The sequence below is a fragment of the Stenotrophomonas sp. ISL-67 genome (assembly GCF_018612915.1).
Taxonomy (GTDB): domain Bacteria; phylum Pseudomonadota; class Gammaproteobacteria; order Xanthomonadales; family Xanthomonadaceae; genus Stenotrophomonas.
The window spans coordinates 1-101,614 of the sequence record NZ_JAGGRL010000003.1 but is presented as its reverse complement, the minus strand read 5'-3'; the positions used below and the strand labels follow the sequence as shown (position 1 = coordinate 101,614).

The window sequence follows — 101,614 nt, the reverse complement described above, 5'->3', positions numbered from 1 at the left end:
CAAAAGCCTGGGCGATTCAGACCTAGACCCTACGATTGCCAACGTCATTGACATCTTCGTCGCTTGGGCGGAGGACGTTCGGAACAGCAAGAAGCCAATCTCTCACTACTCAAGTGCCACTCGCCTTGTGAGAATGCTGTCCGAGTCTACCGACATTAGCGGAGATCGTTTCAGAATTCCGGCACGCCTGGTAAAACCGCCTCGACGGAACAATGGAAGTCGGCACGAAAAGCAGGACCTGGAAAAGACCTTTGCGTTTGGCAAGCTGATGCGAGTGATTGCCGACCTACTCACGACGGAGACAATCACAGGTCCATTGCCGCTCACGTTCGACTTCGGAGAGAAATCGCTGGAGCTCTGGTCGGGCATACCCTCCGACGACACCCTGAGCGCCGCGCACGCCGCGAAGAGCCGAACTGATCAGAAATGGAAGCCTGATAAAGGCCGAGTACATAAGCTTACCGCAGGAACGCTGGCTGCACGGCGGGCCCTAGTCAATCTCAGGATCGAAGCAGAGCTTGCGATCTTCATTGCACAAACCGGAATGAACTTAGCGCAGGCATTCAATCTAGGCGTTTCTCGATTCCGATATCGGACACGTGAGGGCGGCTTCCTCGTGAAGGGCGTCTACAAAGCAAGAAGAGGCGGTGAAGTTGCCTTTGAAATATTCAATGGATACAGACAGCATTTCGACCGATACCTCAACTGGCGTAACTCAATTGCTGACCCGAACGACGATCGCCTCTTCCCGTTTGCTGTCCGGCCGTGTGACCCTCATCGCCAAGAGTACCACTGCAATGGTCTGCGACGCCTTTGCCGTCGGGCCGAGACGGCCTACATCGGCGCCCGCGAGTTGCGCTGCACACGCGTCAATTACTTCTTGAGGCGTAGCGACGATCTCCTGCTTACCGCGGCCGTGGCGCAGCACTCGGTGGGTGTGCTGATGGGCTACCAACGCCCCCATCACCAGCGAGCGGCCACCGAGATTACAGGGTTCTGGAATGAACTGGGTTCGTCATTGCTGTCGGCAGGCCCGGGCACCTGCAGCGGGTCACCGCGGTCCATGCCGGTACGTGCAGGCCAGCCAGTCCCCGATTGCCGATCGGCGGCCGGCTGCCTGTTCTGTTTGGATCATCGCGACGAGCTGTCGCTCGACTACGCTTGGTCATTGGTTACCTATCGCTATCTCAAATCAATCGAACTCGCTGCCTATCCTCCTGTTAGGCAGAATTCGCCCGAGCCGCCGACCCCAAGGATCGTGATCACCGCCCTTTCGGAGAAACTCAACCAAATGCGCCTTCAGGGAGGGCATGGACCAAAGCTCGTGCAGGAGGCGGAGGATAGAGTCATGGAAGGGGATTTTCATCCTCGCTGGTCCGACATCATCAATGCAGCGGAACGTTCCCATGACGCGACTGACTTATAAGCTGTTACTTCCTCAGCCAAGCGACAGATGTCCATCGGTCGCGCTTCCCGCATGGCCCCCTACGCCAGATGCACCCATGTCATTCGACGGCTTGGGGAAAGTGATAAGTCGTTTCGAAGACGACGTTTGGGACTTCTCCGCGGCGGCCGGCAAGAGCTGTCGACTACACTTTGCGCAGCTGGCCTCAGACCATAGCAGGGTCTCCCAAAGTAACAGGCAGACATTTAAGGAGATCGCCGCCTGGTGGCTGTTCGGCGAGCGACGCCCGACCAAACCGACGTCGCTACATACGTACCACGCCCGCTTCAGCGTGCTGGTCCGATTCGCTACGCGCAAGGGAATAGATCTGAAGAAATTCAGTGAGCTTCCGTGCGAAGTAAGGGAGTTCGCGGTGCAGCTGAAACGCTCGTTCGCCGATACGCTCCTCCTGGAACTGCAGTCGCTTCTCACGTTCTCAAACCAAATCGGCTTCATCGTCTTCGACAAGAAGGCAATGAGCATCTTTTCCAGGAGCCTTCCCGATCCTGTAAGGCGGCAGACCGCATATGTGCCGCCGCGTATTTGGGCCTACCAACTCGGCCGGCTCAACCGATACCTGACGGAGTTTCTGCAGCACAGGGTGGAGCTGACTGCAGCCTACCAACAAGCATGCGAGGTCTACACGGCCAACCGGGCCTGCGCGCTGGCGAGCTGTAATCTCGATAAGACTTCCTTCTCTCCATTTCTACGCGCCTGTACGAGATATCCGGGCGCAAAGTACCTAGGATCCATCGCCGACTTCCTAGCCAAGCACGGACTTACAGAGTTCATGACGACGTGGCGCGGCCCAAAAGAGGGCCTACGACTCTCGTCTTTCGGTTCCGTTTTTTCCTTGGCCAGTTTCGCCGCAAGCGCCCTCATTGCGAACTTGACCGGGATGCGAATCGGGGAGGTCCTCTCCCTCCGGCGTGGCTGCTTCGTAGCAGAATCGGACGAAGTTCTGGGCATGATCTACTTCATACGAGGCAAGACGACCAAAACCCTCACCGAAGACGAAGCACTTTGGGTCACCTGCCGAGACGTACAGAAGGCGTTGGAAGCACTTGAACTCGTCCGCTCAGCCCGAGACGGACCGTCACCGCGCTCCCCCTCCTCGGACGCGCGCGAGCAACTGCTGTTTACTTGGTGCAGCGAACCTTGGGCAGCCGTCAATGGCAAGCGGCCTGAGAACGAAGACATCCGTCCTCCAACCCACGCCTACGCAAACTGGGAAAGACAATTTCCGCTGCTTTTTGACGCTAATGAGCTGAAGATCAGACCAGGCGACCTAGATGAAGCGAGGCGCGTCACGCCCACACTGAACGCCGAGCGATACACCGTGGGCGCGCTCTGGCCGCTAGCCTGGCATCAGCTACGCCGCACCACCGCTGTAAACATGTCCGCCTCGGGTATCGTCAGCGATGCCAGCCTTCAGTACCAACTAAAGCATCTTAGTCGCTCTATGTCGATCTATTACGGGCGTGGCTATTCGTCTAAGGCAATCAGCCGTGACATGCAGGCGGAGTACCTCAAAGAGGCACTTGAGTCGATGGCGCGGGCCTCCGAGCAACTATTTGAAGATCGGTTCGTCTCTCCTTACGGTCCGGAGCACAAGTTTCGAACCCTCGCCGGCGCTCCGAAGCAGCGCGGCGGGAGCGGCACTTTTACGCCCGTTTTCCGCCGCACACTGCTTGGCGTGTGCGTTAAGGCCACCTCTTGCACCTCAGGCGGCTACGACGATATTGGACCCTGCATGGGAATGGACAGCTCGAAGGGGTGTACAGATGCGATGGTGGACCGCGAGCGACGCCAGGTCCTTATGCAGCTACTTAACCAGAAGCGCGCCGAGCTGTCGCGCTGCGGAGAAAGTGAGGCGCGCAGAAATCAGGTTGCCTCGCAAATCCGAAGTCTTGAAAAATCACTGGAGCTGATCGATGGCGCTTGAGCAATCATCGGGCATACCGACCACAGCCGAAGAGCGTTTTCGGGATGCGTTTCACCGTCTGCGCGATGGGCGCCCCCGGGTGCTCGAGCCGGGCACCAGGGTCACGCAGAACAATGTGGCTCGCGAGGCGGGATGCGATCCCAGCGCCCTGAAGAAGAGCCGATTTCCTACTCTAGTGGCAGAAATCCAAGCAATCGCGTCAAGGCACCAGGACGCCGGAAGCAGTTTGGGTGCACGACGCCGCCCAGGTGCGGATGCCTGTCCACGCTGTACCAGCCTCAAAACTCAAATTAACGAGACGGCTCTGCAGCGGGACGCCGCAATGTCTGCTCTGGTCCTATCGGATGCCCGGGTGCTTGAACTCGCACAACGCGTCCTTGAGCTGGAAAGGGCAGCCGCAGGCGAACCGCACAGACGGCTGCCCCGCTGACGGAAGGCGCGGCTGTCCGATGCCATTCAAGGGGTCGAAACGCGTATGTAACTTCTGCAACGTAGCTCGCTCCGAGGTGATGCCGCCCCCGCTCCGCTTATGACGCACTTTGGAAGGAAGGATGCGCTGCTCAACCACCGAAATGCTTGGGGAGAAAACAGGCAGGAGACGCCATTGATATGCAGTCAGTAGCGTCAACTGAGTGGGGGGCTACTGGACGCTCTGTTTCCGCCAATTCTCAACGGCGATCGTTGTACGATCGGCAGCAACATCCTGTTGCCACTCATCCCAAAAGTTGACAGTCCCGCTATCAGGCTTGTTCTTTGGCTCGTCTATTCGGATGCGACTTGGCAGCAGACTGGCATCTCCAACGTCCAACGCTTCTCCGGTATCAAGCGTCGGCAAAATATCGCTAAATCCGCCAAGGCTATCAGGTAGAAGACGCTTGATAACACCTTGATCCTCAGCATTTGTCAGCCTCATCGAGACGAAATTGCTGCACTGACTGAGAAGGGTCTTCTTTACCTCGGACGGTGGTTGGCTGATGACAGTCAGGCTACTCCTAGACGGTGCTTGCGACGGCTGCGGACGTGATTTCCTTGGTCAGCACCCCTGTTGCAAGAATGTACCGCAAGTTGCTGGGAGTGGGGCGGCAGCGCATCCGCAGCTCCCGTCAGCCGGCCCTTTCCGTTGCTGATGGCGATTCGCAAGGAGTTAACGCCCCCGCTGAGGCCGTCTAGTGATCTTCGCGCGTCGGGAAGGGAGGCAGAACGATCCGGGCCTTCGCAGGGGCGGAGCGGCCTCGTGCTGGATGTCGCCAGGTAAGACTTTTCGTCCCGAAGCGATGACGCACGCTGGTAGGTCCGCGGGCACTTGCCCGCCCGTCCATTGGGAATTCGCGACGTTTTCCCCACGCCTTGGAAGAGCGCTGCCGAGGGCTAGAGCTTAAACTTACTGCCTCACGCCGGCCGGCGAAGCTCAGTGATCTTGGGGAGCTTGGCGAAGCATTTTCGCCGGGGCTGGCCGGGCGCCAGCCTAGAAAACCTCTAATATCAATGCCTTATAAGATTCGCTAGCACCCAGAGATCATTGCTTACCACTCAGTTCGGGTGTGGCTGGAAGGATCGTCTGGACCCGTGATTGCGCCGGTCATTGTCGTTTTTCGAAGGCAAGCAGCCGAGCTTCATTTGGCGCCGATTCTGCCACATCAGGCACCCTCGCCTACTCATGCACGCTACTCTATACGCGAGTGCGTCGGTGCGTCGTACCGCTGACCCTGCCGCCTCTTGCTTTGGACGCTCGAGACATTTCCCCCACACCCTACTACCCGACGGCCGTGGCATTCTTGGGGGCCCGTAGCTCATGCGGAAGCCAGATGATGCGCAGTAGAGTGCCTCCGGAAACCCCAGCATCCGCCGAGGCAAGGGCACAAACCGTGGCTAATTGGCACGATGTGACGACGTTCGAGATGCTGCTTCACCCGGATGCTCGAGAGAGCGGTACGCTGAATCAACAGCTACAATCCGGCAACGTTTTTGCCGTGTGGTCTCCAGAAAGGAATCTGTATCTCTTTCCTCCATGGCAGCTCGATCCTGCTGGGCGCCCTTTGCGCGCCCTCCCGGAGGTGCTGGCACTTCTGCGCGGTCGACACGGCTTGTCCGACGGCGATCGGACATCAGGCTGGGAGGAGCTCGAGTGGCTGATCGCTCCCCATGCTCGGCTGCATGGGAGTACCCCATCAGACATGCTGGCCCTTGAGCCCGCGCTAGTGATTGAAGCCGCCCGGGAAGACTTTTCGCCCTGGAGTTCAGACGCGAGGTGGTGACGGAGCTATGGCGCTTGTACAGCGCCTAAGCTGCTCAAGCGGCAGCAGTCCGCGGAGCTGCGGTAGGTCAATGCAACTGCCCGAGCAGATCCTTAGACTAGGCAGAGCTCAAGCAGAGGCGATCAGGGAATGGAAATCGCATTGGTTCAGGGAGCACGAACGCTCCCGAGCGCCGGACTCAAGGGAATCTGCCCGAGATGTGGCGCCGCAATGGTTGCCAAATGTGGCGAAAAGGTCATTCATCACTGGGCCCATGCAGGGCGGCGGAACTGTGATCCATGGTGGGAGAATGAGACCGAGTGGCATCGAGCGTGGAAGGCACATTGGCCTGTCGAATGCCATGAGATCAATCACGTTGCGCCAGATGGCGAGATTCATCGCGCAGACGTCAAGACGCCCAGCGGCATATACGTGGAGGTGCAGCATTCGGCGATGACGGACGCGGAACGCCAATCGCGCGAGGATTTTTATCAGAACCTTGTGTGGATCATTGACGGCAGGCGTTTCCAGAAGAACTTCACCATCCACCACCTGCTCCCCGATCCCTCTCTTCCCTGGGCGCAGGATTACCGATGGTTCCCCATCGAACACCGGACGCATCGAGGGACCACACAAGGGATGTATCACAAGCTTTCTGAAATTGTGGAAGACCGAAAGCGATCACCCAATAGCAACATGCACCGCGTGTACTTTTTTGCGGATGAGCGCGCGAAGTTCGAAACCGCCGACGTCGGCTACCGCAACTTTTGTTGGATGCGGCCGCACACTACTTGGTTGAATGCAACCAAGCCGGTGTACATCGATTTTGGCACTGACGTGTTGGTTAGGCTCGATGTGTATCCGGTCGAAACGCTGCGATGTGTTCGTTTGATCAGCAAATCAAAGCTTATTCATGATCTTGGCACCTTACCCCATGCATTGGGGGTCTGCGCATAGACACGGCTGGATACGGACGATGCGACGCTTGGCTTGGTCTCTTGAAATATTCCCGCGAATGACTATGGGACATCAGGATACGACGTCGCCTTGTTCTCGCCGTCTATTCTGTAGCAGATCCAACCTGTACGAGCCTGGAGCTTGGCAGACGATCCGCGGCGGCGGCTGCTCAGTCGTCGCCCCCCTTGACTGGACCTAATGGAAGCGAATAGACATGGCCAAGTCACCGAAGTACTCGCGCATTCCCACCCCTGAGGAAATCGCGGCATTCACCGGGATGCACTGTGCGCGCAAATACCGCGACGCCGTTGAAAGTGGCTGGCGCTGCCCTAGTTGTGGTCGGTCGGCGCAGCAGCTGATTCGTTGGACGGAGATCCGAGGCTTGGCTTGGCGCGCCAAGTTCGGTGACGAGTATGGTATGGGATTCACCATCACCCTGGCGGAGCATCATTGTCATGGCGGCGGGCGGTTCCGGCCCACTGTGATTTGCGGCGACTGCAACAGTGCTGACGGGGCCGTAAAGCGGAAGTGGCATCTTCCCGAGAGCTGGTCATTCTCCCCGCAAGAGTTAGCCTTGTTCGTCAGCGTCGCACCACACAGCGGCCAGACGCGTATCGATCATGCGCTAGCTATGGAAATCTTTAAGCGACAATCTTCGGGACTATTCTTCTAGCCCAGCGTCGAGGCAAACTGTCCGCCCTCAGTTCGGGTGATCCTCCGTTGCCTCGGAAGGCTCGCTACTCGCGGGCTCAATGGAGTCAGCAGGATCGGCGAATGACCTGAGCACGATTCTCATCACGAGCCACCATACAGCCAAGGTCGCAGGGCTGGCCAGCTCCCTATCCGACATCAATCCGTGGGCATAGCGGTTACGGAGGTTGGCTCCCGCTGGATGTGTCATCAGTGCCTTCAGCTCGAAGTTCATTCCCAGTGGAAGTATGTCGAGTTCAGCATCCAACTCAAGCAATAGCGTCAGTGATCGCTCGTTCTCCCCTTCGATGTCGTTTTCGCCCGAGTGTCGATGCCGTGACGCTTGAGATCTTCGCGGACGATGGCTTCTACTATCGGAATGAGATTAATCGCCGCATCGTTCCAGCGGAACTGCAGCCCGGCGTACAGTCCGCGGGCAATTTGCCAAGCGTGACCGGGGGGAGTAGCCGGACTGTAACGGACTATGGAAAGGACATCATTGAATGAGCTACTGAAACGCTCAGACAGCTTTCGCAGGGCAGCGCTGATCCGAGGTGTCAGCACGTATGGCCCCCCCATTCAGAACGGGAGTAGCATGCTTGTTATGCCCTACTGTCCGATGCCATTAGCCAGTCGCTCGGTAATCATGAACTCAGCCTTGCGGCGACAGCCCTGCACGCATTCACACGCGTTGCCAGCGCTTGGTTTCTGACCACCCAAGAGCGGTCGGCCATCCTGGGAAGGCCCGTGGACGTGGCTTGCTCCCGACTGGACGCAGGGACGATGGACAGCGACTGGCTTGAGACACTCCAGAGAATCAGCTTCGTTCTCGGCATCTATGCTTCACTACACACACCCTTTCCCGACCAGCAAAAAGCAGACGGCTGGATACGCCGCCCAAATGCAGGGGCACCCTTCAATGGTGCGCCAGCGTTGGCGCTAATGTGCACCGGCCAGCTTGGCAACCTGGAGATCGTTCGTGCGTATCTGGAAGGCCAAGGGACGTCTCAGCCTTAATAGAACGAGCCTGATGCCGCGTTCCTACACCGTTCGGCACTCAGCCACCGCACGAAACGGCTGCCGCATAAGTCAGACAGGTAGGATGGAGAAGATCTGTCGAGTCATCAGGAAACCTTCCTCCCTAGTTCGATGAAGGCTGCCGTCTCGCTCTATCCGGTCTTGCGAAACGCTTGGATGCTTGAACACATCGGCTGGCAACGGATGCTTAGCAAAGGGATTGTGCAACACGTGCAATCCATCTAACAGATGCTCGCTGTAGTTCCGCTTTCGCGCGCGTCGTACTTCGGGCATCGACGAGCGTGTCGATGCATGGAGCGTTGTGTAGAGAGAGAGCTGGCCCGGGGAGTCGGCCAGAGCCCGCACTTTTCCCCAGCCAGCGACAGCACTATAGACAACTGCCGAGATTTCCTTGCAGACATCCGAGCAGAAGAGCCCAACGGGAACATCGACGCCAGGTCGCTTCGATACAGCGGCAATCTCCCGCTCGAGCACGGTTGACATGCCCTCGGCCATAGTCCGCTCTTCATCAATGTGACGTCCATAAAGTGCAGCCTGGATAGGCCGGTCATACTCCAAATAGGCAAGAGGGCGATCAAACGGAGTGAGCGCCAGAACAAACGGGCGATCCTTCACGTGGTCCAGCGTTGAGTAATGCTCACGGTAGCGCTTTAGCTTGGAGCTGATGGCATTGCATGCTCGCAGCGTTGCTTGCCGATTGAACTCGTTCAAATCGGCTGGAATCTCTGGGACACCGGTGCCGATGGCTGGCGCACCACCCAATGGAGGCGCTGCAATCGTGGCCTCCATGGTGAAGGAGCTAGGGTTTGTAACGAGGAAGTCCGGTGCGTGGTGAGCAAAGTCCATCACCTGCCCGAGGTCCCTCAAGACAGCGTGTAGGTACAGCTCCCACAAGCTGGACTCATAGGTGGTCTGAAATTCCTTTACGAACTTCCTATCGCGATCGTGAAACCCCCTGGCCCAGGCCGAAAGTACTGCCCGCTCAGCGGCCAAGTTGGGATCAAGCAAGCGCTTGAAGCCTGGATGAAGATTAGATGGCTCAACCTTCAAGTCGAAGAGTTCCATGCCGTCGCCGCCCACCCATTCCTCCTGCTCAGTAAAAGAACGAATGCCTGATGCCCGCGAAATGGGAGCATTAGGCTTCCGCAATTGATCGAATGCCTTGCAGAACGCCCCCGACGATCTTACTGGAGCTTACAACCGCTGCAATCGCCTAACAAGTGAGCTGATACGGCGCCGACACACGCTGGTTGGCGAGACGACCAGTGATTTCCTCAAAGCATGTCTGGAGGCCGCTCTCGGCCAGAAGCGGACATACCAGCCGCGTCATTGGCGCGGGCTGTCAGGCCATCTGCCCCAAGGGGTTCCCTCTGAGTAAGCTATACCATTGATTAAAAACGATCTGCCGCTAGCTCACGAACGCCGCATCTGCGTTGGTGAGCAATACGTTATTCGACGGTTGAATCAGGATCCCTTGCATTCGACCTGATCGACAGCCACCCTCATCTGTAGATTTGAGACGGCATTGCGGGCATCCGCCGCCACCTTTCTCACTGACTCGACGTCGCCGGCTTCTCCACTCGATATCTCTCTACGAATCGAAAGGTCGGCAAAATCCTCCAACTCTTTCATCAGCCTCCCGATCAGAATTAGATCCGTTTGCAGGTCAACAGACACGAATCGACCAGGCAGAACTTCATCTATGGCTTCCCTGATGTACTGACGATTTATTTCCCTCGGATCCATTCCCGTAGTCCTGAAGGCGACCGCAACTGTCATTACATATGCCGCGCAGGCGACACTCGCACAGTAAGCCTTGTAGAGCTCGCCGGGTACAAAAGGTCGATATCTCTCACCGATAAAAAGGTCATACTTCGACTGATTATCCGGTGGAAACATCAGCTCCATGAATCGCCTGCGACTTTTGACGTCCGTTGCGCCCAGAGCTGACAAGTCCAACGCACCCAAATTGTTTGCAAGGGAAGATAGGTCTCGGAATCCAACCATCAGATTCCATATCCCAGTAAGACACTCAAGCTGGTAAGCCATAGCTCCCTTTCTACGCTCAAGCGTGAGCTTCGCGGCGGAGGATCTGACAAACTCCTCTCCCGAATCAAGCCGACGCTCGATTGATGCGGATATATTCTCCTGCTCTTTCAAGCCGCTTTTTAGCAACTCAAGCTTTCTATCATAGGTGTGCTTAATATCATGAAGAATACGCTGACCCACCCACGACTTAATGAGCCATCCCAAAGCACTCCCGAAACCTAAAGAAACAGCAAGGGCCAGAGCCACATCGCGAAATACATCCATAGTGCACACCGCATTGATCAGTGTCTGTAGCCTACCGGTACAGTGACAAGCTGGCTATTGCGATGCGTCCCCAGTCCGCCAGGTGGATTACCCAGGCGCCGGTAGACATCCTCGGGTCGAGATCTTTGTCTGCTTCCGGCCAAAAGCGGGCGTCAGGCATCCAGTGCCCCTGAATGTTGGCCAGTGCCTCACGCAAGCGGATTGGATGGGGTTGGCCGGCGAGCCTGGACTCGGCATGAGCGATTGCGGCCGTGGCCTGGTTGCAGGCCGCGTTGATGACGTCGGGCGCGCGTCGGTGGGCATCAGTTGGGCGTCCGTGTAGACGAGTATGAGCAGGACCTTGGGCGCGGCGAGGGTGGCACTGGCGGTGCCAGCGGTCGGGGCGGGCAATCGGCGATCTTGGTCGAGTAGCTTCAATTCGCGCCCTGGCGCGCAGCTGGCAAAGTTAGCTAGCAGCCACGCGCAGGCAGTTGGAACAGGCGCCCTCGTTGATGTTCACCGGCACCACGCGGTCGTCGACCACTTCCACCACGAGCTCTGCGTCGTTGTCTTCCCCGTCCTGAAAGGTCGCGAAGAAGCGACCAGGTTGGCCCGGTACGGGGCGGAAGTCCTTACCGAACACGCAGACGCCGCGTTCGCACGTGTCCATGTACTCCCGCTCGCCGTCTTCGCCGTGAGCGTACACGGGCACGGACACGTCAAATTCGATGTAGCCTTCTAGCTGCCGGGGCGTGAACTGCAGAGATCCGGCACGGCCCTGCCCGCGACGCCAGGCGGAGATTAGCAGGACGGTCGCGACGGCGAGCACGAGCAGCGGAACGATCAAGGACACCGACATCGGCACAGCTCCATTGCGAGAGGGAATGCCGAAAGCATAGAGCCTGGGAGCCATCTGGCAAAGTTGCACGCCTGACACTTGCCAGAAAGGGAACTGTCCCGGTTGACCCGACTGGGAGCTACCGCGGACGCCTCCCGTTTTAGGTTGAGGCCCGCTCAACCTCAAGGTCCGCTCCGCCAAATTGGGTGTGCCTGAGGCGGACCCGGCGTACCGATAAGTTGCAGTCCCAGTCGCAACGGTTAGTCCTCGGTTCGGCCTGCGAAATACCTCCACTTGGATTGCGGGTGGCGGCTAGTAAGCCAACGCATAGCTAACCCCCAACTTCTAGGATTGAAGGCCGGACGGAGAGCATCAACTACGTGAAGGATGTCAGCTTAGGGCCGGAAGCAGTCCCTCTCTACCCCCGACAACCAACCCTAATCACCAAACACCCTTTGCATTTCTGCTATCGGCCAGAAGCGGTCATGCTTGCGTGACTTCACTGGGGCATCCCAACCGCGCGCCGGGATGCCCCCCAAAAATATCCAAGACCCCTACGCGATCTCAACCGAGCTGCGGTACCTGAGGCGGGGAAAGCATCAGCTCAATGTCCGACAACCATCCGCGCATCTCCCCGGCAGGATCAACCTCGCCAAGCATGTGAGCATCCATTGTCGGCACTACAACTTCGGCCAGCCACGCCTTCACCCTGTTGGATCCCCACTTAGCCCCAGCAGGGGCGTGGAGATTCAGCTCTACTTTCAGCAACTCTGGAACATCATCGTCAGCTCCAAACGGACCGGCGAGATTGCAAGCAAGTTGCAGCGCCTGTGCGCATGCGTTGATCGCCGCATGATGCACGAAGTTCTCCATCTCATTCCTTGATGTGGAAACGCCTTTACACCCAGCGCGCTGATTCACCGCATTCACCTTCTCCTGATGCTTGGCAGGCGCGTTGACGGGGGCATCTCGGTCGTAGAGATGGAACTCTGGACGATTGAGTGCATGCAGACGTGAGGCCCACAACGCTAGATTGTTGGCGCCGCCAGAGGGCACAAAAACCACGTCACCTGCCAGCTCCAGTGCTTCGAGATCAGGGACTGCTGTGCCATGAGAGCGGAACATCTTGGAGAGGCTCTTCATGAAGGAAATGTCATGGATACCCTCCACCACGATAAAAACCTTCACCGAATGATCAGGCAGGACACCCAGGCTGTCGGCTATCTCCTTATTGACTGCGTCCTCGCCGCCGATAGAGATGATCCTAGTGCCATCTTTGCTTCTGCTTAGGAATCTCAAACAGCTACTCGGGAGTGATCGCGCAAGGGTAGGCGTATGAGTTGTGACGATTACCTGATCGTCGCCCACAGCAAGCTGCTGCAGTGCCCGCATTAACAGACGCTGATTGTTCGGATGCTGACTGGTCTCTGGCTCCTCGACAGCGTAGATGGTCGACTGCGCACCTTTCTCCCGCATAACCCGCTCGGCTTTCGCCCGAAAGAAGTTCAGAAGGATAAGGCGGCGCACGCCACTTCCCCGCTTGTTCAACGGGATCTCGTCGTCGCCCGTAATGGAGGCTTTTATGAGCGCCGCCCAGTTGGGCCTCTCGAACTTCGGGGTAAGTGTGTCTGCGACAGCTGGATCCATCTCCTTAAGCTTCTGAAGAGTGAGATCGGCAACCTTCTTGACCTCCCCTTCTACGAACGTCATAACCGCCTGCAGTTCCATCGCCTTTTCTGCGATCGCCTCCTTGATGGCAACCTTAAGCGGGTCTTGTGCTTCCGAGTCTTGGTCGGAACTCTGGCGGTCGCTCTTGAACAATGCATACAGGGGCAGCGTCGCCTTCAACCCATCCCACAGCTTTATCGCGTTGCTCTTGTCGTCAACGCCTTCGCCGCCGATAAGGACAGCCCTGACAGCCGTGTCCAGCTGCCCAACTTTGGTGCGAATAGCTGATCGCAGATCGCGCTTCACAGTCCTGTTGACCAGTGCCATGTCAACGTCAACTTCTTCGGCCCGGGCCTTCAGTTCGTCGATCTTCAGGGCCAACAGATCCTTGACCTTCTCAGCGCCAGGATGGACGGCCTTCAGACGTAGGGCGGTAAGCTTCGGCCTCTCGATTGAGCAGTTGTAGACCTTCGTGATCTCCAGTTCGCCATCCGCATTGAGTAGATACTCGCCACTCAGGCTGGTCGAAGCAGCTTCATCAAGAATCAGTTCACTGGGCAAGTCCCAGAACACGCATGTAACGGTGACTGCCTTGGCGTCTCCTCCCTTCGAGGCATCGTTCTTATCGAGAGCCTTGTCATTGAAGAAGACGTCCAGCGCGTCCAACAGTGTTGATTTACCGGCATCGTTACGTCCAACAAGAGCAGTGAGATCGTCGAACGTCACGGTGAATGGGCTTTTGTAGCAACGAAAGTTCGCTACTGTCATCGACTTTAACTTCATGAAACCTCCTTGGCTGATGCAGATTTCCATTTGATTTCGCCGGAACGCCAGAATCGTCAAGAGCGTTGCCGGGAGGTTGACCCGTATGACAAGGCACACCTTCAAAAAGGTCCACTGCGCCAGACGGCTGAGACCAGCACCAGTATTACAGCGAGATCCGCTGCCGATAGTCGGCCATCAATGGAGCCAGACTGCGAAGCACGGCCTTCATGTGCGCTGCTGCCAGCGTGCTGTCCCCAATCAGCTGACGCATTAGCAAGGTGACCTCCAGAGCCGCGTCACCCACAACCTCCGGCTCTTCCGCACTCAAAAGCGCATAACGGCATAGCTTTTCCATGTCCGGCGTAAGGCGCTTTCGTGCGCCCTGCAGTGCGCGACTGATCTGCGGCTGCGGGACACCAGTAAGGGCTGAAACCTGCATTTGACTGTGTCCAAGCGCAATCATGCGAGCCTCCAGGGCCGCTGGAAGAGAGCGCATTAATGGATGAAAGCTCTGGGGTATTTTTGGCATATACGCATACTTTATGGTATAAGATGTATAAAAAGAAAGCGGACTCCCACTACGCGGGGACGCGCCCTACACGCCCTGCCAGTCCGATCAGGTGTAACCCCAGCTTGTCCGAAGTTGCAGATGCAACGCTCGGCGACCAAAGAGGCTCCCCATGCAGCGCGCCTGCGTAATGCTCGAATCCATGACGGTGAACGTTGAACTGCCCTCCGCAGAGTCGGAAGTAGTTGCCGGGGTGCCGTGGGGCGCCGTCGAAGCGTTCCCCACGCCGGCGTACTGGGCATACCAGGTCATGGCCAGGCGCATCGAGGCGCGCTCGATCAAGTACAAGCTGGGCAAGACGCTTCGCGAGGAAGTGGGCGCATGCCTTCTGGGCGGCCACGGGATCCCTGCGAGCATTGGATTGCTGGCTTACAACCACCTCAAGTCGAAGGGCGCCTTTGAGGCTGATGCGCCGGACGAGCAGGATCTGCTTCAGTGGCTCTCCGAGCCGATGGAGCACGAAGGCCGCTCGGTGCGGTATCGCTTTGCCAGCCAGAAGGCACGCTATCTGGCCGCGGCAATGCGCAAGCTCTCCCTGGAGCCCTCTCCGGATCAGTCAGGTCGCGCCCTACGCGACTGGCTTACCTCTGTTCCAGGGATCGGATACAAGACCGCCTCTTGGATTGCGCGCAACTGGCTGGATGCAGACGATGTCGCGATCTTGGATATCCATATCCTGCGCGCCGGCGTTCTTGCCGGCTTCTTGGATCCAGAGCTGACCGTGGAGCGGAACTACCTCCAGCTCGAGGACCAGTTCCTGAAGTTCAGCGGTGGGCTCGGCGTAAGGGCATCTGAACTCGATGCCGTCATCTGGCTGGATATGATGGCCTCCCCCCTGACCGTCGGCGCCACGCTCAGCACGCTGCCGGAAAGCAAGTTCAAGGCCAAGCACGCGCCCTCACGGCCGCGCTCCCAGCGCCGCCAGCCCCACTCCAACCAGATGGCACTGCTCGGATAACCGCCCCGCCCATGGGTCACCAGTGATCCCAAGAAGGCAGCAGTTCAACGCCAAGGCCTCCGCGGTAATGGCCAGCGCCCCCTGCATGACCCCTGCATCGCGCCATATCAGACTGCAGGGATTCTCATACTTGGCGGCGGTCATTGCCGGCTCTGCCACGAACAAGAGCAGCGAGCCCGGATCGATCCGAAGCACCTGACCAGCCTCTTCGCACAGCCCCTGCAAGACGGTGGACGCATGGTCCAGGACATCCAGGGCATGGGTCAGAGCGTTGTAGCGTGCCCATTGCCCACCCTCCAGCGGAAGCTGCACCAGCAGGTGCACCGGATGGATAGCGCCTGCAGAGGGGACTGGCCGCTGCTGCAGGGAGAACCCCATTGGCGACTCAGCGGTGCGCTGGCAATGCACGGTGTGCCATAGCAGCGTGCTCAGCGCCTGCATATCGATGGGCGCAAAGTCCCTGCGGCTTCGGCGCTGCAGGAGCACCTCAGGCCATTGACTCACTGTGCCCGAAGCGGCCGGCAGTGCGATCGAGCGCACTACCGGCCACCGCCAAGGCGTATAGGGCCTGGGGTCCTGACGAGGGACCGGATTACCCAGCGTCGCCCACATAGCCTTCGAGCTCGTGCCATACCTGGAAGTACTTGTTGCAGCCCCGGCAGTTGCCGCAGGCGACCGACGCTTTGTGGCAGCTGTGAGCCCAAGACAGCAGATCACGAGGTATCCCCGAGGTGCGCACCAGATCGCTGGTTTGCAGTTGGATCGCCGGGGCCTCAACCACCATGCCGCCTTCCTGGCTTTGCATAAGCTTGCTGACCAGATCGACGAAGCCCGACGTGCCATCTTGATGGCTACCATCTGAAGCAACTGTACCGACCCAGAGCCTCTGCGCGCCCAGAGGGATCGCCTTCATACCAACCAGGGTAAGCAGCAGCTGGTTTCGGTAGGGCCACCAGTCACTGGCAGGCGCGTGAGCGTCCGGGGTGGACCCTGCCATGTCCCCAGAACCCAGCTCACGACCGTCAAACCGAATCACGTAATGCGGGATCTGCAGTCGCGCGCTCACGGCGCTGGCCGCGACCACTTCCGCAGCCGCGGCGAGTTGGCCATAGTCCACGGTGAACGCCATATCCGGGCGCTTCCACCAGGCCAAGGCGATCGAATCCATCCCGCCAGACAGTAGGAGGGCGGTCTTCATACGCAGACACCATTCCAAGCGGTCTGATAGATGGCACTGACGAAGTCATCGCGCAGGAAGCAGTCGGTACCCTCCATCATCTTCAGGTCCTCAGGCGATACGTTCTCGGCATACACCACCACCGGGATCCCCTGAGATCGCGCGTACCCCACCTCGAAGATCGTGCCTGAGTCCAGTCCATCAGCGATGGCGAGCATGACCTGGCTCTGGTTGATGCCGTCAATGTCCTTCCCCACCACCATCTCGGCCGGGCCAGGGCCCACGTCGTGGTAGGGGGAGAACACGTCCAAGCCCATGTCGAGGAGGCAGTTGCGTGCCTGCTCGACAACCCATAGCTGTCCCAGGGTGAAGAAGGGTCCGGCCAAGTAAACGGTAGGCACCTGCCCCTGCATATAGGTGGCCGATAGCCGCAGCGGCACCGGAGCGAATGCATCAAGCTCCTCGATATCGGGATACCTGCGATGCTGAGCGTAGAAGGCAGCCGAGCGCGATGCTCGATCCGCAGCCTCCAAGGGCGAGCGGCGCTCCTCCATCCAGGCGTACGCAAAGTTGGCCGCAAACTGATCCCCGCTGCCGATCTTCCATACCCGAGAGGTGGCATAGGCCGGAACACACTCAGTGCCGCCCTCGTGGTGCACCAAGGCTCCCTTCGGCCCCATCTTCAACACCACCACTTCTGCGCCGTGCTGCGAAGCCAGATCGGCCGCCATCTGCTCGGGTGTCACATCAAACCTTTTGAGAAGGCTCCTTGCCTCCGTCAGATTCAGTACAAGCGCCAGGTGCCGGGCCTTCGAGCCGTTAGCACCAAAAGCTTCAGTCCCGGTCACGTTCTGTGGATCGAATACGGCGTACTCGGCGTCGACTACGACTGTGCTCTCCAGCATGCCAAAGCGAAGCACGTGATCGGCAGTCACGCTTAGCGGCGACTGCCGCTCTGGCTGCTGGATCCACGGTACCGACAATCCGTGGCTGTAGTGAAAAGCGGCAGACCGCGGCAACTGGGTAATTGACAGGCCGAAGCCCTCGTCTGCTGCACGACATTCCAAGATCGGCTGCAGGTCGGCATCGAGATATCCATGCAACGTAACCTGTCCACCCAAACGCGCCACCGCTGACGCTGCACGTCCGGCCGATCCGTACACTTCGTCCCACTGCGGGCGCAAGCACACCTCGCGGTAGATACCACCGACGATGGTCAACATCCATTTATTCCCCAGTCGTTGCCTAGCGTCTCAAGGCGAGATGCGTATGGTTACCTGGCCGCCGGCCTTGCTAAGTACCGTGGCCTGGTACTGGGTTCCCTGCCGGATGCACTCGAGCAGACGGGACATCTTGGGAGAGGTAATACCTCCGGCCACTTGATTGCCGTGCTTGATCACCACTACCTGAGCAGCCACTTGCTGCTCGATGGCAACCGACAAAACGTCGCCCACGTTGATTCCAGCCACGACTGCAGGCTTGGGAGAACTCAGCTGGGTCTCAAAAGAGAGACGACCACAGGAAATCTCCTGAGCCCCGCCACCCGCAAAACTACCACCACCAGATCCAGACATTTCCGTCTCCTATCCCTAGTAAACGATGTTGAAACTGCCACGCTTCGGTGAGCCCTAGGCGCCACGTACGAATTTTGAAACAACACCCGATCACAGGCAGCCGCGTAGGTGCCATACAGCCTCCATGGCAAACGAGGCAGGGTTAGCGGCGCCTTCGAAAATCCCCCTTAGCATTCACCGGTGAAGCTGCTATCCATCCGCAAGGCAGACAACCCACAGCGCTGCCAACTCGGGGCCAAATATGTGACCCACGTCCCAGAAGATCGCACAGCACGCCGCCGCGGTCCAGTGGCCACCGGTCACCCCCGTCCGACAAAGCAAAGCCTGCACGGCAATAGCCCCTCTACGAACTGAAGCCGCTGCGGGACAACGCATCGGCTGCAACACCTAAGGCCTAAAGCCCACCGCCCGGCGAGGGCTGCTCCCGAGTGGTTGCACCGTTCAATCGCCCGCGGCTGCACGATAGGTCGAGAAACATACTACGTAGAATCTCAAGCTCCGGTCCGTCGGATGACGCCGGCGCTTTCGATGTCCATGACACCTGCCGCTACCATGGACACTCTTATTGACGCGTCGCTCCCTTATCTACAGACTCTAGCCGAGTGTCCTCACTGATGTTGTTGCAGGTAGACGGGCGTTTTGATCTCGCCATTGCCCTGGGAATCCTGGCCGCCAGCGACCAGATCGACCGGCAGCTGCTGGCCGGCTATGAATTCCTCGGCGAACTGGCGCTCACCGGTGAGCTGCGCGGCGTCGACGGCGCCCTGCCTGCCGCTATCGCCGCCGCCGAACAAGGCCGCACGCTGGTGGTGGCGGCCAGCAACGGCGCCGAAGCTGCGCTGGCCCGGCACGCGGACGTGCGCGTGGCGCGAACCCTGCTGGACGTGTGCAGCGCGCTGCAAGGGCGAACGCTGCCGCGCGCCATGCCTGCGCCGGCCACCCCATTGGCGGTGCCGGACCTGCGCGATGTGCGCGGTCAGCAGCAGGCGCGCCGCGCGCTCGAAGTGGCTGCCGCTGGCGGGCACCACCTGCTGCTTCTGGGAACGCCCGGCTGCGACAAGACCCTGCTGGCGTCTCGCCTGCCCGGCGTCCTGCCCGACGCCACCGAGGCCGAGGCCCTGGAAACCGCCACCATCGCCTCCTGCAGCGGCGCGGGCATCGACACCGCGCGCTGGCGCCATCGCCCCTACCGCGCGCCCCACCACACGGCCAGCGCGGTCGCACTGGTCGGTGGCGGGACGCATCCACGTCCGGGTGAGATATCGCTCGCCCACAACGGCGTGCTGTTCCTCGACGAACTGCCCGAATGGAGTCGACACACGCTGGAGGTCCTGCGTGAGCCGCTGGAATCCGGCACGGTGATGGTGGCCCGCGCCGCACGCACCCACGCGTTCCCCTCACGCTTCCAGCTGGTGGCGGCCATGAATCCCTGCCCCTGCGGTTGGGCCGGCGACCGAAGCGGTCGCTGCCGCTGCAGCAGCGAATCCATCCAGCGCTATCGCGGTCGCATTTCCGGGCCCCTGCTGGACCGCATCGACCTGCACGTGCAGGTGCCGCGGCTGGAGCCGCGCGAATTGCGCAGCGATGCCCCTTGTGGCGAAGACAGCGCCAGCGTGCGAAGCCGAGTGGTCGCTGCGCGCACCATCCAGCTGCAGCGCAGCGGCAAGCCTAACGCGCAACTCCTGCCCTCCGAGCTGGACGCGCACTGCCAGCTTGAATCCAAAGACCAGCAGCTGCTGGAAGCAGCCGTGGAACAACTACAGCTCTCAGCTCGCTCGATGCACCGCATCCTGCGTATGGCACGCACGGTGGCGGATCTGGCCAGTTGCGACCAGATCACTACCGCGCATCTGGCTGAGGCCATCGGCTACCGGCAGGTCGACCGTGGTGGGGCGGGCTGATTCGCCGTCAGCGGCATGACGGGCCTGAGCTGGACCATCGCCCGGCTGTCCCGGCATCAATCCTTGATGACAAACCCCTCGTTGAGACCCGGCATTTTCCTGAACCGGCTGTGGACCGTCCGGCACAGTCCTGCCAAGGACCACCTTGGCGACCACCGCGGCCTTCTGGCCTTCGCCGCGCTTGCCTCGCTCATGGGGCATTTGTCCGGTTCCATTCCCGATCCCACGCCTGGAACATCAATACCGGCCAGAGGTGGGTGTGGTACTTCCTGTTGCCGTTGAGGAACGATGTCCAGAGGGTAGAAACAACCTGTTCGTCGAGAATGCCGCGGTTCCGCATGGCAATCGGGTCAAGCAGGTCCTCGGCCCAGTCGCGCAGTGGCCCATTGAGCCAACGCGCAACGGGTGCGCCGAAACCCTTCTTTGGACGCCGGGCATGGTGCTCCGGCAGGAAGCGTTCCAGGGCCCGCTTGAGCACGACCTTGGTCTCGCCTTCCCGGAGCTTGTTCTCGAACGGGGTACCCCACGCCAGCGAGACCACCCCGGGGTCGAGGAAGGGACTTCTGGCCTGCACGCCGAACGCGCCAAACGCCCGGTCGGACTTGGTCATCAGCCCTTCGCTGAGCTCGTTTGTCTGATCAAGGTAGAGCAGCAGCTCACCCTGGTGTCCACCGGCGGGGTGCCGGGCAGCATCCAGGAACGGGGGTACGGGTTCGTTCGCGGACTTCAGTGCACGCGACGGATCACGCCATCGCGAAACGCGTGCCAGGTAGGTTTCGGCGAGTGATCTGGACTTCGCTTCCGACATCAGCGCCGGAATGCCGCCCAACCGCGCCCGTTCCGGCGAACGGAAGGCGTAGGCTCCGCACGCCCGGCGCAGCCCGAGCGGTACATGCCGGACCAGACCAAAGTTGCGCAGCGACTTCACATACGACGCGTGGCCAAAGAAGAGCTCATCGCCGCCGTCGCCAGTGAGGATCGTGCTGCACCTCGCGCCTGCCGCCTCTGCCGCGAGCAGCGTTGGAATCGCGGACGAGTCGGCATAGGGTTCGCAGAACACGCGCGGCATCCTTTCAACCAGCCGGATGGCATTTGCGTCTTCCATGACCAGGCGCGTGTTGCGGGCGCCGAGCAGATGGGCAACAGCCGCGGCCCATTCGGATTCGTCATGGCCAGGATCGTCAAAGCCGACGGAGATCGTCTCCACGGGGCCTTCGCTGTGTCGCTGCAGCAACGCGGTGACCAGACTGGAATCAACACCACCGGACAGCAAGGTGGCCGTGCTGCCCGTGCGTGCCGTGCAGATCGCGCGTTCCAGGCTGGCGACCACCCTTTCCACGGAACGATCAATGCCGCATGGCTCGCGCGACGCCATCTGTGCTTCCGCTTCTTCCTTGAGGCTCCAATGCGGGGTGAGCCGCCCAGCCGCTTCCCCGCCGTGGTACCCGCCATGCACATCCGGAAGGTGGAACACCCGCATGGTACCGGCGGGTAATTTGTAGATTCCACGGTAGGACGTCAGCGGTGCCGGTATGTACCCGTAGCGAAACAACTGGGATATCGCCTGCGGATCAACATCCGGTGGCCCACCGGCTTCCTGCCTGAGCGTCTTCAGCTCCGATGAGAAGACCAGGCCGAAGGGGCCGCACATGAAGTAGATGTCGGCCTGCCCCATGCGATCCCGGGCGAGGGTCAGTGTCCGCTCATGTTCATCCCAGATGACCACGCTCACCGGATCCACCATCCGGCAAAGCACCCCGTCGACGCCCACCACCGGAAGCAGGTTGGCGATGACCTGCGAGACGGACGTTGGACCCCCTGCGCCACTTGAGCCGCTGGTGGCCACGATGTATCGGCCATCCGCACTGAAGGCCAGGCTGTTTCGTTCATCAAGCGCCGAGACGGCGGCCAGCACCAGGCCCGTGCCTGGTCGTTCCGACACGGCCACATGCCGACCACGGTGGCCAAGGGAGTGGGCCAGGCGCCTTGCCGTGGTACTCAATTCGTTGCTGCATACATCCCTGTGGACGATCCAACTTCCTGCAATTGCTGACACCTGCTGGTCCACCCGATCAAAGCTGCTACAGCCGCATCAGGCGACACCTGGCGGCACTATCGGGAACACCGCACCCTGCAGCATTCCAACAGCTGCAGGGTGCGGCGCAGCCTGACGCTTCGCCATGCAAGTAGTTTCAAAGCAGCCTTTGCAATGGTGCGGACATTCAGCTGGGGGGGACCCTCCTGCGTTACCGGTCATGCGTTACCGGGTGTTGGACTACTGTCGGCGGTCGTTTGGGAATCGACCTACCAGTCCAACGACAACTCGACAAACATCGAACGGCCGAAGGCGTTGTACACACCCTGGTCGTAGTACGGCCAGTTGCCGTTGGTGCTGTCTACCGGCGGACGTTCGTTGGTCAGGTTGTTGGCGGTCAACAGTACGCTCGCGAGCTTGTTGATGCGGTAGTTGACCGTCGCATTCCAGGTCGTCCAGGGCCCGATGTTTCGTTCCTCGCCGGTGGCATTCCAGGTCTGGGCGTTGCGGACGCCGAATACGTTGGTACTGAAGGCACCGATGTTCCAGTTCACGCCCAGCGTGGCGCGGTAGTGCAGCTCGTTGGAATTGGCACAGCACAGCATGTCGTACACCGGGTCACCTTCCTGCTGCTGAAGCTCGTGCTTCAGCGGCCGGTAGTAGCCGGCGTTCACCGCGAAATCGCCCGCACGCCCGGCGTTCCAGCGGTAGTCGCCCGACGCCTGGATGCCGGTCTGGCGCTGCTTGGCCAGGTTGATCGGATAGGAGAAGACCTTGGATACGCCGTTGGGATTGAGCGGATCGGTGCCAGGCAGGCGCTGCACCTGGGCGAGGATCTGCTGGCAGGTAGGCGAGTTGATATCGAACGCCACGTCGCCATTCTCCGACCGCCCCAGGCGGCAGTTCGCCTCGGTGGTGAGGATGCTGTCAGTGCCCAGGATGGAGACTTCGTTTTCGATCTTCACCGAGTTGTAGTCGACCGAGAGATTCAGGGCGTTGTCCAGCGCCGACCAGACGAAGCCATAGGTGAAGGTTTCGGCCGTGATGTCCTTCAGGTCGCGGTTTCCGGTACTGGAGGACAGCACCTGCAGCGACGACTGCGGGCACGCATCGAAGTTCTCCGAGGTGTATCCGGCCTGCCGGCACAGGAAGGTGTCCACGTTGGTGGTATACCCGCTGCTCTCGCGCGAATACAGATAGAACATGTCGGGCGATCGGAACGCGGTTGCATAGCTGCCACGCAACAGCAACGACTCCACCGGGCGGTATTCCAGGCCAAGCTTCCAGGTGGCTTTTCCGTTTCCGCCGCCGCCCTGGAGCGAGTACTTGTCATAGCGCCCGGACAGGTTGGCACTGAAAGTGTCGAAGATCGGCACCTGCAGTTCCGCGCCTACCGCATACAGGTCACGCTGGCCTTCTGCCGAGGTGCCTGCGGTCTGGCCGCGGAACAGCTCGGCGGCATTGGGATCGGCCGACTGGTTGAAGAACTTCTCGCGGGTGCCCTGCACGATCATCGCAAAACCGACGTCACCGGCGGGCAGGCCGAACAACGACGTGTTGGTTACCAGCGCGGTCACGCCTGTTCGGGACGCGGAGGATTCCGCGCGATTGGTACCGCTGAACTGGTCGTATTGCTGCCGGGTCAGGGGCTGGTACAGCATGTCCAGGTTCGGCGCATACGCTTCGTAGCCGTTGTACATGCCCTGCTGCGCACCAAGATAGTAGTCATCGATACCGCCGCGCGCGAGGAAATCGGTGGATTTCCGGGTGACGTCGGTGCTGGAGCGGTTCACGTACACGTCGTAGTCGAAGCCGGTGTCACCCAGCCCGCCGCGCGCGCCGGCGGTGATGTTGAGCGAGCGGGTATAGACCCGTTGGTCCTTTGCGTCCATGCCCACTTCTTCGGGCGCGTAGATGCGCTGCCACTGCTCGTAGTTGCCGGTGGTCTGGTTGTAGAAGGTCTTGTTCCAGAACGGGCTGCCACCGGAATAGGTGGGCCGGCCGAAGCTGAAAAGGATGTCCGAGTACAGTTCGGTGGTTTCGCTGAGGTGGTAGCGCAGGAACGTAGTGGCGTTGACGTCCTCGCTCCTGTTGTAGAGCGTGGCGGTGCCGACATTGTCAGGGCTGCCGCAGTAGTAGCCGGTGCCCGCCGCGTCGCGATGCGCGTAGGAGGTGCTTCCACCAAACAGGTAGGAAAGCGGCGCGCAGGTGGCCTGGCCGGGGTCGATGTAGCCGCTGGGGGACATCTGCATGCGCAGGAAGGTGCGCGAGGGATCCTGCGGTCCGGTCGGGCTGTCGTTGACGCTGTCGATGTAGCTGCGGTCGGAAGCGAAGATCGGCTTCTGCCGGGTGTACTCCAGCCCGTAGCTGAGGTCGAGGTTGCCGAAGGAGTGGCCGTTGCTGAAGATGAAACGCTGGCTGGAACCGCCGCCATCACTGTAGCTGCCGGCGCGGTAGCGGAAGTGCGCGCCTTCCACCTTGTCCTTCAGCACGATGTTGATCACGCCCGCCACGGCCGAGGACCCGTACACCGATGACTGCCCGCCGGTGAGCACGTCGATGCGTTCGACCATGCCCAGCGGAATGTTGGCGATATCCACGATGCTGGTATTGCCGTTATAGGCAAGCGGATAGCTGTTGAGCGGTCGCCCGTTGAGCAGGGTCAGCGTGTAGCTCGGGTCCAGCCCGAACAGGCTGACTGTCTTGGCGCCCGGGGTGTAGAAACCGGTGCCCTGGGAGTCCTGCACGGAGCCGTTGGCCATGGGCAACGAGCGCAGCGCATCGAAGACCGTGGTGAAACCCTGCGCTTCGATCTGCTCGGCGGTGATGGTGGTCACCGGCGAAGGCCCTTCGATCTGTGCGCGGGGGATCAGCGAGCCGGTGACATTCACGGTATCGAGCTGACGTGTGGTCGGCGCGTCGCCGTCCTTGTCGGGCGGGGACGTCTGTGCCTGTGCGGCCAGGGGATGTAGCAGTACGGATGACACCAGCAACGACAGCAACGTGCGCTTCATCTTGCAGATCTCCAGTACGAGGTCTCCCGGCGCCGGATCGGCACAGGAGGGTTTTGGTATGCGGGGGGTTCCGTGAGGCGTGGGGGTGCAGCTTTTCTAGATCGATCTAAATGGATTGTCAATAATTTGAAATGAAACCATTTCCAAGCGCTTAGATCGAACGAAATGGCACTTGCGGCCGGCCGCGGCGCTGTTGCAGGATCAGCGCGGTCGCCGGACCCGACCACCGCCGTCTTGCGCGTTGCCCCAACACGTCCTGGAGTGCCACACATGCGTCTACGCCGTTGCCTGCTTGCCCCTGTTGTCGCTGCGACCCTCGCGTTCCCCGCCGCCCACGCTGCGGAGATCCAACAGACCCGCGATGGGGTGACCCTGACCTACCAGGACGCGAGCGGTTCAACGGCGGCAGGCGTGCGGGACCGCATCATTGCCACGTTCTTCGCCACGTATCCGCGCGAACGAAAGGACTTCCATCCCTCGGCACCGTCCAGCGTGCGCATCGTCATGGACCCGTCCTACGACGGCGTTGCCTACGTCGGTGAGAAGGAGAAGTCGGCCACCATCACCATCAATCCGGGCTGGCTGGAAAAACACCCCAACGACACCGACCTGGTGACCCACGAGGCCATGCATATCGTGCAGGGCTACCCGGGCTACGCCAGCGAACAGGCGCCTTCGTGGCTGGTGGAGGGCATCGCCGACTATGCCCGCGACCAGTACGGTGTCGACAATGCTGCCGGCGGCTGGGCGCTGCCCACGCAGGTCAAGCCCGAGCACAAGGTAGACACCGGCTACCGGGTCACCGGTGCGTTCCTGAAGTGGAGCGAGGCCGGGCATCCGGGCCTGGTGAAGGCCTTGGATGCGGCGTTGCGCAAGGGCAGCTATACGCCTGCGTTGTGGAAGCAGCATACTGGCGACGGCCTGCCCACGCTGTGGGATGCCTACGTCTCCGACCAGGCCCGGGCCGAGACGGATGCGTAGGGGACCACACCGTCCGGTGAAGCGCCGGGCCTTTCATGCGGGAGGAACACGCGATGCCGGCCAGGTTTCCGAATGCAAGCACAATTGCGATGTCTGCGCTGCAGGCCGTGGTGCTTTTCGTAGTGGGCGCCACTGGAATCGACACTGCCACCGCGCAGCCACAGGTGCTCACTGAGGACACCACCCGCTTCTTCCGGGTTCTCGACGCGGCCGATGGTACGCCTACAGCCGGCCGCCTGCAGGCCGACTATCTGGATCCGGGTAGCCCGGCACTGCATGATTTCCTGGAAAGCCGCATTGGCTCGGCCGAAAAACTGGCCAGGAAAATTGCCGACGACCCCGGGCTGTACGAACGCGCCCGCCAATGTGCCCACGCATTACCTGAGATCGAGCACCGCGTGGCAACATCGCTACAGAAACTGGGCGAACTATACGATCAGGCGAACTTCCCCCCGGTGACCATCGTCGTTGGGCGCGGGAACAGCGGTGGCACCACATCGCCAGCCGGCGTCATCGTCGGCCTGGAGGCTTTGTGCCGCGCCGACTGGCTGCAGGCGGACATTGGCGACCGCTTCCTTCACCTGATTGCGCACGAATACGCACATGTGCAACAGCCGGGAGCGGCGGTGCAGCCGCCGGCGGACGCCACGCTGCTGTACCAGACGTTGATCGAAGGCGGTGCCGAGTTCCTTGGCGAGCTGATCTCCGGACAGGTCACCAACGTGCACCTGCACGATTGGGCGCGCGGAAAGGAGTGCCTGATCGAGCGTGCGTTTGCCGCGGATGCGCAGGGGCAGGACACCTCGCGCTGGCTCTACAACGGCCTGGGCAACGATGCCTGGCGTGGCGACCTGGGCTATTGGGTCGGCTACCGCATTGTCAGTAGTTACTACGCCGGCGCGGACGACAAGCGCCGGGCGTTGGCCGAGATCCTCCAGGTCACGCCGGAGAATGCCACTACGCTGCTGCAGCACAGTGGTTGGCAACCGCAGGCCGACTGCGGCAGTGAAACACTGTTACCTTGAGGGCGAGTCATTCAGTCGCCCAGCACGAAACGTTCGATGGCCAGCGCCACGCCATCTGCCGCGTTGGTCGCCGTTTCGTGCAATGCCGTCGCCTTGACCACATCAATGGCGTTGCCCATCGCCACGCTGGTGCCGGCGAACTGCAGCATGGTCAGATCGTTTTCCTGATCCCCGATTGCCATCACGCAGGTGCGGTCGATCCCCAGATGCTCGGCCAGCTTCTGCAGGCTGGGTCCTTTGCCCGCCCGGTGGTCGAAGACCTCCAGAAAGAAGGCCGCGCTCTTGAGGACAGCGAAGCGCTCGGTCAGCACGCGTGGCAGGCGCGGAATGACCGCATCCAGGATTGCCGGCTCGTCGACCATCATCAGCTTGAGGAAAGACATCGACGCATCCATCTCCTCCACGCTGCGGTATGACAGCGGCACGCGCGACAGGTGCGAGTCCGCCACGGTATAGGGGCTGATATCGCGATTGGGTGTGTAGAGGCGCTCACCATCCAATGCCTGGAAGTGCACGCCCAACCCGCGGGCAACCTGCTCGCAGAACAGAAAGTCATCGAAGCTGAGCGGGTACTCGACCACCACCTCGCCGGTGGCGACACGCGTGACGAGACCGCCATTGCAGGCAATGCAGTAGTCCTCGGCACCATCGATGCCCAGTTCATCGAGAAACGGCTGCAACCCCGACACCGGGCGGCCACTGGTCAGCACGATCCGCACGCCGCTCTCGCGCGCACGGGTGATGGCCCGCTTCACCCGGCCGGTAAGCCGATGCGCAGGATCCAGCAGGGTTCCATCCATGTCGATGGCGATGAGTTCGATTCCCGACTTGACGCGACCACTATCCATTACCTTCAGCCTCGTTCACTGCCAAGGCCGCTGCTGCGACCACAGGCATATTCTAGTGCGCATGCCATCGCGGGGACTCAAATGAAAAAAGCCAGCCAGGTTGCCCCGGCTGGCTTCATCACTTCAACTGCAATGCATCAGGCAGCAACGGAACTCAGCGCCCCATTGCCACCTTCTGCTGCTCTTCCTGCACCTGGCTCTGCTGCTGGCTGTTGTTGCCCAGCAGCTGCGCGCTGGTCTGCTCCAGCGGCGGTGCCTGGCTCAGGTCCACGGCGGCGCGATAGCCCGGCGTAGTGCCCATCACGAACGCCTTGCCATCCTGCACGGTCACACTCTGCAGCTTCTCCGGCGAATCAATGCCGGCCTGCCTGGCCTGCAGCGTGACGTTGGCCGCCGCTTCGTTGGAGATGGCGGCGGGCAGCTGGGCACGGATCGCATTGTGCAGCGGCGTGTCCGGGTGGCCCTTGTCACCCAGCTGTGGTCCGGTGGCGGTGCGGGCTTCACTGCCCTGCACCTGCGTGGCAGCGAGCTTGCCAAGGGTTTCGCGACCCACCACGCCGTCCTCCTTCAGGCCCTGCTGCTTCTGGTAGGCCAGCACCGCTTCGCGGGTATTGTCGCCGAACTTGCCATCCTCGGAGAGGCGGTTGCCGTTGGCATCGCGCACGCCCAGGCGGTTCAGTTCTTCCTGCAGCCTGGTCACTTCATCGCTGCGGTCGCCCTTGCGCAGGGTACCGGCCGGCGCGTGGTCATGGTCGTGCGCATGCCCGTGCTTGCCCGCTTCCTGCTGGATGCCCTTGTTCCAGTAGGCCTCCGGGTTGATCAGCTTCCCGGACGGATCCTTCATCTGGTAGTGCACGTGCTGCGCGTACTGGTTGGCACCCTGCGGGCCGCGGCCGCCCATGGTGCCGATAGCATCGCCCGGCTCCACGTGCTGGCCGACCTTCACCCTGGTGTCCTGCATGTGCAGGATCTGGTGCGAATTGCCCTGGGTATCCTGGATCATCACCGTGCCGTACCTGCCGCCCACCGAAGTCACGGTGCCGGCGATCGGCGCGTGGATGGTGGGATGCTGCAGGTTGCGGCCAGCCTGGCCACCGACATAGTTGAAGTCGCTGCCGCCATGGCTCTTCTCGCCCCGGTGCTCACCAAAGTGGCCGGTGACGTGCGGCTTGACGCCGTTCTGCGGCGGCAGCATCACCTGCATGGTGTGCTCGTAGGAGCGCGCCTGGGTAGCGGCGCCAGCGGCGGCGACGGCAGCCGGGGCGGCATGCTGCTGGGCCGGTGCCTGCGTCTGGCTCAGGCGCTGGTTGACGAACTGTTCGTACTCATCCAGGTGCGGCGCGACCTTGCGCTGTGCCAGGCCGAGGCCGCCGTAGTCCTTGGTCGGGCCATCGTGGTGGTACTTGTAGATGTAGTCTTCGCCCTGGCCACGGTCGCGCGCCAGGTTGCGGTTGTCGACGAAGTGCGCCACCAGCGCGTCGGACTGTGCGTCGACGTCGAAGCGGTTGGTGTTGTTCAGACCGTAGTGCTTGCCGGTGCGGTCAATGAACTGGCCAAGGCCGGAGGCCGAGGTGGTGCCGGCGGCAGCATCCGGGTTGAAGCCGGATTCGACGCGGGCGATGGCCAGCACGTACGCGGTTTCGCGCGGGGTGAGGCCGGCATCGCGCGAGGACGCGATCAACGAGTCGATCACGCGCGACTGTACTTCGGGGGAGGCATCGCCCCAGCGGCGCGATTGGCCATGCAGGGGGCGGCTTTCGTCGATCGGCTCGCGGTAGTGGCTCCACGATTCGATCTGGTTGCTGCGATACGCAGCACCGGCCGGCTGCACCATGTTGGTGTAGATGTCATTGGGCATGTCTGTGCTATCCATTCTATGAGAAAGAGGCTTTCCTTAAGGTGTGTATCGACCAACGGTCGATACCTACCGGACGTCATGTTCCGGTCAACGCGCATCGACGTCATGTCGATGTACAGCTCAGTCTTCGATGTAGTCCACCTCCGGATGGGTGATGCCGAGCTTGGCGATCAGCTGCGAATACTCGTCATTGTTGGGCGACTGCGCATCGGCTTCGCCGCGCAGTGGCGGGGTGTTGTGGGTCAGCTGCCTGCCGTCGGCGTCGTACAGGGTGAACCATTCGCAGAACGCGCAGCCGAACGGCAGTTCGCCGTACTGCACCACGAAATACGAAGCGCCCTGCTTGTCTTCCGCGCAGGCCAGGCCAACAGCGGTGTAGTCACTCAACTCCGCCGGGGTTTCGATGGCACGGCGCTGGCCGTCCTTCTCGATCTCCAGGCGGGTGCGGGTGGTCTCGCCGTCCTTGGCCGGCAACGCGGTCAGGTGCAACGTGGCACCTGGGCATTCCTTGTGCATGCCTTTCTCTTCTTGCGGTGTGGGTGAAGGGGTGGGTGCATTGCACGCAGCCAGCAACAGGGCCAGCGCGAGCGTGGGAACCAAACGCAGTGTGGACATCACCAGCTCCCTGGATCAGATCGACTCATCGGTCATGCGTACCAGCTGCCAGCAGGGCCGCTGGGCGAAGTAGTACGACTGCTGGTTGCTGGTGTCGGGGGTGCGGATGAGCACCTTCATGGTGCCGTCGTCCTGCCGGGCCACCTGCATCTCGCGACCCACGTCCTTCAGGCCCGAGGGATTGGGCATGACCGGCCAGGTCACCTCGCTGAGCGGCACCTTCCCGCTCACCAGGGTCGGCTCGTCCTGCGATTCGGTGTCGTAGCGCTCGCTCAGCAGCGGGTCGGCCACCGACGTTTCCTGCAAGGCGATTTCCCGGCCGAAGTGCGGCAGGAAGGTATCGAAGTCGGCGTAGGTGCAGGCAGCGCCTGCGTCGGCGGTGGTGACCGCTGCGGTGGGCTCGGCGGCAGCAGGCACTGCAGCAACCGGAGCAGCAGCATCTGCCGGGGCGGCCGGGGCGGCGTCAGGCTTGCACGCGGCCAGCAGGATGCTCAGCGACAGGGCGAGCAGCGTCATGGGACGATGATGGGACAACGGATCCTCCTGATTCGTGTCGTGGCGCGCATCACGCTACGCCGGGAGGCGTAGCATAGCGGCGCGCCAATGCCATGGCGTTCACAGACCGCCCACAAACCGGGGTGGTGACGACATGCGTGATGATACGCACATGGTTAACGTGAATCTCATCACATTGTGAGGGCGATGGGTGCATTCTCCCAAGCGGCGATGTCAGCCTTTTGACATCTCCTCCTGCCTTACGGTGCCTTGTTCCATGCAGATCCAAACGCTCCAGCTTCCCGTTTCCGACGTTGCACAGGTGGGCCGTTACTTCGCAGAGGTACTACAGCTGCCGGTGCAGAAGGACGTGGTGCGGATCGGCTGGACGGACGTGCAACTGCGCCCGGCAGGCAACAATCCGATCGGCGGGGTGCACCTGGCCTTCAACGTGCCGGCCGACCGCTTCCAGGCGGCCACCGACTGGTTGCTGGCGCGCACACCGCTGCAGCGCAGTGCGGCCGGCGAGGCGCACTTCACCTTTGGCGGGCGCTGGGATTCGGAATCCATCTATTTCGACGGCCCCGATGGGCTGATCCTGGAACTGATCGGGCGGCGCAGGCTGCCCGCGTCCGGGCGTGTGGGCGGGTTCCATGGCAGCGAGATGACCTGCGTGAGCGAAGTGGGGCTGCCCACGGCCGACGTGGCCGCGCTGGGTGCGCGCGCCGAGGCGGCGTTCGGGCTGGGCTACCTCAGCCCGCCCGTTCCGCACTTCGCCGCGCTGGGCGATGACGAGGGATTGCTGATCGTGGTGGACGCCACGCGCCGCTGGTTCCCGGAGCAGAAGGTGCTGCCCAATGCCCGGGGCATCGTGGTGACGCTGGACGATGTGGGCGCCGGGGAGCTGGATGACGCCGAGCAGGGCTGGCGTGTGGGCGCCCGTATTCACGCAACCCCAGTACATTTGCTGCCTGCCGGCACGTAGAAGCGCGGTTGCCGGGGAAGCCCGCTGGCAACACAGTGGAACGGTGCTCAAGCCAGGGTACCGTCGTGGAAAAGGTCACGTCCCCCTCCAGCCCTGACCCGATCCAGGCGGACCCTGCGCTTGCGCCGTTGCTGGAAGTGGATACGCGGCTGGCCAGGCTGGGCAACAGAATCCGCGTGCTCTCCGGGCTGGCGTGGCCGATAGAGATGGAAACCCGTTTCCTGGCGTCCTGGCGCACCGGCAAGCCGGAGATGCCGGCGCCGCCGACGCAGCCGGTCGACCACGCAGACACCATCGCCGCGCTGGGCGACATCCTGCAGCAGCTGGATCGCGGCCATCCGGTGGGCGACTGGCTGTACCGCACCGCCTGGAGCTACCGCGTGGCGGCCCGCATGCTGGCCAACACCGGCACCCCCCGTTTCACCGAGTGCTCCACGCTGCTCTACGGGCAGCCCAGCACCCAGTACCGTTCGCAGACCACCACCACCGCGCAGTCGGCTGCGCAGATGCTGGCCATCACCGACCAGCTGATCGGCTCGCAGTATGTGCCGCGCATCCAGTACGACATCCCTGCCCCGGACTTCTCCGTGCTGCTGCGCCAGCGCATCGAGCCGTTCTTCACCAACGACGCGGTGAAGGTGGTGCTGGATGCCGGGCTGGCCTCCAAGGCCGCCGCCGGCAGCAAGGTAATCCGCCTGCGCGCCGATGCACTGTTCTCGCAGCTGGACCTGGACCAGCTGGTCGAGCATGAGGCCTTCATCCACTCGGCCACCCTGCTCAACGGCAAGCACCAGCCGTGGCTGCGCTGCCTTGGCGCCGGTGCACCGCGCACCACACGCACGCAGGAAGGGCTGGCGACGTTCTCGGAGATCATCACCGGGGCGATGGATATCAACCGCCTGCGTCGGCTGGCGCTGCGGGTAGTCCGACTGCAGGAGGCCCTGGACGGTGCGGACTTCATCGATGTGTTCCGCGCATTCCTCGCTGCCGGCCAGTCGGAGGTGGATGGCTACCGCAGTGCGGCGCGCATCTTCCGGGGTGGCGACGTGCGGGGCCGGGTCTGCTTCACCAAGGATGGGGCGTACCTGGAGGGGCTGCTGCTGGTGACCGCCTTCATCAAGCGCGCCCTGCACGAGAACCGCAGCGATACGCTGCGGCTGCTGTTCTGCGGGCGGGTAGACCTGGGTGACCTGGTGACGCTGGCGCCCTACCGGAAGAACGGGCTGATTGCCCCACCACGGTACGTGCCGCCGTGGGCGCAGCATCCCGAACGGGTGCTGGCAACGCTGGCGTTCTCCACCGCAGCGCAGGCGATGCGGCTGGATACGTTCGATCTGCAGCGGTTCTCGGCGGTCGAAGATGAGCTCATGGCCGGTGCCGCAGGGTAAGACCGGAACAGGAAGGCCCCGCCGAAGCGGGGCCTTCATCGTTCGGCAGTACCGCCAGCCGTCACTCTTCTTCGTCCTTCCAGCCCTGCTGCTGATTCTGGTTGCGCTGCTGCTGTTCCTGCTGCTGTTGCTGCTGCTGGTCGCGTCCGCGCTCCTGCTGCTCACCACGCTGGTGCTGCGAACTCTGATTGCGCTGCTGGGCCATGTCGGGTCTCCGGGTGCCGCAAGCGGTATGCCGCGGTCGAGGCAATCGTGTGCAGGGGCTCGTTAAAACCACGTGGCAATTTGCATACAAATTCGTCAATCCCTCTTCTCGCCACACGCCTTCGCTTATGCGGAAATGGAACCCGCATATACCGGCCTTGGATGGGCGCGTAGTCAGCAGGCTGAATGTGGGGCTGCGACGACCGTGGAAGCGAACGTTTGCGCAACCTCTTTTTCCCGATTGATCCCGCCTACTCATAGACGGTGAATGAAACACCATGCCTGTCGAGGATCGCGGTCCACGTTCCAGTTTTCGGGGGTCACTCCGCACCATTCCGAATGGTGCAAAACGCTCATTTGACGCCCCAGCGCGTGCCGCGCATGGTTCGCCACATGAACATTTTTCGTCGAAGTGCGAAGCTTTCCGACATCGCCAGAATCCGCCAGGGACACCCCTTCCGGGGCGCAATCGCTGCCGTCACGGATGGGCCGATTCGGGTGATCCAGTTGAAGAACCTCAGCGCATCGGGCGTGCACGACCCGAACGACCTGCTGCGTACACGGCTGCACCCGCGAAAGACGCCGGATTGGGTGCAGGACGGTGACGTTCTGCTCGCCGCACGCGGCGCTCACCCACTCGCAGTACTGCTATGCAATCCGCCGGTCGACACTGTCTGCAGCCCTCACCTGTATGTCATCCGGGTGACCGACCAGGAGCGGGTGATGCCTGCCTTCCTGGCGTGGCAGCTCAACCAGCAGGGAGCGCAGGAGCACCTGCGTCGGCAAGCTGCGGGCTCGCGCCAACAGAGTCTTCGCAAGATGGCGATTGAGGCGCTGGCTGTGCACTTGCCGCCCCTGCTTCACCAGCAACGCATTGTTGCCATCGCGAGGGCGGCGCAGCTTGAGAAGTTTCAGTGCGAGCAGATGATTGCCGCCCGACATGCAGAGGTTGCCCGCTATGCGGCGCGCATCCTGGGTGAAACGCCAGGATGACGCTCGCCGCCCTCGTCCACGCCCGCGACGCACTGGAAGGCGGCAGCCGGCCCGATGCCGATACCTACCTGATCCTGTCGTTGCTGCTGTTGAAGATAGCCAGTGACGCCACGTACTACGGCAACCCGGCCATTCCGTACACGCCCGGCGAACCGCTGCGCTGCGTGCCCTACTGCGTTCCGCCGCAAGCCCGCTTCGATACGCTGTTCCGGCAACGCCATGCGGAAGGCAATGGGCTGAGGGTCATGAATGCACTGCGGGTGTTTACCCTGGGCAATCCACGCAAGCTGGGCGGGCTGTTCCCGACGCTGAAGCTGGAGGATGCACTGCCCGCCGACCCAAGTGTGCGCAATGCCGCGCTGCTGCAGGTGTTGGAGCGCCTTTCACTGCCGGCGCTGGACTTCCGCCAGCAGCGTGGGATCACCCGCCCCGATGTCGGCGACGCAGTGGACGTCCTGCTGGACAGGCAGGTGCCGCCTGCCTTGACCTGGCTGATGGCCGCGCTGACCCACCCCTACGCCGACGAGGCCGTCTACGACCCCAGCTGCCGGCAAGGTGCCGTGCTGCGGGCAGCCGCCAACTGGATGCGGGACGAGGAAAGTGCGAAGGCGCCGGCAGGGCCGGCCCGCTACCCGCTGTACGGTCAGGAGCCTGACCCGATGCAGTGTGCTGTTGCCCGGCTGCGTCTGTTGCTGCAGGGCGCCGACACTCCGCGGCTTTACAACCGGGATCCGCTGGAAGAACCGCTGCTGCAGGATGGCGCCCTGCAGCGCTTCCATGTGGCGCTGGCCTGTCCGCCACTTTCGCTGAAGTGGGCGCCGTCGCACGCAGCCCAGGACCCGCACTTCCGGTTCCTGCAGGGCATCCCGTCCCGACAGTGGGCACATACCGCACTGATCCAGCACATGCTGGCCACGTTGGACCCGGGCTGCGGCCGCATGGCCATCGTGGTACCGCATGGCGTGCTGTTCCGCGATGGCGAGGAGTCGCGCATCCGGCAGGCGTGGCTGGACGAGAACCTGGTGGATACGGTGATCGGCCTGCCTGACCGGCTGTTTGCCGGAGCCTCTGTGGCTACCGCGTTGCTGGTGTTGCGCAGGGTACGCCGGAATGACGCAGTCCTGTTCATCGATGCGCGTGGCTTGGCCAGCCGTGGCAAACGCGGCCCCCGTCTCGGGATGGATGCCGCGCGTTCGCTTCGCCGGCTGTGCGTCGAGCGCAGGAGCGTGCCCGGCGTGGCGCACCTGGCGGGTTCTGAAGAACTCGCCGTCAACGGCGGCAACCTGAGCGTTGCGCGTTACGTGCAGCCGGCCTCCCAGCGCCCTCCCGCGGATATTGCAACGCTGCGCGCGCAGCGTGCCGAGCTTTCCGCGCGTTTTGTCGCCCTCCAGGCGGCGTTGAACGCGGAGCTCGATGCGTTGGAGGGAGAGCTCTCGGATCTGGTCTGAAGCGACAGCTTCAATCTCTCAGCAATTGACTGAACCTATCTCGATCCGCGAATGCATCGAGAATGCGTTGTGCATTGCGCTTATCGAACGCATGAAACGGAATGATGCACACAACGTGGCCGGGAACGGATCGACCACACTGGTGCCATGAACATCCTTCACCCGAAATTCGACGCCACGTGCGTGCCGCCCCTCCCTTTTCCGCACGGGCAGCACACATGAACAAGACGCACAGCAGGTTTGGCGTGCGCGATTCCGCGCTTGGCTGGCTGCGCCGGCTGGGCTGGAACCCGCTCGATGAGCGCACCCTGGCAACGCTGCGCGGCGAACATCACAGCGCATTGCTGGAGAAGCGGTTGCTACCGTGGCTGCGCCGCTATCGATATGAACTGGATGGCGAGCGCGGGGCGCTTTCCCCCACGTCCATCGACAGGATCATTGCCGAGGCCGACACCTGCTGCCATAGCCTGGACGGGGTGGCATCGAGCAGCCTGGTGCACCGTCTGCTGTTGGAAGGCATCCGCACGGAACTGGCGTTTCCCGACGGACGCCGCAGGGTGATTCAGGTTCCACTGATTGATTGGGAACACGTCCATCGCAATCATTGGGATGTGGCTGACGCCCCGGCGTTGCCGGACCCATCGGGCAGCCACGTTCGGGAGCTGGTCGGTTACGTCAACGGTATACCACTGGTGGTGCTGGCCTGCGTCGAGCGTGACCGGAACAAGCGGTGGGGGTCGGTTGGGGATGGCATACAGCACCTAAGGCGCGGCATGGAAAGTGCCTCGTACAGCCCACTGCCGCTGCATGCTCAGTTGTTGCTCAGTCTTGACCGCCGCGGCGGCCGCTATGCCGCCGTGGGCACCCCCCAGCACGCCTGGATGAAGTGGCGTGAGCAGGGCTGGAGCCGGGCCGCACAGGACCAGCTGCGCGACAGCGCAATGCCATTTGCCGAGGTCCCGCTGGATCCGCCCTGGTCCTCGCACGCCGAACTGCTGCACGGCGTGCTGTCACCGCCGAGGTTGCTGGACCTGATTCGTCATTTCCTGTGCGATGCCCGCCAAGGCCAGCGCTACGTCGTCCGGCCGAACCAGTTCTTTGCGGTGCAATCCGCGCTTCAGGCACTGCGTACCCGCGATGCCAGCGGACGCCGTGGCGGTGGGCAGCTCTGCCTTGCGGCCGGCAGCGGGTTGCAGCGGGCACGGCAGTGGCTGCTGCGTGCACTGCGCACCGATGCGGCGCTCAGGAGCATCCGCGTTCTTCAGCCACTGACCCGCATGACACCGCCCCCCGAGGACCGGCGGCAGCGTCCCGGGCCGCTTCCAGCCGACCAGCTCAGCGAGTTCCTGGCCGGCCGGGCTTCCTCCCCCCACGAGGTGCCACTGCGCATCCTGCGCGGGTGGGCGCGGAAGGCAAAACCTCCCACCGCCGATGACGACGCGGCTACCGGCGACGACGTCATGCTGCTGGTGGATGCCGACTTCTGGGAGAGCGACCCTGCCCTGCTGCGGAAATTGCGCCGCTGCCTGCCGCGGGCTGTCTGGCTGACGCTGGTGGCCGCACCGGTCACCGCGGCGTCTGCCGACCTGGATCCTGGCGTGATGCTCTACCAGTACCCTCCGGCACACGCCGTTGCGGATGGCGTGGTGGTGCCCGCCTGGCGTGACACCGGACCGAGCCCCATCGGAGACTCCCCCTCCCGCCGTGTGGCACAGGTCGCTACGGCGATCAGTCAGCATTTCCATGAACTGGTCCGGCTGGCCGAACGCGGCCTTCGCGCGATGCTGCTGGTGGATACCACGCACCAGGCGCACGGCTACCAACGCGCCCTCGCGGTAGATGCACGTCTGAAGACCCATGTTGCAGGCTACGACAACCGTGGCCTGCCCACGGACCGGGCATCCGAGCGTATCCCGCCGCAGGTGGAACTGGTGATCGTGCACGGCGAACTGCCCGCCGCCCAGGATGCGCGGGCGGCCGTGCTTTACGTGGATCGTGCGCTTACCGCGTCCGAGCGGCTGCGCGGCGTGGGCTTGATCAACGCGCCCCACCCCGACAAGCGCACCGCCATGCTGGTGGATTTCCACACCGGGGACATCCCGGCGGCGGCACCGCCGGAATGGCTGCCGTTGCCGGTACAGGACAACCATCCCGTGCTGGGCGTACAGCGCCAGCGCCTGCACAGCCTGCTTCCAACCGATGCGGAGGAGGATTTCCACGCCTGCCGCGACCATCTTGCGCCCGACTGGGAGGTCGGCCCGCAGGGTGACGACATCGACCTGCACCGGCACCGGCGCGACCTGCTGCATCGCCGGGTCACCGCGTTCGGGCAGCGCCTGCAGCTGGCCATCTCGGCGGAGACGGCATTGACCGGCCAGCCATCGTTGTTGGGCGGCCAGTACCGCGCGCTGCTGCACCGGTTCTCGCTGTTACGCGATGCGGTGAGCCGGCTGGCGCTGGAGGCCGGCCGCTTCAACGCCGAAGACCGGCGGGTGCGGCACTGGGCGCGCGAACAGGCGCCACAGGTATGCGAGCAGCACATCGATTACCAGGTCCTGCGCACTCTCGAACCGGTCGAGCTGTCGGCAGCGCAGCATGCCAACCACCTGTACACCCGCCTGCGCCATCGTCTGGATGAAACGGGCCTGGACCCGGATGCCGTGGAGCGGAGCCGAACCACGTTGCGCCAGGTGCTGGTGGAGTGCGGCGACGCACAGGAGCGGATTGCCGCGTTGCAGGCGCTGGAACCGACACTGCGGGGTTCGCCGCAGGCCGGTGATGCCGCCCAGGCAGTCTCTCGTGGTCTGCTGGTCCTGGGCAGCCTGTTCGATACCACGCTGGACGAAGACGTGTATGTGCGGCTTGGCAGCCGGATCGACGCATTGGTTGCCGATGAGCAGCGACAACCGTTGCATCTGTTCGATGCATACGTTCGGGACCGGCTCGAGGCGACGCTGCGTGGCCACCTTGAAGATTCGCAGCTGGAGGCGGTAGTGCACGCCGTGCTGCTGACCGGGCCGCATTGGCCACCGGGCTGAGCCCGGCGGCAATGCGGCCCGTTACGGCATCACCGGCGGCACGTAGGTGAGGGTCATGCCCAGCAGCCACAGCAGGCCCAGCACCAGCGGGATATGCACCAGTAGCTGAATGAAGGTGAAGCCGACGATGTCGCGCGCCTTGAGCCCCAGCACGCCAAGCAACGGCAGCATCCAGAACGGGTTGATCAGGTTGGGCAGCGCTTCGGCGGCGTTGTACACCTGCACGGCCCAGCCCAGGTGGGCGTGCAGCTCGTTGGCTGCCTGCATCACGTATGGCGCCTCGATGATCCACTTGCCGCCACCGGAAGGCACGAAGAAGCCCAGCACCGCCGAATAGATGCCCATCACCAGCGCGAAGGTGTCGGTGGTGGCGACATGCACGAACACGGTGGACAAGCGATGCGCCAGCGTTTCACCCCCACTGCCGACGGCATGGGTGAGGATCATGGCGATGCCGCCATACAGCGGGAACTGGATCAGCACGCCGGTGGTGCTGGGCACCGCCTTGGCCACCGCGTTGAGGAAGCTGCGCGGCCGCCAGTGCAGCAGCAGGCCCAGCGAGATGAACAGGAAGTTGTAGGTATTGAGGTTGGCAATCGCGGTCACCACCGGCTTGCTGGCAAATTCACTGAACAACCAGCCAAAGGCCAGCAGCGACAGCAGCACGGTCAGCAGCGGGCTGTATTCCAGCCATTCACCCGCGCGCGTGCGCGGCTGCAACGGCTCCGGTTCGGCCTGCGCGGCGCCGGCGAAGTCGCCGGCAGTGCGTGCTGTAGCCGGACCGGGGGCGGTCAACCAGGCGATTAGCAGCGAGACCAGGATCAACGCGGCCGTGAGCGCGATCGACTGCCACAGGAAAATGGTTTCGGTGAAAGGCAGCACGCCGGTGATCTCCACCAGGCCGGGCGGCATGCTGGCCGGATTGGCCTGCAGCTGCGCGGCCGAGGAGCTCAGGCCCATTGCCCACACCGCGCCCAGGCCGAGGTAGGCCGAGGCACCGGCGGCCCGGTAGTCCATCTGCAGCTCCTGGCGGCGGGCCAGGGCCCGCACCAGCAATCCACCGAACACCAGCGAAAAGCCCCAGCTGAGCAGCGAAGCCAGCATACTGATCAGGCCCACGTACACCACCGCGCCACGGCCGGTGCGCGGCACACGTGCAAGCAGTTCGATGAAACGCGCCACCACGGGGGCGGTAGCCACTGCGTAACCGCCGATGACCACGAAGGCCATCTGCATGGTGAAGGGAATCAGGCTCCAGAAGCCGTCGCCGAAGGCCTTGGCGGTGGCCTGCGGGGTGGCACCGAAGCTCATGGCGGCTACGGCCACGATCACCACGCCCAGCACCGCGAAGACGTAGGCGTCGGGGAACCATTTTTCTGCCCAGGCCGCCGAACGCAGCGCTGCGCGCGCCATCCAGCCGTCCTGCGTCGCCGCCGATGCCGTAGTGGCCATGCCCTACCCTCCCAGGTTCAGTGACCCGATTCTCGGGGAGGAGGTGGCAAATGTCAGTAACCCATTGGTCGTGCGGCTCGACACCTCAGCCCAGCGCCAACGCCGCCGCAATACCCGCGAACAACGCCGCGCCCACCCAGTTGTTATGCAGGAAGGCCTTGAAGCACGGGTCACGCTCGCGCTTGCGGGCGATCCAGAATTCGTAGGCGATCAGCCCGGCCGCCACCGCCACGCCCAGCCAGTAGTAGAGCCCCAGCCCGCCGCGGACCCCGACCAGCGCCATGGTGCCGAGGAACAGCGTGTAGAGGATGCCTTGGATGACCAGATCCAGGTCGCCGAACAGGATGGCGGTGGAGTGCGAACCCATCTTCAGGTCGTCGTCGCGATCGACCATGGCGTACCAGGTGTCATACGCGGTGGACCACAGGATGTTGGCGCCATACAGCAGCCAGCCGATCACCGGCACGTCGCCCTGGATGGCGGCGAATGCCATCGGGATGCCCCAGCCGAAGGCCATGCCCAGGTACACCTGCGGCAGGTGGGTGTAGCGCTTGAGATAGGGGTAGCTGGCGGCCAGGAAAATGCCGATGAAGCTCATGCCGATGGTCAGCCAGTTCAGGGTCAGTACCAGCGCGAATGCCACCAGCATCAGCCCGGCGAACAGCACCAGCGCCTCGCGCCCGGACACGCGCCCACTGGCCAGCGGGCGGTCCTGGGTGCGCTTGACGTGCGGGTCCAGCCAGCGGTCGGCGTAGTCGTTGATCACGCAGCCGGCCGAACGCGTCAGCCATACCCCGGCGGTGAACACGAACAGGATCCACAGCGGCGGCAGGCCGCCGGCGGCCAGCCACAGCGCCCACCAGGTCGGCCACAGCAGCAGCAGGGTGCCGATCGGGCGATCGGCGCGCATCAGTTTCCAGTACTGGCCCCACCGCGACGGCGGAGCGCTGGCGGGGGTGTCAAATCGTTCGTAAGCCATGCGCAAAGGATACCGCCAAGGCCTGCGTCAGGGCGCTCAACAGCGCGATTCATCCAAGGGGGCAGACCTGCGTCGCGTTTACGGATAGAATGCCGGTCCCGCACCGCCGCATGGCGCTGCGATGCCCGCCCCGGCCCGCCGGTGGTGCGGCGGTTCTACAATGCGCCCGTAGCTCAGCCGGATAGAGTAGTGGCTTCCGAAGCCATTGGTCGGGGGTTCGAATCCCTCCGGGCGCACCATCTTTCCCCTGTTTGCCAGATATCCCGCCAGCCACGCAGGGCGTGGCTGTGCGGTACCGGAATACGCACAGCCGGGCAGAGCCCGGCTCTACGTGGGGTGGTCAGTACGTTCCGTCAAACGCAAAGATCGGCTTGCGCTGCTTCCACAGGCCTGCGGTGAAGTCCGGAAACTCCAACGTCTGGAAGCTGTTGGCGATGGACTGCTCGGACAACGGGGTGATCGCGCTCCAGGTGATGGCGTCGTAGATGTCGATCGGCATCGGGGCCTTGGCCTTGAGCGATTCGACAAACGCGTGGATCACGAACCAGTCCATGCCGCCATGGCCGGCGCTGGCGGCCGTATCTGCATGCTGCTTCCACAGCGGGTGCTCGTACTGGTCCTGGTACCCCTGGAACGGTTCCCACTTGTGCGGCGGGCTGCGGCCTTCGATGTGGATGGACTGGTTCACGTCCATCCACAGTCCCTTGGTGCCCTGCACGCGGAAGCCCATCGAGTACGGGCGCGGCAGCGAGGTGTCGTGCTGCAGCAGGATGGTTTCGCCGTTTTCGCAGGCCAGGGTAGTGGTGACGATATCGCCCAGCTTGAAGTTTACCTTGGTGCTGGGGTGGGTGGTGCCACCGCTCCTGGCCACGGTGTATTCGTGCAGGCCGCGCGCCTTGCTGGCGAACGCGTTGATATGGGTGAAGCGGTTGCCGCGGTTGATGCCGGTGTACATCGCGCACGGTCCGATGCCGTGGCTGGGGTACAGCTCGCCATTGCGGTCTACCGAATGCTGGGTGCGCCAGCGCGCTTCGGACCACGCGTGCGGGCCGAATTCCACGCCGCTGTCGTAGGGCTGCGCGGGATCGCCGGAGTTGAACTTCACTCCGCGCAGGTCGTGCTGATAACCCGCCTGCAGGTGCACCAGTTCGCCGAACAGGCCGGTGCGCACCATCTGCAGGGCGGCCATCACGTCGCGCCGGTAGCAGACGTTCTCCAGCAGCATGTAAGGCGTGCCGGTGTCGAGCTGGGTCTTGAGCACGTCCCAGTGATCCTGCAGGGTGATGCCCGCGACCACTTCGCAGCCCACCGCGACCTTGGCCTGCATGGCGGCAATGGCCATCGGCGCGTGGTATTCCCACGGCGTGGCGATGATCACGCCATCCAGGCCGCGCTGTTCAAGCAGACCTTTCCACGCATTGCGGTCGCCGTCCTGGCCGTAGGCGGTGGGCGCCTTCTTGCCGGCCTTGGCTACCATGTCCATGCCGCGCTTGAGCATGATCGGTTCGATGTCGCACAGCGCGACCACCTCAACGTCGTCGCGGCGGACCAGCTCTTTCAGCAGCACCTGGCCACGCATGCCGGTGCCGATCAGGCCCAGGCGCAGCGTGCGCCCGCGTGCCCAGGCCGGGGTTTCCGGCAGCAGGCTGGTGGCGGCCAGGGCCGCACCGGCGGCAATGAATTCCCTACGCTTCATGGAACGTTACTCCCTTTGAAAGCGCGCCGGCGTGCACCGGCGCGCTGGAACGATCAGAACTTGTAACCGACCTGCAGACTGTAGCTGCGGCCGAAGATGCTGGCATAGTCACTGGAGTCACCCAGGAAGCTGTTCGGGTCGTAGAACGGCAAGCGATCGAACAGGTTCTTGACCGTGAAGCCCAGGCTCCAGTGGTCATCCGGGCGCCAGCCCACGCTCAGGTTGGCGGTCCACCACGACGGCACGCCATCGCACTGGGCCGGGTTGACCGGCAGCGAGCCGGCGGTGCAGGTTTCCGGGTTGTTGTCTTCGGCATCCACACGGTCCCACGCCCACTTGGTGGAGCCCACGTAGTTGATGAAGAAGCTGGTGGTGACCTGCTTGTAGGACCAGTCGGCATTCAGCGTGGCACGCAGGCGCGGGTTGCCGTAGTAGCCGACGGTGTTGCCGTAGTACCAACGATCCGTATCGTCGAGGTAGGTTTCCTTGCGGCGCGCGATGGTGGCGGCCATGCCGATGTTCAGCGCGCCCCAGTCGCCCAGCGAAAAGCGGCTGCGCGCGTCGATGTCGAAGCCGTCCACCAGCGTGCGGCCCTGGTTCTTGTACTGACCCACCACGGCAGCCACGTTGCCCACGCTGTAGCCGGGCAGCGTGGTCGGACAGCTCACGCCACTGGCCGGATCGGCGCACATCATGGCCAGCGCGGCTTCATTGGAACGGTCGCCGTCGCTGATCGGGTTGCGGGTCATCGACAGGATGTCCTGCTCCTTGCTGTAGTCCGGCGCGGCGATTTCGTTGCGGCGATAGATGAACCAGTAATCGGCGGAGATCGACATCCAGCTGGCCGGTTCATACACGAAGCCCAACGTTGAGATCTTGGCCTTCTCCGGCTTCAGGTCCTGGTTGGGCTGGGTCATGCGCGCCACGGTGCGGGCGCAGTCACTGTTGAGCAGCGAGTTGCCCAGGTCCACGTCGCCACTGCGGTTGGATTGCCGCAGCAGGTTGGCGATGGCGTTGGTTTCATCGCAGCGGACGTCGTCCTCGAAGCCGCCGAGCTGGGCGAACACGCCGCCGGTGCCGGCCTCGGCCAGGCTGGGCGCGCGGAAGCCTTCCGAATAGGTACCGCGCAGCAGCAGCTGCGGCAGCACCTGGTACTTCAGGCCGATTTTCGGGGCCAGGTTGGCGCTGAAGTTGGGGTACTTGTCCACGCGCAGCGCAGCATCAAGCTCCAGCTTGTCGGTGAGCGGGGCCACCGCTTCGGCGAACAGCGCGTACGTGTTGCGCTTGCCGTCGAACCACGAGCCACCCTGCTGGGTGATCAGCCCGTTGGCGGCGTCTTCGTTGCCCGGGGTGTAGAAGGTCTCGCGGGTAGCATTGAAACCGAACGCGGCGCGCACGTCGCCGGCGGGCATGCTGAACAACGGTCCTTCGATCTTGCCGTCCAGGGTGTGCAGGCGGGTCCAGGACTGGATGTCGAAGGTGGGGTAGGCCTCGCGGATCAGCTGGGCGTTGGCCTCGTTGATCACACCGAACTGGTAGGCGGGGTTGTCGGAGATGATCACCCGCCCGGTGCCCGGGTCGACGGTGTACGGGCCGAACGCGCGCTCGAAGCCTTCCAGGTTGACGTTCACGGTCTGGTAGGTCACCGAGTGGCTGCCGGCGGTGGCGAACGCGGTTTCCCAGTTCCAGTCCTCGCCCAGGCTGCCACGCAGGCCGGCCAGAACGCGGTAGCTCTGGTCGGTGTTGCGCTGGCCGAAGTGGCCGTCGCCCACGTCCTGCATCAGGTAGTTCAGGCCCACCACGCCGCCCATCATCGCCTTCAGTTCGGGGCTGGCCAGGTTGTAGACGTTGTTCGGTCCCAGATACGGCGTGAGGAACTGGTTGACTACGTTGCCGGTGTTGCGCGAGTACCAGCTGGAGGGGTTGCCGGTGCTGCTGTTGTAGGCCGATGGCGTGCCGCCGTTGGCAGTCAGGTCGATGTCGGTGTAGGTGACTTCGGCGAAGGCTTCGGTGGTATCGCCGATCAGGAAGTGCGAGCTGATGTAGGCGGTGGCGCGCTCGGTCTTGGCGCCGGCGTCCACCTCACGGTTCATCCAGGTTTCCCAGATGCAGCGCGTGCCCGCTGCTTCGGCAAGGACATTGTTGCATCCCGGTGCGGCTTCCCGAACCAGGGCGTTCGTGGTCGGATCGAAGGCGAAGTAGCTGCCCGGGTTGAACTCGCCCGGCCTGCTGCCGGTGCCAAGCCGGAGGTTGGGGATGTAGTTCGGGTTGTTGACGTAGAACTGGGGCGGCCGCTTGTCGTAGAAATCGCTCAGCGGAATCGCGTCACGGCGGTACAGGTTGACCGAGGCGTAGACGTTGTAGCGATCCTCGTCCAGGTCGCCAAAGCCCGCGGTGATGCTGCCCTGCTGCTCGCCGTACGAATCGATGCGCGAGGATTTGTCGGCAGTAACGCTGATCTCCGCACCCTGGTAGCTGCGCTTGGTGATCACGTTGATCACGCCGGCCACCGCGTCGGTGCCGTAGACCGCCGAGGCGCCGTCGGTGAGCACCTCCATGCGTTCGATGGCGGCGGCGGGAATGGCGTCGATGTTGACGAACTGGGTCTGGAAGCCGGCAGGGGCGCCGAAGTACGACAGGCGGCGGCCGTTGAGCAGCACCAGTGTGCCCTGCGCACCCAGGCCGCGCAGGTTGGCCTGCGAAGCCCCATCGGAACCGGTGAACAGCGAGCGTGAATCCTGCTGGCCCGGTCGCGCCGCGGGCAGGTTGTCGAGCACCTGCAGCAGCGTGCGCGCGCCCATGTTCTCGATCTCCTGCTTGGTGATTACCTGCACCGGCGAAGAGGTTTCCACATCGCTGCGGCGGATGTTGGAGCCGGTGACCTGCACACGCGCCAGTTCAGTGGCATTGGCCTTGGCCTTGCCGTCGACTGCAGCGGTGTCGTCGTCCTGGGCAAGCGCCGGACCGCTCACGGCCAGGGCAAGCCCCAGCGCGACGGACAAGGGTGTAGCGGGGATGCGGCGATGGCGATGGCGTTCGTTCAACATCTTTGGCTCCTTGTGCTTCCGCAGCGTGGGGCTGCCTGGGTGGGTTGTTTCGGGCAACAGTCACCCGCACCACGGCCGGCGGGCCGTAGTCGGGAAACGGTGGGGATTTCGGTTTTGAAGACGGTGGTGCTTTGGGTTACGGCGACACGATGGTGGCGGTATCGCCCTCCTGTCCGATCAGTGCGGCGTTGGCCCAGTTGCCACAGACCTGTGCGGGTTGCGTGCCTTGCGCGCCTTGCGTGCGCAGGCTCAGGCGCTGCAGGCCGCGGATATCCAGTTCCGGTTTGACCACGCCCGGTGCCTTCACCAGGCCGCTGTCGTAGAGCAGGCGGCCATCGCCCCAGACCTGGAACTGCATGCCACCGGCGGCGCGGCAGGCATCATCGATGCCCAGGTCCGCGCGCAGCAGGCGCCACTGCCCCTTCAACTGCAGGTCGATGCGGCTGGCCGGGCCCACGCCCAGGCCACGGCGGAACAGCAGGCCGTTCATGCGCATGGGCTGCCCGCCCTGGAAGGCGAGATCGGCACGCACCTGCGCACTTGCCGCAGCGGGCAGCGTCAGTTCAGACAGGTAGCGCTGCAGCGCGGGGCGTTCGGCCACCGGGTGTTCCAGGATCTGGAACGTGGACAGGGTGATCGGGCCCACATCGCGCGGCTGCAGTGCATCCACCGCACGAGCGACATTGCCCTGCGCGGCGCTGACCATCGGATCGGTGCCGGCTGCGGCATCGCCGTCCGGGTTCTGCACGCTGAGCACGCGGAAGCGCAGCAGGCGGCCGGCATGGGCGGGGAAGTCGATCTGCTGCAGGTCCTGCTTCAACGCCAGGCGGCCGCGCTTGATCGGCTCGCCCCATTCGCCGTTGCTGTCGGCCAGGTAGATCTCGTAGTCGCGGATCTGGCCGCTCTTCCAATGCTGGTCGGTGCGCGGCGCCAGCGCGATGCCGTCGATCAGGCGGCGCTCGCCGAACCCAATCACCCACTCGTGGGCGCCGGTGCGGACGGCCTGGTTGCGTACGGTGCGGAACCAGGTGGCCGGGTCGTCGTCGAACGCCTTCTCGAGTTCGTAACCGCGCTCTTCGGCCGGGCGGTTGACCACCAGCAGGCTGTCGGCCGGCAGCGCGCGGCCCAGCACCGGTGCGGCCGGGAACACGTCATCGGCAACCGCCGGTGCCTGCGCGATATCAAGCCGGAAGGCGAGCGGCTGGCGGATGTCGGTCGGGGCGGTGCGCACGTGCACGGTGCCACGGCGTTCGCCGGCATCGAAGTACCAGCCCTCCGGCGCCGCCTGCCATGCCGCGCCGTCGGCGAGCATCGGCAGCGCCCGGCCGTCCAGGCTCACCGCGGCCGGCTTCTGTCGGCTGAGCACGCGCAGCGCATAGCGGCGCTGCGCCAGCTGCCCCTGGTACTGCCCGCGCACGCCGTCGATGGTGACCTGCACCGGGCCACTGCCCTGCGCCGGGGCCTGCAGGGTGACCTGCTGCTGGCTGGATTCGCCCTTTTCGTAGCGGCGCGTGTTGCCGTCGTCTTCGTAGAGCGTGTACTGCGAGCTGCCCTGCGGGTAAAGATCGAAGGTGACTTCATCCAGCGGCTTCTGGCCATCGTAGAGCATGTCCGGGTACATCGGCACGATGGCACCGGCGCGCACGAACAGCGGAATCGTTGCCAGGTCGACCGGGCGGTCCAGCTGGCGACCTTCGGCACCGGCCTGCAGCGTGCGGCCATCCCAGTAGTCGATCCAGCGGCCCTGGGGCAGATGGATGTCGCGACGCCAGCCACGGCTGGCCGCCTGGCTGCGGTACACCGGCGCCACCAGCAGGTCGCGGCCGAGCAGGAACTGGTACTTGTAGGTTTCGTTCCAGGCGTTCGGGTCCTGCGGGTAGTCCCACATCAGCGCGCGCAGGATCGGCGCGCCGGTGGTCGCCGCTTCGTGCGCCAAGCCGTACATGTACGGGGTCATGCGCATTTTCAGCTTGAGGTAGTCGCGGTTGACGCTGCGGTAGGGCTCGTCATACCACCACGGGTGCTTGCGCGCACTGCCCGACCAGCCGGACATGCCCATCAGCACCGGGGTGAAGCTCTTCCACTGCAGGTCGCGGGTGAAGGTTTCGGCACTGCCGCCGAAAATCGCATCCACGTCACCGCTGGCGTACGCCATGCCTGAAAGGCCGGAACCGACCAGGGTGGGAATGTGCCAGCGGATGTAATCCCAACTGCTGCTCTGGTCGCCGGTCCAGGCCACCGCGTAGCGCTGGATGCCCGCCCAGCCCATCACCGTCCACAGGAACGGGCGTGAATCGGAGTTGTGCAGGATGCCGTTGAACGCGGACTGGTTGGCGTCCATCGCGAACTGGTAGCCCTTGCCGGTCCAGGCCACGTCCAGCTTCTGCACGCGGGTGCCGGCGGTGCCCACTTCCCAGGCAATCTTGTCCACGCCGTTTTCGGTCCACAGCCCGGTCTTGAAGCCGTAGCTGGCCAGGCCTTTCACCGTTTCCGGCAACCCGTTGTAGCCACAGCCGTAACCGTCGTTGGGCAGGATCCAGCCGCCGGGCATGTCGTGCGCGCGGTACTGCTTTGCGACGCTGTCGACCACGTCCGGGGTGGTGCCGGTGGGGCCATCGCTCCAGCCTTCGGGCACGCTGCCGGGCTTCTTGATGTTGTCGCCGTCGTTGTAGCAGTCGGCATCGCCATACGAGAACGCCCAGCGCGGCAGCAGTGCCGCGCGCCCGGTCAGCGCGGTGTAGCGGTCCAGCAGCGCGGGCAGGCCGGCGCCGACGAAGTAGTAGGCGTCGAAGCGGTCTTCGCGGTGCAGCAGGGTGGCCTGGTCGGCCTGGCGCAGGTCGTAGCTGCCATCGCTCCAGGTGTTGCGCAGCATGCCCCAGCCCCGCGAGCTGAGCAGCATCGGCGCGGGGTTGGGGCGGTCGCCCTCTTCCCAGCCACCGGAATACGACACCTCCAGCTCACGCCCCTTGAAGGCGAAGCGGCCGTTCTGCTGGCCACCGCCCACGAACTGTTCGTCGGCCTGGCTGCTCAGCACCTGCACGCTCTGTGTGGTGTCCAGGTCCAGCGGCTGCAGTTCGCGCCACAGCGGCACGTCCTTGCCGGCCTCGCGCCGGTCCAGCGCCAGCCGCAGCGGCTGGCGCTGGATGTGCAGGACCAGCGCGTCGGTGCGGATGCGCACTTCGTTGGCGTCTTCTTCAAGCTGGAACGGCACTCTGGCGGCCGCCTGCGGCAGCACGATGGGAGCGGCCTTGTCGCCGGCCGGCAGCAGTGTGCCGGTGCGGCTGGCCTGCACGCGCAGCATGTCGGCGCGCAGCAGGTCCACGCGCACGGTCATGCCGTTATCGGTGGTCAGGGTCCAGGCGGTGGCCGACGCGGCCGGCTCGGCACGTAAAGCGCTCAGGTTGCCCAGTGGCGCTGCCAGCGCCGGCGCGGCGACCAACAGCGACAGAAGAGAGATGGCCAGTACGGTGCGTCGACAACGGGTAACCACTTCGCCCCCAAAGCCCGCATTTGGCGGGTGTCCGAAACCAGTGCGGCCGACTATGGGGCAGGCGATCGAAAGATGTCAAGAAATTGAAAAGAAAAAGATTAGTAATTCAAGTAAAACGAAAGATGATGCAAAGCACCACTTTCTTTCTGCCAGCTGAATGCGCGAAATTTCCCTTTGCTGGCGTACAGATAGAGACACTCAATAGCGCAAGATGCGACGTTGCGAATGAAAACCGTGACGTCGATATCTTCTTTTAATCTTTCGATATTTGACATTTCGAAAGAAAACGCTGATCGTGCGGTCGCCCAACAGGAATAGCGAATGGACGTCACTCTGCTCCCCGACATGCCCGCCTGGCAGCGCCTTGGTGGCGCGCACACCGCAGAAGAAATCGCGCAGCAACCGGCCCTCTGGTCCGCACTGGCCGACGTGCTGGACGTCGCCCGCGAACGCATCGATGCGTTCCTGGGTGACGCGCTGCGCCACCCCGGCCAACGGGTCATCTTCACCGGCGCCGGAAGCTCGGGCTTCATCGCCGAGATGGTCGCCGACCAGATCAATGCGCAGTGGGCGGCAGAGGTTCGCGCCATCCACACCACCACCCTGCTCACCCACCCGGCGCTGTACCTGCGGCGCGACCGCCCGACCCTGCTGGTGTCGTTCGGGCGCAGCGGTTCCAGCCCGGAAAGCGTGGCGGCGGTGGACCTGGTGCGCGCGCAGGTGGATGACGCACGCTTCCTGGACATCACCTGCAACGCCGATGGCGCGCTGGCCCAGCGGGGCCAGGGTCGCAGTGACACGCTGTCGCTGCTGATGCCGCCGGCCAGCTGCGACCGTGCCTTTGCCATGACCAGCAGCCTGAGCTGCATGCTGCTGGCCGCGTTGAGCGTGTTCGACAGCACACCGTGGACCGAGCGCATCGCGCGCCTGCGCAGCCTGGCCGAACGCGCTACCGAAGCCGTCAGCCGCTGGGATGCACCCGTAGCAGCGCTGGCCCGCACCGACATCTCGCGCGTGATCTACCTAGGCAGTGGCCCGCTGGAAGCCACCGCGCGCGAAGCGGCACTGAAAGTGCTCGAGCTCACTGCCGGCCGGGTGCTGGCGCTGGCCAATACCCCGCTTGGTTTCCGCCACGGGCCGAAATCCACGCTCAATGACACCACCCTGGTAGTGGTGCTGCGCAGTGCGCAGCCGCTGGCGCGACGCTACGAACAGGACCTGCTGGAAGAACTGCGCCGCGACGGCGTCGCCGCGCGCGTGGTCTCGGTGGGCCCGGCCGGCAGCGACTGCGCCGACGGCGACTTCCTGCTCGACGTTCCCGCCCTGCCCGATCCGTGGCTGGCACCGCTGTGGCTGGTCGTGGCGCAGTGCTTCGCGCTGCATCGCTCGGCCGCCCTCGGCCTGACCCCGGACAACCCGTTCCCGGACGGCACGGTGAACCGCGTGGTCCAGGGCGTGACGATCCACGCCCATGGCTGAGCAGCGCGCGCCCCTGCAGACCTGGTACGGCATCGACATCGGTGGCACCAAGATCGAACTGGTGGCCTGTGACGCAGCGCTGACGGTGCACCACCGCCAGCGCGTGGCCACGCCTGCCCATGACTACGCGGCCTTCGTGGCAGCAATCGGGCAGCTGGTGGACGACGCCGATGCGGCACTGGGCACCCGCGCGGTCGCGGTGGGCCTGGGCCTGCCCGGGGTGCGTGACCGCAACAGCGGCCGCCAGTTGAGCGCCAACGTGCCCGCGCTGAGCGGCCGCACCGTCGGCCATGACCTGCAGGCGCGGCTGCAGCGCCCGTTGGCGCTGGGCAACGACCTGCAGTGCTTCGCCCTGTCCGAAGCACACGACGGCGCAGCGGCCGGCTACCCCAGCATGTTCGGGGCGATCCTCGGCACCGGTGCGGGCGGTGGCTACTGCCTTGATGGACGGCTGGTGGCCGGCAACAACGGCATCGCCGGCGAGTGGGGCCACTGGAGCCTGCCCGCTACCCTGCAACTGCGCCATGACCTGCCGCTGCTGGACTGCGGCTGTGGCCTGCGTGGCTGCCTGGAGCGCTACGTCTCCGGCAGCGGCCTGGCGATGATCCACGAGCGCCAGGGTGGCCTGGCCTGCGACGCCACCGCCGTGGTGGAGCGGGCGCAGGCCGGCGATCCGATCGCGCTGCAGGCGCTGGCCATCCACCGCGACCTGCTCGGTTACAGCTTCGCCAGCCTGATCCTGGCGCTGGACCCGCACGTGATCGTGCTCGGTGGCGGGCTGTCGAAGCTGGAGCAGTTGTACCGCACCCTGCCTGCGGCCATTGAACCGTACCTGTTCAACGGCGTGCGCGTGCCGCCGATCCTGCCGCCGGCCTTCGGCGATGCCGGCGGCGCACGTGGCGCGGCACTGCTGGCGCGCCAACACCATCCCGCGCACTGAGTCCTTCCTTTCCGTTCCGCTGCACCTGGAGTGTCGCCATGTCTGCCGTCCAATCGTTGATCGCCGCCCATCGCCAGGGCCAGCCCGTTGGCCTGTACAGCGTCTGCTGCAGCAACGAGCAGGTGCTTCTGGCCGCCATGCAGGTCGCGCACGCCTACGACACGGTGCTGCTGATCGAAGCCACTTCCAACCAGGTGGACCAGTTCGGTGGCTACACCGGCATGACCCCACCGCAATACCGCGACTACGTGCTGCAGCTGGCTCGGCGCCAGGGCTTCCCGGTTGAACGGCTGGTCCTGGGCGGTGACCACCTGGGTCCGAATGCCTGGCAGAAGGGGCCGGCTGACCTTGCAATGGCCAATGCACGCACCCTGGTTGCCGCCTACGTTGCCGCCGGATTCCACAAGATCCACCTGGATTGCAGCATGTCCTGCGCCGATGACCCGACCCCGCTGCCCGATGCGATCGTGGCCGCGCGCTCGGCCGAACTGGCACGTATTGCAGAGCGCACCGCCGCGGAGAACGGCCTGCCGCCGCCGGTGTATGTGATCGGCACCGAAGTGCCGGTGCCCGGTGGCGAAGCCTCGCTGGAAGGCGGGCTGGCCGTCACCACGCCAACCGCCGCCGCCATCACGCTGGCGATCCACCGCGACGCGTTCTCCGCCCCGGACCTGGTGCCGGCCTGGGCGCGCGTGATCGCCATGGTGGTGCAGCCCGGCGTGGATTTCGACCACAGCAGCGTGCACCACTACGACCCGGCCGCCGCACGGGAGCTGTCCGCATTCGTGGAAACCCAACCGCGCATCGTGTTCGAAGCGCACTCCACCGATTACCAGACCGAAGCGGGCCTGCATGCGCTGGTGCGCGACCATTTCGCCATCCTCAAGGTCGGCCCGGCGGCCACCTATGCGTTCCGCGAAGCAGTGTTCGCGCTGGCGATGATCGAACGCGAGCTGCTTCCTGCTGCCGAAGCGTCCGGGATCATCGAGGTGCTGGACCGCTGCATGCTCGACAAGCCCGGCAGCTGGGCCAGCTACTACCAGGGCGACGCACACGAACAACGCCTGCTGCGCGCCTACTCGCTGAGCGACCGCAGCCGCTATTATTGGGGCGAACCGGAAGTGCAGGCGGCATTGGCCACCCTGGTCGACAACCTGACCCGGCACGCACCGCCCCTGATGCTGCTCAGCCAGTACCTGCCCGAAGCGCTGCGCGCGGTACAGGCCGGCGAACTGGTGGCCGAGCCGCTCGCACTGATCCGGCACAAAGTAGGGCTGCGCCTGGCCGAATACGCACGGGCTTGCACTCGTAACGTGTCTGGCGCGGATAACGAAACTTTTTCTGCCATGGAGCTTTCGGAACGGTAAGCTTCGGCTTTCCTTCCGAATGGAATCGCCACGATGCGCAACACACGGCAGCGCCGCCAACAGATCCTGCAGTTGCTGGTCGAGCACGGCAACGTGCAGGTCAGTGAACTGGTGGAGCGCTTCGGCGTATCGGCAGTGACCATCCGCGCCGACCTGACCCACATCGAGTCCCAGGGCCTGGCCACGCGTACCCACGGCGGCGCCACCCTGGTGCGCAAGCCGCCGCTGGAACAGGACATCCATGAAAAGGACACCCTGAACCTGCCGCTGAAGGACAGCATCGGCGTGCACGCCGCGCGGCTGGTACGTGCCGGCGACAACATCATCATCGATTCGGGCTCCACCACCATGACGCTGGCGCGCCACCTGCGCGCGCACCGCGATGTGACGGTGATGACCAACGGGCTGAACATCGCCTGGGAACTGGCCAATGCACCGGGCGTGGAACTGCTGCTCACCGGTGGCCTGCTGCGCAAGCAGTCGCTGTCGTTGCAGGGCAGCCAGGCCGAAGCCAGCCTCAACACCTACAGCTTCGACACCCTGTTCCTGGGCGTGGACGGGTTGGACCTGCAGTTCGGTCTCACCACCCACCATGAGGCCGAAGCGAGTCTCAACCACCGCATGGTGGAGCGCGCGCGGCGCGTGGTGGTGCTCACCGACGCCTCCAAGTTCGGCCACGTCAGCCTGCACCGCATCGCGCGCCTGGACCAGGTCCACACCATCATCACCGACGCCAGCATCGATGCGGAGTATTTGGAAGGACTGCAGAAGCTGGGCATCGAAGTGATCATTGCCGAGTCGCCGCCTTGAACCCAGCCTCCATCCTGCATGGCCGCGTGCTGACCCCTTGCGGATGGGTGCGCGGCGACATCGCCTACGACCAGCGCATCATTTCGATCAACAGCGACCACGCCGACCCGCGCGGCGATGACGAGGTACCGCTGATCCTGCCCGGCTTCATCGACCTGCATGTGCATGGCGGCGCCGGGGTGGACATCATGCAGGGCGGGGATACCGCACAGACGGTGGCGCGCGCGCATGCGCGGCATGGCACCACCGCGCTGCTGGGCACCACCATGACCGCCGAGCCGGACGATATCGTGCGTGCGCTGCGGGGCCTGTCCACCGCGATCGCGCAGCGCGGCCACGGCATGGCGCGCGTACTGGGCGTGCACCTGGAGGGCCCCTTCATCAGTGCCGAACGCCTGGGCGCGCAGCCACCGCTGGTGGTGGAAGCCACGCTTGGGGATGTGCGCCGCCTGCACGCCATCGCGCCGATCAAGGTGCTGACCCTGGCGCCGGAAATCGGCCAGCACCTTGCGTTGATCCCCGCGCTCACTGCGTTGGGCATCCGCGTGCAGCTGGGCCACAGCGCGGGCACCTATGAAGAAGGCGTGGCCGCGCTGGATGCAGGCGCCGCCGGCTTCACCCACCTGTTCAATGGCATGACCGGCGTGGACCACTACCACCCCGGCATCGCCACGGCGGCGCTGGCGCATGCCGAATACGCCGAACTCATTCCCGACCTGCAGCACGTGCACCCCGGTGCGATCCGCACCGCGCTGCGCGCGATTCCGCGCCTGTACTGCGTGACCGATGCCACCGCCGCCACCGGCATGCCCGATGGTGAGTACGCGCTGGGTGTGCAGCGCGTGCACAAGTGCCTGGGCTGCGTGCGCCTGGAAAGCGGTTCGCTGGCCGGCAGCGCGCTGACCATGGACCAGGCGCTGCGCAACCTGGTGGCGCTGGGACTGGTGCTGGATGACGCGTCCAACCGCGTTTCACGCTACCCCGCGGACTATCTGGGCCTGGACGACCGCGGCCGCCTGCAACCGGGCGCGTGGGCGGATCTGGTGGTGTTGGACCATGGCCTGCGCGTGCAACAGGTGGTCGTGGAAGGCGAAAGCATCGCGCTTGATTGAGTGATTCCGCGCCGCGTGCGGCGCGTTCCATCGTAGACAGGACCGCACCATGAACGACGCTTCTGCCGTTATGCCCGTGCCCGCTTCCAATAACGCGCCGCATTGGCCGGTGCGTTATCTACTCTTCATCGGCGGCATGGGCGGCCTGCTCTATGGCATCGATATCGGCATCATTGCCGGCGCCCTGCCCTACCTGGAAGCCACCGCCACGACCAGCTGGCATCTCACCACGCAGCAGCTTGGCTTCGTGGTGGCCGCGGTGTTGCTCGGCAGCGTGCTGTCCTCGCTGTTTGCCGGCGCCATCGCCGACCTGATCGGCCGGCGCGGCACGATGCTGCTGGCCGGCGTGTTGTTCACGGCGAGCATTCCGGTGATGGCGCTGTCCGAAGGCTATGGACCGCTGTTGATGGGGCGGCTGCTGCAGGGCATCAGCGGTGGCCTGATCGGCGTGGTGGTGCCGCTGTACCTGGCCGAAGTGCTCAGCCCCGAACGGCGCGGACGCGGTGCAGCGATGTTCCAGCTGCTGCTCACCATCGGGCTGGTGCTGGCTGCGGTGATCGGCTTGTACCAGGCGCACAGCGTGGACGCGGCCGCTGCGGCGGTGCGCCACCTGCCAGGCGAGGAACAGCAGCGCCTGCTGTTCGCGGTGAAGGACCATGCCTGGCGCACCATCTTCTGGAGCTGCCTGCTGCCCGGGCTGGTGTTCACCGGCGGCGCGCTGCTGATCAGCGAATCGCCGCGCTGGCTGGTGCGGCGCGGTCGCATCGCAAAGGCGCGCAGCGCGTTGCAGCGCACGGTGGCCCCGGCGGACGTCGAAGCCACGCTGGCGCGCATGCAGGCGCCCGATGCGCCAGCCAGCGATGGCACCCCGGCCAGGCGTGACCCGCTGTTGAGCCGCCGGTATGTGTGGCCGTTCGTACTGGCCTGCCTGGTACTGGCCTTCACCCAGGCCACCGGCATCAACTCGGTGCTGGCCTATGCGGTGAACATCCTCAACCAGGCCGGCCTGCCCGGTGCGGTGGCCAACTGGGCCGATGTATCGATCAAGCTGCTCAACGCGCTGATGACGGTGGTGGCGCTGGTGCTGGTGGACCGCAAGGGCCGCAAGTTCCTGCTGATGCTGGGCACCGGCGGCATCACCATCGCCCTGCTCGGGGCGGCATTGCTGTTCGTGCGCAGCGAACATGGGCGGTTGGATGTGCAGCCCGTGCTGCACCAGCAGGTGGTCGGCGACAGCCTGTCGTTGCCGATGGACGCCGCGCAGTGGCGCCGCCTGGACGCCAGCGCCAGCGACCAGCCGCTGCAGCTGACCGTGTCCTATGCCTATGGCGGCTTCAGCAACGTGCGCTCGCTGCGCAGCGACAACCCGATCGACGCCACGCTGCAGATCCGCCGTGAGGATGCAGTGTCGGCAGACAGCGTGATCGGGGCGTTCTTCCGCCGCGTGAATCTCAATCCGTTCCCGGATCCGGCCGCCGCCGCGCAGGCGCCACTGGTGATCGAACGCGCGGTGATCGGCCCGGTGCCCTCGCCCACCCACGGCTGGATGGTCGCCGGCTGCATCCTGCTCTTCGTCGCCTTCTTCGCGGTGGGCCCGGGCGTATGCGTATGGCTGGCGCTGTCCGAGCTGATGCCCACCCGCATCCGCTCCAACGGCATGAGCATCGCGCTGTTGATCAACCAGTTCGTGTCTACGGTGATCGCCGCGATCTTCCTGCCCACGGTCGGCCACCACGGCTACGCCAGCATGTTCTTCTTCTGGGCCGGGTGCACGCTGCTGTACTTCCTGGTGGCCGCGTTCCTGCTGCCGGAAACCAAGGGCAAGACGCTGGAGGAGATCGAGGCGCGGTTCCAGCGCCGTTGATGACCTCTGCGCTGGGCATTTCCGCTCAGCGCAGCTTCCGCAGCCGGAACGCCACCGCGATCTGCAGGATGCCGTAGATCAGGCTGCCGATGCCGATCCACAGCGTGGTCACCGCCACCCCGCCCAGCGGGTTGGCGAACATCATCGCGCCCAGCACGATGGCCAGCAGGCCGCTGACGATGAGCAGCCATTCGCCTTCGATCTGCTTGCGCACGCGGATCGCGAACACGATGCGGTAGATACCGGCCATGACCAGCCAGATCGACAGGATCAGCACCAGCACCTTGGCGGTGACCAGCGGGTTGATCACCGCCAGTGCGCCGAAGCCGATCGACGCCAGCGCGTAAAGCAGGGCCCAGCCGCGCGGCGCGCCGCTGTTGCCGCCAAACACCGCAAACAGGCTGATCAGGCCCTCCACCAGTGCCATCACCCCGATGGCCCAGGCCAGCCCAGCGGCGGCCGACAGCGGCCGGGTGATGGCGATCAGGCCGAAGCCTATCGCCAGCAGGCCGTACAACAACATCACCCACCAGCTACGCCCAACGAGTGACAACAACGACGTGGTGCGCAGTTCCGGAGCCTGGCTCATGACGGTGTTCCTGGAGGGAGGTCAAGCGCGATGCTAGGCCCGCCCCGTGTGCAGGCCGCGACAAAGGGCTCAGGGCGCCCGGGCGCAGACCCACAGCGTGGCCTCCTGCAGGCCGGACCGGCGCAGCGCGCGCACGGCCGCTTCCAGGGTGGCGCCGGTGGTCATCACGTCGTCGACCAGGGTCAGTTGGGGCGGCGGGGTAGCCTGCACGGCGAAGGCACCTTTGAGGTTCTGGCGCCGTGCCTCCGCGTCCAGCGTGGACTGGGCCATGGTTGCCCGGCTGCGGCACAGCCCGGTCCACAGCGGCAGCTCCAGCTCCCGCGCCAAGGGGCGGGCCAGCTCCCGGGCCTGGTCGTAGCCGCGATCGCGCAGCCTGCGCCCATGCAGCGGCATCGGCAGCAGCGGGTGCTGCACGAAATCGGGCACGGCGTGCAGCATCAGCTGCGAGAGCAGCCGCCCGGCCGCCAGGTCCTGGTGGAACTTGAAGCGCAACACCAGCCGGTCGATCGGCGGCGCATACAGGAAGGTCGCCGCCGCCCCGACCTGCCGCGGCGGCTCGCGCAGGCAGGCACCGCAGGCCGCAGCCGGTTCGTCCGGCGGCAGCGGCAGCGCGCACGTCGGGCAGGCATGGTCGTTCCAGGGCAGCTCGGCGTAGCAGACGGCGCATAGATCCAGCCCGTCATGGCCCGGGTTGGCGCAGACCAGGCAACGCAGCGGCAAGCATTGATGCCCCAACCAGCCCAGCACGTCGTAAACTTTTCGTAAGTCCATATGGTTGACAGTCTCCCTCAACCTCACCAGACTGCCGCCCTTTCGCTCCCCAATCTGTCAGGACACCCCCATGGCTTCTGTCATCCGCCACGACTGGCACCCCGAGGAGCTGCTGGCGCTGTTCGACCTGCCGTTCCCCGATCTGCTGTACCGGGCAGCGGGCGTGCACCGGGCGCAGTTTGATCCGGCGGAGGTGCAGGTCTCGACCCTGCTGTCGGTCAAGACCGGCGGTTGCCCGGAAGACTGCGCGTACTGCCCGCAGGCGCAGCGCTACGACACCGGGGTGAGCGCACAGAAGCTGATGGCCACCGGGGATGTGGTCGCCAAGGCCCGCCAGGCCAAGGCGGCGGGGGCGTCTCGGTTCTGCATGGGCGCGGCGTGGCGTTCGCCCAAGGACCGCGACATCCCCAAGGTGGCGGCGATGATCCGCGAGGTGAAGGCGCTGGGGCTGGAAACCTGCGCCACGCTGGGCATGCTCGATGGTGCGCAGGCTGTGGCCCTGCGCGAGGCCGGGCTGGACTACTACAACCACAACCTGGACACCGCGCCGGACTATTACGACTCCATCATCCACACCCGCCAGTACCAGGACCGTCTGGACACGCTGGAACACGTGCGCCAGGCCGGGCTGAAAACCTGCTGCGGCGGCATCGTCGGCATGGGCGAAACCCGCGCGCACCGCGCCGGGCTGCTGCTGGCGCTGGCCAACCTGCCGGCGCACCCCGATTCGGTGCCGATCAACCGGTTGGTGCAGGTGGCCGGCACGCCGCTGCATGGCAGTGCCGAACTGGACCCGTTCGAGTTCGTGCGGATGATCGCGGTGGCGCGGATCGCCATGCCCAAGGCCATGGTGCGGCTGTCGGCCGGGCGCGACGCGATGAGCGATGAGCTGCAGGCGCTGTGCTTCCTGGCCGGGGCCAACTCGATCTTCCATGGCGAAAAGCTGCTTACCACCGGCAACCCGGACACCGAGCGCGACCTGGCCCTGTTCAGCCGGCTGGGCCTGCGCCCGATGGCGGTGCAGGTCGACGCGCCCGGACATGACCGCCCCGGCACCGTGCATGCCGACATTACCTGCGACGACCAACGCTCGTCGTCTATCGGCGGACAAGCGGCCTGAGCCCTGCGCCCGGCGGTACAGCGCAACGCCCGGCAACCGGGTACGCTAGCTCCCCTGTCCGCCCATGAGACATTGACGACCATGGCCCGCCCTGACCTGCACGACCGCATCCAGTCCCAGCGCAAGCTTCGCGACGCGCAGGGGCGGATCCGCGCGCGCCGCACCGTGACCCGCCGGGATGGCGTGCGTCTGGAACTCAATGGCCAGTGGCTCACTGGCTTCTGCAGCAACGACTACCTGGGCCTGTCCCAGCAGTTCGGCGTGGTCAGCGCCCTGCAGGACGCCGCCGCGCGCGAAGGCGCCGGGGCGACGGCCTCGCACCTGATCTGCGGCCACCATGCGCTGCATGAAGCGCTGGAACGGGAAGTGGCCGATTGGCTGGGCTACCCGCGTGCGCTGCTGTTCGGCAGCGGCTTTGCCGCCAACCTGGCCGTACAGCAGGCGCTGCTCAGCGAAGAAGACGATGTGTGCGTGCAGGACCGGCTCAACCACGCCAGCCTGCTCGATGCCACGCGCCTGGCCGGCTGCCGGCTGCGCCGCTACCCGCACCTGGATACCGAAGGCTCACTGCGCCAGCTCAAGCATGCGCCGGACGGCGCGGCGATGCTGGTCACCGATGGTGTCTTCAGCATGGATGGCGACATCGCCCCGCTGCGTTCGCTTTCGCTGGTTGCACGCATGCAGGAAGCGTTGTTGTACGTGGACGACGCGCATGGCGTGGGCGTCATCGGTGAGCACGGACGTGGCTGCGTGGCGGAGGCCGGGCTGGGCGTAGCCGATGTGCCGCTGCAGCTGGTCACGCTGGGCAAGGCATTGGGTGGCAGCGGCGCGCTGGTGGTGGGCGACGAAGCGATGATCCAGCACCTGGCCGAAACCGCGCGCCCCTACATCTACACCACGGCAGTGCCGCCGGCGCAGGCCGCTGCTGCATTGGCCGCCGTGAAGCTGGCGCGCCGCGACGACTGGCGCCGCGAAAAGCTGGCCGAACTGGTCGGCGTGTTCCGTGCCGGCGCGCGCCAGCATGGGCTGGAACTGATGCCCTCCGATACACCGATCCAGCCGCTGCTGTGCGGGGCCGAATCGACGGTGGTGGCGCTGTCGGCCGCGCTGGAAGCAGCCGGTTTCCTGGTCAGCGCGATCCGTCCGCCGACCGTGCCCGAAGGCAAGGCGCGCCTGCGCGTGACCCTGTCGGCGCTGCACACGGTGCCGGAAGTACGCGCGCTCACCGATGCCATTGCACACGCGCGCGACCAGGTGCTGCGCCAGCAGACGCTGGATGCACTGAGCGCGTGATGCACGGCGGTTGGGTGTGAGCATGCATATCGAGGTGGTCGGCAGCGGGCCGGCACTGGTACTGATCCACGGTTGGGCCCTGCACGGCGGCGTGTTCGCGCCGCTGGTCGAGCGCCTTTCCACGCAGTTCCAGCTGCACCTGGTCGACCTGCCCGGGCACGGCAACAGCCGCGACGATGCCACCCCGCTGCGCCTGCCGTTCGTGGTCAGCGCGATAGCGGCCGCCACCCCACCGGCGGTCTGGTGCGGCTGGTCGCTGGGCGGACTGTTCGCGCTGCATGCGGCGGCCACGCTGCCCAAGGTGCGCGGGCTGGCGATGATCGCCGCCACGCCACGCTTCGTGCGCGGCGAGGACTGGCCATACGCAGTGGAAACGTCGGTGTTCGAGCAGTTTGGCCAGGACCTGGCACAGGATTACCGCGGCACGCTGGAGCGCTTCCTGGCCCTGGATGCGATGGGCTCTGAACACGCCCGGCAGGAACTGCGCACCCTGCGCGCGGCGCTGGTGGAGCGCGGTGAACCCGCCCCGCGCGCCCTGCAGGAAGGCCTGCGCCTGCTGGAAAACACCGACCTGCGCGGCGCCCTGCCCGGCCTGGCCACGCCCAGCCTGTGGCTGGCCGGGCAGCGCGACCGGCTGGTCTCCGCGCGGGCAATGCAGGCCGCCGCCGCGCTGGCACCGCGTTCCAGCATGCATGTGGTCGCCCATGGCGGGCATGCGCCGTTCCTGGGCCACACCGATGAGGTGGCGGCGCAGCTGCAACACTTCGTTGCCTCGCTTTCCTGACCCACGCGCACGCGCATCGCCGATCATGTACGCCTGTCCCTTTTTATGGAGCTGATGCATGGACCTTGGAATCGCCGGCCGCTGGGCCCTGGTCTGCGCTGCCAGCAAAGGCCTGGGCCTGGGCTGCGCACGTGCCCTGGCGCGCGAAGGCGTGAACGTGGTGATCGCCGCCCGGGGTGAGGAAGCCCTGGCCCGCGCCGGCGCCGAACTGCAGGCGCTGCCAGGCGCCGGCAAGGTCGTCACGGTGGTTGCCGATGTCACCACCGAGGCCGGCCGCGCCGCGGCGCTGGCTGCGTGCCCGCAGGTCGACATCCTGGTCAACAACGCCGGTGGCCCGCCCGCCGGTGATTTCCGCCAGTTCGAGCGCGAGGACTGGATCGCCGCGCTGGACGCGAACATGCTGGCGCCGATCGCGCTGATCCGTGCCACGGTGGACGGCATGATCGAGCGCGGCTTCGGCCGGGTGGTCAACATCACCTCCTCGTCGGTGAAGGCACCCATAGACATCCTGGGCCTGTCCAATGGCGCGCGCTCGGGCCTGACCGGGTTCGTCGCCGGGCTGGCACGCCGCACCGTGGCCCACAACGTCACCCTCAACAACCTGCTGCCCGGCCAGTTCGACACCGACCGGCTGCGCGGCAACTTCGCCTACATGGCCCAGCAGCAGGGCGTGGATGCCGGGCAGATCGCCGAACGCAAGCGCACCCACATTCCGGCCGGACGCTTCGGTACCGCCGATGAGTTCGGCGCGGCGTGCGCGTTCCTGTGCAGCGCGCAGTCGGGTTACATCACCGGGCAGAACCTGTTGATTGATGGCGGGGCGTATCCCGGTACGTTTTGAGTTTTCGTCGCACGACCCACGGTCGTGCGCTACCGCATGTCTTTGCATTATGTAGTGAGCCTTCATGACCGCCAGCTTTGATTCCCAGCACGTCCGCCGCGCGTTCTCGCGCGCCGCCAGCAGTTACGACGCCGCCGCTGCCCTGCAGCGCGAGGTGGAGAAGCGGCTGCTCGAATCGCTGGATTACCTGGAGAGCCGGCAGCCGGAGGTGGTACTGGACGTTGGCAGTGGCACCGGGCACGCCAGTGCAGCCATGAAGAAGCGCTGGCCCAAGGCGCAGGTGATTGCGCTGGACATGGCCGAGCCGATGCTGCGCGAGGCGAAGAAGCAGGCCGGCTGGTGGAAGCCGTTCACCCGCGTATGCGGCGATGCGCAGGCATTGCCGCTGCGCGACCAGAGCGTGGATGTGATCTACAGCAACCTGTGCCTGCAGTGGGTGGAAGACCTGCCGGCGGTGTTTGCCGGCTTCCGCAGGGTGCTCAAGCCAGGTGGGCTGCTGGTGTGCTCGACCTTCGGGCCGGAAACGCTGATCGAGCTGCGTGACGCGTTCGCCAGTGCCGACGACCGCTCGCACGTGAGCCGCTTCCCCCCCATTGCCCAGTTCGGCGATGCGCTGATGATGTCCGGCTTCCGCGATCCGGTGCTGGACCGCGACCTGTTCACGCTGACCTATCCGGACATGGATGCGCTGATGCGCGAGCTGCGCGCGATCGGCGCCACCCACGCGCGCGTGGATCGCCGGCATACGCTGACCGGGCGCGGTCGTTTCGCTGCAGCGCGCGCCGCGTATGAGCCGCTGCGCCGGGAAGACGGTACGCTGCCCAGCAGCTGGGAGGTGATCTATGCACATGCGTGGTCGCCGGACGCGGGCGCACCGATTCGTGAGCGCGGGCAGGATGTGGCGAGCGTGCCGGTGTCGGCGATTCCAATCCGGCGCAGGACCACCTGATGGCGTGTCCGACGCGGTCAGGAACCGTTCGCGGACGGGAACATGTCGCGGTGGAAGAAGTAGATTTCCTGCACCAGAAACTTCCAGCTGGTGTGGAAGCTGCGGAAGCGCGTGCTCGGCGTTGACGACGCCAGCGCATCGATACCCAGTTCGCGGGCCAGGCGCAGCGCGCGCGCCATGTGCAGCGGATCGCTGACGATGATCACCCGGTGCAGCTTGTGCTGGTCCATCAGCAGGCGCGCCTCGACCAGGTTCTGGCGGGTGGTACGCGACGCGGTTTCGATCAGGATCGCGTCTTCCGGTACGCCCTGTTTCAAGGCGTAGCGACGCGCGACCTGCGATTCGGAAAAACGCGCACCAGTACCGCCATAGCCCCCGGTAAATATCAGCAGCGGCGCATATCCCTGGCGGTACAGATCCAGCCCATGCCGTATGCGCTCTTCGAACACCGGCGAGGGCTTGGCATCGTAGGCGGCCGCACCCAGCACGATGATGGCGTCGGCTTTGGCCGCCTGGTCGCGCTCGCCGACCCAGACGATCCAGGCAGTCACGCACAGCAGCCAGGCCGCCAGCAGCATGCACAGCCGCCACAGCCAACCCGCCAGCCCTACCCGTGCGCGCCGGCTCATGCCACCGCCCATGGCAGGGCATCAAGGTCGACGTTGCCACCGGACAGCACCACGCCCACCCGCTGCCCGGCGAAGCGGGCCGGCTGGGACAGGATCGCGGCCAGGGCAATCGCCGAGGACGGCTCCACCACCTGCTTGAGCACCTGCCAGAGCAGGCGCATGGCCGCGACGGTGGCCGCATCGTCCACGGTGATCACCTCGGCCGCGCCGTGCAGCAGCGCGAAGTTGGGTGCACCGAGGGTGCCGCGCAGGCCATCGCAGATCGTGTCGGGGGTGAAGTCGAGGCGGCGCTCGCCAGCGGCCAGCGAACGGGCCGTATCGGCCGCGCCCTCCGGTTCGGCCAGCACCAGCCGCGTGCGCGCGGCCACCGCCTGCAGTGCCAGCCGGGTTCCGGCCGCCAGGCCGCCGCCGCCCACCGGCACCACCAGGGTGTCGAACGGGCCATGGCTGCCCAACAGTTCCAGCGCCACGGTGCCCTGCCCGGCAATCACGTGGGAACTGGTGTAGGGATGGACCAGGGTGGCGCCGGTGTTTGCCTCCACCTGGGCGCACATGGCCTCGCGCGCGGCGATGGTGGGCGCGCAGCGCCACAGGGTGGCGCCGTGGCGCACGATGTTGGCCAGCTTGGCCGCCACCGCCCCTTCCGGTACCACCACATGGCAGGCAACGCCACGCGTGCGGGCGGCCAGCGCCAGCGCGGCGCCATGGTTGCCCGACGAATGGGTGACCACCCCCCGCGCGGCCACCGCCTCCGGCAGGGCCCAGACCGCGTTGCAGGCACCGCGGAACTTGAACGCACCGCCCCGTTGCAGATGCTCGGCCTTGAAGGCCAGTCGCGCCCCGCTCATCACGTCCAGGACCTGCGAGTGCAGGACCGGCGTGACGCTGGCGTGCGGCGCGATCCGCGCGGCGGCAGCCAACAGGTCATCGGCGCAGGGCAGGGATGAATCGGTCATGACACAAGATTAACGTGCCACGATGGCAACCGTTCATCCGGCCCGGGCAAAGTTAAGGGCCGATTCAATGCGGCGGCCTGATGCTGGGCCCATACCCTACAGGGGGGACCCCTTCATGAAGATGCGCCTGATACTTGCCGGCGGCCTGTTGCTGACGCTGTCCGGTTGCGCGACCTACGACTATGTCGGCGGCGGTGGCGGCGGTGGCACCGGCTATTACCACGGTGCACCGTCGGTGGAATACCGCTACCCCGCCGGCTACCCGTATGGCTACGGCAGCGGCTACTACGGGGGTGGCGGCTATTACGGCTATGGCGGCTACGGTGGCTACAGCAACTACCCGATCTACCGGCCGTACCCGAACTACCGCCCGCCGCATCACCACCGCCCGCCGCCCCGCCCGGGCAATGGCAATGGTGGCCAGGTGCGCCCCCCCGACCGTCCGCGCCCGCCCAATAACGGCGGTTCGCCCTGGCGGAACATGGATTCGGTGGGTTCGCGCCCGCCGCGTCAGAACCGCCCGCCGCAGCAGCGTCCCCAACCGCAGCAGCAGCGACCGGTGGGCGCGCCGCAGTCCCGGCCCAACCCGCCGGCCCAACGGAACAATGGCTCCCCCTGGCGCAACATGAATAAGTTGAACCAGCGCACACAAGAGAGATGAGACCGCTTGATTTTCACCTGCCTGGCAGGTCAATCTAGCCGGGCAGTGACGACCTCGGTCGAAAAGTGACAAAAACGACATACGGCGTCACATTGAGCTCTATGTCGATATCCGACAGGAACATCTGGATCCCCCCTGTTCCGGCCCTGTCGGATGTCGGCACCTACAATGCAGAAGGCCCCGCCAATGGCGGGGCCTTTTGTTTTCCAAGGCGATAAAAACAGGGCCGGCAGTCCCCCGACTACCGGCCCTTCTGCTTCCCCATGATGCGCATGAACCGGCCCCTGTTCCAATTCCGGTCCGTAGTGCCTTTCGGCGCCTGCCATCCTGGGTGCTATTGGGTTATCTGCAGAGAACGTGCCAACTTTAGGGTCGGATGCGTTTTTTTTGCTGGCCCCCGTTCACGGACCCGGCGCGAACGGCGCTAAAATGACCGCCGCGCCCTGTCCCGGGGCTGATCCGGGCCATGCCGGCCCTGCCCCAGAGCACCCCATGACCGATTCTTTCTACGGCTACGACGTCATCGTGATCGGCGGCGGCCATGCCGGCACCGAAGCCGCGCTGGCGGCCGCCCGCAGCGGCGCACGTACGCTGCTGCTGACCCATAACGTAGAAACCATCGGCGCGATGAGCTGCAACCCGGCCATCGGCGGCATCGGCAAGGGCCACCTGGTCAAGGAGATCGACGCCCTGGGCGGCGCCATGGCGCATGCCGCCGACCGCGCCGGCATCCAATGGCGCACGCTCAATGCCTCCAAGGGCCCGGCCGTACGCGCCACCCGCTGCCAGGCCGACCGCAACCTGTACCGCATGGCCATCCGCGGCATGGTCGAGGCGCAGCCGAACCTGACCGTGTTCCAGGCCGCCGTGGACGACCTGGTGATTGAGGGCGACGCGGTGCGCGGGGTGATCACCCAGACCGGGCTGCAGTTCAACGCCCCGGCGGTGGTGCTCACCGCCGGCACGTTCCTGGCCGGCAAGATCCATGTCGGCCAGACCCAGTACGCGGCCGGCCGCATGGGCGATCCGCCGGCCACCACGCTGGCCGCGCGCCTGCGCGAGCGACCGTTCGCGATCGACCGGCTCAAGACCGGCACCCCGCCGCGCATCGATGGCCGCTCGCTGGATTACAGCGTGATGGACGAGCAGCCGGGCGACGATCCACGCCCGGTGATGTCCTTCCTGGGCAGCGTGGCCGAGCACCCGGCCCAGGTGAGCTGCTGGATCACCCACACCAGCGGGCACACCCACGAGATCATCCGCAGCGCACTGCACCGCTCGCCGCTGTACAGCGGCCAGATCGAGGGCATCGGCCCGCGTTACTGTCCGTCCATCGAAGACAAGGTAGTGCGCTTTGCCGAGAAGGCCAGCCACCAGATCTTCGTCGAGCCCGAAGGGCTGGACGTGGTGGAGATCTACCCCAACGGCATCTCCACCTCGCTGCCGTTCGACGTGCAGCTGGCGCTGGTGCGCAGCATCCGTGGCTTCGAAAACGCGCACATCACGCGGCCGGGCTATGCCATCGAATACGATTTCTTCGACCCGCGCGGGTTGAACAACACGCTGGAGACCAAGGCGGTATCCGGGCTGTTCTTCGCCGGCCAGATCAACGGCACCACCGGCTATGAAGAAGCCGCCGCGCAGGGCCTGCTGGCCGGGCTCAACGCCGCGCGCCACGTTCGCGACGAAGCGGGCTGGTGCCCGCGCCGCGACGAGGCCTACCTGGGCGTGCTGGTGGACGATCTGATCACCCACGGCACCACCGAGCCGTACCGCATGTTCACCAGCCGCGCCGAGTACCGGCTGCAGCTGCGCGAAGACAACGCCGACGTGCGCCTGACCGGCATCGGCCGCGAACTGGGCGTGGTCGGCGACCGCCGCTGGGCTGCCTTCCAGGCCAAGCAGGAGGCGGTGGCGCAGGAATCGGCGCGCCTGCGTGCGCTGTGGGCGACCCCGGCCAACGCGCTGGGCCGCGAAGTGGAAGCTGCGCTGGGCGTGGCGGTCAGCCGCGAAACCAATGTGCTGGACCTGATAAAGCGCCCGGAACTGGACTACGCCAAGCTGATGCAGGTGCCCTCGCTGGGCCCGGGCGTGGACGATGCGAAGGTGGCCGAGCAGGTTGAGATCGGGGTGAAGTACGCCGGTTACCTGGACCGCCAGCGCGAGGAAATCGAACGCCAGCAGCGCCATGAGAACACGGCCATCGATGCGGCGTTCGATTACGCCAGCGTGCGCGGGCTGTCGGCCGAAGTGCAGCAGAAGCTGGAGCGGGTGCGCCCGCAGACCATCGGCCAGGCCCAGCGCATCCCGGGCATGACCCCGGCCGCGATTTCGCTGCTGCTGGTGCACCTGGAGCGCGCGCGGCGCAGCCGGGTGGCGTGATGGTTTACGTGGGACACGCGTGGCGTGTCGCTACGCGGACCATCGCCCGCGCGTAACATGACCCGATGACGCAATGTCGGCGTAGCGACACGCCATGCGTGTCCCATGCAATGCATCCGCAGCCGTCATACCCCCTACCCCTGCCGGAATCCCCATGTCCCCTCTTCGTCCCTTCCTGGACACCTTCCCCGTCGTCGGTGAACGCGCCTACATCGACCCGGCCTGCACGATCATCGGTGACGTGGTGTTGGGTGACGATGTCTCGGTGTGGCCGGGCACGGTGATCCGCGGCGACGTCAACCACGTGCGGATCGGGGCGCGCAGCAACATCCAGGATGGCACCATCATCCATGTCAGCCACCACAGCCCCTACAACAAGGGTGGCTACCCTACGCTGATCGGCGAAGGGGTCACCGTGGGCCACGGCACCATCATCCATGCCTGCACGATCGGCGAGTACAGCCTGATCGGGATGGGGGCCTGCATCCTGGATGGCGCCACGGTAAGCCGGCACAGCTTTGTCGGGGCCGGCGCGGTGATCGGACCGGGCAAGGTGGTGGGCGAAGGGGAACTGTGGGTGGGCAACCCTGCGCGGCCGGTGCGTTCGCTGAGCGCGCAGGAGATCGAGTCGCTGCACTATTCCGCCGATCACTACGTGCGGTTGAAGGACAAGTACCTTGGGATGTGACCGCCCCCGGCACCGCGCAGCCACGCAGGGGGTGGCTCTACCCGTTGCCTTGTGCACACGGTAAAGTCGACATCCGACCCAGGAAGCCGTCGAGAACCGCATGCCGTTGGAAGGCCGTGTGCGCGCATGAGCGCGCCGATGCTGGATACCTACCGTGAGGTAATCACGCCCGAAGGCGTGCCGCTGCACCTGCCGGCAGCCGGGCCGGTGCCGCGTGCGCTGGCGTGGGGCATCGACTTCGTCATCCGCGTGGCGGCGCTGCTGCTGCTGAGCATTCCGCTCGCCGTGCTGGGTGAATTTGGCCAGGGCCTCTATCTCGGCCTGATGTTCCTGTTGATGTGGGCGTACACCATCGTGCAGGAGGCCTGCTGGGGCCGTACCGTGGGCAAGCGGGTGATGAACCTGCGTGTGGTGGCCCAGGACGGCGCGCCGATCGGCTGGATGGCCTCCATCACCCGCAACCTGCTGCGTACCGTGGACATGCTGCCATTTGGCTATGCGTTGGGGTTGCTGTCGTGCCTGCTCGATCGCAATGGCCGGCGCTTGGGCGACCTGGTCGCCGGCACCGTGGTGGTGCATGACAGTGGCCGGCCGTGGTCGGCCAGCGTGGCCATCGATACCGTGCTTGCGCCGCCGCAGCCCCTTCAGCCGGCCGAACAGGCGGCCATCATCGCATTCGCCGAGCGTGCACCGCGCCTGTCCGGCCCGCGCCAACAGGAGCTGGCGGCGGTGGCCGCGCCGATCAGCGGTGGCCAGGGCCAGGTCGGCGTGCTGCGCCTGTATGCCATGGCCAACTGGCTGCTGGGGCGCCGATGAGGCAGGAACAGTTCGTTACCCGGTACCAGGCCGAATGGCAGGCGCTGGAGCGATGGCTGGCGCTGCGCGGTGACCGGCCGCGGCATGCCCGCCGCTCGCCGGACCCGTCCGCGCTCAACGATGAAGACATCCCTCAACACTATCGCCGTCTGTGCCAGCAGCTGGCGCTTGCCCGCAAGCGCGGCTACAGCCCGCAGCTGGTGGCACGCCTGCAGTTGCTGATGCAGCAGGGCCATGGCCTGCTGTACCGCACGCCGGCCCCTCGCTGGCGCCGTGCACTGGAATTCCTGCTGGCCGATTTCCCGCAGTTGGTGCGCAGCCAGGCGCGCAGCATGTGGGTGGCGACAGCGCTGTTCGTGCTGCCGCTGGTGGGCAGTTTCGCGGTGATCCAGTGGCACCCGGATGTGATCCACATGCTGATGGACAACAGCGCGATCGCCTCGCTGGAGCGCATGTACAACCCGGCCTCGCCGAACCTGGGCCGCGACAGCGGCACGGACTGGATGATGTTCGGCTACTACATCATGAACAACATCAGCATCGGCCTGCGTACGTTCGCCAGCGGGCTGCTGGCCGGCCTGGGCACGGTGCTGGTGCTGCTGTTCAATGGGCTCACCATTGGCGCGGCGGCCGGCCACCTGCAGCACATCGGTCACGGCGACCCGTTCTGGCGCTTCGTGGTCGGCCATGGCGCATTCGAACTCACCGCCATCGTCATCGCCGGTGGTGCCGGCCTGCAACTGGGCATGAAGCTGCTGGCGCCCGGTCGGCGCCGGCGCATCGATGCGCTGGTGGAAGGCGGGACCATCGGCGCCCGGCTGTGCCTGGGGGTAGCGGCGATGCTGCTGGTGGCCGCCTTCATCGAGGCATTCTGGTCCTCCATTGCGGCAGTGCCCGCGTGGGGCAAGTACAGCGTGGCCGCCGTGCTGTGGACACTGGTGTTCGTGTGGCTGTGGCGCGGTGGGCGGGGGGGCGGTCATGCGGATTGACCAGCTCAACGTCACCCTGCGCGCGCGTTCCGAATGGGAAGCGATGGAGCTGGGGACCGCCTTGGTTCGTCGGCACGCGCGGGCGATCTGGCTGCCGCTGATCGCCGTGTCGCTGCCGTTGTTCGTCTTGATCAATGCCGCCGCGTGGTGGGCCGATGCGTTCGGCTGGGCCTGGCTGGCGATGTGGTGGCTGAAGCCGGTTCCGGACCGGATCGCGCTGTATGTGATCTCGCGCGGCGTGTTCGGCGACGAACCGCGTCCACTGCAGACCTTGCGCGCGCAGCGGCACTGGGGCTGGAGCGGGTTCTGGGGCTACCTGGGCTGGCGTCGTTTCAGCCCGTTCCGTTCGCTGCTGCTGCCGGTGAACCTGCTTGAAGGCAGCGATGCTGCACAGCGCAGCGTGCGCCGCCGCGCCGTGCTCAGCGGCACGTTCGGGCATGCCGTGCTGCTTACCCTGATGTGCATGGTGTTCGAACTGGTGATCGTCAGCGGCTGCATCGCGGCGATCTTCCTGTTCGTGCCCTTGGAACTGCTGTCCGATTCGTGGCGGGCGGCGTGGGAGATGGTGCGCGAGAACATGCCGGCGTGGGCAAAACTGGGGGTGAATGCCCTGTTCTGGCTGGCCGCTACGTTGATCGGGCCGTTCCATGCCGGTGCCGGTTTCGCCCTGTACCTCAACCGCCGCACGGAAATGGAAGCCTGGGACGTGGAGATCGCGTTCCGTCGCATGCGCGATCGGCTGCAGCAGGCCGCGCCGCTGCTGGTGCTGGCGCTGGTGCTGTGCTGGCCGATGGGTGGGCTGCGTGCGGAAGAGCCTGCGCAGGCGCCGAGCTGCGCCGCACCCACTGACACGGATGACGACGAAGAAGACGAGCCCGACGCGGTGCCCGCCGACGACCCGTCCAATACCCCGGCGGTGATCTTCGGCGGCACGCCGGACACCGCCGGCTTCCGCCAGGCCGTGCAGCGCGCCTACGAAGATCCGCTGGTGACGCCCACCCGCGACGTGAAGCGCTGGGAGCGCACCCTGAGCGACGCCGAGAAAAACAAGAAGAAGGACGATGCGGACAAGGACCGCAATCCGTTCGGGCGCGGGCCGCGCCTGCCTGCGCAGATCGCCGAATGGATCTTGTGGGGCCTGGTCGGCCTGCTGGTGCTGGGGCTGATCGCTACCGCACCGTGGTGGCTGCGCTGGCTGCGCGGTACCGGCGTGAGGCGGCGCAGGCCAACCGATCCGGTGGTCGAGGAAGCAGTGGAGCTACCCGAGGTGATTCCGCCGGATCCGGCCGCGCGCGCCCGCGACCTGTGGCAGCAGGGCCGACCGCGCCAGGCGCTGGCACTGTTGTACCGGGCCAGCGTGGAATCGATGAGCGAACGCGCCGAGGTGGTACTGCCACCGGGCGCGACCGAAGCACAGTGCCTGCGTGCGTCGCGGCGCATGCCGGTCGAGGCTGACCGCACGCTGTTCGCCCGCATCGTGCGGGTCTGGCAGTACGCCGCCTACGCCGGGCGCCTGCCCGAGCCGGAAGACTTCGAGGACCTGGCCACCACCCTGCAGACGCAGTTCCGGTGGCGCGCATGAGTGCCCGTCTGCGCGGGTTGATGGTACTGGGCGTGATGCTGGTGCTGGGCGTGCCATTGGCGATCCTGTTCCTACGCAGCCATGAGCGTGTGACCACTACCGAGCACCTGCCGCCACAGGGCGAAGCCAGCTACAACCCGCTGTACGTGCTGGGCCAGGCGCTGCGTGCCGACGGCATCACCGTGCATTCCAGTCCGCGCATCGACCTGCCCCGCATGCAGCTCAAGCCAGCCGACACCGTGGTGCTGCTGCAGGACAACGCCGATGTGCCCGCGCCCACCGCGCAGGCCCTGCTCGAGTGGGTGGGCCAGGGTGGCCACCTGCTGCTGCGCACGCCGCCGCTGTTCAAGGACGAAGACGCACCGCAGGGCCCGCTGCTGGATGCGCTGGGCGTGGATACCGGGTACTACGACAGCGCCTGCAAGGCGTTTCACATTGTCGACGACCCGGGCCATGCCGAGTTCTGCGGTGGCCGCCGCTTCGGTGTGGGGGTACCTGACGGTGTTCGCGTGGAGCGCGAATGGGGCGATGACGATGGGCTGGTGTTCGTGCGGCTGCGCAAGGGCAATGGCACGGTCGACGTGCTGTCGGACATGGAGTTCCTGAAAGGTACCCCGCGCACCTTCGATGCCGCGGACCCCAAAGGCAGCCTGGCCGACGGCCTGCACGACATCGCCCACCGCGACCTGACCCGCCATGTGCTCGACCCGAATTACGCTGAAGGCACGGTGTGGTTGATCTACGGCTCGCGCCCGCCCACCCTGTGGTCGCGCATCTTCTACCAGGGGTGGCCGGTGTGGGTGCCGTTGCTGCTGGCCCTGCTGGCGTGGCTGTGGCAACGCGCGCAGCGGCTGGGCAGCCTGCTGCCGGCGCCGGCCACCGAACGCCGCTCGCTGCTTGAACACGTGCGTGCCAGCGGCGAACACCTGCTGCGCTATGGCAAGGCACCGCTGTTGTACGACGCCACCCGCCGCGCGTTCCTGGCCCGGCTGCGGCGGCGCGCACCGACCGCTGCCGCACTCAGCGGCGAGGCGCAGGTGCATGCCATCGCCAGCCTGCTGCAGTGGCCGCATTCCCGTGTCCAGACCGCCCTGCAGGTACCGCCATCGAAGGATGTCGCGGCCCTGCGTGACCGCATCCGCCTGCTGATCCAGATGAGAAACCTGCTATGACCGAGCCCACCGCTCCGCCGCCGTTGTCCCCGCCCGCGCTGACCGGCCAGCGCCTGGCCGAACGTGTTGATGCCGTGCGCGACGCCGTGGGCCGCGCCTTCATCGGCCAGCCCGAAGTGCTCGACCAGATCCTGATCGCACTGCTGGCCGGTGGCCATGTGCTGATCGAAGGCGTGCCCGGGCTGGGCAAGACCCTGCTGGTGCGCGCGCTGGCGCAGGCGCTGGAGCTGGACTACGGCCGCGTGCAGTTCACCCCCGACCTGATGCCCAGCGATGTCAGCGGCCACGCGGTGTACGACCCGAAGTCGGAGAGCTTCAAGATCCGTCGCGGCCCGGTGTTCACCAACCTGCTGCTGGCCGATGAAATCAACCGCGCCCCGGCCAAGACCCAGTCGGCCCTGCTCGAAGTGATGCAGGAAGGCCAGGTCACCATCGAAGGCAAGGCCTTCGCACTGACCCCGCCGTTCCTGACGCTGGCCACGCAGAACCCGGTGGAGCAGGAAGGCACCTACCCGCTGCCCGAAGCGCAGCTGGACCGCTTCCTGCTCAAGGTGATCATCGATTACCCGGCGCTGGACGATGAAAAGCGCATGGTGGATGCGATCACCACCGGCCGCAGCGCAGCGGACTTCGACCTGTCGCAGGTGCCGCGCGTGCTCAATGGTGCCGAGGTGATCGCGCTGCAGCAGGCCACCGCTTCGATCACGGTCGACCCGGAAGTGGTGGACTACGCGGTGCGGATTGTTGCCGCCACCCGTACCTTCCCCGGCATCGCGCTGGGCGCCGGCCCACGCGGCAGCATTGCGTTGGTACGCGCGGCGCGTGCGCAGGCGGTGCTGGCCGGCCGCGACTTCGTTACACCCGACGACGTGCGCGACGTGGCCCGCCCGGCGCTGCGCCACCGCATCGCGCTGGCGCCGGAACTGCAGATCGAAGGCCAATCGGCCGACGATGCGTTGACCGCGCTGCTGGCCAAGGTGGAAGCACCGCGCAAATGAGGCCAGGGCCGCTGCTGCTGGTGCTGCTGGTCGGCTGGGCGCTGCTCGGGCTGCCGGTGGCGTTCGGGCTGCTGCCGGTCGGGGCCTGGTGGCTGGCGGCAGCGGTGATCGTGCTGCTGGCACTGGTGGACCTGCTGCGGCTGCGCGCGCAGCCCTCGCCCACGGTGCAGCGCGAACTGCCGGAGGCCCTGGCGTTGAACGTCGAGCGACGCACCACGCTGCGCTTCGAATCCAGCCGCCGCCAACGCGTGGAGGTGTTCGACCTGGTTCCGGGGGCGTGGACGCAGCAGGGACTGCCGCGTGCGTTGACGCTCAAGCCGCTGGTGGCCAGCAGCGTGGACTACACGGTCACCCCGACGGTGCGTGGCCGCTTCGTGTTCGACGGGGTGCACCTGCGTCTGCATGCGCCCTGGCGGATGTGGCGCCAGCGCCGGCTGCTGCCACCGGCGCTGACCGTGCGCGTGTATCCCAACTTCGCCCCGCTGACCCGCTTCGCATTGTTCAGTGCCGAACAGGCATCGCGCCTGGTTGGCGCGCACCTCAAGCGCCGCCGTGGCGAGGGCACCGACTTCCACCAGATGCGCGAGTACCGCATTGGCGACAGCCTGCGCCAGATCGATTGGAAGGCCACCTCGCGCGCGCGCAAGCTGATTTCGCGTGAGTACCAGGACGAGAAGAACCAGCAACTGGTGCTGATGATCGACACCGGCCGCCGCATGATGGCCAGCGAAGGTGGGCTGTCGCACTTCGACCATGTGCTCAACGCGGCGCTGGTGGTGTCCTACCTGGCGCTGCGCCAAGGCGATGGCGTGGGCCTGTTCGCCAGTGGTGGCGAGAGCCGCTGGGTGGCACCGCAACGCGGCATGGGCGCGATCGACGCGCTGCTGCGCGCCAGCTACGACCTGCAGGCGCAGGCGGTGGCCACCGACTATCTGGCTGCTGCCACCGAACTGAGCCTGCGCCAGCGGCGGCGTTCGCTGGTGATGCTGGTGACCAACGTGCGCGATGAGGACATCGAAGACCTGCTGGTGGCGGTACGCCTGCTGCAGCGCCAGCACCTGGTGTGCGTGGCCAGCCTGCGCGAGCGCGAGCTGGACGTGGCGTTGGAGCAGGAGGTGGAAACGCTGCAGGACGCCACCCAGGCCGGTGCCATCGCGCGCTACCTGCAGCAGCGCAATGACGCGCATGAAGCGCTGCGCAGCCATCGGGTGATGGTGCTGGATGTTACCGCCGATGCGCTGCCGGGAGCGTTGGTTGAGCGCTACCTGGCAGTGAAGCGCGATGGGTTGCTATGACCATGACCGGCCGATGGGGGTCATGCCGGTAGGGTCGCGTCCCGATCGACGACGTGCATGGATGCACAAGTGGTGCGGCCGCAGGACGCGGAAGAGCATCCACCGCCGATAACGGTGAGCGGCTACGTGCAGGCATGACGTGTGCCGAGGAAGCGCCTCTCCGACCAAGGTCATGCGTCAAAGCACTGATGGGTGTTATCGGCGGTCGTTTGGGAACCGACCCTACTGCGCCCAGCGATGATCGCGGAAAGGCGACCAGCGCCTGCAATCAGCCCCGCCTCAGACGTAGATGCGCGTCGGGACTTCGTCGATGATCGCGTGCGGCACGAAGCGCGCACTGTCGCGGGTGATCCGGCTGTTGTCTTCGCGGATGCCCATGCCGCAGGCGTGGTCGCCCACGACCCAGCTGCCGACCAGCGGGTAGCCGCCGTCGAACGCGGTGAGCGGGTGCGCGGCCTGGCGGATCGCCGGGCCGGTGTATGGGCCTTCGCTTTCCTGCCAGCTGCCATCGGCCAGGTGCATGGCCACGTTGGCGCCTTCGCGCGAGAACAGCGGCTTGCGCACCCAGCCGGCCGGCAGCGCGCTGCCGTCGTCGAACGCGGCGGCCAGCAGGTTCGGGTGGCCGTGGTGGCGCTGCCACAACAGCGGCAGCACGCCCTTGTTGCTCAGGATCGCCTTCCATGCCGGTTCCAGCAGCTGCACGCCCGAGCCGGGCAGCGCCTGGCCGAACGATTCGGTCATCAGGTCTTCCAGCGGGTACAGCTTGAACAGGCTGCCGATCACGGTGTCGTCGAGCGCGGTGAAACGGCCGTCTTCGGACAGGCCGATGTCTTCGATCGCGATCGCCTCGCCACGCAGGCCGGCCTGGGCCGCACAATCGCGCAGGTAGGCCACGGTGCCCTGGTCTTCTTCCGAAGCGCCCACGGCGCTGAAGTACAGCGGCGGCGGCAACTGCGCCGACAGCTGCCCGAAGCGTTCCACCAACGCTTCATGGATCGCGTTGAACTGGTCCGCGTGCGGCGGCAGGCGGTTCTGGTTGCGCTGGTCTTCCAGCCACTGCCACTGGAAGAACGACGCCTCGAACAACGAGGTCGGCGTGTCGTAGTTGAGTTCGTAGAGCTTGGCCGGACCGGTGCCGTCATAGGCAAAGTCCAGCCGGCCGTACAGGTGCGGTTCGCGGCGGCGCCAGCTGTCGGCGATCCAGTCGCGGAACGCGGCGGGAATCGCCAGCTGGTCCATCAGCTGTTCGCTGCGTACCACCTCGTCCACCAGATCCATCGCCATTGCATGCAGCTCGGCGCTGGGGTCTTCGATGTCCTGCTCGATCTGGCGCAGGGTGAACGCGTAGTACGCGGTTTCATCCCAGTACGGCAGGCCGTCGATGGTGTGGAAGCGGAAACCGGATTCGGCAGCACGAGCGCGCCACTGGCTGCGCTCGTCGATACGCACACGCTTCATTGCATCAACCGCCGTAGCTGCTACGGCTGCTGCTGGTGTTGCCGAAGCCACCCCGGCTGGCGGTAACGGCACGGTTCGGGATGCTGGTGACCGGGGCCAGGCCCGCCTTGCCGGCGCCGATGCCGCTGGCGGTGTTCAGCCCGCCGCTGCCGCCCGGCGCCGGGCGCGCCCAGCCCTTGGCCTTGTCCTGGTAGGCCGGGCTGGCCGCCGGGGCCTGCGCCATGCCGGTGCCACGGTTGCTGAGCATCTGCGACATGAAGAAGCCCATCATCATCGGCCCAATGAACGAATGGCCGGTGGAGGTCTTCTGTTCCACGCAATGCTCAGCGTTGTACTCGGCTTCGCATGCGGCACGCGAGGCGTACTTGGGGGCCGCATCGGCCGACTGCTTCTGCGCCTCGGCAAAGGCGGTGCGGCAGCTGGAGGGGTCGCCGGTGGCGTCGGTACAGGCCTGCACCGAGGTGTACAGCCCTTCCTGCACCTGCACCGCTTCATCCTTGGAGCAGGCGGTGAACAGCAGCGGTGCGGCGCTCATCAGCAGCAGTGCGGTGGTCCTGGAACGTTTCATGGCGGCGTACCCCCCCTTTTGCGGTTATCCCCTCAATCATGCCTCATCGCGACCAACAACCAAAACCGGCAAAGTCCAAAAGATGAACGGCGTTTCAGGATCGACCGCCCGGATCGTTGCAACAGCAACCGGAATTTTTAGGCAGAATCGAATGGCAACGCGCCCCCACGGCCCGCCAGATCCTGCCAGCCCCCATGCCTGAATACCGCTCCCGTACCTCCACCGCCGGCCGCAACATGGCCGGCGCCCGTGCCCTGTGGCGCGCCACGGGGATGACCGATGCCGACTTCCACAAGCCGATCATCGCCATCGCCAATTCGTTCACCCAGTTCGTGCCCGGCCACGTGCACCTCAAGGACCTGGGCCAGCTGGTGGCGCGCGAGATCGAACAGGTTGGCGGGGTTGCCAAGGAGTTCAACACCATCGCGGTGGATGACGGCATCGCCATGGGCCACGACGGCATGCTGTATTCGCTGCCCAGCCGCGAGATCATCGCCGATTCGGTGGAGTACATGGTCAACGCGCACTGCGCCGATGCGCTGGTGTGCATTTCCAACTGCGACAAGATCACCCCCGGCATGCTGATGGCCGCGCTGCGGCTGAACATCCCGGTGGTGTTCGTCTCCGGCGGGCCGATGGAAGCGGGCAAGACCCGGCTGGCCGAGCACAAGCTGGACCTGGTGGATGCGATGGTGATCGCCGCTGACGCCAGCGCTTCCGATGAAAAGGTCGCCGAGTACGAACGCAGCGCCTGCCCTACCTGCGGGTCGTGCTCGGGTATGTTCACCGCCAATTCGATGAACTGCCTGACCGAAGCGCTGGGATTGTCGCTGCCGGGCAATGGCTCGACCCTGGCCACCCACGCCGACCGCGAGCAGCTGTTCCGCCGTGCCGGACGGCTGGTGGTGGAGTTGTGCCACCGCTGGTATGGCGGCGAAGATGCCACGGCGCTGCCGCGCGGCATCGCCACGCATGCCGCGTTCGAGAATGCGATGACGCTGGATATTGCGATGGGCGGCTCGACCAACACCATCCTGCACCTGCTGGCCGCCGCGCAGGAAGCCGAGGTGGACTTCGACCTGCACGCCATCGATGCGCTGTCGCGGCGGGTGCCGCAGCTGTGCAAGGTGGCGCCGAACACGCCGAAATACCACATGGAGGATGTGCACCGCGCCGGTGGCGTGTTCGCCATCCTGGGTTCGCTGGCGCGCGGCGGGCTGCTGCATACCGACGTGCCCACCGTGCACAGCCGCACCCTGGCCGACGCGATTGCGCGCTGGGATGTGGCGGTGACCGACGATGCGGGCGTGCATGAATTCTTCAGCGCCGGCCCGGCCGGCATCCCCACCCAGGTGGCTTTCAGCCAGGCCACGCGGTGGCCCACATTGGACCTGGACCGCGCCGACGGTTGCATCCGCGATGTGGCGCATGCGTATTCGGCCGAAGGGGGGCTGGCGGTGTTACGCGGCAACCTGGCTGAAGATGGCTGCGTGGTGAAGACCGCCGGCGTGGATGAATCCATCCATGTGTTCGAGGGCAAGGCGCGCGTGTTTGAAAGCCAGGATGCCGCCGTGCAGGGCATCCTGGCCGACCAGGTGGGCGCCGGCGATGTGGTGGTGATCCGCTATGAGGGCCCGCGTGGTGGGCCCGGCATGCAGGAGATGCTGTACCCCACCAGTTACCTGAAGTCCAAGGGGCTGGGCAAGCAGTGTGCGCTGCTCACCGATGGAAGGTTCTCGGGCGGTACGTCCGGATTGTCGATCGGGCATGCCTCGCCGGAAGCGGCAGCGGGCGGCACCATCGGGCTGGTGCGCGATGGCGACCGGATCCGGATCGATATTCCGGCACGGCGGATCGATGTATTGCTGGATGAGAGCGTGCTGGCCGCGCGGCGCGCCGAGCAGGATGCGCTGGGGTGGAAGCCGCGCGAGGCACGCCCGCGCAAGGTCACCGGGGCGTTGAAGGCGTATGCATTGTTGGCGACGAGCGCGGATAAGGGCGCGGTGCGGGATCTGAGCCGGTTGTAAGACCGTGCAGCCACGCAGGGCGCGGTCTCACCTCACCCGATCACCCGCTTGAACGGTGGCAGCGCGTCGATGATGCGTTTGCCGTAGCGGCGGCTGATCAGGCGCGAGTCGAGGATGATGACCCGCCCGGTGTCGGTGCTGGTGCGGATCAACCGCCCCGCGAACTGGGTCAGCGTGCGCAACGCATGCGGTACGGCGATCAGGTTGAAGGCGTTCAACCCACGGCTCTCGAACCATTCGCTGAGCGTGGAGGTCTGCGGATCGGTCGGCACCGCGAACGGTACCTGGGTGATCACCACCGTGGTGCAGGCTTCGCCGGGCAGGTCCAGGCCTTCGCCGAACGAATTCAAGCCGAACAGCACCGAGCCTTCACCGGCAGCGGTGCGCCGCAGGTGCTCGTCGATCATCTTCTGCTTGGCGGTTTCGCCCTGCACCAGCACCAGCCTGCGCTGCGCGGCCGGCATCAGTTCGGCCACCTTTTCCATCTTCCAGCGCGAGGTGAACAGCACGATGCTGCCCTTGCCCCAGTCCAGTTCCTTGACCAGGTACTTGGCCACTTCCTTCGGGTGCCGGTCGCGGTCATCCGGGGTGACCGGGAAGTTGGGCACGATCAGCTCGGCCTGGTTGGGCAGGTCGAACGGCGAGGCCAGCGAGACCATCTCGGCTTCATCGGGAATGCCGTTGTCGATCGCCAACGCCTGGAAATCGCCGCCGCCGGTCAGCGTGGCCGAGGTCATCACCACCGAATCCACTTCGTCCCACAGCAGCTTGCGCAGCACGTTGGCGGCCGACACCGGCGAGCCGTGCAGGATCAGGTCACCATCGCGCGACAGGGTCACCCAGCGCGCGAATGGCGGCTGGCCTTCCTTGTCTTCGCGGCGCCAGGCGGTCCACAGGCCGTGCTGCTGCTCGATCATCTCCAGCGCCATGCCCAGCGTGCGCTGCAGGCGCTCGCGCGCGGCATCCTCCGGCTTGCCCTTGGCCACCTGCGACTGCGCGGCGTGGGCCCAGTTGAACAGCGCACGGGTGTCGTCGGCCAGCGCTTCGATGTCGGCCATCCAGATATCCGGCAGGCGGCCGTTGGGTGCGCGCCACATCGGTTCCTGCGCGGCCGGGTCCGGCTGCCAGCTGCGGTCGATCACGTCGCGGAATGCGCGCAGCTGCTTGCTCACCCGGGCCGCCACGTCGATGGCCTCGTTCGGCAGCAGGTTGCCCAGCTTGTCCTTGTCCACTGCGCGGTAGGCAGCGGCGATCAAGATCTGCAGGCGGCCGGTGCGCTTGGCCATGTCATCCAGGGCCAGGCTGGCCGCGCCCTGGTCGATGGCGACATTGCCGATGTGGTGGCCTTCGTCGAGCACCAGCAGCATGTCCGACGGCGGTGCGATCAGCGGCTGGCCGTTGTCGCTTTCGCCAATGGACAACGCCGACAGCAGCAGCGCGTGATTGGTCACCACGATCTGCGCATCGCGCACGTTGTTGCGCGCGCGCAGCACCGCACACTGCGCCGAGTAGGCGCACTTGCGGCCCGCGCAGCCCGACGCCGGGGTGGTGATGCGCGAACGCAGCGAGGCGCTGATGGTGTCCGGCGCGTTGTCCAGGTCGCCGTTCCAGCGGCCTTCGACGAAGTCCTTGCTGAGTTTCTGCGCCAGGTCCATTTCGATCGGCGCCAGCGGACGGTCGAACAGCGGCTGCTCGTCCTCGAACATGCCTTCCTGCGCGCCGTCGCCATGCGCTTCGGCGGCGTTGCGCGTGCACAGGTAGCGGGTGCGGCCCTTGGCCAGCGCCACGGTGGCGTCCAGGCCGGTGGCCTTGAGGAAGTTCGGAATGTCGCGCTCAACCAGCTGCGACTGCAGCGCCACGGTGCCGGTGCTGATCACCAGCTTTTTCTTCGTGGCCAGCGCGATCGGCACGCCGGCGGTGAGGTAGCCCAGGCTCTTGCCGACCCCGGTGGGGGCTTCGACCACACCCACCCCGCCGCTCTGCGACAGCGCACGCGACACCACGCCGATCATCTGGCTCTGCGAACGCCGCGTGCTGAAGCCGGGGGTATTGGCCTGCAGCTTGGCGTAGGCATCGCGGATGACGGTTTTGAGTTCGTCGTTCAGCGCGCGCGGGGCTTCAACTTTTTCGGTCACGCTGGGGTGGTCCTGCCTGGATCAGGCGGGTATTTTCTCATGCTCCGGGGCCTGCGGCCGGCGCGGATTTTTCCGCGCCGGTTCAGTTCCGTGACCTGGGTCGCCCGGTCAGGCAGCCGGGGCGGTGCGGTTGCGCAGCGCGCGGGTCATCGCCCACACCAGCAGCACCGTGCCCAGCGCATTGACCAGGCCAATGGCGAAGTGGCCACCGCGCAGCAGCCACGACAGCACCTGCACGTTGCCGTACTCACCGCGCTGGACCAGCCAGGTCGGCACGATGTTCAACACCAGCCCGGCCAGGGTGCCGACCAGCAGCAGGCCCAGCGACCACAAGGCAACGCTGCGGATGCTGCCGCGCGGGGCGTCCACCACCCATACCAGCGACACCGCCAGCGCAATCAGTACCGGCAGGCGCAATGCGACCATGCCCAGCAGGCTGAGCATCAGGTCCAGGTTGCCGTTCATTCCTCACCGGCCAGTGCATTGCGGGCGCGCAGTCCGGCATACACCGGGTCGGTTTCCGGGCGCACTTCGTGCCACTGCTGGAAGCTGGTGGCGGCCTGCTCGACCAGCATGCCAAGGCCGTCGACCGTGTTGCGGCAGCCCATGGCCCGCGCCCAGGCCAGGAAGGCGATGGCCGCCTCGCCGTAATTCAGGTCTACTGCCGTGGTCATGCTGTTGACCAGCGCCTTCGGCAGTTCGAAGGTGGCATTGCGGTCGCGGCCGGCCGAAGTGGCGTTGACGATGAGCTCAAAATCGCCCAGGTCGTGCAGGTCTTCCCAGTGTCGTGTCTTGGCACGGCCAGGCTCGCCGATGGCGTCCACCAGTTCGTCGGCGCGCTCGGAGGTGCGGTTGACCACGATCAGCTCAAGAATGCCGGCATCCAGCAGCGCCGGCGCCACGCTGCGCGCCGAACCCCCGGCACCCAGCAGCAGCACGCGGCGGCCGCGCAGGTCCAGGCTGTGGCGCTCGGTGAGGTCGCGCACCAGGCCCACACCGTCGGTGGTGTCGCCGTGCCAGTACCCGTCCTTGCGCAGCAGCGTGTTGACCGAGCCGGCCAGCTTGGCGCGTGAAGTGAAGGTCCTGCAGAGCCCGAAGGCGATTTCCTTGAGCGGCGCGGTGACGTTGGCACCCACGCCACCGCCGGCGGCGAACCTCTCCAGCTCGGCGGGGAAATCGGCCGGTGACGCCTCGATGGCCTGGTAATCCAGCGCGATGCCCTCCTGGCGGGCGAACGCGGCATGGATGTGCGGCGACTGCGAGTGGGCGATGGGCTGGCCGAATACGGCGTAACGGGCGGTCATGGGTGTCTTAAACTCCGGGCCTGGATTGAAACGCAAACCCCAACGGAAGCGACTATGCGCACTCCCTTGTCTCTGCTCGCGCTGACCCTGAGTTTACTCTCCGCACCGGGCGCGATGGCGCTTTCCGAGTTCGGCATCGAGGGCATGGGGGTGGTCTCGACCAGGGCCAATGAAGCCCAGGCCACGATCTCCCCGGATGGCAAACGCATCGTGTGGGCCAGCGACCGGCCCGGTGGGGCCGGTGGCTGGGACCTGTGGCAGGCCACGCTGCGCGATGGGCGATGGCAGGACCCGGCGCCGTTGGCGGTGAACACCCCAGGCGATGAGACCGACCCGTATTTCAGCCATGACGGCAGCACCCTGTTGTTTGCCTCCAACCGGCCGGGTGGGCGCGGTGGCTTCGACCTGTACCAGGTGACGGAGCGGGCCGACGAAGGGTTCGGGCCGGTGACGGCACTGCCGGACACGATCAACACCCGCGCCGATGAGCGCCGCCCTGCGCTGCGGGCCGAGGGGCAGGCGCTGCTGTTCGCGCGCAATGGCAAGGGGGGCCAGGGTGGGTTCGATCTGTTCGTGGCGACCGCGCAGGGCCGGGAATTCAGCGCCGCGACGCCACTGCCTGCCCCGCTCAACAGCGTGGCGGACGAGCTGGGCGGCGACTGGCTGGGCAATGACGGCGCGCTGGCGCTGACCCGGGTGGTGGGCGGGCATTCGCAGGTGTGGGTGGTGGGATGCGACTACGCGCAGGCGGCGGTGCCCGTGGCGCTGTCGTTCAATACCGCCGATGGGCAGACCGGTGCGCCGGTGGTGGATGCGTCCAAGCCGAGTGAGCTGGTGCTGGCCGGGCAGGCGCGATCGCCGAAGGCGGGTGGGATGGATCTGTACCGGATGCGGGCGCCCGTCGTGACGGGCTGCCGGTAGGGTCGCATCCCTATCGACCGCCGCTAACGGTGATCACCGCGGTAGGGCATGGCCTGTGCCGGAGGGGCCTTTCCGGTGAGGGTCATGCGTCCCAGCGCCGATCAACGCTATCGGCGGTTGTTTGGGAACCAACCCCAACCGCCCCGTTCCTGGGTAGGTACCGACCGTTGGTCGGTACACCGCATTCTCTCAATGCGCGCGCAGCAGCGCGGCGCGCTGCTGTTCGTACTCGGCTTCGCTGATCTCGCCGTTGTCCTTGCGCTGGTTCAGCGCGGCCAGCGCGGCCTGCACCGCCGGCGGCAGGTTGGCTTCGCGGGCCAGGCGGGCGGCGGCCGAGGGTTGCTCGGGGGCGCGCCGCGCGGCACGAAGCACGCCGCGGATGACCAGGCCGATCACCACCGCGAACACCAGCACGCCGGTGCCCCAGGTCAGCCACTGCACCCATCCCATCGTCTGCATCATCCTGCTCCTGTCTGCGTGTTGACGCGTATTGTCAGCGTTCGCGGAGCCAACGCGCCACCTGCGGTGCGAAATAGGTCAGCACGCCATCGGCACCTGCCCGCTTGAAGCCGATCAGCGACTCCAGCACACAGGCACGCTCGTCCAGCCAGCCATTGGCGAATGCCGCTTTCATCATCGCGTACTCGCCACTGACCTGGTACGCAAAGGTGGGCACGCCGAACTGCTGCTTCACCCGGCGCACCAGGTCCAGGTAGGGCATGCCCGGCTTGACCATCACCATGTCGGCGCCCTCTTCCAGGTCCAGCGCGATTTCGCGCATGGCCTCGTCGCCGTTGGCCGGGTCCATCTGGTAGGTCTTCTTGTCAGCCTTGCCCAGGCTGGCCGAGCTGCCCACCGCGTCGCGGAACGGGCCGTAGAACGCCGAGGCGTACTTGGCCGAGTACGCCATGATGCGCACGTTGACGTGGTTGCCAGCATCCAGCGCGCGGCGGATCGCGCCGATGCGGCCGTCCATCATGTCCGACGGCGAAATGATGTCCACGCCGGCCTCGGCGTGCGACAGCGACTGCCTGACCAGCGCCTGCACGGTGATGTCGTTGAGCACGTAGCCGGTGTCATCGATGATCCCGTCCTGTCCGTGGGTGGTGTACGGGTCCAGCGCCACGTCGGTCATCACCCCCAGTTCGGGGAAGCGCGACTTCAGCGCGCGGATCGCCCGCTGCGCCAGACCGTTCTCGTCCCACGCCGCCGCCGCGTCCAGCGACTTGCCGGACGGGTCGATCACCGGGAACAGGTCGATCACCGGAATGCCCAGCTCCAGCGCTTCTTCGGCCACCTTCAGCAGCTCATCGATCGACAGCCGTTCCACGCCCGGCATCGAAGCGACCGGCGCGCGACCGGCCAGTTCGTGCACGAACACCGGGTAGATCAGGTCGTCGGTGGTCAGCGTGTTTTCGCGCATCAGCCGGCGCGAGAACTCGTCGTGGCGCATGCGGCGGGGGCGGTAGTCGGGGTGGGCCATGGAATGCTCCGGGCAGTGTCGGGTTACTGCAGCAGGTAACGCTGCGGTTGCAGGGGTTCGGGCAGCGGGCACACGCCCAGGCTGTCGAGCAGGTCGATTTCGATGGTGCGTACCATCGCATCCAGCGGCAGGTCATTGGGCTCCAGCCCGAACGGCTCTTCCATTTCCTCGCCCAGCTGGTCCAACCCGAAGAAGGCATAGGCCAGCACCGCCGATACCACCGGGGTGGCCCAGCCCAGCGAGCTGGCCAGGCCGAACGGCAGCAGCACGCAGAACATCCACGCGCAGCGGTGCAGCAGCAGGGTGTAGGCGAACGGCAACGGCGTGAGCAGGATGCGTTCGCAGCCGGCCTGGATGCTGGACAGTGCATGCAGGCGGGTTTCGAATTGGGCATACAGGATCGTATCGATCTCATCGGCGCGCAGCGCAGCGGCCGTTTCCACCGCGATCATCGCCAGCAGCTGGTCCGGCACGTTCAAGCGTTGCGCGTAGCGCCCACGGTCGGCCTCGGCCACCCAAGGCAGGCCGGCCAGCGCGGCATCCTGCCCGCGCAGGCGGGCGGCCAGTGCGTGCGCGAAGGCGATGGCCAGGCGGCAGATCCGGTCGGCGCGCGCAGGCTGCCCGACCAGCAGCGTGCTGCACAACCGCGCCAGGCTGCGCAATTCATAGATGAGCTGGCCCCACAGCTTGCGCCCTTCCCACCAGCGGTCGAAGCAGGCGTTGTTGCGGAAGCTCAGGAAGATGGACAGCACCAGGCCCAGCAGGGTGAACGGCGCGACCGACACGCGCTCGATGCCCGGCGGGTGGGCCAGCTCGGCGAAGGTGGCCACGGCAACGGCCAGCACGAAGATGGCGGCCACCTTGGGCGCGATGGCAGGCACGATGGAGCCGCGCAGGATGTACAGCAGCTGCCAGCCGTGGGGGCGGGGACGAATGATCATGGGGCGGTCATTCTACGCCTTTGGGTGCGGCGGCTTGGCAGGTGCGACGTGGTGTCGCAGGCGGTAGGCGCAGCGGGGCAGAGCCCCGCTCTACCGGTGGACGCGTGGACGGCGTTTGCCCCCGGCTTACAGGATGCCGCCGCCGAGGGACAGGCGGACGATGCCGACCACCACCACTACCGCATTGAGCAGCAGGCCGGTCCAGGCGCGGCCGCGCTTGCTGGGATGGGTGAACAGGATGCCCAGCGCGCCGATCACGGCGCCGACCGCGGCGAACGGGATCAGGAACCAGTTGCCCCAGCCCAGCAGCGGGATCAGCGCCAGGATCATCCAGAACAACGCCAGTACGCCCCACAACAGACTGATCAGTCCCATGCCCCGTTCCCCTTGCTGAAAATGCTGGCCGCAGGGTAGCGACAGCCCCGCCAGCGGCGTGTGATGGCGGCGGCAAAAACGGGATGCGGCAGGCTCACCCGGCCGGTGTTACCTTGCGCCAGAACAGGTTGGCACCGATTCAGCGGCCAGCCCGGATGATCCAGGCGCAGGCCGATAGGGCCGTACAAGGGGTGGACCCATGAACATTCGAATGCTTCCGCTGCTCGGTGTGCTGCTGGTGGTGAGCGGCTGCGCCAGTACGTCCCGGGTGATGCTGGGCCAGACCCGCGCACCGACCGACCCGGCACTGGTGCAGATCTATTCCACCCCGCCGCCGGGCTCGATCGAGATCGCGCAGCTGGAATCGTCCAGCGCGGTGGGCTTTGGCACCCAGGGCCAAACCGATGCGGTGGTGGCGCGGTTGAAGAAGGAAGCCGCAGCGTTGGGCGCCAACGGGGTCATCTTGATGGGGGTGGAATCAAGCAGCTCAGGCGGCGGTATGTCAGTGGGCGGCGGCAGCTACGGTTCGCACAGCGGCGGCGGCGTGGGCATCGGCATTCCGACCACGCAGAAGCGCGCGGCGGGTATTGCGATCTGGGTACCCAACCCACCGGCGGCGGATCGCCTGCCGGTGCAGACGATCAGGCCGACCAACTGACCGGTAGCGCCGGCCGTTGGCCGGCCCTTGCGATGCTTCCGGCGTTCATGAGGGCCGGCCAACGGCCGGCGCTACCAATTCCCTTCCATCGTTGCCGGTGGTTTGCGATTCCGCTTCCACCGTTGGCGGTGTTGGGGACTCCCCGACACCGTTACCGGTGCTTCGGGATGAACACCTCGTTGACCGCCTTGGCCAGCTGGTCCGGCGGCAGCAGGCCCTGGTCGAGCAGGAAGTTGTTGAACGCCAGGCGGTCGAACTTTTCGCCCAGGGCCAGCTCGGTCTGCATGCGCAGTTCCAGGATCCGGGTGTAGCCGTAGAAGTAGCTGCCCGCCTGGCCCGGCATGCGCACCATGTAACGGTCCAGTTCCTGGGTGGCCATCGCCTTGGACAAGCCCACTTCGTCGATCAGCACGCGTTCGGCCTTGGCCCGGTCGATCAGGCCCAGGTTGAGCATCGGGTCGAGCATGGCGCGCGCGGCGCGCAGCAGGCGGAACTGCAGCGCGATCAGCTGTCCGTCCAGCGGCTCGTACGGCACCATTTCAGCCTCGGCATACAGCGCCCAGCCTTCCACGTTGACCGAGTTGAACGCGAACATCGTGCGTGCCAGCGACACGCCCCGCTCCACCATCGCGGTGAACTGCAGCTCATGGCCCGGGCGGCCTTCGTGCGCGCTCAGCGTCCACGCAGCCGAGCCGAAGTTGAAATCGTCGTACTGCGCGGCCTTGTCGCCGGCCGCTGGGTTGCCCAGCGGCAGCACGAAGGTGCCCTGCTGCCCGGTGTTACCCACCAGCGGCGCCGGCAGGAAGTGCGGCGCCGGCGAGGCGGCGCTTTCGGCGGCCGAGCCCAGCCGCATCTGCATCGGGCGCTGCGGCACGTCCACGATCTTCTGCGCGCGGATGATCGGGTCGATCGCATCGATCACGCCGCGGTAGTGGTGCTCAAGCTGGTCGTCGGCGATCTTGTCGCCCTTCAGCGCGCGGATCACCGCCACCGGGTCGGTCGGGTCGGACACCTTCAGGCCCTTGGCCTTCACCACCAACGGCGCCAGCTGGCGCATCGCCGAACGGGTTTCCATGAATTCCAGCTGCGCGCGCTGCATCAACAGCTGCGGGTCGATATCGATCCCCACGCGCTTGAGCTGGAACGCATACAGCGCTTCGGGCAGGCGCGCATCGGCACGTGCCTTGGGCAGCACTTCGCTTTTCGTCCAGTCGCGGTACTCGCGCAACTGCGTGGCAATGGTCTTCAGCGCCTCGTCGGCGCCTGCGATCTTGTACTTGTCGAACAGCTTTTCGATACCGGTGATATAGGTATCGACGTTGGCCAGCGACTGCTCGACCTCGATCTTCGTCGGCTGCAGCAGGCTCTTGTCGGCCAGGCGCTCTTCATAACGCTGGCGCGACAGCGTGGTGATGGCGGTCGTGCCCGGGGCCAGGCCGGCGTAGGCCTTCAGGCGATCCAGCGCCTTGGCGCGGCGCTCGGCCGGCACCTGGTCGGACAGCAGCAGGTTGATGCCGCTGAAGACCGTCTGCGGGGTATCGCTCCATGGCAGCAGGTATTTTTCGTTGAGTTCGCTGCCTTGGATGTTCTCGTCGGCGGCGGCAATCATGATCGCCAGGTCCTGGCGCACGTTCGGGTCGCGCTCGGTGGCCAGCGTGGCCTTCAGTTGGTCGCGGGCCTTGGCCATTGCGGCGCGGTAGCGCTTGGCGTTGTCCGGGCCAAAATCGAACACTTTGTCATCGTAGCCCGGCACGCCGAAGAAGCCGGTTTCTTCCGGCTGGAACGGACCCTGCGCATCGAGCAGGATCTGCGCCAGTTCGTTGCTGCGGGTCACCCAGGCCGCACTGGCCGGGGCCTTGGCGGCGGCGGGAGCTGCAGCAAAGACCGGCGGCGCACTGAGCGCGGCGGGGACGGAAAGGGCCAACGCAACGGCAAGGGCAAGCGGCTTCATGCAGGACTCCAGTGAGCGGTTGCCTGCGACCCTACGCACTCAAGGGGGCAGCGGCAATCGGCCGGAGGTCATGCCTGCCGCCCAGCTGCCCCGACCGACCGGCTGCCGCAAGCGCGTTACGGCTTCAGGCAGCGGCCCAGGAAGTCTTCGGCCAAGCGGTAACGGTGCAGCGCATTGCTGCCAGACAGGCCGTGCTTGGCGCCCGGGTAGGTCATCAGCTCGAACGGCTGGCCACGCTTCTGCAGCGCGCTCATCAATTCGGTGGAATTGGTGAACAGCACGTTGTCGTCGGCCATGCCGTGGATCAGCAGCAGCCGCGAACGCAGGCCGTCGATGTGGGCCAGCACGCGCGCCTCCTCATAGCCCTTGGCGTTGCGCGCCGGCAGGTCCATGTAGCGCTCGGTGTAATGGGTGTCGTACAGGCCCCAGTCGGTGACCGGCGCGCCGGCCACGCCGCAGGCGTACTGGTCCGATGCCTTGGCCAGCAGCATCAGGGTCATGTAGCCGCCGTTGGACCAGCCCTGCACGCCGATGCGCGCCGGGTCCACCCACGGCTGCTGCTTGAGCCACGCCACGCCCTTGAGCTGGTCGGCCACTTCCACCGTGCCCTGCACGCCGTACAGCGCACCGCCGAAATCGCGGCCACGGCGCGGGGTGCCGCGGTTGTCCAGCGAGAACACCACATAGCCCTGCTGGGCCAGGTATTGGTTGAACAAGTGGTCGCCACGGCCGGGCCAGCTGTCGGTCACGGTCTGGCTGGCCGGGCCGCCATACACGTACACCACCACCGGGTAGCGCTTGGCCGGGTCGAAACCGGCCGGGGTGACCAAGCTGTAGTGCAGCGGGGTGCGGCCATCGGCCGCGGTGAGCGTGCCGAAGCTGACCGGGCGCTGCGCGTCCAGGTAGCGCGCATACGGGTGGCTGGGATCAGCCAGGTTGTTTTCCACCAGCGTGGCGATCTTCTCGCCGCTGGCGCGGTGCAGCGCGATCTGCGGCGGCGTGGTGGTGTTGGACCAGCTGTCCACGTACACGCTGGCATTCTTCGCGAAGCTGGCGCTGTGCATGCCCGGCGCCTGCGACAGGCGCTGCAGCGGCCCGCCCTGCAGCGGCACCGCGTAGATCTGGCTTTCGCGCGACGATTCCACGCCGGCTCGGAAGTAGACCTTGCCGGCCGCTTCGTCCACGGCGAGCAGCTCGTCCACCGGCCAGTCACCCGAGGTCAGCGCGGTGACCGTTCTACCGTCATCGGACACGCGGTACAGGTGCTGGAACCCGCTGCGTTCGGACGACCACAGGAAGCCGCCCTGCTTGAGGAAGTGCAGGCTGTTGTGCAGCGGCACCCAGGTCGGCGAGGTTTCGGTCACCAGCGTGCGCTGCTTGCCGCTGTCCAGGTCGGCCTGGATCAGCTCCAGGGTCTTCTGGTCGCGCGACTGGCGCTGGAAGGTCAGGTGCTGCGGGTCGCGCCAGTCGACGCGGGCCAGGTAGATGTCCGCGTTGCGGCCAAGATCGACCCAGCGCGCGGCGGCATCGGCGCGTGGGGCGATCACGCCCAGCGTGACGGTGACGTTGTGGTCGCCGGCGGCCGGGTAGCGCTGTTCGATCATCTCGGTGCGGTCGGCGTACATTTCGTAGCGTTTCTGCACCGGCACCGGCGATTCGTCGATGCGCGCGAAGGCGATGGCCGAATCGTCCGGCGCCCACCAGTAACCGGTGTGGCGGTCCATTTCCTCGTCGGCCACGAACTCGGCCACGCCGTTGCCGATGGTGTCGCTGCCATCGCGGGTGAGCTGGACCTGCTTGCCGCTGGCCAGGTCGATCACCCACAGGTTGCGGTCGCGCACGAAGCTGACGAAGCCGCCCTTCGGCGACAGCTTGGCATCGGTGGCAAAACCCTCACCGTGGGTGAGCTGGCGCACGGCGGCCTTGCCCTGCTTGTCCAGGTCGTACAGGTACAGTTCGCCGCCCAGCGGGAACAGCAGGGTGCGCGCGTCGGGCGACCACTGGTAATCGACGATGCCGGTCATGGCGGCAATGCGCTGGCGCTCGCGGCGCGCCTTTTCGGCATCGCTCAGGGTTTCATCGCCGGGCAGCACCACCTTGGAATCGACCAACAGCCGGGTCTGGCCGCTGGCGATGTCATACGCCCACAGGTCCAGCTGGTTGCGATCGGCCTCTTTGCCGCGCAGGAAGCTCACGCGCGAGCCATCCGGGGCCACCTTGGGCTTCATCAGGGTCGGGCCGGACAGCGGCAGCGGGCCGGTGATGGCGTCCAGGGTGAGCTTTTCGGCGTGGGCCATGGTGGTCGAAGCGAGCATGAGGGCGAGCGAGGCAACAAAGTGGCGCATGGAAGGGTCCGGCGACGGCAGGCCGACATCCTAACGCACGCGGTGGGATGGGGACCCCACGGTAGCGCCGGCCGTTGGCCGGCCCACGCGGTGTATTGGGTGCGGGCCCCCGGAGTTCGGGGGCGGCCGCGAAGCGGCGGGGGCGTGGAAGCATCATAAGAGGGGCCCGCAGTTCGCAACGCGAATTGTGGGGCGGCAGCGCGCATGCGTTGGCGCGTACCCGCCGGCCGTTGGCCGGCCCAGGCGGTGCCGGCCATTCCGTTATCGCCCCGACCGCTTCAGCGCTGGCCGAAGAGGTGCTTGCGCTCTTCTTCGCTGAGCGGCTTGCCGGCGTCCGGGTTCACTTTGTGCTTCAGCGCATAAGCCCGCTGGGTAGCCGGGCGCGCGGCGATCGCGTCGTGCCAACGCTTCAGGTTCGGGAACGCGGCGAAATCGGCCGGCAGCTTGTCGTACGCGCCAATCCACGGGTAGCTGGCCATGTCGGCGATGCTGTATTCGTCGCCCCCCAGGAAGGCGCTGCCGGCCAGGCGCTTGTCCATCACCCCATGCAGGCGGCGCACTTCGTTGCCGTACCGCTCGATGGCATACGGAATCTGCTCGGGCGCATACACATTGAAATGGCCCATCTGGCCGCTCATCGGGCCCAGCCCGGCCATCTGCCAGAACAGCCATTCCAGCACCGCCACCCGGCCGCGGGTATCGGCCGGCAGGAACCTGCCACTCTTCTCGGCCAGGTACAGCAGGATCGCCCCGGACTCGAACACGCTCTGCGGCGCGCCACCGTCGGTGGGCTGGTGGTCCACCAGCGCCGGCATCTTGTTGTTGGGGGAAATGGCCAGGAATTCGGGCTTGAACTGGTCGCCGCTGCCGATGTTCACCGGCTTGATGGTGTATGGCAGGCCCAGTTCTTCCAGCAACAGGGTGACTTTGTGGCCATTGGGGGTTGGCCAGTAATACAGATCGATCATGACAGGACCCAGCGGTTCAGGAATGCCGAGTCTAGTGCGTCAGTTGGGTTGGCAGGGTCATGAAGGCCCGCTACTCTGCGGCGTCCCCCGCAACGCAGCATTCCAGCATGAGCTCGACCGCCAAGCCCATCAGTCCCCTGTCCTCCCTGATCTTCGCCTCGCGCTGGCTGCAGCTGCCGCTGTACCTGGGCCTGATCCTGGCGCAGTGCGTCTACGTGTTCCTGTTTGGCAAGGAGCTGTGGCACCTGGTCCACAAGGCCAACAGCATGGGCGAGCAGGAAATCATGCTGCTGGTGCTGGGCCTGATCGACGTGGTGATGATCTCCAACCTGCTGGTGATGGTGATCGTGGGCGGTTACGAAACCTTCGTCTCGCGCCTGCGCCTGGAAAACCACCCTGACCAGCCGGAGTGGCTCAGCCACGTCAATGCCAGCGTGCTGAAGGTGAAGCTGGCCCTGTCGATCATCGGCATCTCCTCGATCCACCTGCTCAAGACCTTCATCGGCGCCGGCAACCTGGACGGCCTGCCCTCGTGCAACAGCCCCGGGTACGTCACCGCCGTGCTGGATGCGGTGGCCAAGTACGGCCCGGCCGTGGAAGCCTCGTTCAAATGCTCGTCCATGAGCGCCAGCGGCGTGATGTGGCAGACCATCATCCACGCCGCATTCATCCTGTCGGCGATCGGCATCGCCTACACCGACAAGCTGATGGCCCACACCCCGAGCAAGTCGCTGGCGCACTGACCGCCTGCCCTGCCCCGCCCCGAGCCCTGCAAAGCGGGGCGCGGGGATGCTAGATTGGGCACCTGCTGTACCGCGCCGGACGCTGGGAAACGTTCCGGGGCTTCGGTCGGCCTGACCGTATCAGGCCTTACGTATCGTCGTTCTTCAAAGGGGAGTTGGATGTCGCACGTCAACACGAACGCCAAGGCGCGCCTGCTGGTGCCGCTGACCCTGGTGGTGGCTCTGGCCGCCTGCTCGGGCAAGGACGAAACGGCTCCGGCCACGCCGGCAACGCCGTCCGCACCGGCGGCTGCGGCCGCCGCACCTGCCGCCGCGCCGCCGGCGCCGGCCGTTTCGGCCAAGGTCCAGTCGATGGGTACCGAGGAACTGCGCGACCTGGCCAGCAAGGCCCTGCGCGAGAACCGCATGTACGCCCCGGCCGGCGACAACGCCATGGAGTACTACCTGGCGCTGCGTGAAAAGACCCCGGACGACGCCTCGATCAAGAGCGCGCTGACCGACCTGCTGCCGTACACGCTGATTGCCGCCGAGCAGAGCCTCAACCGCGAGGACTTCACCGAAGGCCAGCGCCTGGTGGCGCTGATCGAAAAGGTGGACGCCAACGCACCGGCGCTGCCGCGCCTGAAGACCGGCATCACCACCGGCATGCAGACCGCCCTCAAGCGCACCCAGGAAGAGACCGACAAGGTCAAGCGGGACGCCGAGAACAAGGTCAAGCAATTGGCCGACCAGCAGCGCCAGCAGCAGGCAGGCGAGGCCGAAGCGGCCAAGCAGATCGCCGCGCAGCAGGATGCTGCCCGCCGTGAGGCCGAGCGCCAGGACACCGAGCGCCAGGCCGCTACCCGCCGCGAGACCGAACAGCGCCAGCAGGCTGCCGCCGCCGCCCAGGCCAGCGCTGCCCGGCAGACCGCTGCCGCGCCGGCCGCCGCCGCCCTGCGCCCGATCAGCACCCCGGCCCCGCGCTACCCGACTGACGCGCTGCGCGCCGGCACCGCGGGCGAAGTGCTGGTGGAGATCACCGTGGGCACCGACGGTTCGGTCACCAGCTCGCGTGTGCTGCGCGCCACCCCGGCCCGCGTCTTCGACCGCGAAGCGCTCAACGCGGTCAAGCGCTGGAAGTTCGAACCGGTCAGCGCCCCGGTCACCACCCGCCGCACGCTGTCGTTCGCACCGGGCGCTTGATCCACTGTTGGTGGGCACAAAAAAAACCCCGGAGCGATCCGGGGTTTTTTGTTGGGAGAAAAGGGGACGGAGGAAGTTAAGCAGTAGTCCGCGACGTTGATTGGATCTAGTCCGATGCGATCGAGCGCATTCCCCCTAGCGCCTTTGGCCCATCACCGTGCCACCTTCGTCGCTGACCTTGACTTCCGTGTCATCCATGCCCCGCCGCCCGAGATTGATACTGCCGGACTATCCCTTCCACGTGATCCAGCGTGGGGTCAATCGCGCAGCCATATTCGTGGATGACCTGGACCGGCATCACTACTGCCGCTTACTCGGCCGTGCCTGCCGCAAGCATTCGGTATCCCTGCACGCATTCGTGCTGATGGGCAATCACGTACACCTGCTGCTGACGCCCTCGACTGCCCAGGCTTTGGCCTTGGCAATGAAAGCCACCGGGCAAAGCTACGTGCGCTATTTCAATACCCGGCATGGACGGAGCGGGACACTTTGGGAGAGTCGGTACAAGTCCTGCCTGGTGGACACCGACCGCTACTTCCTGATGGTGCTGCGCTATATCGAACTCAATCCTGTCCGCGCCGCGCTGGTGGCGTCACCGCAGGACCATTACTGGTCTAGCGTGCGTTCACACCTGGGTCTTGCCCACCATCCTTTGCTGACGCCGCATCCTGTCTACCTATCGCTCGGCGGATCAGCAGCACGTCGAGCAGACGCGTACAAACACTTTCTGCACGCAGGGATTCCGGACAAGGAACTGGCGAACATTCAGCGCTACGTGCAGCAGGAGCGGGCGCTGGGAGACGAACGATTCCAGAAAATGGTCGCAGAAACCCTCAATCGAGAAACGGTATTCAGAATAGCCGGCAGACCGCCCAGCAAGCATTGAGATCAACTGGTGGTCGGATGAGGCTCCGCAACGAAGCACGATTCGACCGTGCCTCGTCACTTAACCTCCTCCGTCCCCATTTGGAAAGTCAGCCCGAAATCGCCAGGCGCTCCTGGTGGTAGCGGCGCACGGCGGCGTACCACAGCAACGCGGCCAAACCGAAGCCGGCTGCCAGGTAGATGCCCCACATCTGCGCGCTGATCGGTTCGTGGCGGATGATCTTGAGCAGCATCTGGTTCTGCGCCAGGAACGGCACCGCGAACTGCCACAGCTCGCTCTTCACCGGGTACACCATGAGTGCGTAGCCGGGCAGCATCGGCAGCAGCATCAGCCAGGTCATGTGGCTTTGGGCTTCCTTCATGCTCTTGGCCGCCGCCGACAGGAAGGTCAGCAGCGAGGTGCCGATGAACAGGATCGGCATCATCACCAGCAGCATCTGCAGCATCGGCAGGAAGCCCATGTTGAGCTGACGCGCCGCCGCGCCGGTGGAAAGCTGCGCGCTGAGCTTGAACGCCAGCAGCGTGAGCAGCAGCGACACCACGCCCACCACGCAGGCCGCCGCGATCTTGCCGCTGACAATCGCGCTGCGCTTGGCCGGCGTGGCCAGCAATGGCTCCAGCGATTGCCGCTCACGCTCACCGGCGGTGGTGTCCATCACCAGGTAGGCACCGCCCAGGAACGAGGTGATGGTGAGCAGGATCGGCAGCAGCAACGACAGCATCACCCCGCGCTTGGCCTCGGCGGTGGCCAGGTCCTGGGTGGCCACGTCCAGCGGGCGCGCCACCTGCGCATCGATACCGCGTGCCAGCAGCCGCAACGCACCCACTTGCTGGTTGTAACCGCCCAGTGCCGCCTTCAGGCGCGCGGTGGGAATATCAGCATCGCGGCGGGTGCTGTCCTGCACGATCTCCACCAGTGCCGGGCGCCCTTCGGCCCAGTCCTTGCCGAACTCCGGGCTGATGCGCAGCGCGATGTCGATCTTCTGGTCGCGGATTTCAGCGGTAAGGTCTTTCGGTGCCTCCACCGCGTTCAGCCCCTGCGCGGCCAGGAAGCGCACCAGGTTGGGGGCGTTTTCGCGGCCGATGGTGGGAATGTCCAGCGGTTTGTCGATCTGGGTCTTGACCCGGCTTTCGGCCAGCTTGCCCATGCCCAGGATCAGGATCGGGTACAGCAGCGGCCCCAACAGCAGGGTCAGGGCCAGGGTACGGCGGTCACGCGAGAGATCGCGCAGCTCCTTGCGCATCACGGTCAACAACGTGGCAAACGCGCTCATGCGTGCAGTCCTTCTTCAGTGCCGATTGCCTTCACGAAGGCATCTTCCAGGTTCGCTTCGCCGGTCTGCGCGCGCAGTTCATCGGCCGTGCCCGCCGCCATCACCGTGCCCTTGGCGATGATCACGATGCTGTCGCATAGCGCGGCCACCTCCTGCATGATGTGGCTGGAGAAGATCACGCAACGGCCTTCATTGCGCAGCTCGCGCAGGAAGCCGCGCAACGCGCGGGTGGTCATAACGTCCAGGCCGTTGGTCGGCTCGTCCAGGATCACATTGCGTGGGTCGTGCACCAGCGCGCGCGCAATGGCGGTCTTGGTGCGCTGGCCCTGCGAGAAGCCGTCGGTCTGGCGGTCCAGGATGTCGTCCATGTCCAGCGCCCTGGACAGCACCTTGGTGCGCTCGCGGATGTGTGCCGCGCTCATGCCGTGCAGTTCGCCGAAGTAGGCGATGTTCTCGCGCGCGGTGAGCCGCTTGTAGACGCCACGCGCATCAGGCAGCACGCCCAGCCGGCGGCGCACGTCCACCGCTTGGGTGGCGGCGTCCAGGCCATCCACCAGCACCCGGCCCTGGTCCGGCGTCATCAGCGTGTAGAGCATGCGCATGGTGGTGGTCTTGCCGGCGCCGTTGGGGCCCAGCAGCCCGGTGATGCGGCCGTCCTCGGCCTGGAAACCGACGTTGTCCACCGCCTTGATCAGGCCGGTCTTGGTCTTGAAGGCTTTATGCAGGTTCTCGGCGACGATCATGGTTCCCATCCGTTGAACGAGGTGAAGGCCGGCGTCGGGCTCAGGGCGTCCAGGCAGGCGGCATCCAGCGATTTGGCGTCAGCCTTGTCCATGAACTGCGCGAGCAGGCGCGGCATGCAGCCGGCGCCGAGCGTTCCATGGCCCTGGCCTTTGGCCACGATGTGGCGGCCGTTGGGCAGGTGCTTGAGCACCTGTTCGGCATAACGCGGCGGGGTAACCGGGTCGAACTCGCCCGACAGCAGCAGCACCGGCACGTCGGTGCTCAACGGCGCGGTGAAGTGCTTCGGGCGCGTGCCCACGTTCCACACCGGGCAGGCGGCGAAGAACATGCGCGCCACTTCCGGGCCGAGCAGGCGGTCGCCGGCCGGGCCTTCCTGGTAGCGGTCGGCGTCTTCGGCGCAGATCACCGACCACTGCATGCCCTGGTTCATCTGCCCGGCCATGTTGCGGGTGGCCAGGCTGTTGAGCGACATCAGCGGCGCGTAACGGCCCTGCGCGGCCTCGTCCAGCACCACCGGCAGCAGCGAGGACAGCTCCGGCATGTACGAGAACATGAAGGCCAGGCTGGTCACGGTGTTGGCACTGGTCGGTGCGCGGCGAACGGCGGCGGTGCCCGGGTCGCGGTACTCGACGTCCACCGGCGCCTTGGCCAGCGTGGTCATCACGTTGCGCAGCTGGGTACGGGTGTCCACCGGGAAGCGCTTGGCGCAGGCGGCGTCCTTGCGGCACTGGGCCGACTGCAGTTCGATCGCCGACTCGAAAGTGTTGGCGAAGTCGCCGCCCACCGCCAGGTCGTTCGGGGCCACGCCGTCGATCACCACCACACGGGTGTGCTGCGGGAAGCGCGCGGCGTACTGCTGGGCCACGCGGGTGCCGTAGGAGCCGCCGACCAGGTTGATCTTGTCCACGCCCAGCGCGGCTCGCACGGCGTCCAGATCGCCGATGGCCTGGGTGGTGGTGTAGAAGCGGGTGTCGGCACGGTCGGCCAGCACTGCAGCGCAGCGCGTGGCGAACTCGGCGATCACCTCGGGCGTGGCCGCCGCGTTCTCGTCGAACGCCAGCTCCTTGCCGTCGGCATCCACGCAGCTGAGCGGGTTGGATTTACCGGTGCCGCGCTGGTCCACCAGGATGATGTCGCGCTTCTTGCGCACTTCGCGCAGCGACTGGTTGATGATGGCCGCCACTTCCGTGGCCGACTGGCCCGGGCCACCGGCCAGGAAGAACACCGGGTCCTGCTTGCCCTCGCCTTCGTTGGCGGTATCCAGCCAGGCGATGTTGAGCCCGATCTTTCGACCCTCCGGCGCATCAGGGTTCTCGGGCACCTGCAGGGTGGCGCACTCGGCTTCCACGTTGTTGCTGGCCTGGGCGCTGGTGAGGGTGCAGGGCTTGAAGGTGAGTGTTCCGTACTGGCGCTCGGCCGCTTCCGGGGGTGCCTCCGGAGCGGGTTGGCAGGCCGCCAGCAGCAGCAACGCCGCGCTGGTGGCCAGGGGACGGCAGGAAAGTCGCATTTCGATCGCATCCTGGATTGAAGGGTCTCAGCATGCCATGACGGATGGGCGGGCTGGATGTGACATGCCCGGTTCGACGATGGAATTCATCCCCGTGCCAGCGCGAGGAGACCGACCAGAATATGGTGCTGAGCTTGCCGGAGACGGGCCCGTAGCCGGATTTTCAATGGTGCATGGCGCGAACATTTACATTGCAACGCGCTCCGGGTAGCGGTGACGTTGCTATCGTTTCACCGCGAGTGCTGGCGGTTCGGCTGCCGCGTCGCTTCACTTTCCAGCGGGAAGGAATCCCCCCAGACCTCGATATCAACGCCATTGAGGTTCCGATCCAGGGACACGCAGTTCTGGATCAACGACCGAAGCACGTGGGTAGGCGAACGCTCGCTACGCCACGCGGAGAGCTGAAAGGCGCGGCGTAGACCGGGGTCCACCTTCACCCGTAAGTAGACCTGCTTCTTCATTGGATCACGTCCTCGGGAAGGAACTGCCCCAAGTCGGCGCTTACCTCGCCGTGGAAGATCGTGCGCTCCACGAACCTGGGCACCCGTGGGTCTTCCACCGCGGGAGTGCCCAGCAGCCTGATGGTGATGACACCAGCGCAGGCTTCGATCTGCAGCTTGCGGCCCACGTTGAAGCCCATCTGCCGCAGCCAGCGGCCGCGGATCTTGAGGTAGGGAACCTTCAGCTCTTCGTGAAAGTGCGCTGGCGGTGTGCACGGCGCGGATTGCGCGCGGCGTTCGCGTGCGCGCCGGGAACGCGCGGATTGAGAGGGGTAGTCGTCAAAGCCGTCGTCGGGCATTTGCGTTGTCACGGTGTGCCTCCAGTAGGAAGGTCCCTCGCCGGGATGGCGAGGGAGTCGGGAGGTTAGAAACCGTAGACATGGAAAGCCGGCGGGCGTATTCCCCAAAGGGTGTTGTATTAGCCACCCTCCCGACACAACGCATACATTATCCATGTCTTGGAGTTTCTACGCTCCGGTACACACCATGCGCGTTGCTGCGAACGATGGGAAGTTGCTTGTGCCTCTTGATTTCCGGACTTCGGTAGACCGAACCTTCGCTATGACGCATATGGCGCTGAAAGCGCAGCTACCAACAGTCTGCCCATATGAAGAAGCAGGGTCAGTAGCAACAATCAATCCAAGCTGCGCTCGGTACGACGGTGCGTTCCTCAGCGCGGCAGGCACCGTGTCCCGGTCACCGATAGCCCAGATAGTCGTGTTGAGGCGGCTATCGTTACTCCATCGCGATGGCGACGCGGCGCTGGGCGCCCCAGGCAATCAACTCCGGCGTGGCGGCAGCACTCTGCTTCCATCCGAAATGCGCAGCATTCTGTTCGCACGCTGCCTGGCCTTCTGCGGCATGGACCGGCTCTCAGAGAGCCCCGCCAACTCCGCACGATGCATTGGCCATGAACTCTCCTGCGCCTCCAGCCAATCCAGCGCGAGCTCCGGCCAGTAGCCAGAACAGGATGTATGAAAGACGTACTTCAGAAAAAGTTCTACAGGGAAATCAAGAATCAGCTGGCGACACTCTTCATTCCGCAACGAAGCACGCTTGAGGAGGCCAGAGAACTCGTTGAACGGTACCTTCAACAGCGGTGTAACTGGAACAAATCTACGTTCCGTGTCCAGGAGAGTGACATCGCCGTCAACTCGAACACACCACCCCAGCTCCAAGTGGACGCCAATCACCAGGTTCCCACCTTTGGCAAGCCAACGAAAAGAGTACTCGAGAACCGCAGGCTCGACCAGTTCCAGATCCATCGTGCTCTCCAAGCAACATGTACAACCGGCACGCCAGGTGCCATACCCAAGGATTGAAGTCCCAATGACGCCATGAAGTTGCTAGTTCGACGCAGGGTTGATCGACAGCAGTGAAATGCCTGCGTTGGCCGGCAGGTACTCCAGATGACAACGATAATTGCCAGCACCGAACAAATCCCAATCTCGAATAGCCTGCCCTGTCAGGGGGTTGCGATCCCCACCTCCAGTACGAATGGGGGAACCAAGCTTGGATCGCGCGACCGAGCATGAATCCGACATCAGCAACCCCCATGGAAGCAGAAGTGCACTGGCGCCATAGCCCGAGCCTTCGCCATGTATCTGAACAGTGTCAATAGATTCACCGTCCTCAGATACCAAGGAGAAGCCGAGGTCGCTGGCGGTAGCATAGGTGCGACCTGCGATTCGGGTGGTCACTATGTCGATAGCCTCGTACCTGGTCAGGACGCTATCTGAATCGCCCAGGCTTTTGTAGACAGTCGTCAGCCGTTTAGTGCGTACCGCTTCTCAAACTCTACCGGGGACAGCCCGTCGTTGGAACTGTGCCGCCGTTTTGGGTTGTAAAACATCTCGATGTACTGGAAGACATCCGCACGCGCCTCGTCGTGATTGCTGTAGATCCTCCGCTTGATCCG

The 101,614-nt window shown here is 65.3% G+C and carries 83 protein-coding genes, 1 tRNA gene and 1 pseudogene; 40 read left to right on the top strand and 45 right to left on the bottom strand.

Annotated features, from left to right (window positions below; all coding sequences use genetic code 11):
* The 4 genes from J7J08_RS05950 to J7J08_RS05935 form a co-directional block, all read left to right on the top strand.
* A partial coding sequence (locus J7J08_RS05950) for a hypothetical protein (protein ID WP_214902627.1) occupies positions 1 to 1,426 on the top strand: 1,426 nt, incomplete at its 5' end.
* A gap of 76 nt (positions 1,427 to 1,502) precedes the next feature.
* Positions 1,503 to 3,389 carry a hypothetical protein gene (locus J7J08_RS05945; RefSeq protein ID WP_214902624.1) on the top strand — a complete coding sequence of 629 codons (1,887 nt, stop codon included), beginning with the start codon at positions 1,503 to 1,505 and terminating at the stop codon, positions 3,387 to 3,389.
* 2,384 nt (positions 3,390 to 5,773) lie between these two features.
* Positions 5,774 to 6,580, top strand: coding sequence for a competence protein CoiA family protein (locus J7J08_RS05940; RefSeq protein WP_214902621.1), 807 nt, complete (start codon positions 5,774 to 5,776; stop codon positions 6,578 to 6,580).
* A gap of 214 nt (positions 6,581 to 6,794) precedes the next feature.
* Positions 6,795 to 7,253 (top strand): hypothetical protein, encoded by a 459-nt coding sequence (locus J7J08_RS05935; RefSeq protein ID WP_214902618.1) that lies wholly within the window; start codon positions 6,795 to 6,797, stop codon positions 7,251 to 7,253.
* 1,106 nt (positions 7,254 to 8,359) lie between these two features.
* On the opposite strand, the gene J7J08_RS05920 is transcribed toward J7J08_RS05935, so the two are convergent.
* The 5 genes from J7J08_RS05920 to J7J08_RS05900 all read right to left on the bottom strand — a co-directional run bounded on the left by J7J08_RS05920 (position 8,360) and on the right by J7J08_RS05900 (position 14,334).
* Positions 8,360 to 9,373: a hypothetical protein gene (locus J7J08_RS05920; RefSeq protein WP_214902609.1), complete on the bottom strand. Its 1,014-nt coding sequence runs from the start codon at positions 9,371 to 9,373 to the stop codon at positions 8,360 to 8,362.
* 399 nt (positions 9,374 to 9,772) lie between these two features.
* The gene (locus tag J7J08_RS05915; RefSeq protein WP_214902606.1) at positions 9,773 to 10,621 is read right to left on the bottom strand and encodes a hypothetical protein; all 849 of its coding nucleotides are present in this window, start codon (positions 10,619 to 10,621) and stop codon (positions 9,773 to 9,775) included.
* 445 nt (positions 10,622 to 11,066) lie between these two features.
* Positions 11,067 to 11,459, bottom strand: a complete 393-nt coding sequence (locus J7J08_RS05910) for a hypothetical protein (RefSeq protein WP_214902603.1) — start codon at positions 11,457 to 11,459, stop codon at positions 11,067 to 11,069.
* Positions 11,460 to 12,002: 543 nt separating this feature from the next.
* Positions 12,003 to 13,919, bottom strand: coding sequence for an ATP-binding protein (locus J7J08_RS05905; protein WP_214902600.1), 1,917 nt, complete (start codon positions 13,917 to 13,919; stop codon positions 12,003 to 12,005).
* A 115-nt stretch (positions 13,920 to 14,034) separates the two neighbouring features.
* Positions 14,035 to 14,334: a hypothetical protein gene (locus J7J08_RS05900; RefSeq protein WP_214902597.1), complete on the bottom strand. Its 300-nt coding sequence runs from the start codon at positions 14,332 to 14,334 to the stop codon at positions 14,035 to 14,037.
* 217 nt (positions 14,335 to 14,551) lie between these two features.
* On the opposite strand from J7J08_RS05900, the gene J7J08_RS05895 reads away from it, so the two are divergent.
* Positions 14,552 to 15,397, top strand: coding sequence for an 8-oxoguanine DNA glycosylase (locus J7J08_RS05895; RefSeq protein ID WP_214902595.1), 846 nt, complete (start codon positions 14,552 to 14,554; stop codon positions 15,395 to 15,397).
* On the opposite strand, the gene J7J08_RS05890 is transcribed toward J7J08_RS05895, so the two are convergent.
* From J7J08_RS05890 to J7J08_RS05875, 4 genes are read right to left on the bottom strand one after another with little or no spacing between them, the layout of a single operon-like run.
* On the bottom strand, positions 15,338 to 15,937 hold the full coding sequence (locus tag J7J08_RS05890) for a nitroreductase family protein (protein WP_214902593.1): 600 nt from the start codon (positions 15,935 to 15,937) through the stop codon (positions 15,338 to 15,340). The two genes, J7J08_RS05895 and J7J08_RS05890, sit on opposite strands and share 60 nt — an antisense overlap.
* Positions 15,938 to 15,989: 52 nt before the next feature.
* The gene (locus tag J7J08_RS05885; RefSeq protein ID WP_214902591.1) at positions 15,990 to 16,595 is read right to left on the bottom strand and encodes a 7-cyano-7-deazaguanine synthase; all 606 of its coding nucleotides are present in this window, start codon (positions 16,593 to 16,595) and stop codon (positions 15,990 to 15,992) included.
* Positions 16,592 to 17,797 carry a PfkB family carbohydrate kinase gene (locus J7J08_RS05880; RefSeq protein WP_214902590.1) on the bottom strand — a complete coding sequence of 402 codons (1,206 nt, stop codon included), beginning with the start codon at positions 17,795 to 17,797 and terminating at the stop codon, positions 16,592 to 16,594. The genes J7J08_RS05885 and J7J08_RS05880 overlap by 4 nt, the downstream gene beginning before the upstream one ends.
* A 30-nt stretch (positions 17,798 to 17,827) precedes the next feature.
* Entirely contained in the window at positions 17,828 to 18,148 is a 321-nt protein-coding gene (locus tag J7J08_RS05875) for a hypothetical protein (protein WP_214902589.1), read from the bottom strand.
* Between the two features lie 632 nt (positions 18,149 to 18,780).
* Here J7J08_RS05875 and J7J08_RS05870 point away from each other — a divergent pair.
* Positions 18,781 to 20,049 (top strand): annotated as a pseudogene (locus J7J08_RS05870) (YifB family Mg chelatase-like AAA ATPase); the annotation flags it as partial.
* A gap of 190 nt (positions 20,050 to 20,239) precedes the next feature.
* Here the strand turns inward: J7J08_RS05870 and J7J08_RS05865 are convergent.
* Together J7J08_RS05865 and J7J08_RS05860 are read right to left on the bottom strand one after the other, a co-directional pair.
* Positions 20,240 to 21,964, bottom strand: a complete 1,725-nt coding sequence (locus tag J7J08_RS05865) for an asparagine synthase C-terminal domain-containing protein (RefSeq protein WP_214902588.1) — start codon at positions 21,962 to 21,964, stop codon at positions 20,240 to 20,242.
* A 389-nt stretch (positions 21,965 to 22,353) separates the two neighbouring features.
* Positions 22,354 to 25,098, bottom strand: coding sequence for a TonB-dependent receptor (locus J7J08_RS05860; RefSeq protein ID WP_214902587.1), 2,745 nt, complete (start codon positions 25,096 to 25,098; stop codon positions 22,354 to 22,356).
* Positions 25,099 to 25,368: 270 nt separating this feature from the next.
* On the opposite strand from J7J08_RS05860, the gene J7J08_RS05855 reads away from it, so the two are divergent.
* Positions 25,369 to 26,079, top strand: coding sequence for a basic secretory family protein (locus tag J7J08_RS05855; protein WP_214902586.1), 711 nt, complete (start codon positions 25,369 to 25,371; stop codon positions 26,077 to 26,079).
* Positions 26,080 to 26,168: 89 nt separating this feature from the next.
* Positions 26,169 to 27,104 carry a DUF2268 domain-containing putative Zn-dependent protease gene (locus tag J7J08_RS05850; protein ID WP_214902583.1) on the top strand — a complete coding sequence of 312 codons (936 nt, stop codon included), beginning with the start codon at positions 26,169 to 26,171 and terminating at the stop codon, positions 27,102 to 27,104.
* Positions 27,105 to 27,115: 11 nt separating this feature from the next.
* Here J7J08_RS05850 and yidA read toward each other — a convergent pair whose 3' ends face one another.
* From yidA to J7J08_RS05830, 4 genes are all read right to left on the bottom strand, one after another.
* Positions 27,116 to 27,952 carry a sugar-phosphatase gene (gene yidA / locus J7J08_RS05845; RefSeq protein ID WP_214902581.1) on the bottom strand — a complete coding sequence of 279 codons (837 nt, stop codon included), beginning with the start codon at positions 27,950 to 27,952 and terminating at the stop codon, positions 27,116 to 27,118.
* A gap of 154 nt (positions 27,953 to 28,106) precedes the next feature.
* Positions 28,107 to 29,810 carry a peptidoglycan-binding protein gene (locus tag J7J08_RS05840; protein ID WP_214902579.1) on the bottom strand — a complete coding sequence of 568 codons (1,704 nt, stop codon included), beginning with the start codon at positions 29,808 to 29,810 and terminating at the stop codon, positions 28,107 to 28,109.
* A gap of 120 nt (positions 29,811 to 29,930) precedes the next feature.
* Entirely contained in the window at positions 29,931 to 30,425 is a 495-nt protein-coding gene (locus tag J7J08_RS05835; protein WP_251006454.1) for a hypothetical protein, read from the bottom strand.
* Positions 30,426 to 30,440: 15 nt separating this feature from the next.
* On the bottom strand, positions 30,441 to 30,941 hold the full coding sequence (locus tag J7J08_RS05830) for a hypothetical protein (protein WP_214902577.1): 501 nt from the start codon (positions 30,939 to 30,941) through the stop codon (positions 30,441 to 30,443).
* A 256-nt stretch (positions 30,942 to 31,197) separates the two neighbouring features.
* Between J7J08_RS05830 and J7J08_RS05825 the strand changes: the two genes are divergently transcribed.
* The gene (locus J7J08_RS05825) at positions 31,198 to 31,905 is read left to right on the top strand and encodes a VOC family protein (RefSeq protein ID WP_214902575.1); all 708 of its coding nucleotides are present in this window, start codon (positions 31,198 to 31,200) and stop codon (positions 31,903 to 31,905) included.
* Positions 31,906 to 31,970: 65 nt separating this feature from the next.
* On the top strand, positions 31,971 to 33,293 hold the full coding sequence (locus J7J08_RS05820; RefSeq protein WP_214902573.1) for a flavohemoglobin expression-modulating QEGLA motif protein: 1,323 nt from the start codon (positions 31,971 to 31,973) through the stop codon (positions 33,291 to 33,293).
* 61 nt (positions 33,294 to 33,354) lie between these two features.
* On the opposite strand, the gene J7J08_RS05815 is transcribed toward J7J08_RS05820, so the two are convergent.
* Entirely contained in the window at positions 33,355 to 33,498 is a 144-nt protein-coding gene (locus J7J08_RS05815) for a hypothetical protein (RefSeq protein ID WP_214902571.1), read from the bottom strand.
* Between the two features lie 392 nt (positions 33,499 to 33,890).
* Between J7J08_RS05815 and J7J08_RS05810 the strand changes: the two genes are divergently transcribed.
* From J7J08_RS05810 to J7J08_RS05800, 3 genes are all read left to right on the top strand, one after another.
* Positions 33,891 to 34,490 carry a restriction endonuclease subunit S gene (locus J7J08_RS05810; RefSeq protein WP_214902569.1) on the top strand — a complete coding sequence of 200 codons (600 nt, stop codon included), beginning with the start codon at positions 33,891 to 33,893 and terminating at the stop codon, positions 34,488 to 34,490.
* On the top strand, positions 34,487 to 35,938 hold the full coding sequence (locus J7J08_RS05805) for an N-6 DNA methylase (RefSeq protein WP_214902567.1): 1,452 nt from the start codon (positions 34,487 to 34,489) through the stop codon (positions 35,936 to 35,938). The genes J7J08_RS05810 and J7J08_RS05805 overlap by 4 nt, the downstream gene beginning before the upstream one ends.
* Positions 35,939 to 36,156: 218 nt before the next feature.
* A complete protein-coding gene (locus J7J08_RS05800) occupies positions 36,157 to 38,976 on the top strand; it encodes a type I restriction endonuclease (protein WP_214902565.1) in 2,820 nt (939 codons plus the stop codon).
* A 21-nt stretch (positions 38,977 to 38,997) separates the two neighbouring features.
* Here the strand turns inward: J7J08_RS05800 and J7J08_RS05795 are convergent, their stop codons facing one another.
* On the bottom strand, positions 38,998 to 40,428 hold the full coding sequence (locus J7J08_RS05795) for a TIGR00366 family protein (RefSeq protein WP_214902562.1): 1,431 nt from the start codon (positions 40,426 to 40,428) through the stop codon (positions 38,998 to 39,000).
* Positions 40,429 to 40,513: 85 nt separating this feature from the next.
* Positions 40,514 to 41,407, bottom strand: coding sequence for a 4-hydroxybenzoate octaprenyltransferase (gene ubiA, locus J7J08_RS05790; RefSeq protein ID WP_214902560.1), 894 nt, complete (start codon positions 41,405 to 41,407; stop codon positions 40,514 to 40,516).
* A 162-nt stretch (positions 41,408 to 41,569) separates the two neighbouring features.
* On the opposite strand from ubiA, the gene J7J08_RS05785 reads away from it, so the two are divergent.
* Positions 41,570 to 41,646 (top strand) — tRNA-Arg (locus tag J7J08_RS05785).
* 101 nt (positions 41,647 to 41,747) lie between these two features.
* On the opposite strand, the gene J7J08_RS05780 is transcribed toward J7J08_RS05785, so the two are convergent.
* The 3 genes from J7J08_RS05780 to J7J08_RS05770 all read right to left on the bottom strand — a co-directional run bounded on the left by J7J08_RS05780 (position 41,748) and on the right by J7J08_RS05770 (position 49,640).
* Complete coding sequence (locus tag J7J08_RS05780) at positions 41,748 to 43,103, bottom strand: Gfo/Idh/MocA family oxidoreductase (protein WP_214902558.1); 1,356 nt, start codon at positions 43,101 to 43,103, stop codon at positions 41,748 to 41,750.
* A 53-nt stretch (positions 43,104 to 43,156) separates the two neighbouring features.
* A complete protein-coding gene (locus tag J7J08_RS05775; RefSeq protein WP_214902556.1) occupies positions 43,157 to 46,150 on the bottom strand; it encodes a TonB-dependent receptor in 2,994 nt (997 codons plus the stop codon).
* 136 nt (positions 46,151 to 46,286) lie between these two features.
* Entirely contained in the window at positions 46,287 to 49,640 is a 3,354-nt protein-coding gene (locus tag J7J08_RS05770; protein ID WP_214902554.1) for a TIM-barrel domain-containing protein, read from the bottom strand.
* A 321-nt stretch (positions 49,641 to 49,961) separates the two neighbouring features.
* Between J7J08_RS05770 and J7J08_RS05765 the strand changes: the two genes are divergently transcribed.
* From J7J08_RS05765 to J7J08_RS05740, 6 genes are read left to right on the top strand one after another with little or no spacing between them, the layout of a single operon-like run.
* Positions 49,962 to 51,119, top strand: a complete 1,158-nt coding sequence (locus tag J7J08_RS05765) for an SIS domain-containing protein (RefSeq protein WP_214902552.1) — start codon at positions 49,962 to 49,964, stop codon at positions 51,117 to 51,119.
* Positions 51,112 to 52,059, top strand: a complete 948-nt coding sequence (locus tag J7J08_RS05760; protein ID WP_214902550.1) for an ROK family protein — start codon at positions 51,112 to 51,114, stop codon at positions 52,057 to 52,059. The genes J7J08_RS05765 and J7J08_RS05760 overlap by 8 nt, the downstream gene beginning before the upstream one ends.
* A gap of 38 nt (positions 52,060 to 52,097) precedes the next feature.
* The gene (locus J7J08_RS05755) at positions 52,098 to 53,426 is read left to right on the top strand and encodes a D-tagatose-bisphosphate aldolase, class II, non-catalytic subunit (RefSeq protein ID WP_214902547.1); all 1,329 of its coding nucleotides are present in this window, start codon (positions 52,098 to 52,100) and stop codon (positions 53,424 to 53,426) included.
* Positions 53,427 to 53,459: 33 nt separating this feature from the next.
* Positions 53,460 to 54,236: a DeoR family transcriptional regulator gene (locus J7J08_RS05750; protein ID WP_214902545.1), complete on the top strand. Its 777-nt coding sequence runs from the start codon at positions 53,460 to 53,462 to the stop codon at positions 54,234 to 54,236.
* On the top strand, positions 54,233 to 55,348 hold the full coding sequence (nagA, locus tag J7J08_RS05745) for an N-acetylglucosamine-6-phosphate deacetylase (protein ID WP_214902542.1): 1,116 nt from the start codon (positions 54,233 to 54,235) through the stop codon (positions 55,346 to 55,348). The genes J7J08_RS05750 and nagA overlap by 4 nt, the downstream gene beginning before the upstream one ends.
* 49 nt (positions 55,349 to 55,397) lie before the next feature.
* Positions 55,398 to 57,212 carry an MFS transporter gene (locus J7J08_RS05740; protein ID WP_214902539.1) on the top strand — a complete coding sequence of 605 codons (1,815 nt, stop codon included), beginning with the start codon at positions 55,398 to 55,400 and terminating at the stop codon, positions 57,210 to 57,212.
* A gap of 25 nt (positions 57,213 to 57,237) precedes the next feature.
* Here the strand turns inward: J7J08_RS05740 and J7J08_RS05735 are convergent, their stop codons facing one another.
* Entirely contained in the window at positions 57,238 to 57,801 is a 564-nt protein-coding gene (locus J7J08_RS05735) for an HdeD family acid-resistance protein (RefSeq protein ID WP_214902537.1), read from the bottom strand.
* Positions 57,802 to 57,870: 69 nt separating this feature from the next.
* Positions 57,871 to 58,572, bottom strand: a complete 702-nt coding sequence (locus J7J08_RS05730; protein WP_214902535.1) for a ComF family protein — start codon at positions 58,570 to 58,572, stop codon at positions 57,871 to 57,873.
* Between the two features lie 70 nt (positions 58,573 to 58,642).
* Between J7J08_RS05730 and bioB the strand changes: the two genes are divergently transcribed.
* The 5 genes from bioB to bioC all read left to right on the top strand — a co-directional run bounded on the left by bioB (position 58,643) and on the right by bioC (position 63,559).
* A complete protein-coding gene (gene bioB, locus J7J08_RS05725; RefSeq protein ID WP_214902534.1) occupies positions 58,643 to 59,692 on the top strand; it encodes a biotin synthase BioB in 1,050 nt (349 codons plus the stop codon).
* 81 nt (positions 59,693 to 59,773) lie between these two features.
* The gene (gene bioF / locus J7J08_RS05720; protein WP_214902533.1) at positions 59,774 to 60,985 is read left to right on the top strand and encodes an 8-amino-7-oxononanoate synthase; all 1,212 of its coding nucleotides are present in this window, start codon (positions 59,774 to 59,776) and stop codon (positions 60,983 to 60,985) included.
* Positions 60,986 to 61,007: 22 nt separating this feature from the next.
* The gene (gene bioH / locus J7J08_RS05715) at positions 61,008 to 61,769 is read left to right on the top strand and encodes a pimeloyl-ACP methyl ester esterase BioH (protein ID WP_214902632.1); all 762 of its coding nucleotides are present in this window, start codon (positions 61,008 to 61,010) and stop codon (positions 61,767 to 61,769) included.
* Positions 61,770 to 61,827: 58 nt separating this feature from the next.
* Positions 61,828 to 62,610 carry an SDR family oxidoreductase gene (locus J7J08_RS05710; protein ID WP_214902531.1) on the top strand — a complete coding sequence of 261 codons (783 nt, stop codon included), beginning with the start codon at positions 61,828 to 61,830 and terminating at the stop codon, positions 62,608 to 62,610.
* Positions 62,611 to 62,674: 64 nt separating this feature from the next.
* A complete protein-coding gene (gene bioC / locus J7J08_RS05705; protein ID WP_214902530.1) occupies positions 62,675 to 63,559 on the top strand; it encodes a malonyl-ACP O-methyltransferase BioC in 885 nt (294 codons plus the stop codon).
* Between the two features lie 17 nt (positions 63,560 to 63,576).
* On the opposite strand, the gene J7J08_RS05700 is transcribed toward bioC, so the two are convergent.
* Positions 63,577 to 64,200 (bottom strand): YdcF family protein, encoded by a 624-nt coding sequence (locus J7J08_RS05700; RefSeq protein ID WP_214902528.1) that lies wholly within the window; start codon positions 64,198 to 64,200, stop codon positions 63,577 to 63,579.
* Positions 64,185 to 65,144: a pyridoxal-phosphate dependent enzyme gene (locus tag J7J08_RS05695; protein WP_214902527.1), complete on the bottom strand. Its 960-nt coding sequence runs from the start codon at positions 65,142 to 65,144 to the stop codon at positions 64,185 to 64,187. Before J7J08_RS05695 ends, J7J08_RS05700 begins: the two co-directional genes overlap by 16 nt.
* Positions 65,145 to 65,259: 115 nt before the next feature.
* Here J7J08_RS05695 and J7J08_RS05690 point away from each other — a divergent pair, with 115 nt between their 5' ends.
* From J7J08_RS05690 to J7J08_RS05650, 9 genes are all read left to right on the top strand, one after another.
* Positions 65,260 to 65,805: a hypothetical protein gene (locus tag J7J08_RS05690; RefSeq protein ID WP_214902525.1), complete on the top strand. Its 546-nt coding sequence runs from the start codon at positions 65,260 to 65,262 to the stop codon at positions 65,803 to 65,805.
* A 492-nt stretch (positions 65,806 to 66,297) separates the two neighbouring features.
* Entirely contained in the window at positions 66,298 to 68,187 is a 1,890-nt protein-coding gene (mnmG, locus tag J7J08_RS05685) for a tRNA uridine-5-carboxymethylaminomethyl(34) synthesis enzyme MnmG (RefSeq protein WP_214902523.1), read from the top strand.
* A 154-nt stretch (positions 68,188 to 68,341) separates the two neighbouring features.
* Positions 68,342 to 68,875, top strand: a complete 534-nt coding sequence (locus J7J08_RS05680) for a gamma carbonic anhydrase family protein (protein ID WP_214902521.1) — start codon at positions 68,342 to 68,344, stop codon at positions 68,873 to 68,875.
* Between the two features lie 126 nt (positions 68,876 to 69,001).
* Positions 69,002 to 69,691 (top strand): RDD family protein, encoded by a 690-nt coding sequence (locus tag J7J08_RS05675; RefSeq protein ID WP_214902519.1) that lies wholly within the window; start codon positions 69,002 to 69,004, stop codon positions 69,689 to 69,691.
* Entirely contained in the window at positions 69,688 to 70,680 is a 993-nt protein-coding gene (locus J7J08_RS05670) for a stage II sporulation protein M (RefSeq protein WP_214902517.1), read from the top strand. The genes J7J08_RS05675 and J7J08_RS05670 overlap by 4 nt, the downstream gene beginning before the upstream one ends.
* On the top strand, positions 70,670 to 72,262 hold the full coding sequence (locus J7J08_RS05665; protein ID WP_214902514.1) for a DUF4129 domain-containing protein: 1,593 nt from the start codon (positions 70,670 to 70,672) through the stop codon (positions 72,260 to 72,262). The genes J7J08_RS05670 and J7J08_RS05665 overlap by 11 nt, the downstream gene beginning before the upstream one ends.
* Entirely contained in the window at positions 72,259 to 73,434 is a 1,176-nt protein-coding gene (locus J7J08_RS05660; protein ID WP_214902511.1) for a DUF4350 domain-containing protein, read from the top strand. The genes J7J08_RS05665 and J7J08_RS05660 overlap by 4 nt, the downstream gene beginning before the upstream one ends.
* Positions 73,431 to 74,432 (top strand): MoxR family ATPase, encoded by a 1,002-nt coding sequence (locus tag J7J08_RS05655; RefSeq protein ID WP_214902508.1) that lies wholly within the window; start codon positions 73,431 to 73,433, stop codon positions 74,430 to 74,432. Before J7J08_RS05660 ends, J7J08_RS05655 begins: the two co-directional genes overlap by 4 nt.
* Positions 74,429 to 75,727: a DUF58 domain-containing protein gene (locus J7J08_RS05650; protein ID WP_214902505.1), complete on the top strand. Its 1,299-nt coding sequence runs from the start codon at positions 74,429 to 74,431 to the stop codon at positions 75,725 to 75,727. The genes J7J08_RS05655 and J7J08_RS05650 overlap by 4 nt, the downstream gene beginning before the upstream one ends.
* A gap of 279 nt (positions 75,728 to 76,006) precedes the next feature.
* Here J7J08_RS05650 and J7J08_RS05645 read toward each other — a convergent pair whose 3' ends face one another.
* Both J7J08_RS05645 and J7J08_RS05640 read right to left on the bottom strand, forming a co-directional pair.
* Positions 76,007 to 77,185, bottom strand: a complete 1,179-nt coding sequence (locus J7J08_RS05645; protein WP_214902502.1) for a glutathionylspermidine synthase family protein — start codon at positions 77,183 to 77,185, stop codon at positions 76,007 to 76,009.
* Positions 77,186 to 77,189: 4 nt separating this feature from the next.
* Positions 77,190 to 77,753 carry a DUF1190 domain-containing protein gene (locus tag J7J08_RS05640; protein ID WP_214902499.1) on the bottom strand — a complete coding sequence of 188 codons (564 nt, stop codon included), beginning with the start codon at positions 77,751 to 77,753 and terminating at the stop codon, positions 77,190 to 77,192.
* 194 nt (positions 77,754 to 77,947) lie between these two features.
* Here J7J08_RS05640 and ilvD point away from each other — a divergent pair, with 194 nt between their 5' ends.
* Positions 77,948 to 79,780 carry a dihydroxy-acid dehydratase gene (gene ilvD / locus J7J08_RS05635; RefSeq protein ID WP_214902496.1) on the top strand — a complete coding sequence of 611 codons (1,833 nt, stop codon included), beginning with the start codon at positions 77,948 to 77,950 and terminating at the stop codon, positions 79,778 to 79,780.
* A 32-nt stretch (positions 79,781 to 79,812) separates the two neighbouring features.
* Here the strand turns inward: ilvD and dinG are convergent, their stop codons facing one another.
* The 3 genes from dinG to aroE all read right to left on the bottom strand — a co-directional run bounded on the left by dinG (position 79,813) and on the right by aroE (position 83,219).
* On the bottom strand, positions 79,813 to 81,915 hold the full coding sequence (dinG, locus tag J7J08_RS05630; protein ID WP_214902493.1) for an ATP-dependent DNA helicase DinG: 2,103 nt from the start codon (positions 81,913 to 81,915) through the stop codon (positions 79,813 to 79,815).
* 108 nt (positions 81,916 to 82,023) lie between these two features.
* Entirely contained in the window at positions 82,024 to 82,380 is a 357-nt protein-coding gene (locus tag J7J08_RS05625) for a hypothetical protein (protein ID WP_214902490.1), read from the bottom strand.
* Entirely contained in the window at positions 82,377 to 83,219 is an 843-nt protein-coding gene (aroE, locus tag J7J08_RS05620; RefSeq protein WP_214902487.1) for a shikimate dehydrogenase, read from the bottom strand. Before aroE ends, J7J08_RS05625 begins: the two co-directional genes overlap by 4 nt.
* A 54-nt stretch (positions 83,220 to 83,273) precedes the next feature.
* On the opposite strand from aroE, the gene J7J08_RS05615 reads away from it, so the two are divergent.
* Positions 83,274 to 84,140, top strand: coding sequence for a PD40 domain-containing protein (locus J7J08_RS05615; protein ID WP_214902482.1), 867 nt, complete (start codon positions 83,274 to 83,276; stop codon positions 84,138 to 84,140).
* A 189-nt stretch (positions 84,141 to 84,329) separates the two neighbouring features.
* Here the strand turns inward: J7J08_RS05615 and J7J08_RS05610 are convergent, their stop codons facing one another.
* From J7J08_RS05610 to J7J08_RS05595, 4 genes are all read right to left on the bottom strand, one after another.
* Complete coding sequence (locus J7J08_RS05610) at positions 84,330 to 84,602, bottom strand: SHOCT domain-containing protein (RefSeq protein WP_214902479.1); 273 nt, start codon at positions 84,600 to 84,602, stop codon at positions 84,330 to 84,332.
* Positions 84,603 to 84,633: 31 nt separating this feature from the next.
* The gene (gene hemB / locus J7J08_RS05605; protein WP_214902476.1) at positions 84,634 to 85,623 is read right to left on the bottom strand and encodes a porphobilinogen synthase; all 990 of its coding nucleotides are present in this window, start codon (positions 85,621 to 85,623) and stop codon (positions 84,634 to 84,636) included.
* Between the two features lie 23 nt (positions 85,624 to 85,646).
* Positions 85,647 to 86,564 (bottom strand): bestrophin family protein, encoded by a 918-nt coding sequence (locus J7J08_RS05600; protein ID WP_214902473.1) that lies wholly within the window; start codon positions 86,562 to 86,564, stop codon positions 85,647 to 85,649.
* A gap of 126 nt (positions 86,565 to 86,690) precedes the next feature.
* Entirely contained in the window at positions 86,691 to 86,939 is a 249-nt protein-coding gene (locus tag J7J08_RS05595; RefSeq protein WP_214902471.1) for a hypothetical protein, read from the bottom strand.
* A gap of 199 nt (positions 86,940 to 87,138) precedes the next feature.
* Here J7J08_RS05595 and J7J08_RS05590 point away from each other — a divergent pair, with 199 nt between their 5' ends.
* Entirely contained in the window at positions 87,139 to 87,597 is a 459-nt protein-coding gene (locus tag J7J08_RS05590; protein WP_214902469.1) for a hypothetical protein, read from the top strand.
* Between the two features lie 151 nt (positions 87,598 to 87,748).
* Here J7J08_RS05590 and J7J08_RS05585 read toward each other — a convergent pair whose 3' ends face one another.
* The 3 genes from J7J08_RS05585 to J7J08_RS05575 all read right to left on the bottom strand — a co-directional run bounded on the left by J7J08_RS05585 (position 87,749) and on the right by J7J08_RS05575 (position 92,861).
* A complete protein-coding gene (locus tag J7J08_RS05585; protein ID WP_214902468.1) occupies positions 87,749 to 89,548 on the bottom strand; it encodes a DUF885 domain-containing protein in 1,800 nt (599 codons plus the stop codon).
* Between the two features lie 116 nt (positions 89,549 to 89,664).
* Entirely contained in the window at positions 89,665 to 91,893 is a 2,229-nt protein-coding gene (locus J7J08_RS05580) for a S9 family peptidase (RefSeq protein WP_214902466.1), read from the bottom strand.
* A 278-nt stretch (positions 91,894 to 92,171) separates the two neighbouring features.
* Positions 92,172 to 92,861, bottom strand: coding sequence for a glutathione S-transferase N-terminal domain-containing protein (locus J7J08_RS05575; RefSeq protein WP_214902465.1), 690 nt, complete (start codon positions 92,859 to 92,861; stop codon positions 92,172 to 92,174).
* 107 nt (positions 92,862 to 92,968) lie between these two features.
* On the opposite strand from J7J08_RS05575, the gene J7J08_RS05570 reads away from it, so the two are divergent.
* The 3 genes from J7J08_RS05570 (at position 92,969) to J7J08_RS05560 (ending at position 95,672) form a co-directional block, all read left to right on the top strand.
* On the top strand, positions 92,969 to 93,604 hold the full coding sequence (locus J7J08_RS05570) for a TIGR00645 family protein (protein ID WP_214902462.1): 636 nt from the start codon (positions 92,969 to 92,971) through the stop codon (positions 93,602 to 93,604).
* Positions 93,605 to 93,763: 159 nt separating this feature from the next.
* Entirely contained in the window at positions 93,764 to 94,786 is a 1,023-nt protein-coding gene (locus J7J08_RS05565; RefSeq protein ID WP_214902459.1) for an energy transducer TonB, read from the top strand.
* A 196-nt stretch (positions 94,787 to 94,982) separates the two neighbouring features.
* Positions 94,983 to 95,672, top strand: coding sequence for a transposase (locus tag J7J08_RS05560; RefSeq protein WP_214902456.1), 690 nt, complete (start codon positions 94,983 to 94,985; stop codon positions 95,670 to 95,672).
* 88 nt (positions 95,673 to 95,760) lie between these two features.
* Here J7J08_RS05560 and J7J08_RS05555 read toward each other — a convergent pair whose 3' ends face one another.
* The 8 genes from J7J08_RS05555 to J7J08_RS05520 form a co-directional block, all read right to left on the bottom strand.
* A complete protein-coding gene (locus J7J08_RS05555) occupies positions 95,761 to 96,945 on the bottom strand; it encodes an ABC transporter permease (RefSeq protein WP_214902453.1) in 1,185 nt (394 codons plus the stop codon).
* Positions 96,942 to 97,688: an ATP-binding cassette domain-containing protein gene (locus J7J08_RS05550; protein WP_214902450.1), complete on the bottom strand. Its 747-nt coding sequence runs from the start codon at positions 97,686 to 97,688 to the stop codon at positions 96,942 to 96,944. The genes J7J08_RS05555 and J7J08_RS05550 overlap by 4 nt, the downstream gene beginning before the upstream one ends.
* Complete coding sequence (locus J7J08_RS05545) at positions 97,685 to 99,196, bottom strand: alpha/beta hydrolase (protein WP_214902448.1); 1,512 nt, start codon at positions 99,194 to 99,196, stop codon at positions 97,685 to 97,687. The genes J7J08_RS05550 and J7J08_RS05545 overlap by 4 nt, the downstream gene beginning before the upstream one ends.
* Positions 99,197 to 99,426: 230 nt before the next feature.
* Positions 99,427 to 99,657 (bottom strand): hypothetical protein, encoded by a 231-nt coding sequence (locus J7J08_RS05540; RefSeq protein ID WP_214902445.1) that lies wholly within the window; start codon positions 99,655 to 99,657, stop codon positions 99,427 to 99,429.
* Positions 99,654 to 99,995, bottom strand: coding sequence for a SymE family type I addiction module toxin (locus J7J08_RS05535; RefSeq protein ID WP_214902442.1), 342 nt, complete (start codon positions 99,993 to 99,995; stop codon positions 99,654 to 99,656). The genes J7J08_RS05540 and J7J08_RS05535 overlap by 4 nt, the downstream gene beginning before the upstream one ends.
* 480 nt (positions 99,996 to 100,475) lie before the next feature.
* Positions 100,476 to 100,961, bottom strand: coding sequence for a hypothetical protein (locus tag J7J08_RS05530; RefSeq protein ID WP_214902439.1), 486 nt, complete (start codon positions 100,959 to 100,961; stop codon positions 100,476 to 100,478).
* A gap of 81 nt (positions 100,962 to 101,042) precedes the next feature.
* Positions 101,043 to 101,396, bottom strand: a complete 354-nt coding sequence (locus J7J08_RS05525; RefSeq protein WP_214902436.1) for a hypothetical protein — start codon at positions 101,394 to 101,396, stop codon at positions 101,043 to 101,045.
* Between the two features lie 65 nt (positions 101,397 to 101,461).
* On the bottom strand, positions 101,462 to 101,614 hold a 153-nt coding region (locus tag J7J08_RS05520), incomplete at its 5' end, for an IS3 family transposase (RefSeq protein ID WP_214902630.1).

What these genes read in the sequence shown, in the direction of transcription:
- ilvD (WP_214902496.1), top strand. Translation starts at nt 77,948, where the DNA reads ATGCCTGAATACCGCTCCCGTACCTCCACCGCCGGCCGCAACATGGCC.
- J7J08_RS05860 (WP_214902587.1), bottom strand. Translation starts at nt 25,098, where the DNA reads ATGAAGCGCACGTTGCTGTCGTTGCTGGTGTCATCCGTACTGCTACAT.
- J7J08_RS05540 (WP_214902445.1), bottom strand. Translation starts at nt 99,657, where the DNA reads ATGAAGAAGCAGGTCTACTTACGGGTGAAGGTGGACCCCGGTCTACGC.
- J7J08_RS05565 (WP_214902459.1), top strand. Translation starts at nt 93,764, where the DNA reads ATGTCGCACGTCAACACGAACGCCAAGGCGCGCCTGCTGGTGCCGCTG.
- J7J08_RS05625 (WP_214902490.1), bottom strand. Translation starts at nt 82,380, where the DNA reads ATGAACGGCAACCTGGACCTGATGCTCAGCCTGCTGGGCATGGTCGCA.
- J7J08_RS05895 (WP_214902595.1), top strand. Translation starts at nt 14,552, where the DNA reads ATGCAGCGCGCCTGCGTAATGCTCGAATCCATGACGGTGAACGTTGAA.
- bioB (WP_214902534.1), top strand. Translation starts at nt 58,643, where the DNA reads ATGGCTTCTGTCATCCGCCACGACTGGCACCCCGAGGAGCTGCTGGCG.
- J7J08_RS05850 (WP_214902583.1), top strand. Translation starts at nt 26,169, where the DNA reads ATGTCTGCGCTGCAGGCCGTGGTGCTTTTCGTAGTGGGCGCCACTGGA.
- aroE (WP_214902487.1), bottom strand. Translation starts at nt 83,219, where the DNA reads ATGACCGCCCGTTACGCCGTATTCGGCCAGCCCATCGCCCACTCGCAG.
- ubiA (WP_214902560.1), bottom strand. Translation starts at nt 41,407, where the DNA reads ATGGCTTACGAACGATTTGACACCCCCGCCAGCGCTCCGCCGTCGCGG.
- J7J08_RS05760 (WP_214902550.1), top strand. Translation starts at nt 51,112, where the DNA reads ATGGCTGAGCAGCGCGCGCCCCTGCAGACCTGGTACGGCATCGACATC.
- J7J08_RS05710 (WP_214902531.1), top strand. Translation starts at nt 61,828, where the DNA reads ATGGACCTTGGAATCGCCGGCCGCTGGGCCCTGGTCTGCGCTGCCAGC.
- J7J08_RS05920 (WP_214902609.1), bottom strand. Translation starts at nt 9,373, where the DNA reads ATGGAACTCTTCGACTTGAAGGTTGAGCCATCTAATCTTCATCCAGGC.
- J7J08_RS05755 (WP_214902547.1), top strand. Translation starts at nt 52,098, where the DNA reads ATGTCTGCCGTCCAATCGTTGATCGCCGCCCATCGCCAGGGCCAGCCC.
- J7J08_RS05615 (WP_214902482.1), top strand. Translation starts at nt 83,274, where the DNA reads ATGCGCACTCCCTTGTCTCTGCTCGCGCTGACCCTGAGTTTACTCTCC.
- J7J08_RS05830 (WP_214902577.1), bottom strand. Translation starts at nt 30,941, where the DNA reads ATGACGCTGCTCGCCCTGTCGCTGAGCATCCTGCTGGCCGCGTGCAAG.
- J7J08_RS05545 (WP_214902448.1), bottom strand. Translation starts at nt 99,196, where the DNA reads ATGCGACTTTCCTGCCGTCCCCTGGCCACCAGCGCGGCGTTGCTGCTG.
- J7J08_RS05530 (WP_214902439.1), bottom strand. Translation starts at nt 100,961, where the DNA reads ATGGATCTGGAACTGGTCGAGCCTGCGGTTCTCGAGTACTCTTTTCGT.
- J7J08_RS05675 (WP_214902519.1), top strand. Translation starts at nt 69,002, where the DNA reads ATGAGCGCGCCGATGCTGGATACCTACCGTGAGGTAATCACGCCCGAA.
- J7J08_RS05655 (WP_214902508.1), top strand. Translation starts at nt 73,431, where the DNA reads ATGACCGAGCCCACCGCTCCGCCGCCGTTGTCCCCGCCCGCGCTGACC.
- J7J08_RS05595 (WP_214902471.1), bottom strand. Translation starts at nt 86,939, where the DNA reads ATGGGACTGATCAGTCTGTTGTGGGGCGTACTGGCGTTGTTCTGGATG.
- mnmG (WP_214902523.1), top strand. Translation starts at nt 66,298, where the DNA reads ATGACCGATTCTTTCTACGGCTACGACGTCATCGTGATCGGCGGCGGC.
- J7J08_RS05610 (WP_214902479.1), bottom strand. Translation starts at nt 84,602, where the DNA reads ATGATGCAGACGATGGGATGGGTGCAGTGGCTGACCTGGGGCACCGGC.
- J7J08_RS05650 (WP_214902505.1), top strand. Translation starts at nt 74,429, where the DNA reads ATGAGGCCAGGGCCGCTGCTGCTGGTGCTGCTGGTCGGCTGGGCGCTG.
- J7J08_RS05665 (WP_214902514.1), top strand. Translation starts at nt 70,670, where the DNA reads ATGCGGATTGACCAGCTCAACGTCACCCTGCGCGCGCGTTCCGAATGG.
- J7J08_RS05805 (WP_214902567.1), top strand. Translation starts at nt 34,487, where the DNA reads ATGACGCTCGCCGCCCTCGTCCACGCCCGCGACGCACTGGAAGGCGGC.
- J7J08_RS05815 (WP_214902571.1), bottom strand. Translation starts at nt 33,498, where the DNA reads ATGGCCCAGCAGCGCAATCAGAGTTCGCAGCACCAGCGTGGTGAGCAG.
- bioF (WP_214902533.1), top strand. Translation starts at nt 59,774, where the DNA reads ATGGCCCGCCCTGACCTGCACGACCGCATCCAGTCCCAGCGCAAGCTT.
- J7J08_RS05570 (WP_214902462.1), top strand. Translation starts at nt 92,969, where the DNA reads ATGAGCTCGACCGCCAAGCCCATCAGTCCCCTGTCCTCCCTGATCTTC.
- J7J08_RS05740 (WP_214902539.1), top strand. Translation starts at nt 55,398, where the DNA reads ATGAACGACGCTTCTGCCGTTATGCCCGTGCCCGCTTCCAATAACGCG.
- J7J08_RS05810 (WP_214902569.1), top strand. Translation starts at nt 33,891, where the DNA reads ATGAACATTTTTCGTCGAAGTGCGAAGCTTTCCGACATCGCCAGAATC.
- J7J08_RS05735 (WP_214902537.1), bottom strand. Translation starts at nt 57,801, where the DNA reads ATGAGCCAGGCTCCGGAACTGCGCACCACGTCGTTGTTGTCACTCGTT.
- J7J08_RS05915 (WP_214902606.1), bottom strand. Translation starts at nt 10,621, where the DNA reads ATGGATGTATTTCGCGATGTGGCTCTGGCCCTTGCTGTTTCTTTAGGT.
- bioC (WP_214902530.1), top strand. Translation starts at nt 62,675, where the DNA reads ATGACCGCCAGCTTTGATTCCCAGCACGTCCGCCGCGCGTTCTCGCGC.
- J7J08_RS05680 (WP_214902521.1), top strand. Translation starts at nt 68,342, where the DNA reads ATGTCCCCTCTTCGTCCCTTCCTGGACACCTTCCCCGTCGTCGGTGAA.
- J7J08_RS05780 (WP_214902558.1), bottom strand. Translation starts at nt 43,103, where the DNA reads ATGAAGCGTAGGGAATTCATTGCCGCCGGTGCGGCCCTGGCCGCCACC.
- J7J08_RS05880 (WP_214902590.1), bottom strand. Translation starts at nt 17,797, where the DNA reads ATGTTGACCATCGTCGGTGGTATCTACCGCGAGGTGTGCTTGCGCCCG.
- J7J08_RS05575 (WP_214902465.1), bottom strand. Translation starts at nt 92,861, where the DNA reads ATGATCGATCTGTATTACTGGCCAACCCCCAATGGCCACAAAGTCACC.
- J7J08_RS05690 (WP_214902525.1), top strand. Translation starts at nt 65,260, where the DNA reads ATGAAGATGCGCCTGATACTTGCCGGCGGCCTGTTGCTGACGCTGTCC.
- J7J08_RS05580 (WP_214902466.1), bottom strand. Translation starts at nt 91,893, where the DNA reads ATGCGCCACTTTGTTGCCTCGCTCGCCCTCATGCTCGCTTCGACCACC.
- J7J08_RS05935 (WP_214902618.1), top strand. Translation starts at nt 6,795, where the DNA reads ATGGCCAAGTCACCGAAGTACTCGCGCATTCCCACCCCTGAGGAAATC.
- J7J08_RS05585 (WP_214902468.1), bottom strand. Translation starts at nt 89,548, where the DNA reads ATGAAGCCGCTTGCCCTTGCCGTTGCGTTGGCCCTTTCCGTCCCCGCC.
- J7J08_RS05660 (WP_214902511.1), top strand. Translation starts at nt 72,259, where the DNA reads ATGAGTGCCCGTCTGCGCGGGTTGATGGTACTGGGCGTGATGCTGGTG.
- J7J08_RS05645 (WP_214902502.1), bottom strand. Translation starts at nt 77,185, where the DNA reads ATGAAGCGTGTGCGTATCGACGAGCGCAGCCAGTGGCGCGCTCGTGCT.
- J7J08_RS05940 (WP_214902621.1), top strand. Translation starts at nt 5,774, where the DNA reads ATGGAAATCGCATTGGTTCAGGGAGCACGAACGCTCCCGAGCGCCGGA.
- J7J08_RS05905 (WP_214902600.1), bottom strand. Translation starts at nt 13,919, where the DNA reads ATGGAAATCTGCATCAGCCAAGGAGGTTTCATGAAGTTAAAGTCGATG.
- J7J08_RS05910 (WP_214902603.1), bottom strand. Translation starts at nt 11,459, where the DNA reads ATGTCGGTGTCCTTGATCGTTCCGCTGCTCGTGCTCGCCGTCGCGACC.
- J7J08_RS05855 (WP_214902586.1), top strand. Translation starts at nt 25,369, where the DNA reads ATGCGTCTACGCCGTTGCCTGCTTGCCCCTGTTGTCGCTGCGACCCTC.
- J7J08_RS05945 (WP_214902624.1), top strand. Translation starts at nt 1,503, where the DNA reads ATGTCATTCGACGGCTTGGGGAAAGTGATAAGTCGTTTCGAAGACGAC.
- J7J08_RS05730 (WP_214902535.1), bottom strand. Translation starts at nt 58,572, where the DNA reads ATGGACTTACGAAAAGTTTACGACGTGCTGGGCTGGTTGGGGCATCAA.
- J7J08_RS05775 (WP_214902556.1), bottom strand. Translation starts at nt 46,150, where the DNA reads ATGTTGAACGAACGCCATCGCCATCGCCGCATCCCCGCTACACCCTTG.
- J7J08_RS05900 (WP_214902597.1), bottom strand. Translation starts at nt 14,334, where the DNA reads ATGATTGCGCTTGGACACAGTCAAATGCAGGTTTCAGCCCTTACTGGT.
- J7J08_RS05600 (WP_214902473.1), bottom strand. Translation starts at nt 86,564, where the DNA reads ATGATCATTCGTCCCCGCCCCCACGGCTGGCAGCTGCTGTACATCCTG.
- bioH (WP_214902632.1), top strand. Translation starts at nt 61,008, where the DNA reads ATGCATATCGAGGTGGTCGGCAGCGGGCCGGCACTGGTACTGATCCAC.
- J7J08_RS05535 (WP_214902442.1), bottom strand. Translation starts at nt 99,995, where the DNA reads ATGCCCGACGACGGCTTTGACGACTACCCCTCTCAATCCGCGCGTTCC.
- J7J08_RS05640 (WP_214902499.1), bottom strand. Translation starts at nt 77,753, where the DNA reads ATGAAACGTTCCAGGACCACCGCACTGCTGCTGATGAGCGCCGCACCG.
- J7J08_RS05555 (WP_214902453.1), bottom strand. Translation starts at nt 96,945, where the DNA reads ATGAGCGCGTTTGCCACGTTGTTGACCGTGATGCGCAAGGAGCTGCGC.
- J7J08_RS05840 (WP_214902579.1), bottom strand. Translation starts at nt 29,810, where the DNA reads ATGCCCAATGACATCTACACCAACATGGTGCAGCCGGCCGGTGCTGCG.
- J7J08_RS05560 (WP_214902456.1), top strand. Translation starts at nt 94,983, where the DNA reads ATGCCCCGCCGCCCGAGATTGATACTGCCGGACTATCCCTTCCACGTG.
- J7J08_RS05800 (WP_214902565.1), top strand. Translation starts at nt 36,157, where the DNA reads ATGAACAAGACGCACAGCAGGTTTGGCGTGCGCGATTCCGCGCTTGGC.
- J7J08_RS05795 (WP_214902562.1), bottom strand. Translation starts at nt 40,428, where the DNA reads ATGGCCACTACGGCATCGGCGGCGACGCAGGACGGCTGGATGGCGCGC.
- J7J08_RS05825 (WP_214902575.1), top strand. Translation starts at nt 31,198, where the DNA reads ATGCAGATCCAAACGCTCCAGCTTCCCGTTTCCGACGTTGCACAGGTG.
- J7J08_RS05550 (WP_214902450.1), bottom strand. Translation starts at nt 97,688, where the DNA reads ATGATCGTCGCCGAGAACCTGCATAAAGCCTTCAAGACCAAGACCGGC.
- J7J08_RS05835 (WP_251006454.1), bottom strand. Translation starts at nt 30,425, where the DNA reads ATGTCCACACTGCGTTTGGTTCCCACGCTCGCGCTGGCCCTGTTGCTG.
- hemB (WP_214902476.1), bottom strand. Translation starts at nt 85,623, where the DNA reads ATGGCCCACCCCGACTACCGCCCCCGCCGCATGCGCCACGACGAGTTC.
- J7J08_RS05750 (WP_214902545.1), top strand. Translation starts at nt 53,460, where the DNA reads ATGCGCAACACACGGCAGCGCCGCCAACAGATCCTGCAGTTGCTGGTC.
- J7J08_RS05695 (WP_214902527.1), bottom strand. Translation starts at nt 65,144, where the DNA reads ATGACCGATTCATCCCTGCCCTGCGCCGATGACCTGTTGGCTGCCGCC.
- J7J08_RS05590 (WP_214902469.1), top strand. Translation starts at nt 87,139, where the DNA reads ATGAACATTCGAATGCTTCCGCTGCTCGGTGTGCTGCTGGTGGTGAGC.
- J7J08_RS05875 (WP_214902589.1), bottom strand. Translation starts at nt 18,148, where the DNA reads ATGTCTGGATCTGGTGGTGGTAGTTTTGCGGGTGGCGGGGCTCAGGAG.
- J7J08_RS05700 (WP_214902528.1), bottom strand. Translation starts at nt 64,200, where the DNA reads ATGGGCGGTGGCATGAGCCGGCGCGCACGGGTAGGGCTGGCGGGTTGG.
- J7J08_RS05885 (WP_214902591.1), bottom strand. Translation starts at nt 16,595, where the DNA reads ATGAAGACCGCCCTCCTACTGTCTGGCGGGATGGATTCGATCGCCTTG.
- J7J08_RS05670 (WP_214902517.1), top strand. Translation starts at nt 69,688, where the DNA reads ATGAGGCAGGAACAGTTCGTTACCCGGTACCAGGCCGAATGGCAGGCG.
- yidA (WP_214902581.1), bottom strand. Translation starts at nt 27,952, where the DNA reads ATGGATAGTGGTCGCGTCAAGTCGGGAATCGAACTCATCGCCATCGAC.
- J7J08_RS05765 (WP_214902552.1), top strand. Translation starts at nt 49,962, where the DNA reads ATGGACGTCACTCTGCTCCCCGACATGCCCGCCTGGCAGCGCCTTGGT.